This window comes from Idiomarina sp. X4, assembly GCF_002808045.1.
In the GTDB taxonomy this organism is placed as follows: Bacteria; Pseudomonadota; Gammaproteobacteria; order Enterobacterales; family Alteromonadaceae; genus Idiomarina.
On the sequence record NZ_CP025000.1, the window covers coordinates 2,349,349 to 2,464,691 of the forward strand.

Below are 115,343 nucleotides of genomic sequence, written 5' to 3' on the forward strand. Positions count from 1 at the left end.
AGCATTTTGTCGCACTGACTTTTGGTCATAGCCTGGTTAGCCACATTGACAATAGTGTCCAGGTTATCCTCACACAATTTTTGTTCAATGTCGCACACCGTCCGACGACATGCCTTACACATATCAATATGAGTCCCCACGACTATCGTCATGGCTGCGCTGAGGTCACCTGCAGCGTATTGGTATAACAGGGCTTCGCCCGGGTGCGATTTAATCATCATTGACTATCAACTCTTTCAATTTCTTAAGTGCTAAACGAGTTCGGGATTTGATGGTCCCTAAAGGCACGCCAAGAGCATCAGAAACTTCTTGCTGTGACTTACCTTCAATGTAAATTTTCTCAATGACAATACGTTGAGCGTCTGGAAGTTGTGCATAATATTGCGATATTTCCTGCATCAACACGTCGTTATCCAAACTGTAGCCATCGTCTAAGCTATCGTTTTGTTCGGACAGAATAGGCCATAGCTCGTCGGCACTAATGTCGTCTTTGCGCTTTTTGTTTTTACGTAAGAGATCAAAGCGAATATTACGAGCAATGGTGAATATCCAAGTCGATGGCGAGCCTTTGTCCGGCTTAAACAAATGCGCTTTATGCCAAACATTCGTCATGGTTTCCTGAACCAGATCCATGGCGGTTTGCTCATTGCCAAATTGCCGCGTTGCGTAAGATTGCAGTTTGGGCGCAAAATGTCGAAACAGTTCACTGAAAGCCGCTCGGCTTCGAGTTTCAGCTATACTTGCAAGCAGTTCGGCTGCACGTTCTGCAGCGTCTGTTTGGGTGGTATTCATAGACCCCCGAGTCGATGTTCTTCCTGACACCATCTGCATAATTAGACCTGCTATCTTTCCACAATGTACCAATTAATACTTAAGCTCCGAGCATTCGGATCACTCGATGACAGAAATTTATTTATTTGCCCATTAAGTCTAGCAAATATTCCTGTGTTTTTAGACAACTTTCCTCTTTTATTAAAGATTGTTTTGTGTCTGTGTCGAGTGGGAGAATCTCAAGCCAGCGAGAACACAGCCAATCAAGCCTTTCATAGCTTAAATCTGGCAGTAATTCAGAGAGTTCAGGATAGGTTTCGTAAGCTTCCTGAAGTTTTTCTTTTAGGTTTATACAAGAGTCCGGCAACGCTGCTTGTGGCCAAGCTGGTAAGTGTTCAATGTTGCCAACTCTTAAATTATCAGACTCTAGCCAGTGACCAAGAATACGGACGCGGCTCTGGCCTTCGACAGTAATTCCAAGCAAACCGTCGTCGCGTGGCTCAAAGTCGATGATTTTTACCGAAGTGCCATAAGGACGAATGTAGTCGTCTTCTGACGGTGACTTGTCGTTATCAAACATGGCTATGACAAACTCTGCGTCGCGTTGCAATGAGTCCTTAACCAAACGAATATAGCGAGGCTCAAATATACGCAGCTTCATACGCCCCTCAGGTAATACTTGAGAGGTGAGGGGAAAAATCGGTAACTGCTCAGACAACGACATAACACCTCTTTCCGCTGAACTCTTGTGAATTAACTCCTTCTACGTGCGTTTAGTCAAAGTTGGATCTATTTTTGTTAAAAGGAACGAAACTATTTTTCATAAAGAATCGTAAATTAAAACAGCACAACACCGGAATGACGTTATAAGAGGGAGTCACAGTGCGTTTAAAAGTTGGTATTAGTTCATGCCTTATGGGCGATGAAGTGCGTTTTGATGGCGGTCATAAACGTTCAGCGTTTGCAACCGATGAGCTGACTCGTCATATTGATTTAGTCCGCTTCTGTCCAGAAGTAGGTATTGGCATGCCAGTACCCAGACCCACGATTCGACTGGAAAAGCACGGTAACGATGGCAGCGAAACCGTTGAAGCGGTAGTGCCTAAAACTGGTGAAATAGTCACAACGAAGCTGTCTGACTTTGCTGATAAAATTCAGATTAAGGCAAAAGATCTGAGTGGCTACATTCTTTGCGCAAAGTCACCCAGTTGTGGAATGGAGCGTGTGAAGCTTTATGATCCCGATACAGGACATGCCCGCAAAGAAGCTACTGGTATTTTTGCTTCTCGTCTGCAAGAAAATAACCCGGCCATGCCACTAGAGGAAGACGGTCGTTTAAATGATCCGCATCTGCGTGAAAATTTTATTATGCGGGTTTATGTCTACGGTCAATGGAAGCAAATTGAAAGTAATCCGACGAAAAACAACCTGTTGAGCTTTCACAGCTCTTGCAAACTATTGCTTTTAGCGCACAACCAGCAACGTTACAGAGAGCTCGGCAAACGGCTCGGCGAGGCCGATACTGTTGATGCTGAATTCGCTACTCAGTACATCCGCGATGTCATGGCAGCACTTTCTGAACCCGCTTCACGGCGTAATCACACCAATGTGTTGCAACATATACAAGGGTATTTTAAGGGTGACTTAGAACACCAACAACGCGAGGAGCTCAGCGATATTATTTTGCAGTACCATGACGGTGTTCTGCCGTTAATGTCTCCGCTAACGCTTATCAAACACTACCTGCGCGAGTTCCCGAAAGAGTATCTCGAGAACCAGTGGTATCTGAACCCGTATCCAGTCGACTTGAAGCTTCGTTACGGTTTGTAAGGAATGAGCACATTGAAAAAAGCAATTTGGTTTCGCAGTGACTTGCGGACACTGGACAATGAAGCATTGTACCTTGCATGTCAGTCAAAGAGTGCTCCTGAAGCGATTTTTCTGGTGTGCGATGACACTTGGCAGCGTCACCATTGGGCGCCGATTAAGCAGGACTTTTTGTGGCGTACTCTCGAAGTGCTCAATGAAAAGTTGGCTGCATTGGGCATTAAACTCCATATTAAAAATATCGGTAAGTTTTCAAAAGCAGGTGGTGCGCTTCGCGAATTTTGTAAAACGCATAATATCAATAAGCTGTATTTTAATGCCGAATACGCGCTAGATGAAAAAAACCGCGACAGGGCAGTAACAGCGGTTTTAGAAAATGACGGTGTTGAGGTGAGTAAGCACCATGGCAACCTGCTTATTAAGCCGGGAATGGTGAAAACTCAGCAGGGTGAGTACTATAAAAAGTTCACGCCTTTTAACAAGCGCTGGCGAGCGGTTTTAGCTCAAGAAATAGACGTCACACCGTTTAAGCCGAACTCATTCCCGAACATTAACACCGAACCTTTACCGAACGTTTTGCTGAAAACTCAGGACTCATCACGTTATCCAGCGGGTGAAGAGGCGGCTTTAAGTAAGCTGGGACAGTTTGTAGGGCATTCGGTAGAAGTTTACCAGGCTGGGCGCGACAGGCCCGATCAAAATCATACGTCAGAACTTTCAGCGTATCTTGCTATTGGCGCGATTTCACCAGTAACTGCAGCCAGAGCATTGCAGCAGTTCTCGCCGGAATTTCCGTACGGGTTACCGGAAGGTCCCGATACCTGGCTGACCGAACTGGCCTGGCGCGAGTTTTATCAGCACTTAATAGACTTTGAGCCTAGACTGTCAAAAGGGGAAAGCTTCCAGCGAGAAACCAACAGTATCCAATGGCGCGATGACGAAAAAGGTTTTGCCGCATGGTGCGAAGGAAAGACCGGGTACCCGATTGTTGATGCGGGTATGCGTCAGCTGAATGAAACCGGTTGGATGCATAATCGCCTACGTATGATAACGGCTAACTTTTTGGTCAAGGACTTACTCATTGATTGGCGCAAAGGCGAAGCTTATTTCATGCAAAATCTAATAGACGGAAGCTTTCCGGCTAACAACGGAGGATGGCAGTGGAGCGCGTCTGTAGGTACCGATGCGGTGCCTTATTTTCGTGTGTTTAACCCGGTTAAGCAGAGCGAGAAGTTTGATCCGCAGGGGGCCTATATTCGTAAATGGGTTAAAGAGCTTGATAGTGTGCCGGATAAGCACATCCATTGGCCACATGAGTGGCTCAAGAATAGGAGTAATACTGAGTATTATCCGCCAATCGTCGAGCACAAAGCGGCTCGGGAACGTTTTTTAACAACCTTTAAGCAGGTGAAACATGGATAACAAAGAGTTGGTCGACGCATTAAAGTCTTTTTACGACGAGTTAAAAACCGACAACCTTGATGACATGGACGATATGTATCACGACGAGGTCAGTTTCACTGACCCGATTCATCAGGTTGTTGGACTAGAGGATTTAAAAAAGTACTTTAAAGGCACGATGGAGAACGTCGAGTACTGTCATTTCACCTTTGATGATGAGTGCGTGAGTGAAGAAAGAGCATACTTGTCGTGGCAGATGCGCTATTCACACCCCAAGATTGGCAATGGTATGGAAGTTATTTTGCCGGGCGTTTCTTATATTAGCTTCGAAGACGGCAAAATTCGTGAGCAGCGCGACTATTATGACTTGGGTGCAATGCTTTATGAACACGTGCCGCTGGTTGGCTACGTTATTGATAAAATTAAAAGCAGGTTGGTCAGCGAATGAGCATTCTAATTACCGGCGCGTCGTCAGGTATCGGCCGTCAACTGGCATTGGACTACGCCGCAAAAAGTGAACAGGTCATTGTGTGTGGACGCAATCAGGACGCGCTTGAAGAAGTACAGTCTGAATACCCTGAGTTTATCGACACATTGGCGTTTGATATTACCGATAAGAACGCGACTATTGAAGCTTTGAGTACTGTTGAGACGCTAAACAGCGTTATTCTGTGTGCCGGCGTCTGTGAGTACCTCGATACCAATAACTTTGATGCTGATATGTTTGAACGGGTTTTCCGTGTGAATGTATTTGGCACCATGAACTGCGTGGAAGCGGCTTTACCGAAAATAGCGCAGGGCTCAAAGCTTGTCATTGTGGATAGTTTGGCACGGTTGCTACCTTTCACCAAAGCACAGGCTTACGGTGGTTCGAAAGCGGCCATGCACTACATTACGCGCAGCCTGGAAGTGGATCTGAAAAAACGCGGTATTCGAGTGCAAAGTGTCTCGCCCGGTTTTGTTAAAACACCGATGACCGATGCGAACGACTTTGAAATGCCGATGCGCGTAACCGTAGAAACCGCATCGAAAGCCATTATTAATGGCATTGAGAAAAACAAAAGAGATATCGCATTCCCGAAACTTTTCAGTGGTATGCTTAAGTTTATGGGGCTTCTTCCGGAAGGCATGCAAGTGAAGCTTTCCGAATATATGGCAAGGAAGCAGTAAATGAAAATAGCAGTTATAGGTAGTGGTATTGCAGGGCTAACCTGCGCCTATTATTTAAGTCGAGAACATGAAGTAAGTGTGTTTGAGAAGCGAGACCGCATTGGCGGGCACACCTGTACTAATGACGTAAAAATCAATAATACGATGTACGCGGTGGATACTGGTTTTATTGTCTTTAATGACAAGACGTATCCACGTTTTAAGCGTTTATTGCGTGAGTTAAAAGTGGCGTGGCGAGACACCGAAATGAGTTTCAGTGTGACTGACCCCGAATCGGGGCTTGAATACAACGGTCACAATTTAAACACGCTGTTTGCGCAACGCAGTAACCTTTTCAGCCCTAAGTTTTACCGTCTGGTGTTGGGTATATTGGCTTTTAACAAAGCAGCCAAAAAAGCGTATGGGCAAGACAGCGAGACGCTGGATCAAGTCACTTTGGGTGAGTTTTTAAGAAAAAACGATATTCCACAGGCGGTGTCGGACTATTATCTGCTACCCATGGTGTCAGCCATTTGGTCGTCCACATTGGCAGACGCAGAAGCGTTCCCGTTAGGCTTTTTTCTGCGCTTTTTTAATAACCATGGTTTGTTAAACGTGAGCGACAGACCGCAATGGCATACGCTTGTTGGCGGTTCAAAAGCCTATATTCCCATGCTTACAGAGCCTTATGCGGAGCGTATACACCTGGGCAGCGAAATTACCGCGGTCACGCGTCAGTCCGATCAGGTGACGTTGACGTTTTCTGACGGCAAGCAACAGTTTTTCGATGAGGTTGTTTTTGCTTGTCACAGCGATCAGACATTGCAATTACTGGGCGACGCAACGGATGATGAAAAGGCGATTCTCGGTGGTATTCCTTATCAACCGAATGAAGTGGTGTTGCATACAGATACCACTTTGTTACCGAAGAAAAAGCGCGCATGGGCAAGCTGGAACTATTTGCTGAGAACCGATGAGGGTGCAGAGCAGCAACCCAGCTCGGTGACCTACAACATGAATATTCTTCAGGGCATTCAGTGTGAGGATACCTTGTGCGTAACGCTCAATAACACGGCAATGATAGACCCTGAAAAAATCATAAAAACCATGACGTTTGACCATCCACAATATTCAGTGTCGTCAATGAAAGCTCGCGGGCAGCGTGACAGAATTTGTGGTAAGCGCAATACGCATTTTTGTGGCGCATACTGGTACAATGGGTTTCACGAAGACGGGGTACGCAGCGCCATCGATGTTGTTAACCGCTTGAATAGCGAGCAGGTTCCCAACCAATGAAAAGTGGCATTTATTGGGGGGATTTATTCCACGCCCGATACAAACCTAAAAAGCATGAGTTCCATTATAAATTCTTTCAGTGGGCAATTGATCTGTCGGAGCTGAAAGAAGCTCATCAGTTGAGTCGTTGGTTTTCGTGTAAAGGTTTTGCTCCGCTGTGGTTTCGCCGAAAAGACTACCTTAAAAAAGAGCCTGGCACCTTACATGAGGCAGCGCTGTCTAAAATGTCAGCGCTGGCGGGAAGAAAGCTAGATGGCCGGGTTATGTTTGTCGGCAACATTCGAACCTTCGGTTTGTTTTTCAGCCCAGTTAACCTTTACTTTTTAGATCAGCAGGGCACTTATACCTATATGCTGGCTGAAGTCAGCAATACCCCCTGGCTGCAGAGGCATTATTATTTAGTCGATTTAAGCGAAAAGGAACCCACAAGCCAAAAGGTGTTTCATGTATCGCCTTTTAACCCCATCGATATGACCTACCACTGGCGCATTCTGCCGCCTGCAGAAAAATTGTTTGTGCAAATAAGTGCGCATCAGGAAGAAAAGGACTTCGTGGCCGGTATGAATTTATTACGTTCACCGCTAAACCAAGAAAGTATCCACAGCGTATTAAAGAAAACGCCTGTTATGGCTTTGAAAATAATCGGCGGTATTTATTGGGAAGCGTTAAAGCTATTTATAAAACGGGTACCGTTCTACGGTCATCCAGGAAAATAATCTTAGTAAAGGAAAGTATTATGCCTGGCAGTGAAGTGGCATTGGAAACTCAAGTTCAGCGCGGGTTTTGGAATAATCAATTTCGCAACGTGGCGTTTAAGTTATTAAGTCATTTAAAAAAAGGCGAGTTGGTTATAGCTGAAAACGGACGCACGATAGAGCGTTTTGGTGAGAAAAACTCTGACTTAAGCGCGACAATTAACGTGCTGTCTGCAGACTTTTATCGCCGCTTAGTAACGGGTGGAAGTATCGGTGCAGCTGAGCTTTATATTGATAGCAGCTGGGAGACTGATGATCTCACCTCTGTCATTCGTGTGTTTGCTCGCAACCTGCCAGCACTAGACAAACTGGAAACGCGGTTGGCGTGGCTTACGTACCCGTTTAATAAATACCAACATTGGTCAAATAGAAACCATAAGTCACAAGCGAAGAAAAACATCTCTGCGCACTATGATTTAGGTAATGAGCTGTACACCCGTTTTCTGGATGACGCGATGCAGTATTCCAGTGCATTGTTTTTAAGTGAAAAAGACACCTTAGATACAGCGCAGCAAAACAAAATGAAACGTCTGTGCGATGCTTTAGAGCTGACAAAAGACGATCATTTACTAGAAATTGGTACCGGCTGGGGCGGTTTGGCCGTTTTTGCGGCCAAAAACTACGGTTGCAAAGTAACCACCACGACCATTTCAGAAGAGCAGTTCCAGTATGCAAAAGCTCGAGTTGAGAAAGAAGGCTTAGAAAAGCAAGTGACTTTGCTCAAAAGCGATTATCGGGACTTAAAAGGTCAGTACGACAAGTTAGTGTCGGTTGAAATGATAGAGGCGGTGGGTAAGCAGTATTTGCCAACCTTCTTCAAAACTTGCAACCGGTTATTAAAACCGCACGGTAAAATGGCGTTGCAAGCTATTACCATAGCGGATCAGCGTGAAAAGGCTTATGCGCGCTCCGTTGACTTTATTCAGAAGCACATATTCCCGGGTGGCTTTCTACCGTCTCTGAGCCAGATGACTCAGTTGTTTAAAAAGCATACCAATATGGTGGTGAGAGATACGTTTGACTTTGGTCTAAGCTACGCGAAAACGCTGAACATCTGGGCGGAGAACTTTAATGCAAAGGCAGATGAGTTAACCAAGTTTGGTTATGACGAGCGTTTCTCAAGACTGTGGAACTATTACTTTAGTTATTGCGAAGGTGGCTTCTTGGAAAAACGCGTGTCGGTGGTACAAGTTGTTGCGGACAAGAGTCAGCTTTAATCAAGACCTGGGCGGAAGGTATTTATGCACAAGATTATTAGTTTTGTTTTGTTCAATGGTATTTGGTTCAGCGCGGTTGTCGGGCGTGGCGATTACCTTTGGCTGACAGTCGCGTTAGTGCTGATACAAGTCGTCTATAGCTTACGTATTGGCAATACTCACTGGACAGTTATGGCTCGCCTGTTTGCGGTGGGCCTTTTATTGGAAGCTATTAGCATTAGTTTGGGAGTCATTGATTTTGAAGGCGGTTATTTCCCGCTATGGCTGGCTTTATTGTGGCTTGGTTTCGCAGCTATGGCACCAGTTGCACTTGACTGGCTGGCAAAAAAGACGTGGCTGGCGTTGATCGCGGGCGCGGTTTCAGGGCCCGTGACTTATATGACCGGCGTTCAGTTTGGTGCCGCCGCTATTGAGTCAACGCTGGTAACGGTTGTGACCTATGCCGCTGTATGGTCATTGATGATGGGCTACTTCGTCTATCTTATGACATCTAAGCCTAATGAACGTAAGGAGATATTGCCATGAAACGTTTTCTGACAGCGGCATTGACGCTGATATTAAGTGCCGTGAATGCTTCTGCGTTGGCGGCCAGTTGCGAGGCGTCGGTGCCCGGGGATTTTTTTAAAGTCGGAGAAACCCGGCTCAGTGTTCTGTTTTGGGATGTCTATGATGCGACGCTTTATAGCCCATCGGGTGCGTATGAAAAAAGTGAACGTCAGGCGCTCAAGCTGAATTATTTGCGAGATATTGACGCTGATGAGCTCATCGAAACGACCGAAGAAGAGTGGCAAAAGTTGAAGCTGGACGCTTCAGAGCATGACGAATGGTTAGCAAAACTAAAGGCTATCTGGCCGGACATTAAAGAGGGCGACTGCCTTCTTCTGGTGGAAAGTGATAACGGCTATGCAGAGTTTTATCAAGGCGAAGAATTGTTAGGCACAGTTGAGAGCCAGGCGTTTACCGATCAGTTTCTGGCGATATGGTTGTCTCCGGAAAGTCGCTTCAAAGAAGAGCGTAACGAACTTGTGGGTGCAAAATAATGGTTAAGTTAATAAAAGTATTTGTTCTGGTCAGTGTTGCTACGTTGCTAGCCGCTTGCTCAACTAGCATAGACACTTATAAGTCAGCCAAACCTGTCTTAAAGCTCGAAGAGTTTTTCAAAGGCGACTTAGTGGCTTATGGCATGGTTCAGGACTACAGCGGTGAAGTGATACAACGCTTCACTGTTGAAATGACCGGAACTTGGGACGGTAACGAAGGGAAGCTGGACGAATACTTTACCTATGCCGACGGTCGTGAACAGCGTCGTATTTGGTACATTACTAAAACTGGTGAAAACAGTTATGAAGGGCGAGCCGATGACGTTGAAGGCGTTGCAAAAGGTACAACTGCGGGTAACGTTCTTAATTGGGAATATCAGTTGGAAGTACAAATGGACGGCGAGCCTTTGGTACTGACCTTGGACGACTGGCTGTATTTGGTGGATGAAGATAATATGATCAACCGTACTAACATGTGTAAGTGGGGCATTCCGGTTGGTGAAATCACGCTTTATATTGGTAAAAAATAAAGGTTAAGAAACACTGTCATAAGCCGATAACAGACGTATAATGCACATGAGTGTTGAACTGTAATCTGGGAATCGGCTGTGGCAATTAATTATCCGTCATTTACCTACAATAACCCGCGTATTCAGGGGCAAACAGTATTTATCAAGCGAGGTCCTCATCAGGGCAAGCTTGGCATTATTGCTAAGGTCATGGATAACGAGCGTTATTTAGTGTCACAGGCAGATTTCGGCTCTGAGCAAGTTATTTTCAAACGCAGCGACTTTTTGGTGCACCGTTACCGAAAAATTAAGGTGCCGATTGACCGCGTGGCGGGCAAAAACCCAGACGTTCTGTAATAGGCAATGCATTAAATAATAAAAAAGCGACATTGAATGTCGCTTTTTTATTGGATTAGAGCGCTGCGCTTAAGCACTGCCGCGAGGCAGGCGGCAGTCAGTGCCTTTGTCATCTAGCTTCTGTTTCCACAGTTCTTTCGCAGTTAAGCCACCAGAGTTTGATTTTTTAACAGCAGGCTTTTTCGCGGCCGCTTTTTTAGGAGCTTCTTTCTTAGTGGCGCTTTTCTTAGGAGCTGCTTTTTTGCTTTCAGACTTAGTTTCCGTCTTTTTCGCCGCTGCCTTTTTAGGCGCCGCTTTCTCAGCTTTAGCTGACTTGCCTTTCGCTAACGCTTTGGCTTCTTCGTCAAGCTGGGCCAAGCGGACGTTTTTGCCACCATCAACGCTGTACCAACCGTTGCTTGCTTCAATTTTTGGCTTTTTACCATGAGCTTTTTCGTAAGCTTCGGTATATTCCACCAGTACCTTTTCTTTATCCAGTTTGCTCATGCAAATTTTCCTTTATTCAAGGGTTACTTTAAAACTCTGCTTAAAAAAGCTTCACACTTTGTTTATACCGTTTTTTCGGATTATTGTCTAATTTACGTTAATATAACGTTTTTTCAGGCCTTTTAAGCGAGAAAGCAGTATGACAGTTAAGCGTTCTGAACTTCACCATTATTTAAATTCTTATTTAAACAGTGGGGTAATAAAAGACTACTGCCCAAACGGGTTACAGGTAGAGGGGACTGAATCTATTGGTAAAGTCATTACCGGAGTGACAGCGTGTCAGGCGCTCATAGATAAGGCCGTGGAAGAGCAGGCCGATGCTATTCTCGTGCATCATGGTTATTTCTGGAAGGGAGAACCTGAGCCTATCACCGGCATGAAAAAAAACCGTATAAAGCAATTGCTGAAGCACGACATTAACTTGTTTGCCTATCACTTACCGCTCGATGTTCATTCTGAGGTAGGTAATAACGCTCAGTTAGCAAAGCTGATGGGGTGGCAAATGGACGGGCCGGTTGATTCGAGTGATCCTGCGTGTCCTTTAGTGGTTGGCTCGGTAAGTGAATCAATGACAGGGCAGCTATTCGCAAATGAACTTGAGAGCAAATTACAACGCCCACTCACGTGCTGGGTAGAGCCGACTCGCCCTATTCAGAAGTTAGCTTGGTGTACCGGCGGTGGACAAGGCTTTATTGACAGGGCTGCTGCATTGGGCGTTGACGCTTTTATTACTGGGGAGGTCTCAGAGCCGACTATTCACAGCGCTCGCGAGCAGGGGATTGGTTTTTATGCCGCAGGCCATCATGCCACTGAGCGTTACGGCGCAAAAGCACTGGGTGAACATCTTGCCGGCAAGTTTGGTTTGGATGTGCGCTTTATTGATATAGACAGTCCGGCCTAGGTGATGCATGAATGAATAACGAAAAACGCCAACGTGGCGACTTTAGTGGTATTAGCAAAAAGTTTTCTAAGAACATTTATGACAGCACAAAAGGGCGCCTGAGAATGGCTGTTCTTAAAAGAGATTTGCAGCCTTTATTGAACGGTCAGACGTGCCAGGTTCTCGATGTCGGTGCGGGGCTTGGTCAGGCTAATGAGTGGTTTCTTGAAAAAGGTTTCGAAGTGTTGCATACCGACATTTCAGAAGAGATGGTTGAAGCCGCTCGGCTGCGTCATGAAGAGCTCGGGTTAGCCGGTAAATGCAGCTACCAAACTGCTGACTTAGCGACGTTAGCACGTAATGAAAGCCAATTTCCAATAGTGCTTTGCCATGCAGTTTTAGAATGGGTACCAGATGCCGAAACAGCATTGACTCAATTGAATGCGTTGCTAGCCCCGGGAGGTACACTTTCACTGATGTTTTACAACCGTAATGCCAAACTGTTTGCTAATGCGGTTTACGGTAACTTTGATTATATCGAGCGTGGCTTAAAGGTGAAAAAAACGGTGCGGTTAAGTCCGCAGAACCCGTTGGTGCCGGAAGAGGTTGAAAACATCGTGCATAAGCTTGGGCTGGAAGTGACCCAAAAAACCGGAGTTCGTTGCTTTCATGACTATTTGAGAAACCTTGATGATCAGCAGCGTTTCGGCGAGCTGCTCGCCATTGAATTGAAATATAACCAGCAACCCCCTTATCGCGACTTGGGGCGCTACCAACATTGGTTGATAAGAAAACCGGAGAACGAACAATGACAAAACAGTGCGCATTTATTGGTTTAGGTGTTATGGGCTACCCAATGGCGGGCCATTTGCAAAAGCAGGGCTTTGATACATGTGTGTATAACCGTACGGAGAGCAAAGCGAAAGCCTGGGTAAACGAGTACCAGGGGCGCTATGGTGAAACACCGGCACAAGCGGTTAAAAATGCGGATTTTGTTTTGGTTTGCGTTGGCAACGATGACGATGTGCGCAGTGTATTTTATGGCGACGATGGTATTTTAGCTGGCTTAAAAAATGGCGCTATTGTTATTGATCACACCACCGCATCGGCAGAGTTGGCCCGAGAACTTAACGAATCTGTTATTCAACAAGGTGGTCTATTTATGGACGCGCCGGTATCTGGTGGACAAGCTGGCGCCGAAAATGGTGTGTTAACGGCAATGGTTGGCGGTGAACAGGCTGCTTTTGATGCAGCTGGCGATGTATTGGCGTGTTATAGCAAAACACGTGAATTAATGGGCGACGCTGGAGCCGGGCAATTAGCTAAAATGGTGAACCAAATTTGTATTGCCGGCGTGGTTCAAGGCTTGTCCGAAGGTTTACAGTTAGCGCGCAAAGTAGGGCTAGATCCTGACAAACTTATTGCTGCAATAAGTCAAGGCGCTGCGGGCTCCTGGCAAATGGAGAACCGTTATAAAACGATGTGGAATAACGAATATGAGCATGGCTTTGCGGTAGACTGGATGCGCAAAGACCTAAAAATTGCGTTGAACGAAGCCGACAGACAAGGTCTCTCCATGCCATTAACTGCATTAGTCGATCAGTTTTACGCTGACGTCCAGAAGATGGGCGGCAACCGCTGGGATACTTCAAGCCTGCTAGCCCGCCTGGAAAAATAATATAACCGCGGTAGCCTAATGCTATTGCATCCGGTGAGATGCTGAAGGTTATAGATGATAATGGTAAGAAGTAGAGCTTCTGGCATTAAAAAAGGAGACTCACTGAGTCTCCTTTTTGTTTAACCAGCTTACCGAAGTCGGCTTACCTGAAGCCTTTACGGCGTAGAGCGTTAGTAGTGAACTCGTCACGGCTTACTTCAATATCCCACTCCATGTATGGGTCTTCTTCGTTACCCAAGCCAAGCGAGATATAACGACCAGAGTTTAAGTCGTACAATGCTTCGGCAGCCATCCATGGTACGTCTTGGTTATAGAACTGAGTATTCAGAGCTTCACCAACACGCCACAGTTCGCCACGACCGTCATAATGGTCGATGATAGACGCTGTCCAGCTATCTTCGTCAATGTACATAGTACGTTTTGAGTAGATGTGGCGTTCGCCTTCTTTCAGGCTACCTTCCACAACCCAGACACGGTGTTTTTCGTAACGAATAAGATCTTGGTTCATATGACCAGCCTGAATGATATCTTCATAATTTAATTCAGGGTTCATGATCTTAAAGTTGTTGTAAGGGATATAAATTTCTTTTTTACCCTTAAGCTCCCAGTTGTACTTGTCCGGCGCACCGTTGTACATATCAAGGTTATCTGAGGTACGCAGACCATCGGACGCGGTACCCGGACCGTCATAAGCTACGTTAGGCGCGCGACGAACGCGGCGTTGACCTGCGTTATAAATCCACGCACGACGACCTTCTTTAACCTGGTTAATGGTTTCGTGAACCAACAGAACGGTACCGGTTAAGCGCGAAGGTGCTTCAACTTCCTGCATAAAGTAAAACAGGATGTTGTCGTCAGCTTCCTGGCGACCTGTTTCTAAGTATTCAGGAAATGCCAGTGTTTCTTTCAGCTCAACGGTTACGTAATCACCATTCGCCAATACTGGAAATTGTGCAATGTTACGTGTTACTGCACCACCGCGATAACGAGTAATATGGTTCCAAACAACCTCTAAACCGTTCTGAGGAATAGGGAACGGAATGGTGGTGTCGAAGTTTTCCAGGCCGTTACCGCCTGCAACCATTTCTGCGTTTTCAGCATTTGACTTGATTTTTGGCCACAACTCGTCGGGGTAAGTCGCCGTACGGTGTGTCGGGTAAACATGCATTTTGTAGTCCGGATACTTCTCGAACATTGCAACCTGACCCGGCGTTAAGTTGTCTTTGTACTCAGCCAGGTTATCTTTAGTAATCGTGAATAGTGGCTTCTCGTCAGCAAACGGGTCATTACCGCGAACAACTTCTACGGAGTGATCAGAGTAACCACCGTCCCATGCGGGGATAGAACCGTCGGCATTTGCTGCCTTCTCAGCACCAATAGGGGTTAAGTCTTGACCAAGCCGTGCGGCTTCTTCAGGTGATACTTTAGCCGCAACGCTCGCGGAAATCACCGACATGGCGAAAACGCCAGCTTTTAGCATCAGTTTATTCATTATGATTTTCCTTGTTGTTCTACTTTCCAACATCACTTTGCCAGAGGACTGACCTCTCAGGCAATACTTTAACGAAAAAAAGCACGAAATTAACGAAAAAAGGTTTTCAAATTATCTTGAGCTTATACAATCCTATGACATTTTGAGTACCCAGGAGGTTCCATGCGTTCGTCTTTTGCCCTGTCCGGGCTGTTGTTGGGGGCGTTTTTTAGCACCGCGGTATATGCCCAGGACGGCGATACAACAACAAACACTGACTACGAAGTTATCAGTGCACCAGCGCTGTCGTCTGACGAAATACGAAGTGAAGTACTTATTGAAATTGCTTCTAATGGTCAACAACTTGTTGCTGTTGGCGCACACGGGAATGTGATTCGTCAGGACAGTGATGGCAATTGGGTGCAGGCAGATGTTGATAGCAGCGTACTCATTACCAGTGTTGATTTTGCGAACGCTGAAAAGGGTTGGGCGACGGGGCATCATGGTGTCATTTTAACAACTGAAGATGGCGGCCAAAGCTGGACACGTCAATTAGATGGTTTTCAATTAATGGAGTTGGAAAAGGCGTTTTATCAGAAAAAAGTGTCAGCTCTTCAAGCTCAAATTGAAAAAGAAGAAGATCCAGAGGTTATCGGCGAACTGGAGTGGCAGCTGGAAGAAGCTCAGTTTCAAATCAGTAATATTGAAGTGGCAGAGGAAGAAGGTCCCAGCAAACCATTTTTAGACATACTGGCACTCAATGAACAAACGGCGTTTGCTATCGGCGCTTACGGAACCTTCCTGAAAACCACTGATGGTGGAGCAAACTGGCAGGTTATTTCCGACAAGCTGGAAAACCCCGGGGGTTATCATTTAAATGCCATTATTGCTCGTGGCAATGACTTTTTCATTGTTGGTGAAGCAGGACTGTTGTTTAGCAGTGACGATAAAGGCGAAAACTGGACGCGCTTAGAATCGCCCTACAGAGGCTCGCTATTTGGCGCGCATTTAGATAATTCTGATAACTTATGGATTTATGGTCTTCGCGGTAACGCTTATGTCTCTTCGGACAAAGGTCAGTCTTTTGAGCAAGTTGAAACAGGCACTGGCGTTAACCTGTCTGCTGGTGTTTCAACTGAGTCAGGCGACCAGTTAATTGTCGGACATTCTGGAACGATTTTAAAAGTTGATGCCGAGCTCAATGTTGAGGCGCTCAGACACCCTAGTGGCTCCGTAATGACAGACATTGTCGTCGTTAACGACGGTGAGTGGTTAATGACGGGACGTAGCGGGTTATTACATTGGCCGGCTAAAGTGACTGAGGACGAAGCGTTGGCATCTCAACAAGGAGCGCAGTAACAATGGATAATCCAATATCGAAAAAGCCGGCGGGAATTATCGAGAAGTTACTTTTCGGATTTCGTGCGCCCTGGCTGGTTATATTCTTACTGATTACCGTTTTTCTTGGATACAACGCCGCGCAGGTTCGTCCCGATGCCAGCCTGACCAAGATGATTCCAACGCATCATCCGTTTATTCAAAACTATTTTGAGTATCAGGATGACCTTGCCAGCTTAGGTAACGTTGTCCGTATCGCAGTTGAGCATAAAAACGGTGATATTTTTGACGCCGAGTTTCAAAAGAAACTGCAGGAAATTACGGATGAGGTCTTTTTTATTCCGGGTGTTAACCGTTCAGGCTTAAGAAGCTTATGGACCCCTAATGTCCGCTGGATGGAAGTGACCGAAGAAGGCTTTGTGGGTGGTCCCGTTATTCCGGACAGTTATGATGGCAGCGAGGAGTCGCTAGAGAAGCTACGAACTAACGTTCTGCGCTCTGGTGAAGTCGGTAACCTCGTTGCAAATAACTTTGAATCAACCATCATTTATGTACCACTTGATGAAGTTAATCCGGAAACGGGCAAAAAGCTCGACTATCAGGAGTTTTCAGAAAAGCTGGAAACCTTGGTCCGCGAAAAATACCAAAGTGAAGACATTGCTATTCACATTACCGGCTTCGCCAAACTCATTGGTGATCTCATTGAGGGGGCTGAGCAGGTTGGCTTGTTCTTCTTGCTGGCTATTGCCATTACGTTAGCGATGCTTTATGCCTATAGCCGTTGCTGGCGAAGTACTTTTACCGTACTTGGCTGTTCTATTATCGCGGTACTCTGGCAGCTGGGCATTATTAAGCTGATAGGCAGTGGTATTAATCCATATTCGATGCTGGTGCCGTTCCTGGTCTTTGCGATAGGGGTATCGCACGGTGTTCAGGTTATCAATGCGATTAGTCATAACCGCGTTGCCGGCTTTGACAAGCTTGAATCTGCCAAACTAGCGTTCCGCGGGCTTTATGTTGCGGGTCTAACGGCACTGGCAAGTGACGCCATTGGCTTTACCACACTCATGGTTATTGACATAGAAGTCATTAAAGAGCTGGCGATTGCCGCAAGTATTGGTGTTGCGGTTGTGGTGTTGACTAACTTGGGTCTACTGCCAATTTTAATGTCGTACCTGGGTACTTCTAAAAATGGCGTAGAGTATGAGAAACGCATTGAAGGCGAGCGTCACCCCATATTTGAGTTATTTTCTAAGTTTACTCAACCTAAATGGGCTTATTCCGCAGTAGCGGTTGCATTAGCAATGTTGGCTTGGGGCTTAATTAACAGCCAGAATATGGAGATTGGCGACCTTGATAAAGGGGCACCAGAGTTGCGTCCTGACAGCCGTTACAACCAGGACAACGCCTTTATTGTCGACAACTACAGCTCGAGTACCGATATCTTTGTTGTTATGGCAGCATCTGCGCCAGAACAATGCATTGCTTATGACAACCTGGAGCTAATGGAGCGCTTTAGTTGGCACATGGAAAACACCCCGGGTGTGCAAGACGTTAAATCAGTCGTCTACGTGTCAAAAATGGGCATGTTCGGTATTAATGAGGGGAACCTCAAGTGGTTCAGCCTGAACCGCAACAAATATGTTATTAACGCATCATTAAGCCGTATTCCTGATGGTTTAATTAATAACGATTGCTCAATGGCACCTATCATCATTTATCTGGATGATCACAAAGCAAAAACTCTGCAAACCGTTGTCGACTCAGTGGAAAGTTTCAATAACCGTTACCAACAGGAAGGGCTTGATTTGCTCATGGCTGCCGGTAACTCGGGTATTGAAGCGGCGACTAACGATGTTATCTCCAAAGCTCAGAACAAAATGTTGTTGTGGGTGTATGGCGTGGTTATTGTGCTTTGTTTCATAAGTTTCCGCAGCTTAAGAGCCGTTGCCTGTATTATTTTACCGTTGGCGTTTACGACCGTCATGAGTCAAGGCTTAATGGCTGTGCTGGGTATTGGCATTAAAGTCGCGACTTTACCGGTTATAGCCTTGGGTGTCGGTATTGGTGTTGACTACGGCATTTATATTTACAGTAAAGTGAAAGAAGGCTTACAGCAGGGGATGTCACTGCAGGACACCTATAAATATTCGCTGGATAATACGGGTAAGGCCGTTGGCTTTACAGGACTTACTCTGGCAATAGGTGTAGCAACCTGGATATTCTCGCCAATTAAGTTCCAGGCGGATATGGGCATCTTGCTGACCTTCATGTTCCTTTGGAATATGTTGGGCGCGCTCATTCTTATTCCGGCATTGGCGCGTTTGTTCCGAGTAGGCAGTAAAAACGAGCAGTAACTGCTATTCACTGACAAATGGTGGAAAAAACTAAGCGTCGGCTTTTATTAAGTCGGCGCTTTTTTCTGCAATGGCGATAGTGGGGGCGTTGGTGTTACCGCTAATAACCGTGGGCATAATTGAGGCATCGACGACCCGTAAACCTTTAACGCCATGTACTTTCAGCGACGCATCGACAACGGCTTCTGAGTCGCTGCCAGGACCCATCTTACAAGTGCCGACTGGATGGTAAATAAGCCCTGTCCTCGACTTGATTTCGTCGAGTAGCAGCGAATCGTTTGTTGCGTTCTCAGTTGGAAACAGGCGTCCGCCATTATGTCTGTTGAGTGCCGGTTGTTTGATTATCTCAAAGGCTTTTTTTATTCCCTGTAACAGCGCTTGTTGATCGTCATTTTCTTTTAAAAAACCATAAGTGATTGTCGGCTTGCCCATTGGGTTATCCGAGTTTAACTGAACCTGACCACGAGACTTAGGTCGAAGCAGGCAAACGTGACAGGTGAAACCGTTGGTTAGCGTGGGTAGCCAGTCATAACCGCTGTCATTAAACATCACGGGTAGTAAATGGACTTGTATGTCGGGCTCGTTAACTGCTTCTGATGAACAATAAAACGCGCCAACTTCAGCAATCGAATGCGCCAACTGGCCTTTACCGGTAAACAGGTATTTTAGGAAAGGCACTGAAAGCTTCAGTAAACTCCAGGGTGTCAGAGTCAATCCGTCTTTGGCTTTGTTCTTGTAATGCAGGCTGATGTCGACGTGCTCTTGTAAATTTTTACCCACACCGGGTAACTCATGAACGAGGTTAACACCTGCATTCGCTAATTCGTTAGCCGGACCAACACCGGAGCGCAGTAAAATTTGCGGTGAGTTAAAAGCGCCAGCGCTTAAAATAACTTCTTTATTCGCCATTGCGATATAAGACTGACCAGACCTTTGATAAGCAATGCCAGTGGCGGTTTTGCCACAGAATAAAACACGTTCAGTTAGGCAGCCAGTTAACACTGTTAGATTCGCTCTGTGTAACGCGGGTTTTAGGTAAGCGTGATAGGCACTGCAACGCTTACCATCTTTCATCGTAAACTGATAGGGGCCATGACCCTCTAATTGCGAGCCGTTAAAGTCAGTATTTTGAGGTAGACCGTATTCCTCACAGGCGCTTAGAAATTGCCTTGAAACGGAGTAGTAAGGTATTACGTCAGAAACATGCAACGGGCCACTGGCGCCATGGTAGGTGTTAGCGCCACGACTGTTGCTTTCACTTTTGATAAAGTAGGGCAGTAAGTCGCTATAACTCCAGCCGCTGTTGCCTAAAGCGGCCCAGTGATCATAGTCGGATGCAAGGCCGCGAGTGTATATCATGGCATTGATTCCACTACTGCCACCGAGCATTTTTCCGCGCGGTGTATAACTGCCTTTAGGCGTGGTTAAATGCGGCTCTTTTTCGGCGCGGTACAACCAATTAAATTTGCGGCTGTGCATAAAGCGGGCAAACCCCGATGGCATGTCAGAAAACAGCCCACCATGAGATGTTCCTGCCTCTAATAACAAAACGCTGTGTTTACCGTTCTCTGAGAGCCTATTGGCGAGCGTACAGCCGGCAGAGCCGGCTCCGACAATAATGTAGTCGTATGACTTTTGAGTGTTAGAGCGAGGCGGCGTAGTCATACAGTGACTTTAAAAGGCGCAGTTTGTGCGCGTCTTCCTGATGCTGATTAGCCAACTCCTCGAGGCGCAACGCAAAAGCGTCTGCAGAGAGCATCCCTTCCGGCGGGTCAATGAGACGTTGCTGACAGAATTGACGCCACTGATTCAGTTCCTTGTCTGTTAAAGTTGAAGGATAGTTACGGGCCCGGTACCGTAGCAATAACTTCTCCATGCGAGAGTCTTCAAAAGCCAAATCTAACCCGGCCAGCTGTTGTGGCTCAGACGTCCTAATAATCTCCATGTGTTTTTTGTCTTGCGGTGAGAAAAAGCCGTCGTAAATTTGGTGGTCAACATCGGTTCTCGGTGCGAACGCTTTCGTTTGTTCGAACACCTGCATCAGCTTGTCTCTGAATTCACTGTTTTCTTGTAACCATTGCGCATTCTTAGCTACCGTGTTCATGTCCAGTTCGGCTTTCTCTGAAGCATCATCAGAAATTGTTTTGATGGGGGCAAGAAACGGGTTGCGACCTAAATGAATATTCTGAATGCCACTTTTCTGTTGACCTTGGGCTTCCAGCTCTTTTCGGCTGGTGTAAGTCAGTTCAATCAGTTCTTCGACTGATCTTTCCGCAAATAGGGCGGGGTCAATGCGTAGATCCCAGGCAATAATGTTACTGTTCTGCTTTGGGTGAAACCCAAGGGGCAAGATAGCGGATAAATATCGGTTTACGGTGCCATAAAAGCCACTGACATGCGCTAAAGGCTCAGGCGCTTGCCAGTTGAATAAGCTTAGCAGCTTTTGCTTACGCCGAATGCTGTAGGCCCACTGCCATAATTTTGGCTGCTTTTCTTTAATGAGTTTAGCCAGCCCAATGGTCGCATAGACATCGGACATTGCATCGTGCGCCTGGCCATGCTCAATGTTATTAGCGACACTTAAGTGCTCGAGTTTCAGGCTAGGTTGACCGTCCTCATTGTCTGGCCAGTTAATACCTTCAGGCCGCAGTGCAAAACAGGCTCGGGTGACATCAATTAAATCCCATCGGGAATTGCCATTTTGCCAGCTGTATTCATAAGGGTCATAGAAATTGCGATAAAACAGGGAGCGGGTTACTTCGTCATCAAACCGAATATTGTTGTAACCAATAATGGTGGTGTTGGGCTTTTGAAACTCTTCGGCAATGGCTTTGCTGAACGCAGCCTCACTGACCCCTTGTTTTAGTGCCAACTGTGGTGTTATGCCGGTCACTAACGTCGCCTCAGGGTTAGGCAGAAAATCTGGCGTAGGTTGCACATACAGTGTTAACGGGCGCCCGACCACATTAAAGTCAGTGTCGGTGCGAAGCCCGGCAAATTGCGCCGGGCGGTCAACTAACGGGTTGGCTCCCCAAGTCTCGTAATCGTGCCAGTAAAAAGTCTCTTGTTCGTTTTGTGCCATAACCTAAGCTTACGCTGCTCTATAGAAAAGAAAAACTATAGCATGAGCTTGTCCGCGAATTCAGCCATTATTAACGGTTTGCTTGAGCTTATGACTAAGCGTCCAAAAGCTACTCATGTATAGGTATCTGAGCTACTAATTATTCTCTTTAGTTTGCGTTATCTCAAAATGTTACACTTGAAAGGATCTTACTACCTGAACGACTGAATGAAGCTTTTTAATTTACAGCGCAGAATTAGCTTGGCCATAGTATTGGCAATTCTCACCTCTGGCATTGTTGTTTCAGTGACCGTTGCTTATCCTTTAGTGACGGAGCTCTATCAGCAAACGATTCGCTTAACGCGAAGCTCGGTAGATTTAAAAGCGTTTAATATTCAACAGGTTTATGACCACCAGTTGGCGGTTGCTAAGCAAGTTAGCAGCCGTTCCAGAATAGCCTATAAGCTCAAAGAATTAGCAGACGAATCAACAACTCGAAAAGAAGCGCAAGCATTTATAGAGCCAAAATTAAAACATGCCATGTCGGTAGAGAACGATATTTTTGCCATTATTGAGCTCGACGCTGACGGCAAGCTACTGGTGACAATCAATGAAAGTAGCGCTTCCTTACCGCTGGTAAAAAGCACTGACGCCGTATTTAACTTTATCGAAATTCAAACGCCTGACGTGTCTGCGTATATGACAAGTCGTTTTATTACGCCAATCAAGATGGGTGACAGAGTTGTTGGGTATAGCATTGTATTTTTCAAACCGAAACAGTGGGTAACTGCTTTAGACTACCTACCGTCGGCTGAAACATGTTTCATTAACGACAAAACAAAAGAGCGGATAGCGTTAGCCGGACAAAAGCTGATAGCGTCGAAACAAGAAGCTTGTTTACGGGGGAGAGGTAAGGTCGAAGAGCTTCGCCCCAATGACGCTTATTTAGTGACGTTGGGTTCTGGTGATCGTTTTGTCAGTTACGACAGAGATATTACTATTGATGATTGGAAGTTGATGCTAAACATACCTGTGCCGGTTATGTTTAAAGACGTTATTAATAAAGCGGTTTGGGGCGGCTTGGCATTACTTGGCTTGAGCTTGTTCTTTAGTTGGCTCGGTATTCGAATTATAAAACCCTTAACCCGGAAGTTAATAGAACAAACTTCGCAAATAGCGCAGTCTGCCAATGAGCTAAAAGTGTCTAATCTAGCGTTTGAGCAAAGTGAAGGCTTATTGGTGATAACAACGGCCGACTTGACTATTTACCGTGCGAACAGGAGTTTTGCGGCACTTCTTAATAGACGCCCTCAAAAGTTATATAAACAACCGCTAATCCATTTGTTAGATCCTGAATTTTGTAATCCTAAGGCTTTTTCTGAACAGCTGATAAAGGACAGTGTTTGGCAGGGTGAGGTTTGGTTGAAACAAGATGGTGCTGACTCGTTACCTTGTTTGCTGACTGCATCTCCCGTTCGTGATGAAGACGGCCATTTAAATTACTATGTCATGACATTCACTGATATCAGTGAGCGTTTAGCCGAAGAGGATGCATTAACCGAACAGGTGAACCATGATGAGCTGACCCACTTATTCAATCGCTCGGCCTTTGACCGCCATTTGGAGAAATACCTTCAGCAAGCGAAGGTCGGTAATCGTCGTTTCGCTATTTTGTTTATGGACTTAGACAAATTTAAACCGGTGAATGATACCTACGGGCACGATGCAGGTGATGAGTTACTCTGTCAGGTTGCAAACCGAATGGAAAATAGCCTGCGTAAGAGCGATATGATTGCAAGGCGTGGCGGCGATGAATTCGTTGTGTGTACCAGCTTTTTAGACGAGCCTCAGGACGAAGCCCTTCGAATTGCGTCAAAGATACACAGTGAAATGAACCGTCCTTTTGTATTGAAACAGGCGCAAGTGACTATTGGTATTTCCATTGGAATTGCGATTTATCCTGAACATGGCAATTCAGCAGAGCTGCTTCTTAAAGCCGCAGATAAAGCGATGTATCAGGTCAAAGAGCGGCAGCGCAACAGTATTTTAATAGCAGAAAGTGATAAGTTGTACCCATAGCTTACGGGTATCGCAAGCTATGGGAAAAGTCTATACCCGCTCATAATCCTCAATAATCAAGTCGTAAGCTTTTTTCAATTTTTCTGTCAGAGATCGGTTGTCGTCGTGACGAAAGGCAAGTTCTGCGTGTGGCAATATCCGTTCGCCTACGCGACGGGCAATGGCGTCTTCTAACTGCTGCTGGTCGCCCGATGAGGCCTCGGTTGGTACTTCAACGGTAATGTCGCCTTTTGAACCAATGTGCTCATAGTTAACACGATAAGTTGGCATAATCCCTCCATCAATCGCATTGCTAAATGCGTGTTTATCCCCTCTAATAAGACTAGACGAAATACAATAAAAAGCAGGGGACATGAGTTATGAAAAAAATATTTATCTTATCGGTACTGGCTGGCGCACTGATTGGATCAGCGCCGTTGCAGGCGGATGACCACGGTGCTGAATACGCAATGGCGATTCACGGTGGTGCCGGAACCATTACGCGTGCGAATTTAACGGATGAACAAGAGCAAGCCTACAAAGACAAACTGAACGAAGCGTTAGAGGCCGGTCGGGCAGTATTGAAAGACGGAGGTGACAGCACCACTGCGGTTATTGCGGCTATCCAAGTGATGGAAGAGTCCCCTTTGTTTAACTCGGGCAAGGGCGCTGTTTATACCTGGGACGGTGAACACGAACTGGATGCGTCATTAATGGAAGGCGAAAAGGGTAACGCGGGCGCAGTCGCTGGTGTAAAAACCGTGAAAAGTCCTATTGAACTGGCACGTGAGGTGATGGAAGAGTCGGTACACGTCATGCTCAGTGGCGAAGGCGCTGAACAATTTGCCAAACAGCAAGGTTTAGAGCTGGTCGATAACAGCTATTTTAATACGGAACGTCGCTATCAACAGCTGTTAAAAGCCAAAGAAAAAATTAAGGCAAGTGAGCAGCCAGAGCAGCAAGCCTGGGAGTATCTCGATTTAGATTATAAATACGGTACGGTTGGCGCTGTAGCGGTCGATAAAAACGGTTTATTAAGCGCCGGTACGTCAACAGGCGGCATGACGGCGAAGCGTTATGGTAGAATAGGTGATTCCCCTATTATTGGTGCTGGCACTTGGGCGGATAACGACAGTTGTGCGGTATCAGCTACTGGGCACGGTGAGTATTTTATTCGCTTTCACGTGGCAGCAGATATTTGTTCGCGGGTTAAGTACAAAGGCCTCTCGGTCAGTGAAGCCGGCGACGAAGTCATTCATGGCGTGCTGGAGCAAGCCGGAGGTACCGGTGGCGTGATTATTATTGATGCCGAGGGCAATGTGGCCATGCCGTTCAATACCGAAGGTATGTATCGTGGCTACTTTAAAGGCGACGGTAACACGCACATTGCTATTTATAACGAGGAAGAATAAGTTCGGAGTTTATGAGTCGTAACAAAACGAATACCAACCCTTTCGTTAAAAAATATCAGTCTCAATTAGAGCAATGTACGTACCAAAAGGCCGCGCAACTGCGCGGTCGTTTGCGTGGGCTGGTGAAAATAAAAGATGAAAAGAAGCAGCAAAAAGTGCTCAGAGCCATCGAGGCCGACATTGAGCAGGCGGAGCTGAATTACTTACAGCGCTGTGAGCAGTCTTTTCATATTGAATACCCTGAAAATTTACCGGTTGCACAGCAGCGAGACGATATAAAAAAAGCCATAGAGGACAACCAGGTGGTGGTTGTCGCTGGTGAAACCGGGTCTGGTAAAACGACTCAGCTACCGAAAATGCTGCTGGAGCTTGGTTATGGTCGCAAAGGTGTCATCGGCCATACACAGCCAAGGCGGTTAGCGGCCCGAAGTGTTGCCGCGCGCATTGGTGAAGAGCTTCAGGATTACTCTAAACAGCAAGTAGGTTACAAAATCCGCTTTCAAGATGAAACCGCCCCGACGACTGCTGTTAAGTTAATGACTGACGGTATGCTGCTCTCCGAGCTGCAACAGGACCCGTTACTACTGCAATACGACGCTATTATTATCGATGAAGCGCACGAACGCTCGTTAAACATCGACTTTTTGCTCGGCGTTTTACACACCTTGCTGCCTAAACGCCCGGACTTAAAAGTTGTTATTACCTCGGCAACTATTGAAACCGAACGTTTTTCTAAGCACTTTCATGATGCACCGGTATTAACGGTTAGCGGTCGGACTTATCCCGTGGAAGTGCGTTACCGTGACCCATCAGAAGGCAATAAGACCTCTGAAACGGATATTCTGCAAGGCGTTTGTGATGCAGTAGAAGAACTGCAGAGTGAAGGGGACGGTGACATTCTTATTTTTGCGAGCGGTGAGCGGGAAATTCGCGACTACGCCGACGCTATTGGCGATTTAAAACTGAGAAACACGGAAACTCTGCCACTTTATGCGCGGCTATCTTCCCATGAGCAAAATCGCGTGTTTCAGTCGCATTCTCAACGACGTATTGTCATTGCTACCAATGTGGCGGAAACGTCACTGACAGTGCCTGGCATCCGCTATGTGATTGATCCGGGAACGGTACGGATTAGTCGTTACAGTTACCGAACAAAGGTTCAGCGCTTGCCGATTGAGCCAATTTCGCAGGCCAGTGCGAATCAACGGAAGGGGCGTTGCGGTCGTATCGGTCCGGGCATTTGTATTCGCTTGTACAGCGAAGACGACTTTTTACAGCGTCCGGAATATACCGACCCGGAAATACTACGGACAAATTTAGCGGCCGTTATTCTACAAATGTCGGCGCTGCGTCTTGGGGATATTCGAGACTTTCCGTTTGTACAAAAGCCGGATGAGCGCTTTGTTAAAGACGGTTTGAATCTGCTGGAAGAGCTCAATGCCATAGAGCCGGGTAAAAAGCGAGAAAAGCCAAGGCTCACGGAAATAGGACGGCAGCTTTCTCGTTTACCGTTAGACCCTCGGTTGGCGCGAATGGTGTTGGCCGCCAAACAGTATGGCTGTGTTCGGGAAATGCTGGTGATAACAGCCGCTTTGAGCATACAGGATCCGCGTGAGCGGCCGCATGAGTTTAAACAAAAAGCCGATGAGTGGCATCAGCGGTTCCATGACAAGCAGTCCGACTTCATGGCGTATCTGAACCTATGGAATTACATAAAAGACAAGCAAAAAGAGCTGTCAGGTAATCAGTTTCGCAAGCAAGTGGCACGTGAATTTATTCATTTCATGCGGCTACGCGAGTGGCAGGACATTTATACACAAAGTCGCCAGACGGTGCGGGAGCTTGGTTTTTCTATTAATGAAGAGCCTGCGACTTATGAACAAGTGCACCGTGCGCTTATATCCGGTTTGTTGTCGCAAGTAGGTATGAAAGAAGACCGGCATGAATATCAGGGCACGCGACAAACTAAGTTTCACATTTTTCCGGGCTCCGGGCTCTTTGGCAAACCACCTAAATGGGTGGTGACCGCAGAGCTTGTCGAAACCTCGAAGCTGTATGCGCGCATTAATGCGGATATAGACCCTTTATGGGTTGAGGAGGCAGCTTCTCACTTGGTGAAGAAAAGCTATTTAGAGCCGCACTTTGAGAAGAAAAAAGGCAGTGTGGTGGCAGACGAGCAGGTGACTATGCTGGGCTTAGTGTTAGTGCCAAGACGACGCGTTCAGTATGGCCCTGTAGCACCAACTAAGGCGCGTGAGATATTCATCCGCGAAGGCTTGGTTAACAGTCAATTGCAACGCAAGTTGCCGTTTATTCAACACAACTTGAAACTGATTCAAGACGTTCAGGCCCTGGAGGCGAAGTCGCGGCGCCGCGATATTCTGGTGGATGAGGAAGTCCTTTTTGAAGCGTATGAACGGCACATACCGGAAGGCATTTATAACGAAAAGCTGTTAGCCGGTTGGTGGCATAAAGCTGCCAAAAAAGAGCCGAAGCTATTGTTTTTTGAACGAGATGATCTCATTGCCGGTGAGACCGAACACATTACCGAGAACGATTATCCGGAGTTCTGGCGACAGGGTAACTTGCGTTTGCCATTAACCTATCACTTTGAGCCTAATGCGGTTGATGATGGGGTGAGCGTCAATATTCAATTAGGGGTGCTTAATCAGGTAAAACCTGAAGGTTTTGACTGGCATATACCGGCATTGCGCGAAGAGCGCATTGCTCATTTAATTAAGTCACTACCAAAAGCGTTGCGCAGAAACTTTGTGCCTGCGCCTAATTTTGCTGGCGCCATAATGGCTGACGTTGAGCCCTTTGAAATGTCGTTGTTAGAAGCCATGACACACAAACTTCGCCGTATGACCGGCGTAACCGTACCGGGTGACAGCTGGGACGAAAACAGTTTGCCATTGCATTTACGTATGAACTTTAAAGTACTGGACGGCAAAAAGCTCATAAAGCAGGGCAGAGATTTACAACGTTTACAAGACGAGCTGTCCGGGAAGGTTCAGCAACGTCTGGAAAAGGCTGCTGGTGATGATATTAGCCGCGATGACGTTGAAAGCTGGGACTTTGACGATTTGCCGGAGGTGGTGACAGAAGCGCAGCAGGGGTTTGAAATTAAGGCTTATCCTGGCTTAGCGATTAAAGGCAGCCGTGAGGTTGCGTTGCAGTTATTTGACTCGAAAGAAGAAGCCGAACAGCAGCACCGACAGGGCTTGCGTCGACTGTTGTTAAAGCAAATTCCATCACCAGTAAAGCATTTGCAAAAGTCGCTATCGAATAAAGCGAAGCTGGCGATGTACTTTAACCCCTGGGGTAAGGTAGAAACTCTAATTGAAGACTGTATTGCCGCAGCGGTTGATGCGGTGATTGACGAGCAACTTGAAGCAGGAAATAGGCTAAGAGACGAACAAGGTTTTGAACGCTTAAAAGAGCAAGTGCGAGGCGAATTGAACGAACGAGTTGAACAGATAGCGCTCAGGGTTGAGCAATGTCTGACACATTCGCAGGATGTTCGCAAAGCGCTTAAAGGTAAAATTCCGCTCGATCAAATTCAGTCGCGAGGTGACATTCAGGATCAACTGGATAACTTAATTTTTCCGGGCTTTGTCTCGAGGTTTGGTGAACAACGGCTCGACGATATTGTGCGCTACTTAAAAGCCATGCAACGTCGTTTGGAAAAACTGCCGGTGGATCCCAATAAAGATCGCTTAATGACCATAGCGCTCAGTAATTTACAGGAAGCCTATAGTGCGGTCTTAAAACGTTATAAAACCGGCGCTTTGATTCCTGAAGATGTAGCTGAAATTCGCTGGATGATAGAGGAGCTGAGAGTTTCGTTCTTTGCTCAGACGTTAGGAACGAAATATCCAGTGTCTGAGAAGCGAGTGAAGCAGGCCATAGAGGCGATCAAAAAAGGCGGCTGAAATAAGCCGCCTTTCTCAAGCTAACGCTCGAAATATTAAGCCGTGTATAGGCCTAAGTTCTCTTTTGCGTATGCTTCAAACTCAGTGAAGCCGCCAACGTGTGACTCGTCAACAAAAATTTGAGGTACTGTGTGTACCGGCTTTCCAACCGTTTTTTCTAAGTCCGCTTTAGAAATGCCTTCTGCGTGAATATCAACGTAGCGATAATCGAAGTCATCGCGGTCTGCTTTTAACTGTTCGGCAACTTCTTTTGCGCGTACGCAGAACGGGCAGCCAGGGCGTCCAAAAATTACTGTAAACATGAAATACCTCTTCCTTAATCAGTGTTATCGGGAATTATCCATTTTTTAGGCATAAAAACAAATGGCTCTTACCGATGACTGTAATCGATTCTGTGAATAGCCAATACGCTCTGTGCTAGTGTTCAATATCCAGGTCGGATTCCGGTACGCAACAGCAGGGCAAAATATCGCCCTTTCGAACGTAAGCTAACGGCTCAGTGGTATAACGTACTTGACCAGAATTTAGTTTAGTCCGGCATGCACCACAAAATCCACTACGACAATGGTAGTGCATTTCCAGCTGGTGTTTTTCCAGTGTCTCCAGCAACGTTCCTTCAGTCGCGTCAACGGCAAGCTCAGGCCCACCGTTAACTTTGACGTTAAAGGTTTTAGTCATAGCTTAGAGATCAAAGTCCCCAAGATCGGAGGCGTTAACTTCGCTATCAATTTGGCCAACCAGGTAAGAGGTAATTTCCGCTTCCTGAGGAGCCACCTGCACGTTGTCAGAAACCAAATACTTGTTCATCCACGGCAGCGGGTTAGAGCGCATATTTTCGAAAGGAGCGTCAAAGCCTATTGCCTGCATACGTAGGTTGGCGATGTACTCAACGTACTGACATAACATGCTCTCGTTCAGACCAATCATTGATCCGTCTTTGAACAGGTAGTGAGCCCATTGCTTTTCCTGCTTCACTGCGGTCATGAAAATTTCATAAGCTTCGTCACGCAGCTCTTCGGCAATTTCTTTCATTTCTGGGTCGTCTTCGCCGTACTGCCATAAGTTCAGAATATGCTGAGTTGAAGTTAAATGGACGTTTTCATCGCGTGCAATCAGCTTAATGATTTTGGCGTTACCTTCCATGAGCTCACGCTCAGCGAATGCGAAAGTACAGGCAAAGCTGACATAGAAACGAATGGCTTCCAGTGCGTTCACCGAGTTAATGCACAAGAACAGTTTCTTTTTAATTTCGCGCTGAGTCACATTGTACGTTTCACCGTCGATCGTTACTTCACCTTCACCGTGGGTTTGCCACAGCTGTGTGTAGAAAATAAGGTCGTCGTAGTATTGCGAAATATCGTTCGCACGAATTTTAATTTGCTCGTTAATAACGATGTCTTCAAACACTTCGCTTGGGTCAGTAAACAAGTTACGCAAAATATGCGTGTATGAGCGAGAGTGAATGGTCTCAAAGAATGACCAGGTCTCAATCCAGGTTTCTAACTCTGGAATCGACACAATCGGTAACAACGCAATATTTGGTGAACGACCCTGAATAGAATCCAGCAGTGTTTGATATTTCAGGTTTGAAATAAACACGTGCTTTTCGCTGTCAGTGAGTTTATTAAAGTCGACTCGGTCACGGCTTACGTCAATTTCTTCAGGGCGCCAGAAAAAGCTAATTTGTTTTTCTATAAGCTTTTCAAAAATACTGTGTTTTTGTTGATCGTATCGAGCCACGTTAACCGAGTTACCTAAAAACATAGGTTCGGTTAACGGGTTCGTTTGTTCCTGGTTAAACGTTGAGTACGACATTTCGCAAAATCCTTCTTTTAAATTTTACAAGCGCCGCCGGCACAGTCGTCATCTTCTTCAATGATGACTTCAGATGGCTGTGCACCAGGCTTTTCTGCTGTTTTACGGGCTGCGATATCTGATTGATTATCGGCCGCACCGTCACGCGTGTTGTGATAATAGAGGGTCTTAACGCCCAGCTTGTAAGATGTCAGCAGGTCTTGTAACAACTGTTTCATCGGTACTTTACCCGCATCGAACTTGCCTGGATCGTAGTTGGTGTTGGCAGAAATAGTTTGGTCGACAAACTTCTGCATAATACCGACTAACTCTAAGTAACCTTTATTATTCGGAATTTGCCACAGCAGTTCATATTTATCTTTCAGGGTTTCGTAGTCCGGAACTACTTGCTTAGTAACACCATCTTTTGACGCTTTTACGCTGACAAAACCGCGCGGTGGCTCGATGCCATTGGTCGCATTTGAAATTTGCGAAGACGTTTCAGATGGCATAAGCGCTGAAAGGGTAGAGTTGCGCATACCGTGCTGCTTAATATCAGCGCGCAGTTGATCCCAGTCGAGATGCAGAGGCTCATTACAAACACTGTCCAGCTCTTTCTTATAAGTATCTGTCGGCATAATGCCTTGCGAGTAGGTAGTCTCGTTAAACTTCGGACAGGCCCCTTTTTCTTTTGCCAGGTTCATTGAGGCTTTCATCAGGTAATACTGTATAGCTTCGAAGGTTTTGTGAACCAGACTGTTCGCCGAGCCGTCAGAGTATTTAACACCGTGCTTAGCCAAGTAATAAGCGAAGTTAATGACACCAATACCTAAAGTACGACGGTTCATAGTCGCATTATACGCTGCTGGAACTGGGTATTCCTGATAGTCGAGTAGGCTGTCGAGCGCACGAACGGCTAAGTCAGCCAGTTCTTCAAACTCGCCTAAGTCGCTAATTTTACCCAAGTTGAATGCTGACAGGGTACACAGCGCAATTTCACCTTCTTCGTCATTGACGTGTTGTAATGGCTTAGTTGGCAAAGCAATTTCCAGACACAGATTGCTTTGACGAATAGGCGCAACTTTCGAGTCAAACGGGCTATGCGTATTGCAGTGGTCAACGTTTTGTACGTAAATACGCCCCGTGCTGGCACGCTCCTGCATAAACAGGCTGAATAGCTCAATGGCTTTAATGCGTTTTTTACGAATGCTTTCGTCTTGCTCATACTGAACGTACAGCTGCTCGAACTTCTCCTGATCTTCGAAGAATGCGTCGTACAGGCCCGGTACGTCAGAAGGGCTGAATAGCGTAATGTAGTCGTCTTTAATCAAACGTTGATACATCAAGCGGTTGAATTGAACGCCGTAGTCCAAATGACGAACACGGTTTTCTTCAACGCCACGGTTGTTCTTAAGCACCAACAAGCTTTCTACTTCTAAATGCCATAGTGGGTAGAACAGAGTTGCTGCGCCACCACGAACACCGCCTTGCGAACAGCTCTTAACCGCCGTCTGGAAGTATTTGTAGAAAGGAATACAGCCAGTGTGGAACGCTTCACCGTTTCGAATTGGGCTGCCCAGCGCACGAATGCGACCGGCATTAATACCAATACCGGCTCGTTGAGAAACGTATTTCACAATGGCGCTGGCGGTCGCGTTAATAGAGTCCAGGCTGTCGCCCGTTTCAATTAATACGCATGAACTGAACTGACGTGTTGGTGTACGAACGCCAGACATAATGGGTGTTGGTAGTGAAATTTTAAACTCAGACGTTGCATCATAGAAACGCTTGATGTAATCCATGCGAGTTGCTTTCGGATAGTTCGCGAACAAGCAGGCAGCGACTAAAATGTATAAGAACTGGGCGCTTTCATAAATATCGCCAGTCACACGGTTCTGCACTAAATATTTATTTTCAAGCTGCTTGACCGCTGCATAGGAGAAATTCATGTCGCGCCAGTGGTCGACAATCTCGTCCATCTGATCAAACTCAGCTTCGCTGTAGTCTTCCAGCAAGTGCTCGTCATAACGGTGCTCTGCCACCATTTTCTTGACGTGATCGAATAAACGAGGGGGTTCAAATTTCCCGTAAGCACGCTTACGTAAATGAAAGATAGCCAGACGCGCGGCCATGTACTGATAGTCAGGAGCTTCTTCCGAGATTAAATCAGCTGCAGCCTTAATAATGGTCTCGTGAATGTCTTCGGTTTTAATGCCATCGTAAAACTGAATATGAGACTTAATTTCGACTTGAGAAGCGGAAACATTATGCAGGCCTTCCGCTGCCCACATGATCACTCGATGGATTTTATCTAGGTTTAGCGGTTCACGCTCTCCGCTACGTTTGGTGACATACAGTTGCTCGTTCATTTTGCGCCGACTCTTAGCTTTTTGTTATAGATATGTAGCCACAAGATATTGTGGTCATTAGTTATACAGAGTGAAATTCACACAATATCTAGTGTCTTTGATTTTTCAGTATGCTAGGTCTTAGTCAGACTTTGATCAAGCGAATTTATCGAGAAAATGAAAAGAAATTCGACGTTTAATTGTTGATTTTTTTCTAGCCTTTATTAGACGTGAGTTTGCGAGGACCTCGGCTTTTTATAACTTTTTTGTCTTTAAAAATGGGTTAATAGATCAAGGTTGTGGTAGTCCAATAATATCCAGTAATTCTAATGGTGTGCTAATTCCATAGTCGGCTTTCCAATCGGCTGGTGAGTCACTGTCGCTAATATACCCATAATGAGCCAGTACCGTTGTCATTTCAGCGTTACGGCCAGCCTGAATATCTCGTTCAGCGTCACCCACGTAGATACAGCTTGTAGGATTAACCCCCAACTGCTCTGTGGCCAGAAGTAAGGGCGCAGGGTCGGGTTTTGATACACTTAGAGTGTCTCCGCAAACAACTGATTCAAAGACATCAAACTCGGGAAAGCTAGGCAGTAATTCTTGGGTCAACTGCTTAGGTTTGTTAGTAACAATTGCTACTTTTATTTGAGCTTGAATCAGAGCATTGAGTAGCGGTACAACACCTTCGTACACATGGGTCTTAGCGGCAATACTGTTCGAATAGGCGTCCAAAAAAGCTTTCCGTAACTCGCTTTCATGGGTCTGCAGCTCTTCTGAAAAGGCCAGCTTTAGCAAACCTCTGGAACCATGGGAGGCAACTGGCGTGTAAATGTCTTCATGAACAGGTTCTTTACCATATAAAGCGCACACATTATTTAGTGCCGCGCCGAGATCAGGAGCCGTGTTCAGCAAGGTGCCATCGAGATCGAATAGCACGCCTTCGGGAAGCTTGGGGTTATTAGCGAGATTGGTCATGAGCTAGGTCAGAGGCTTTTGTAAAACAGTAATGTAATTCACGTCTATGTCGGTTTCTGACAAAGTGAATCCTTTTAATGGATGGAAAATTAATCCATTAATATCAATCTCATTAAGTCCGGCTTCATCGGCCATACGAAGAAGTTCCGACGGCTTAATAAAACGCTGATGCTGGTGTGTGCCTTTGGGCACCCAACCCAGTATATGTTCAGCAGCCAAAATACCCAGCAGCCAGGACTTAACGTTACGGTTTAGGGTTGAGAAAAACACTAAACCGCCGGGTTTAACCGCTTTTGCGCAGGCATTAACTATAGAGGCTGGGTCAGGCACGTGTTCCAGCATTTCTAAACAGGTTACCGCATCATACTGACTTTCATGTTCGGCCGCGTGATTTTCAACGGCGACACATTGATAATCGACAGAAACGTCGCTTTCCAATGCATGCAGACGAGCAATTTTTAGTGACTCTTCGGCTAAATCGATACCGGTAACTTTGGCACCACGCTCTGCCATAGCTTCGCTGAGCAGACCACCACCACAACCAACATCGAGAATGCTTTTGCCAAATAAGCCATTAGCGTGTTGCTCAATAAAAGACAGCCGAACCGGGTTAATTTCGTGCAAAGGTTTGAATTCGCCTTCCGGGTCCCACCAACGCGAGGCTAGGGCCGAGAACTTAGCGATTTCTTCTAAATCGACGTTTTTTTGTTCAGTATTTTTGTTTTCTTGAGTCATGGAGTGCACTGTTGTGAGCGATAAATAACGCGGCTAGTCTACCCTAGCTAAAGAATAAGAAAAAGAGGGTGCGAGACTCGTTTCGGATGGGTACAATGACTGCATCAAAATAACAAAGATATGCGGATTTTTATTTTAGGGACTGAACTATGAGCGATCTAGCCAGAGAAGTGTCACCGGTTAATATCGAAGATGAATTAAAAAGCTCTTATCTCGATTATGCGATGAGCGTTATCGTCGGGCGTGCATTGCCTGACGTCAGGGACGGATTAAAACCGGTACACCGACGTGTCTTATTCGCAATGAACGAGTTGCGTAACGACTACAACAAACCCTATAAAAAGTCAGCGCGTGTGGTCGGTGACGTTATCGGTAAATATCACCCGCACGGTGACAGCGCGGTGTATGACACTATTGTTCGTATGGCGCAGGACTTTTCATTGCGTTACATGCTGGTTGACGGGCAGGGTAACTTTGGCTCGGTCGATGGCGACTCTGCAGCGGCGATGCGTTACACCGAAATTCGCATGGCTAAAATCTCTCACCAGTTACTGGCCGATTTAGACAAGGAAACCGTCGACTTTGTCGATAACTATGACGGTACTGAGCGCATTCCTGACGTACTGCCAACACGTGTTCCTAACCTTTTGGTTAACGGTTCTTCCGGTATCGCGGTTGGTATGGCGACCAATATTCCGCCGCATAACCTGACTGAGGTCATTAACGGCTCTCTGGCGATGATCGACAACCCAGATATCGATGTTGATGGGTTAATGGAATACATCCCGGGTCCGGACTTCCCAACGGCTGCCACCATTTCAGGCCGGAGCGGCATTGTAGAAGCGTACAAAACGGGTCGTGGTCGCATTCACTTGCGTGCTAAAGCGGAAGTAGAAGTTGACGAAAAAACCGGCAAAGAAACCATTATTGTTACGGAAATTCCGTATCAAGTGAACAAAGCGCGCTTAATTGAAAAAATTGCTGAACTAGTAAAAGAGAAGCGCGTTGAAGGTATTAGCGCCTTGCGCGACGAGTCTGACAAAGACGGTATGCGCATTGTCATTGAAATACGCCGTGGTGATGTTGGCGAGGTGGTACTGAATCACTTATACGCAAACACCCAATTACAAGTGGTGTTTGGTATTAATATGGTGGCGCTGGATAAAAATCAGCCGCGTCTATTTAATTTGCGCGACATGCTGGATTGCTTTATCCGTCACCGTCGCGAAGTTGTAACTCGCCGCTCGGTTTACGAGTTACGTAAGGCGCGTGAACGTGCTCATATCTTGGAAGGTCTGGCGATATCGCTGGCGAATATAGATGAAGTTATTGAGTTAATTCGTCGCTCTCCAACACCTGCGGAAGCGAAAGCCGGGCTTATTTCCCGTGCCTGGAAGCTGGGTGACGTTGCTGCCATGCTGGAAACGGCTGGTGTTGATGCGGCACGTCCGGATCACTTGCCGGAAGAGTACGGCATTAAAGGTGACAACTATCATCTGACCGAAGCACAAGCGCAAGCCATTCTTGATTTACGTTTACACAAACTCACAGGCTTAGAGCACGAGAAAATTCTTGATGAATACAAAGGTCTGTTAGAGCAAATCGCTGAACTATTGCACATTTTGCGTAGCTCAGAGCGTCTAATGGAAGTGATTCGCGAAGAGCTTGTTGAAATTCGTGATAACTTTGGTGACGAACGTAAGACAGATATTACTGCTGCAGCGCACGACATCAGCATGGAAGACCTGATTAATGAAGAAGATGTTGTGTTGACGCTCTCTCATGAAGGTTATGTGAAATATCAGCCGCTGACTGAGTACGAAGCACAGCGCCGTGGCGGTAAAGGTAAAGCCGCAACGAAAATGAAGGACGAAGACTTCATTGAACGTCTGTGGGTTGCGAATACGCACGACACCATTTTGTGCTTCTCGACTCGTGGTCGTATTTACTGGATGAAGGTGTATCAGTTGCCGTTAGCAAGCCGAGCATCGCGCGGTAAGCCGATTGTTAACTTGCTGCCTCTTGAAGAGGATGAACGCATTACCGCTATTCTGCCAACCCGCGACTATCCGGAAGACAAGTTCGTGGTTATGGCAACGAAGAACGGCACGATTAAGAAGACACCATTGCCTGAGTATTCTCGCCCACGTAATGGTGGAATCATTGCTCTTAACCTGGTGGAAGGCGACGAGCTTATCGGTGTTGATATTACTGACGGTAATGGCGACATCATGTTGTTCTCAGATGCGGGTAAAGTGGTTCGCTTTGCGGAAGAGCAGGTTCGCTCTATGGGTCGCACTGCAACGGGTGTTCGCGGTATTCGTTTGGAAGAAGGCCAGCGTGTGGTGTCACTTATAGTGCCGCGTGAGTACGAAGACCAGGAAGCGGCCGTTCTGACGGTTACAGAGAATGGTTATGGTAAGCGTACGCCATTGAGTGAATACCCAGCTAAGAGCCGTGCAACCAAAGGTGTGGTTTCTATTAAAGTGAGTGAGCGAAATGGCTCGGTTGTCGGTGCGATGGAAGTTATCGATGGCAACGAAATTATGCTTATCAGTAATAAAGGCACATTGGTTAGAACTCGCGTCAACGAAGTATCTACGGTTGGTCGTAACACGCAAGGTGTCCGCCTAATTCGCACTGGTGATGACGAAAAAGTTGTCGGCTTGCAGCGCATTGATGAAATTGATGAAGACGAAGAGCTGATTGAAGGTGACGTTGTTGCCGATAATGGCGAAGAAGACGGAGCCAACCAAGAAGGAGCTTCTGAAGAATAATGAGTGACGTATTTAACTTTTCAGCAGGACCGGCAATGTTGCCGGTCGATGTTTTAAAGCAAGCTCAGAAAGAACTTCTCAACTGGAATAACCAAGGCGTTTCTGTGATGGAAATGTCGCACCGTGACCCGGCGTATGTGCGCATGGCACGAGAGGCTGAGCAAGACTTACGTGACTTACTGGATGTTCCGGATGACTACGACGTCTTGTTTTTACAAGGCGGTGGTCGCGGCCAGTTTTCCGCAGTACCGCAGAATATTGCCGCGCCTGATTCAACGGTAGATTACCTGGATACCGGTATTTGGTCGGGTTTTGCTATACGCGAGGCTGAAAAGTTTGTTGCTAAAGTTAACGTGGCAGGCCAGGTGAAAGAGGGCGTTAAAGGTAAAGAGATTGAGTCTCCGGATGATTGGCAGTTGTCTGACAATGCAGCGTATTTTCATTATTGCCCCAATGAAACCGTGGACGGTATTGCACTTCACGATATTCCTAATGTTAATGCGCCCATTGTGGCAGACATGTCGTCAAATATACTATCGGAGCCGCTGGACGTATCTAAATTTGGTGTTATTTACGCTGGTGCGCAAAAGAATATTGGTCCGTCAGGCTTCGCTATTGCCATCGTAAAACGAGACTTGCTGGGGTCACCACAGAAGCAGGTTTCATCGATTATGGACTATCAGTTACAGGCGAAAGACGGGTCTATGTATAACACGCCTAACACTTTTGCCTGGTATTTAGCTGGGTTGGTGTTCAAATGGCTTAAGGCGCAAGGTGGTTTGTCCGAAATGGGTCGAATCAACCATGAAAAGGCTCAGTTATTGTATGACTTTATCGACAAGTCTGACTTTTACCGAAATACCGTTAACCCGCAGTATCGCTCTATTATGAACGTGCCTTTCCAGCTTGCTGATGACAAATTGGATGTTGAGTTTTTAGCTCAGGCCGAAGCCGCAGGTTTCAAAGGCTTGAAAGGGCATCGTTTTGTGGGTGGCATGCGAGCAAGTATTTATAATGCAATGCCGATAGGCGGTGTTAAAGCGTTACTGAGTTTTATGGCGGATTTTGAGAGAAGTCAAAGCTAGAATCAAAATAGAGTTAAGTTCCAAAAATAATAAAACAAAAGGCTTACGAGAATTATGAGTAATTTTGATGCATTGTCATTGGTTAACCCTGGTGTAAAGCAGCTTCGACCTTATCAGGCGGGCAAACCGGTGTCTGAATTGCAGCGCGAACTGGGTTTAAAGCACGTCGTCAAATTAGCGTCAAACGAGAATCCATTAGGTTTGAGCGAGAAAGTCAAAACCGCACTGGAAGCCGAGCTTAATGACTTAGTGCGTTATCCGGACGCGAACGGGTATTACCTGAAAAGCCGCCTGGCTGAACTGAACTCAGTGGCAACGCAACAAATTACTTTAGGCAATGGCTCTAATGACGTGTTGGAAATTCTGGCGCGTACGTTCGTATCTGATCAGGACGAAGTCATTTTCTCACAGCACGCGTTTGTCGTTTACCCGTTAGTTACCCAGGCCATTGGAGCAAAACCTGTTGCAGTACCCGCGGTTGATTACGGGCACGATCTTGACGGTATGGCGGCTGCTATAACAAGCAAAACCAAGATGATTTTCATCGCTAACCCAAATAACCCAACGGGCACTTTTTTAACGACCGCGTCAATTAATGCGTTTTTGGACAAAGTGCCTCAAAATGTCATTGTTGTGTTAGATGAAGCTTATTATGAGTACGTACCTGAAGCAGAACGGGCGCCATCGGTTGAGTGGATTAAGGAGTATCCCAACCTTGTAGTAAGCCGCACGTTTTCAAAAGCCTACGGGTTGGCTGGATTACGCGCAGGTTATGCAGTAAGCCATGAAAGCATTGCTGATGTATTAAACCGTATTCGTCAGCCATTTAATATGAATTCACTGTCCTTAAAAGCGGCAGAAGTCGTGTTGGATGATCATGCTTACTTGCAAAAAGCCGTCGAGATTAATGCCCATGGCATGAAACAGCTAACTGACTTTTGTGAGAGCGCAGGCTTAAACTATATTCCGTCTTACGGCAACTTCCTGACCATTGAAGTCGGTCCGGATGCGGAGAAACTGTACGATGAGCTTTTGCACGAAGGCGTGATTGTTCGTCCGGTTACAGGCTATGAGCTGCCGAACCATTTACGTGTCAGTATTGGTTTACCAGAAGAAAACGATGCGTTTATTAAGGCGATGAAAAAGCTGCGTGGCTGAATCGATTTTCCTTGAATCCCGGAGTCAATGCAGCGGAACCGTTGTGCTTCCGGGCTCTAAAAGTATTGCCAACAGGGCGTTGTTAATGTCAGCGCTCTGCTCTGAACCTGTCCGGTTACACAATTTACTCAACAGCGAAGACACTGAACACATGCTCAATGCCTTGGTAGCCTTGGGTGTTCAGTGTGAAAAAGTCGATAATACGATGGTGGTTACCGGGCTTTCCGGGCGTTGGAAGCCTACCGAAACATCGTTGCCTTTAGGTAATGCTGGAACCGCCATGCGACCGCTAATAGCGGTGCTTGCTGCTACGTTAAACGTCAATCAACAAGTTGAGCTGACAGGCGATGCCCGTATGCAGGAACGTCCCGTTCAACACTTGGTTGAAGCGTTGCAAGCGCAAGGCGCAGGGGTAATCTATCAAAAGACGTCCGGTTTTCCCCCCGTTCTAATTAAATCGGGTCTGAACGCTGGTGATTTCTTTATTGACGGTTCCGTTTCTAGCCAATTTATTTCCGCGTTGCTCATGGCATTACCGCTGCTAAAAGGCGACTCCACCTTAACTTTGGTGGGCGAGGTGGTGTCGAAACCTTATATCGAACTCACGTTAAAAATGTTAGCTGACTTTGGTGTTGTGATTGAGCGCGCTTCTGAAAATTGCTTTCACATAGAAGGGAGGCAGTCGTATATGTCGCCCGGAGACTATCATGTTGAAGGTGACGCTAGCGGTGCTTCCTATTGGATGGCTGCGGCATTGCTCGGTGGGGGACCGGTTACTATCGAAGGTGTCGGCGCTGCGTCTATTCAGGGTGATAAAGCGTTTGCAGAAGTCATTCAGGCAATGGGTGGTAACGTTGACATGGGTCAGCATCAAATGACAGTAACAGGCTCAGGACAGGTTAAAGGTATTGAGCAAGACTTTAATGCTATTCCTGACGCTGCTATGACGGTTGCCCCGTTAGCGTTATTTGCCGATAAACCAACCATTATTCGCAACGTTGCTAACTGGCGTGTAAAGGAAACAGACCGATTATCGGCAATGGCGACAGAGTTACGAAAGCTGGGTGCAGAGATAGAAGAAGGTGCCGATTATATAAAAATACACCCGGTTCAGCATTGGCAAAGCGCTGAAATAGACACCTATAAAGACCATCGGATGGCCATGTGTTTCTCATTAATCGCTTTTTCTCCCGTTGGTATCACTATTAATGATCCTGACTGTTGTCGTAAAACGTACCCTACTTATTTCCAAGAGTTTTCACGAATCTGTCAAAGTTACTGATTAAACTCAGCCTTCCTGTTATTTCGTGCTCCTGATTAATGCAATTTTTTCACAAATGCGTATAATTGCGCCGCTAAAAGCTGCAATACGCAGAGCAAATTGAGGATTTTATGGCAACGCATATCCCCGTCATTACAATTGATGGTCCTAGTGGTGCAGGGAAAGGCACTATCAGTCGGTTACTCGCAGAAAAGCTGGGGTGGCACTTGCTCGACAGCGGTGCAATTTACCGCGTTTTGGCCTTGGCTGCGATACATCACGACTTCACGCCGGAAGATGAGGAAAGCCTGGTGGCTTTAGCCGCTCATTTGGATGTAAAATTTGAAGCCGACGAAGAAAAGTCACTGACACATATTATTTTGGAAGGCGAAGACGTTACGTTAACGATACGCACGGAAGAAGTCGGTAATATGGCGTCGAAGATTGCGGCGCTCCCGCGTGTACGCGAGGCGCTATTGCGTCGTCAACGTGGCTTTAAGGAATTGCCAGGCTTAGTCGCTGATGGTCGCGATATGGGAACAGTGGTGTTCACTGACGCCGATGCAAAAGTGTTTTTAACTGCGTCTGCCGAAGAACGTGCCCAAAGACGCTTTGATCAATTGAAGGAAAAGGGCTTTGATGCTAATATTGATCAATTAGTAAACGAAATTAAAGAACGCGATGATCGCGATATGAATCGCTCTGTGGCGCCATTGAAGCCCGCGGAGGATTCTTTGTATTTGGATTCTACTGATACGCCGATTAAAGACGTATTGGAACAAGTATTGACGTTTGCCCACAGCAAACTCTCAGAAACTAGCTAGGGCTTGGCCCTAATTAGGGGTTCACAGTAAGGATACAGGTGAACATTTTTAATAACCCCGCTGCATATGGAATTTCAGTGGACGTCATTTATTAAGCGAAGTTAATTATTATGTCAGAAAATTTTGCACAGCTGTTTGAAGAAAGCCTGAAAGAAGTCGAAACTCGTCCGGGCTCCATCGTAAAAGGCACAATCGTTGCTATCGAAAAAGACTTAGTATTAGTTGATGCAGGTCTTAAATCTGAAAGTGCGATTCCTGCAGAACAATTCCGCAATGCTGAAGGTGAGCTTGAAATCAACGTCGGTGACGAAGTTGATGTAGCCCTTGACGCTGTTGAGGACGGCTTCGGTGAAACGATTCTTTCACGTGAAAAAGCGAAGCGCTATGAAGCTTGGCTGCAGCTGGAAAAAGCACACGAAGAAAACGCAACGGTTACCGGTTACATCTCTGGTAAAGTTAAAGGCGGCTTCACGGTTGACCTTGGCGGCGTTCGTGCGTTCTTACCTGGTTCATTGGTTGACGTACGTCCAGTACGTGAAACGACTCACCTTGAGAACAAAGACTTAGAATTCAAAGTTATCAAGCTTGATCAGAAGCGCAACAACGTTGTTGTTTCTCGTCGTGCTGTTATCGAGAAAGAAAACAGTGCAGAGCGCGAAGAGCTGCTTGAGAACTTGCAAGAAGGTCAGGAAGTACAAGGTATTGTTAAGAACCTGACTGACTACGGCGCATTCGTAGATTTAGGCGGCGTAGACGGCCTATTGCACATCACCGATATGGCTTGGAAACGTGTTAAACACCCAAGCGAAATCGTGAACGTTGGCGATGAAATCACAGTTAAAGTATTGAAGTTTGACCGTGAGCGCACTCGTGTATCTCTTGGCCTGAAACAATTAGGCGAAGATCCATGGGCAGATATCGCAAACCGTTACCCAGAAGGTCACCGTTTAACTGGTCGTGTTACGAACTTGACTGATTACGGCTGCTTCGTAGAAATCGAAGAGGGTGTTGAAGGTCTTGTTCACGTTTCTGAAATGGACTGGACTAACAAAAACGTTCATCCTTCTAAAGTGGTTAACCTTGATGACACTGTTGAAGTTATGGTTCTGGAAATTGACGAAGAACGTCGTCGTATTTCTCTTGGCCTTAAACAGTGCAAACCTAACCCTTGGGAAGAGTTTGCTAAGAACCACAATAAAGGCGAGAAAGTTACTGGTAAAATCAAGTCAATCACTGACTTCGGTATCTTCATTGGCCTGGACGGTGGCATCGACGGCTTGGTTCACTTGTCAGACATCAGCTGGAACACTCCAGGTGAAGAAGCGGTTCGCGACTATAAGAAAGGCGAAGAAGTTACCGCTGTTGTCATGCAGGTTGACGCAGAGCGTGAGCGTATCTCTCTAGGTATCAAGCAATTAGAAGAAGATCCGTTTAACAATTACCTGGCAGCTAACAAAAAAGGTGCTATTGTTGAAGGTACAGTAACTGAAGTTGACGCTAAAGGTGCTAAAGTTGAATTAGCAGAAAGCGTTGAAGGTTACGTACGTGCAGCAGACATCGCACGCGACCGCGTTGAAGATGCAAGCACTGAATTAAGCGTTGGTGATAAGATCGAAGCTCGCTTTATGGGCGTTGACCGCAAAAACCGCACTCTGAGCCTGTCTATCAAAGCGAAAGACGAAGCTGAAGAGAAAGAAGCGGTAGAAAGCGTTAACAAACAGCAAGACAGCTCTGGTATCAACAGTGCTATGGCTGACGCGTTCAAAGCGGCAAAAACTGACGACTAAGACAGTTTTTAGTCGGAATAAACGGCTTTATCAGGAGGTAAGTTATGACAAAATCAGAGCTAATTGAACGGTTAACTTTGAAGCATGAGTTGCCTCCTAAGCAAGTTGAAGCTTCTGTTAAAGAAATTCTCGAACAAATGGTGCAGTCCTTGTCTCAAGGAAAGCGCGTTGAAATTCGCGGTTTTGGAAGCTTCTCTTTGCATTATCGTGCGCCACGTGTTGGCCGAAACCCGAAAACCGGGGAGCCGGTGAACTTAGATGGGAAATACGTTCCTCATTTTAAAGCCGGCAAGGAGCTGCGTGAGCGCGTCGATTTATAAAGTAGTTTTTACGCTCGATTGATAAAAACGGCATGCTATACTGGCATGCCGTTTTTTTATAAATAACAGGTAAGCGAACATGCTCAGGAAGTTGCTTATTCTTATTCCCGTTTTGGCTATATTCCTTTTAGCCTTAGCGTTCGGAGCCCAAAATACGCAAGTCATTAATGTCAATTTATTGGTTCTGAATGCCGACATGACTGTTGCGTCGTTATTGGCAATTTTCTTTGGTAGCGGTGTATTAGTCGGATTACTGGCGATGTTTTTATCCAATTTATATTGGCGTTATCGCTGTCGAAAGCTCTCAAAGCTGTTGTCTAAACAGCAAAGTAAGTGAGACAGCGCTGAATGTTAGAGCTTCTTTTCTTACTTCTTCCAATTGCTGCCGCCTATGGTTGGTTCATGGGGCGCAACAGCGTGCGTACAGAAGAAAGGAAAGAGCAAAAGCGATTTTCAAAACAATACGCAACCGGTATTAATTTACTGCTCTCTGATCAGCCCGATAAAGCGGTCGATTTATTCGTCGAGTTGCTTGATGTCGATAGTGAAACCATAGAGACACACTGGACGTTGGGTAAGCTATTTCGTCGTCGGGGTGAAGTAGAGCGGGCTATTAAAATACATAAGAACCTGACATCATTACCTAATTTGTCTGAAACCGACCGCCTTACTGCTATGTACGAGTTAGGTAAAGATTATTTGGCGGCGGGTATCTATGATCGCGCAGAAAAAATGTTTCATGGCTTACAAAGCAATAAGCTTTTTAAAGAACGTAGCCAAAAGCATTTGCTAGAGCTGTATGAAGCCACCCATGAGTGGGATAAAGCCATTATTGTTGCGTTAAAGCTGATAAAGCAGGATGCATCGGTAAAAGTAACGTTGGGACAGTTATATTGCGAGGTGGCTGAAACTGTCGACCCGATTTCGGGTAAAATAAAATACTTCAATAAAGCCTTAAAGCAAGATTCTGGGTGTGTTCGGGCATCGTTATCGTTGGGGAAAATCTATCTGGAGCAGGGCGAGAATAGCCTATCGATAGAGCATCTAACGAGAATAATTGAACAAGACAAGGCATACGTTTGCGAAACTATTCCGTTATTAGAGAAAGCATTTGCAGCTAAGAAAAACAGTCACGGCTTTGTCGACTACTTGCATACCTGTGTGGAACAGGAAGCGGGTATTACTGCGGTTATCAAGTTGTCGGAAAAAATGGCTGAATCGCAAAGTATCGAAGATGCCGAAAGCTTCATGGCGACTGCGCTAGAGAAACATCCAACGATGCGCGGGTTCCACCATTTGATGGGGCTTCATATACAGGCAGCCGACGAAGGCAGCGCCAGAGACAGCCTTAAACGATTGCAAAGAATGGTGCACGAACACATAGTGCAGCGACCAAATTATAAGTGTTATCACTGTGGTTTTTCAGGACACACACTGTATTGGCAGTGTCCGTCATGTAAAAGCTGGTCAACAACAAAACCGATATTTGGATTAGATGGTGAATAGTCGAATGGAATTACCGAAAGTTTATGTCGCTCTCGATTACCAAAATGCGTCCGATGCAGATGTATTAATTAACCAGCTTGCTCCCGGAAAAGTGGGTTTAAAGGTTGGGAAAGAGTTGTTTACATCTGCGGGTCCGGAGTGGGTGAGAGGGCTTGTACAAAAAGGCTTTTCTATTTTTCTGGATTTAAAGTTTCATGATATTCCCAATACAGTCGCGAAAGCCGTTACAGCGGCGGCCAAGCTTGGTGTTGATGTTGTTAACGTTCATGCCAGTGGTGGTAGCCGCATGATGAAGTCGGCTGCAGAAGCGCTAAAAGATTCAGATGCTCAGCCGTTGTTAATCGGTGTTACGGTATTGACCAGTATGGACGACGATGATTTAAAAGAGTTGGGCATTTCTAAGACAGTTACTGAGCAAGTTGAATACTTAGCGAACTTGGCCAAATCATCAGGCTTGCAAGGAGTGGTTTGCTCCGCTCAGGAAGCAAAAATGTTGAAAGCAGCTTGCGGTAAGGACTTTAAACTTATGACCCCTGGCATTCGTCCTGAAGGCAGCAATAAAGATGACCAGCGTCGCACGATGACGCCTCCTGAAGCAGTCTCGGCGGGAGTTGATTACATGGTGATAGGGCGACCTATTACACAGTCCCCAGACCCGGCAAAAGCGGTGGACGATATACTTGCGAGTATAGCTTAGTGACTTATGAAGCTGTCTTATAAGTCGTAATTTGAATTAGCCTCAACAAAAAGCGTTTATAGTATGGCCACTGCAGTGACGCAGTGGTTTTCAAAAAGGATGAACATACTATGAAATTAAAAATGCTACCAATTGTTGTGGCTTCATTTATTGGTTTTTCAGTTCAGGCAGTACCAATTGTTTCTCCCTCGCCAATTGCTTTGCAAGCAGAAGCTCAAACCGGCGTAAACATTAATACCGCTTCGGCTCAGGAAATAGCGTCAGCATTGGTCGGTATTGGTGTTAAAAAAGCAGAAAAGCTGATTGAAATGCGAGAGCAGCTTGGCGGGTTTACCGAGTTAGAGCAGTTATTAGATGTAAAAGGGATAGGCTTGAAAACGCTTGAGAAGAATCGAGCCAATATTCGTTTGAATTAGTGATAATGAAGAGAATAAAAAAGCCAGTAAACAGGGAGTGTTTACTGGCTTTTTTGTGTTAGTCACACTTTGTCATTTCAGAAAATGAACGTGAGCGGGCATTTGCATAGCCTGCAGTTTGTTCATCTTTCACGAACGCTAAGCGTGTTTCCTTTGAGGCAACGTTTAGTGCCTGAAAAGGTGCCTGTCTTTCAACGGCTGAGGCTTTAGTCATTGGAGAAAATGCAGAGCCGCTCAACTTACGTGCCGGAATAATAGGCGCATCGTCTTGCTCTTTATTTTCACGGTTTTGCTTGCGTTGTTGACCAGCTGCCCTTTGATGTCTTGGGGAGCGACGCGCTCGGCTGCGTGCTTTTTTCTCTTCGGCATCACCTTTAGGCGTATTCTCAGCAGACTCTGTTGAGTCACCTTTCAATGGCGCTTCTTTCTCAGAGTCAGTTGTTTCTGACTCAGTCGCATCTTTTGACTCAGAAGCATCTGTCTGTTCGCTGCCAGTTTCAGGCGTTTGATCAGTCATTTCCTGAACATCAGGCTCTGGAGTCGATTCGGCTTTAGTCGCGACTTCTTCCGGAGTAGAGTTTTCCCCTGCTTGTTCGTCGGACTCTTTACCGGGTTCAGGTGTCGCTTCTTCAGCGGGCTTCTGCTCATTTACTGGCAAGTGCTCGTTGTTTTCAACAAGTTCCGCCGCTGCCTTCATACGAGGATCTAGTGCTCGTTGTTGAGTCGCTTCGCTACTGCCTTTTTCAGACTCAGCATTTTTCTTAATACTAGTTGAATCGGCTTTTTGTTCAGGCGCTTGGCGAGTCTCATCGTTTTTAACCGCCGGTTCTTCTTGCTTTGCCGAAGGCGATTGTACTTGTTGCTCTAAACCTCTCTCATCTCCTTTTACGCGAACGGACTTATCCATCGGTTTACGTTGACGACGAGGTTTCACTTCGTGTGCTTTCTCCGCAACAGCTTGCGGCTGAGCGTTTTGCTCAGACGTTTGTTGCTGATTTTGAGCACTAGCATTTTGAGTATTCTGTTGATTACGATTGCGGCCACCGCGACGGCGGCGATCATTTCTGTTGCGGTTCGGCTTATTATTGGTCCCTTTTGCGTCATCCGTATTTTTATCGGATTTAGCAGAGTCTTCAGCTGCCTTGTCGGCTGCATTATTACGACCTTGCTGTTGGCGGTTAGCAGGGCGACGGCCTCGGCCACGTCGGTTATTGTTGTTGCGACGTTGGTTAGGGCGACGTTGATTTGAACTCTGCTTATTCTTGTCGTTCTCTTCTTCGCTTTCAAAAAGCTTGCTTAACCAAGTTGATAAGCGCTTCAATAAAGAAGGCTTTTCAGGTTGTTTCGGCGCCGGTGCTGGAGAAGGTGCGGCATTTGGCGCCTGCAGACCTTTAAGAGCTGGCTCATCAAATTTAGCCGACTCTTGGGTTAACGTAATAGAAACCGGTGATTCGTGTTGCTCAGGCTTCTGAACCAATTCAAAACTGGCCGCTTCCGGCACTTCATCATCGCGAATACGCATTACTTCAAAGTGTGGCGTTTCTAAATGATGATTTGGAATAATAACGATTTTAACGTCATGGCGTTTTTCAATATGGTTCAGCGACTGACGTTTCTCATTCAACAAATAGGTAGCAACGTCAACGGGCACCTGCGCATGAACTTGTATCGTGTTGTCTTTCAGCGCCTCTTCTTCAATAAGACGCAAAATAGACAGTGCTAAAGAGTCGCTAGAACGAATGGTCCCCTGGCCGTTACAGCGTGGACAAACGTTATTGGCAGACTCACCCAGCGACGGGCGTAATCGTTGGCGCGACATCTCCATTAAGCCAAAGCGAGAAATACGAGCCACCTGAATGCGTGCACGATCTTGCGCAAGGCTGTCACGTAAACGATTTTCGACATCACGTTGGTGTCTGGCTGGTGTCATGTCAATAAAGTCAATAACGACCAGGCCACCTACATCACGAAGTCTCAGTTGACGAGCAATTTCTTCTGCCGCTTCCAGGTTTGTCTGCAAAGCGGTTTCTTCAATGTCACCGCCCTTGGTCGCACGAGATGAGTTGATGTCAATTGAGGTTAGAGCTTCCGTAGGATCGATAACGATTGACCCACCTGAAGGTAGGCGAACTTCACGTTGGAACGCTGACTCAATTTGGCTCTCTATTTGGTAATGGCTGAATAAAGGGACATCGCCTTCATATTGCTTAACGCGCTGCAAGAAGTCAGGGCGAATAATTTGAATATGATTACGCACCTGTTCGTAGACTTTCGGGCTATCGATAAGCACTTCGCCAATGTCACGGCGTAAATAGTCACGAAGGGCGCGGAAAATGACATTACTTTCCTGATGAATCAAGAATGGAGCAGGGCGCTCGGTAGCCGCTTTGCTAATCGCTTCCCAGTGATGAATAAGAACATTTAAGTCCCATTCTAATTCTTCTTTTGATTTGCCAACGCCTGCGGTACGGACGATAAGACCCATTTCTTTCGGGACATTAATTTCCGATAAAGCTTCTTTTAAAGCTGAACGCTCGTCACCTTCTATACGGCGAGAAATACCGCCTGCACGAGGGTTGTTAGGCATTAATACCAGATAGCTGCCCGCCAAAGAAATGAAGGTAGTTAGTGCTGCACCTTTTTGGCCACGCTCTTCTTTATCAATTTGAACGATAACTTCCTGACCTTCAGAAACAACGTCTTTAATGTTTGGACGCCCCTGGAAGGTATAGCCTTCAGGAAAATAGGTTTTGGCAATTTCTTTTAATGGAAGGAAGCCGTGACGCTCTGCGCCATAGTCGACAAAAGCAGCTTCTAGGCTAGGCTCTATGCGGGTTATTTTACCTTTGTAGATATTTGCTTTTTTCTGTTCATGTCCCGGGCTTTCAATGTCCAGGTCGTAAAGGCGCTGGCCATCTACCAGTGCCACACGCAACTCTTCTAATTGCGTGGCATTTATTAGCATTCTTTTCATTACTGTGACTCAATGTTTTCGGGCCACAATATGACACACGCACTCTGGTGTCCGTGCGATTATCGAATTCGTCTGTTGTACAGGCTTATGACCTGTGCCACCCGTTATTGAAACGTGTGGTTAAAATGATTTTGACTGTGCCGATAACACCATTATGTCCGGTGTCATATTGTCGCTATATTATACGTCTGCAATCGCTCTTTCTTTTGAGCGAGGTTCTCTGTTCTTTTTCCGTGCCATCAACATCTCGGATTTTGTTTATTGTCTTTGAAAGACTTTTCAACCGTACGCTGATGTGGATAATGCGTCGCTCTGTTGACACGATTGCGCGAATTAGTTTCTCTGTCTGCCATCCACGATGGACTTTGACACTTAATTATTTCACGAAAAACGCCGAAAATACAAGCGCTAATTTCACTGAATATTACTAGGAAGCGTGCTAAAATACCGCCATGAAAAGCATTCAACAAAAAGTCCGCTGGCATACTGTTCTGACCGATGAATCGGGTCAGCGTTTGGACAATTTCCTTATTGCACAGTTAAACAAAGTACCAAAGTCGTTGGTTTATCGAATTATTCGCAAAGGCGAGGTGCGTGTTAATAAAAAGCGTGCGAAGCCAGATTATAAAATTAACAGTGGTGACTTAATTCGAATTCCTCCAGTTAAAGTCGCTGAAAAAGCGCCTTTGCCGTCGGCTAAGCTCGATAAAATAGCGAAACTTGAAGCGCATATCCTTTATGAAGATGCATCTTTGATAGTAGTTAATAAGCCATCAGGTCTCGCTGTTCATGGTGGTTCAGGTTTAAATTTCGGGCTTATTGAGGGGCTAAGGGCACTGCGACCTAAAGATAAACATCTGGAGCTGGTTCACAGAATCGACCGCGATACCAGTGGCATTTTGCTCGTCGCAAAAAAGCGTTCAGTATTGAAGGCGCTGCATGAACAACTGCGTAACAAAGAAATGAATAAGCAGTATTTAGCATTGGTTCGTGGTCAGTGGCAGAAGCGGGTAAGGTTAATTGAAGCGCCATTGCAGAAAAACACACTGCTATCTGGTGAGCGAATAGTTCGGGTGAGTGCGGAAGGGAAACCATCACAAACGCGCTTTAGAATTGAACAACGCTATGCTGAAGGGACACTTATTGAGGCATCACCATTAACAGGCCGTACACATCAAATTCGTGTGCATTGCCTGCATGCGGGCCATCCTATCGCTAAAGATCCTAAGTATGGTGACAATGACTTTGATGAGTTAATCGCGTCGAAAGGGCTCACTCGATTGTTTCTACATGCCTGGAAACTTTCGTTTAAGCATCCGGAAACCGGCAAAGATGTCCAGTTTGAAGCTCCCTTAGATGAAAACTTAACCGTTACGTTGTCCCAATTAACAAAGCAATAATGCGGTAATCAACTGAGTAGTAGTCATGTCGCAATTTAAATTCATTATTTTTGACTGGGACGGCACCTTAATGGACTCCATCGGACGCATTGTTTCTTCAATGCAACGAACCGCAGAGTACGTTGGCTTAACACCGCCGTCTGAGCAAGCAACAAAAGACATTATTGGGTTAAGTTTGGAGCCTGCCATTGAAGCCTTATTTGGGAAATTGAATTCAGTGCAAAAACAACGATTTTTAGATCGTTACAAAGATGAGTATGTGACGTTAAATACGGTAGCATCGCCTTTATTCGATGATGCAATTACGTCACTGGAGCGGTTGAAAGAACGCAATTTGAAACTTGCAGTAGCGACAGGAAAAGCGCGCAGAGGTTTGGATCGAGTTTGGCAGGAAACAAATATGGCGTCTTTCTTTCCTTATTCACGATGCGCTAATGAATCAAAAGGCAAACCCAACCCAGACATGCTGCTTGAACTTATGGATGAGGCCGGACACAGCCCCAAGGACACCGTTATGGTCGGTGACTCAATTCATGACATAAAAATGGGCTCTGCCGCAGGTGTGTTTCCAATCGGTGTGACGATGGGCGCCCATCAAGCGGAGCAACTAGAAGCGGCCGGAGCAAAGTATATTGCGTCATCTTTAACGGAACTTTCGAACTTTATATTAAAGGAGAGGTTATGACACTCCCACTGGTGCTTGGCTCAGGTTCAAAATATCGTCGGGCGATAATGGATAAGCTGCATTTAATTTATAATGTCGTGAAGCCTGATATTGATGAGTCAGCGGTTAATGAAGAGCAACCAGAGCAGCTGGTCGGACGCCTAGCAGAAGAAAAAGCGCAAGCGGTAGCTAAAAAGCTCAACGGAGAGCCGGCTATTATTATCGGCTCTGACCAAGTGGCCGTATGTGATGGTAATATTCTTGGGAAACCCGGAACCACACAGAAAGCCATTGAGCAATTACAGAGCTTCGTTGGTAAAACAGTTACTTTTTACACCGGACTTGCGGTGTTAAATTCAAAAACATCGCAGTGCGAAGTCCGTATTGAGCCTTTCTTCGTGACATTTCGGGGCAACCTTACTGACAGAGAGATTGCGCGCTATGTCGAGCTTGAACAGCCGCTGGACTGTGCTGGCAGCTTTAAAAGTGAAGGGTTAGGCGTAAGTCTTTTTAGTCAAATGAAAGGGAATGATCCCAATACGTTGATAGGACTTCCCACTATTGCGCTGTTGGATATGCTAAGATCTCAAGGGATTAACCCATTGAACTAATTATTGAAGATAATAGGCGTTCAAGCCCGATTTATCTTGTCACTTGACACCAACTTAAGGTAACATTCGCGCGCTATGCAAAAGGTTCGTATTCCCGTAACGGTAGACCCCGTAAAATGTGCCAATAAAAAGGTGACTTACGAGGGCTTAGTACCAGCTAAAACGTTAACCCGGTTTCAGGAGTTACTCGTAGAGTCATGTCCTGATCCTGACGTTAAGGTTGAATTTGGTATTGATGAACAAGGCATAAGCTATTTTGCAGGTGACGCAAAAGTACAGATTCAGGTGCTTTGCGAACGCTGCAATACGCCTTTAACAGTTGATATTTGTGCGCAATTTGCGTATGCTCCTGTCACTAAGCGGCAGGTGGCCGATGATTTCCCGGAAAGCTATGAAGCTATCGAGGTGAATGAGTTTGGTGAGGTCAATCTGCATGGGCTTATTGAAGATGAATTAATTCTGGCAATGCCTTTAGTACCCAAGCACGATGCTAAATCTTGTCAGGTAGACCGTGATGCGATGACATGGGGTGAAATCGACGAGTCTGAGAAAGACGAATCTGATAACCCGTTTGCCGTATTACAAGAATTAAAGCGTAAATAATCAGGAGATAGCGTAAATGGCTGTTCAAAAAAGTAAGAAAAGTCGTTCAAGACGCGACATGCGTCGTTCACACGATGCGATAGACGGCCCAACACTGTCGGTTGACTCAACTACTGGTGAGACTCATCGTCGTCACCACGTAACAGCCGACGGTTATTATAAAGGTCGCAAGGTCGTTAACAAGTAAGACAGGCTATGCCTGAGCTTAATATAGCGATTGATGCAATGGGGGGCGATAATGGCCCCTCTATTGTTATTGAAGCTCTGGAACGAGCTGTTTCAACTTATCCCAATACCCACTTCACAGTTTTTGGTCACAAAGACCAAATAAACCCGCTCTTAAAGCAATACAAGCTTAATGAAAATAGTGCTGTCAGCTTTGTTCATGCTGAGCAGACAATTCTCATGGACGACAAACCTGGTCAGTCTTTACGTAGTAAGCCGAATTCTTCTATGCGTCTTGCACTGCAAGCACTTGCCAATGAACAATGCCATGCAATGGTCTGTGGCGGTAATACTGGCGCCTTAATGACTAATGCGTATTTTACGGTGAAAACCTTACCCGGGGTTTTAAGGCCGGCACTGATGACGGCGATTCCTAATCGGGTTGGCGGAAAGTCGTTTTTATTGGATTTGGGCGCAAACGCCAGCTGCGATTCCGACACTTTATTTCAGTTTGGTGTGATGGGATCGGTTGCCGCGGAACATTTACTGGATATAGAAAAACCGAAAATTAGCTTGTTAAACATGGGCGAGGAAGATATTAAAGGCAGCGATGTTGTCCGCAATGCAGCTGCTAGATTGAGTCAGTGCGAAGGATTGAACTATAACGGTTTTATTGAAGGCAACCATTTATTCAGTGGTCGTTCAGACGTTATCGTTTGCGATGGTTTTGTCGGTAACATTGCGTTAAAAAGTTGCGAAGGCCTGGCAACATTCATTATCGAGCAAATGAGAGAAACGCTGAATTCTCATTGGCTCTATCGTTTTTTCTTCAAATTTTTACAACGACGTACCCACAAGTCCTGGGACAGGCTGAAGCCCGACCACTACAATGGAGCAAGTTTGATAGGATTGCGCCATGTGGTCATTAAAAGCCACGGAAGTGCCAATGCGGAAGCATTCTACAGTGCAATTCAACAAGCTGTAGCGGAGGCGCACGAGCAGCTTCCTGACCGAATTAAGAACAGGGTCGAAGCGGTCTTATCTGAACAGCCTTAAAACGCAGAGTTGTTATGACATACTCAAGAATCGTTGGTACCGGTCACTATTTACCGGAGCAACGTCTTACAAACAATGACCTTGCCAGCCGTGTTGATACTTCAGACGAATGGATTACGGAACGCACAGGTATCAAGGAACGCCGTATTGCGTCTTCTACTGAGTCGGCGGCAACGCTGGGTGCCGAAGCAGCCAAACAAGCATTACTAAGTAGCCAATTGAGCGCTCATGACATCGACGTTATTGTGGTTGCGACAACCTCTGCAGAGCATGCGTTTCCAAGTGCCGCTTGTGAAATTCAGCGCATGCTAAATGTGACCAATATTCCTGCTTTTGACGTTGGTGCGGCATGTTCTGGCTTTATTTTTGCGTTGTCAGTTGCCGACAATTTTATAAGAACCGGTCAATATAAGCGTGCGCTGGTGATAGGCACCGATGTACTTGCCAGACTTTGTGATCCGAACGACAGAAATACATTGGTATTGTTCGGTGACGGTGCTGGAGCGGTTATATTGGAAGAAAGTAGTGAGCCTGGTGTTATTTCTACTCATTTATACAGCGCAGGTGAGTACAGCCATTTACTGGGCGCCAAGCAGGCAAGCCGAATAAAAGAATTCGAAAACGATGCCTGGATGTACATGAAAGGCAACGAAGTGTTCAAAGTTGCGGTGGCTAAATTAAGCAGTCTGGTGACGGACACGTTAGCGGCAAATGATATGTCGCCTGAAGACTTAGATTGGTTAGTACCGCATCAGGCGAATCTACGCATTATTAAAGCAACCGCAAAAAAATTAAAGATGTCGATGGAACAAGTGGTGATTACTTTAGACAAAACCGGTAATACCTCTGCCGCATCGGTACCAATTGCGTTAGACTGGGCCGTTAAAGATGGCCGAGTGAAGCGTGGGCATAATTTGTTATTAGAAGCCTTTGGTGGCGGATTCGCCTGGGGCTCAGCATTAATTCGATATTAAGAGGGTAGTTATGACAACGGCGTTATTTTTCCCGGGACAGGGATCTCAGAGCGTTGGTATGCTTGGCGAGTTAGCCGATGAGTTCGCATTAATAAAGGAAACTTTCGCACAAGCAAGCGACGCGCTTGGCTATGATTTGTGGGAACTTGTGCAGCAAGATCCCAACAATCAGCTTAATGATACGCAATTTACTCAGCCCGCATTATTAACCGCCAGCGTAGCCTTGTATCGCGTAGCTAAAGATAAAGGTTTAGGTGATAATGTCGTTATGGCAGGTCATAGTCTTGGGGAGTATTCAGCTTTGGTTTGTGCCGGCGCCATTGACTTTAAAGATGCGGTTAAACTCGTCGAAGCTCGCGGCAAGTTTATGCAGGAATCTGTTGCCGAAGGCGAAGGTGCTATGGCAGCGGTTATCGGTTTAGACGACGATGTTATTAAGCAAATCTGTGAAGAGCAGGCCCAAGGCGAGGTTGTTACTCCGGTGAACTACAATTCGCCTGGTCAGGTGGTTATAGCGGGTCATGCCTCAGCGGTTTCCCGTGCAGGAGAAGCACTAAAAGAAGCAGGTGCTAAGCGCGTATTGCCACTTCCTGTCAGTGTGCCGTCTCATTGTGCATTAATGAAGCCGGCGGCGGATAAGTTAAAGGCGGAACTTGAGAAAATAACCATCAAGTCGCCTATTGTGGATGTGATCAACAATGTTGATGTGAATATCGAAACAGACGCAGCTGCTATAAAAGATGCGTTAGTCCGACAACTTTATTGTCCGGTGCGCTGGACTGAGTCTGTTGAGAAAGCCGCAGAAATGGGCGTAGAAAGTGCATTTGAAGTCGGTCCGGGGAAAGTATTAACGGGCTTAAATAAGCGTATAACAAAATCATTTAGTTGTTCAGCACTGAACACCGCTGATGCATTGAATTCAATTTAGAAGGTGAGTAATTCATGAACTTTGAGAATAAAGTTGCTTTAGTAACAGGTGCAAGTCGAGGAATTGGTAAAGCGATTGCGCAGCAGCTCGTTAAAGAGGGCGCTAAAGTAATCGGTACTGCGACTTCTGATAAAGGCGCTTTAGCGATTTCTGACTATTTGGGCGACAACGGTAAGGGGATAGCGTTGGATGTAACCGATGCAGATAGTGTGCAGGAAACGGTCAAGTCCCTTGAAAAAGAGTTTGGCAGCATCGATATCCTGGTTAATAACGCTGGTATCACCCGCGATAATTTAATGATGCGTATGAAAGATGACGAGTGGAACTCTGTTATCGATACGAACTTAACGGCTATTTTCCGCGTCTGTAAGGCGGTGGTCCGCGGCATGATGAAACGTCGTCATGGTCGTATTATTAATATCAGTTCGGTTGTTGGTACAACAGGTAATCCGGGGCAGGTCAACTACTGTGCAGCAAAAGCTGGGCTAGTCGGCTTCAGCAAGTCGTTGGCCAAAGAGGTGGCCGCACGCGGAATAACCGTGAACTGTGTGTCGCCTGGGTTTATTGATACCGACATGACAAAGGCCTTAACGGAAGAGCAAAAAGAAAGTATTTTTGCTAATATTCCTGCTGCAAGACTGGGTAAACCCGATGAAATTGCGTCTGCAGTGACATTTTTGGCGTCCGATGGCGCAGCTTATATTACGGGTGAAACCATTCACGTTAATGGCGGAATGGCGATGGTTTAAGTGGTCAGCGGTACGACCTCTTAATTTTATCCGAATTTTTACTTTATTAATGAGGCTGGTTTCACTAAACTACGGCCAACTTTCACTCTCGCGACGACTATTTGAGGGATTTTATAAATGAGTACTATCGAAGAACGCGTAAAGAAAATCATTGTTGAACAACTGGGTGTTAAAGAAGAAGAAGTTAAGCCTGAAGCGTCATTTGAAAATGACCTGGGTGCTGACTCTTTGGACACCGTTGAGTTGGTAATGGCTTTGGAAGAAGAATTTGAAACTGAAATTCCTGATGAAGAAGCTGAAAAAATCAAAACTGTTCAAGCAGCAATTGATTACGTAAATAATCACTCTGACGATTAATTTTTCAGAGAATTATTGAGACAATAGGCGGAACTTTGGTTCCGCCTATTTTCGTTATGACACTGATAAAACAGTTTTTTAATACTCAAGCCACTGATATTGGTGCTCTTGACCGAGGGCTTCAGTTTGGTGATGGTCATTTCACAACACTTCGTATTCTTAATGGTGCTCCCGAACATTTAGAGGCCCACCTTGCCCGATTAGCTCATGCGAATAAGACTCTTCGCATTTACCATTCGACCTTTACGACCTTAAGAAATCGACTGACAGAACTGGCGAAAGACGTTGAACAAGGAGTGTGTAAGGTTATTGTTACTCGTGGCAATAGTGCTCAAGGCTATGGGTATGATCATCGCATAGAAGCGAACGAATACATTCAGATCAGTACGTTACCGGAACCTCAGAACCCACTTGACGTAGGGCTTGCTAACGTGACTTTAGCCGAGCAAACCGTTCTGGCAGGGCTTAAAACACTTAACCGTTTAGAACAGGTGTTGCTGAGTGCTGAGAAATCAGAAAAGGGCCTTGATGATTTAGTCGTCTGTACCAATGACGGACGTGTTATAGAGGCTGTGCAGGGAAACCTTTTTTGGAAGAAGCGTGGGCGCTGGCAGACACCCTCACTAACGTCGGCTGGTATAGACGGAGTCATGCGACAACACATCATTAACAGTAACGCTCTTGGCAACCTCGATATAAAAGAGGGAAGAGTGGCCGATCTTGAACAGGCTGAGCAAATTTTCGTTTGTAACAGTGTCCGTGGTGCTGTCCCTGTTCGCTCATTTAATGGTAAAGTATTTGAAGATCTTCCGTTACCTGAGAAAGTAAAACGCCTGGCTTTATGACTTTGCTAAAACGTTTGTTTGTTATTGCTTTTTTCTCTGTTGTCATTGGTGCAGGCGCGCTTAGCTATGGTTATTACTATTTGTCTCAGCCCTTTACCAGTAGTTCAGTAAATGAGCCGTTAATACTGGAGTTTCCCAAAGGCAAACATGCTCGGTATGTCATTACACAAGTCAGTGAGCATTACGCTCTGGGTGAGTCCATATTGGATAATAAACAGCTGCGTTATGGTTTTAGTCGGCTATTGGGCGGTGTTAGCCATTTGCGGGCGGGGGTTTATGAGGTTAAGCCGGAACATAATTGGTTTGACGTCTGGTCCATGGTTTCAAACGGTGACGAGCTTCAATTTTCAGTCACTCTTGTAGAAGGTCATACATTGCAACAATGGTTGTTCACGCTTAATTCGGCGCCTTACTTGAGTGGCGACGCAAAATCTGCAGCGAATGCTTTACAAGAAAGTCTTGGACCAACCGTTGATTCTTTAGAAGGTCTATTATTGCCGGAAACCTATACTTACCGAGCCTACTCGACGGTTTCCGGTATTTTAAAAAATGCTTATGAGTCAATGCAAAAAACGTTAGCCGACGTTTGGAGCAATCGCTCTGAAGCTTGTCCGGTAGAATCTCCTTATGAGCTGCTGATTTTAGCGTCAATAATAGAAAAAGAGACAGGTGTATCGGGTGAAAGAAGTTTGGTTGCCAGCGTTTTTGCTAATCGTTTGGCTATTGGTATGCGGCTGCAGTCCGATCCAACTACAATTTATGGCATTGAGGATTTTGACGGCAACTTGACCCGTGCTCATTTGCGTGAGAAAACGGCCTATAACACCTATCGAATTAATGGCTTACCTCCGACACCCATTGCTATGCCAGGCAAGGCGTCGCTCGAGGCAGCCGCTAATCCAGATGACTCGCCGTTTTATTACTTTGTCGCTGATGACACTGGTGGTCACGTATTTTCAGAAACGCTGGAAGAGCATAATAAAGCGGTGCGCCGCTACCAACTAAATAAAGAGTGAATATGAAAGGGAAGTTTGTTGTTATTGAAGGCCTGGAAGGGGCAGGTAAAAGCTCTGCTATTGCTAATGTTATTACTCATTTGCAAGCGAAAGGTATTCAGACAGAAGCGGTTCGAGAGCCAGGTGGAACTCCTCTAGCCGAGTCTTTGCGGGACTTGGTTAAGAAAAAATGGGATGAAACCGTAGTGCCGACAACTGAGTTGTTGTTAATGTACGCTAGCCGTGTTCAGTTGGTGGAGAATATTATTAAGCCTCACTTGATGGATGGAACATGGGTTATTGGCGATCGGCACGATTTATCCTCCCGGGCCTATCAAGGGGGCGGTCGCCAGCTTGGAGATGATTTATTGCAAAAGCTTAGAGCGATAACATTGGGAAACTTCTACCCGGACTTGACCATTTTACTGGACGTTGACGAGGAAGCTGGCTTAAAGCGTGCGCGGGAGCGAGGGCAGCTAGATAGAATTGAAGAAGAAGATTTGGCGTTTTTTAAACGAACTCGACAAGCCTACTTAAACATTGCAGCGAAAGACCCTTCTGTTTTTGTAATTGATGCAAACCAACCGATGTTGAAGGTTCACGAAGCTATTCTACGAACTCTAGAGGAGAACTTGTTTTAATGGCGGCTCCCTGGCTACGAGATGCATGGTTACGGTTAGTCAATGCTTATGAAAGCAATAGATTGGCTCATGCTTACTATTTAAAGCACAACCTGGCACACGGCAGTAACCGCTTCATTGAACAGTTCACCAAGTACCTGCTTTGTCAGGCAAAAGGAAAAAGTGCTTGTAATCAGTGCAAGTCATGCTTGTTGTACGCAGCCGGAAACCATCCGGATACATGGACACTTGATGGTGACGAAACCAGTCGGATAGGTGTTGATGAAATTCGAGACCTGCAAAAAAACATTGTCAATAAAGCGAATCAGGGGGGCTTTAAAGTTGCGGTAATTTTGCAAGCTGAGAAAATGACTGAGCAGGCATCTAACGCGTTGCTAAAAGTCCTGGAAGAGCCGCCAGAAGACACCTGCTGGCTGGTATCAACAAAACAACCTGAACAACTATTGCCAACCCTGCGAAGCCGCATGCAATGGTTAAACATCCCTTACCCAGAGGCGGCGCAAACGGAAGAACAAACCGCACAGGCTGCCGAATTATTTGATGCGTTACATAAATTAGCGCCGTTACCCGAGCTAAAAGACAAAGCAATAGCTGCTGACTGGTTGATGCTCTCTGAGCGCTTGGTTTCTGATATGTTAGCTGAGTTAAATCGCCTCCCGGAAGAACGTTTTTACTTTCCTGACTTACTCGATAACTACAAGAGATTGGTACAGTGCCCTTGGCTGGATGCGCGCCATTTAAGCGAATGGGTATCAGAATGCCGACAGTTACGTCAGATATATCAGGGATCGCCAGGCATTAATTTAGCGTTATTATTAATACTTGCCTGGAGCCGTTGGTCAAACTTTCTTTTAGGTGAGGAATAAGGCTCCGGATTTTATAAAAGGGGTCTTATGTCTAAAACGGTTCGCATTTATATTGATTCAGTTCGTGAATTAGCGGCACGAACGGTGCCTTTCTTTAAATATACCTCAATTTTAGTGACAGAGCTTGCTGATGGCGATTATGCATTAGGCAACAGCGTTGATGTTGAGCTGTTTTTACCTGACACAGCGACATCCCCGTTTCACTTTAGTGCTCAGGTGTCCTGGCTGTTTGATGACAAGTCCTTTCCTTATGTTATAAGCCTATTACCGAAGGACGTCGCCACCGGGCATCGACTGAACTTCCTGACTAACCAGTACAAAGCCGAATATGGTAAACTGTTTGATTCATTGATAAATTCTTGCGCAACCTAATTGCAACGGAGCATTGGATGTTTGTTGATTCGCATTGCCATTTAGATCGTATTGACCCGAACAAAGTGGGTACAGACTTGGCTGGCTTAGTAGAGAACGCCCGCAAAAACAACGTTGAACACATGTTGTGTGTTTGTGTAACGCTGGATGAATATCCTAAGATGCGTGACACGGTATCGGCGTATGACAATGTTTCGATATCCTGTGGAGTGCATCCGCTTTACGTTAATGAGGAGAGTCATAACGCCGATGAAATGGCGGCAACGTTAACTGAGCTTGCCAGTGAGCCGAAAGTGGTGGCGATTGGTGAAACCGGCCTCGACTATTTCTATGACCCGGACTCAAAAGCAAAGCAGCAGAACAACTTTGAGCAACATATTGCCGTAGCAGGGGAGTTGAATAAGCCCCTTATTATTCATACTCGTGAAGCACGCGAAGACACTCTGGCAATGTTAAAGCAAGGTCATGCCGACAAACCCGGCGGCGTCCTACATTGTTTTACTGAATCTTATGAGATGGCAAAAGAAGCCATCGACGCGCTGGACTTTTATATTTCTATTTCCGGTATTGCATCTTTTCGAAATGCATCAGAGCTACGGGATACCGTCAAAGCGTTACCACTCGATAAGCTGCTCATTGAAACCGATAGTCCTTGGTTAGCGCCGGTACCTCACCGTGGAAAAGTGAACCAGCCTGCTTACGTAACTGAGGTTGCTAAATGCGTTGCTGACGTTAAAGGTATTACGCTTGAAGAGGTTGCCAGAGTCACGACTGAGAACTTTTATAAGCTGTTTAAAGCCTCTTAATGAGCTGTGTGTAACTTGTGAGTAAAAAGGTTTTAGTACTTCAAAAACATTAAGTTAAAAGAAACCGTAAAAAAATTAGACATCCATCAATTATTGTCTACACTAAAAATTGTTGGATGAATTTTAAGCAGGATAAATGAGACTGTTTTATCATGAGTTAGCGCACGGCTCATCCCATGAGCCATTCCCCTATACCCGGAACAATCTGGATTGGTTCCGGGTTTTTTTTATCTAAAATAAACGTAAAAAGCGATCAATCAACCGGCCGATTCCGTAGCTGTTAGAGTAAGCCTTTGAATTAAGGAGTGATAATGTCTACGACTGTTGAACAAAACACACGTCCAGATTACGACAGGGTTATCGTCGATATTGCCGACTATGTCATGAACTATAAAGTCACCAGCGAAGAAGCCTGGAGCACAGCCCGGTATTGTTTGATGGATACGTTGGGGTGCGGAATGTTGGCATTAGGCTACCCCGAATGTGCGAAGCATTTAGGTCCTATGGTTCAGGGAACGTCAGTGCCTAATGGTGCCCGGGTTCCCGGAACTCGGTTCACATTAGATCCCGTTAAAGCTGCCTGGGACATTGGCTGTATAGTTCGCTGGTTAGACTTTAACGACACATGGCTGGCGGCGGAATGGGGTCATCCGTCGGACAATTTGGGCGGTATATTAGCGACAGCTGACTTTATTTCTCAGCAACGCCGAAGTCGGGGATTTGAGCCTCTGACAATAAAGAACGTTCTAGAAGGAATGATTAAAGCGCATGAGATTCAGGGGAACCTGGCAATTGAGAACAGCTTTAACCGGGTTGGGCTTGATCATGTTGTACTGGTAAAAGTGGCTTCAACTGCGGTGGTCAGTTGGTTAATGGGCGCCAGCAAAGAGCAAATTATGGCCGCGCTGTCTCAAGCTTGGGTAGACGGTCAGTCGCTGAGAACCTATCGTCACGCACCAAACGCGGGATCGCGTAAATCGTGGGCTGCGGGCGACGCAACGTCACGAGCCGTTCGACTGGCAGACATTACCCAACGGGGAGAAATGGGTATTCCCGGCGCTTTAACAGCACCTCAGTGGGGATTTTACGATGTGCTGTTCAGTAAAACGAATAAAGATCAGAAGCTTAAGGATGAAAAAGACCTAGAGTTCAAGTTTCAGCGCGACTACGGCAGCTACGTTATGGAAAACATTTTGTTCAAGTTGTCTTTCCCCGCTGAGTTTCATGCGCAAACAGCCTGTGAAGCTGCCGTAAAACTTCACTCTGATGTGAAAGGTCGAATTGACGACATAGAAAAGATCGTGATTACCACGCATGAGTCAGCGATTCGTATTATTTCTAAAGAAGGTAAGCTTGCTAATCCCGCGGATCGGGATCATTGCTTGCAGTATATGACTGCTGTTCCTCTCATTTGGGGAGAGTTGAATGCGGATCATTATGAAGACAGCTTTCATAGTGCACACCCAGAAATTGACGAGCTTAGGGAGAAAATGTTTGTTGAAGAGGACGAGCAGTACAGCAAAGACTATCTCAATCCGGACAAACGCTCTATTGCGAACGCGGTGCAGGTGTTTTTTAAAGACGGCAGTAAAACAGAAAAGGTGGCTGTCGAATATCCGATTGGTCATCGTAAACGCCGTGACGAGGGCATACCGGTTTTAAAAGAGAAGTTTAAAAGCAGCCTGAAAAAGCGCTTTCCAGCCAGTCATGCGGATGAAATATTTTCACTCTGTACGACCGACGAAACGACGTTTGATCAATTAGCTGTGGATACTTTCATGGACAAATGGGTCATTTAGTTACTTAGACGTTATCAAGAGCCGGGCGGTGCAATTAAGAAGCACCGCCCAGTTAGCTATTAGCCTTGCCAAATAATCAGGAGAATAAGGACTGGGCAAACAAACTTTACGTACCAGGGCCAAACTTTCCAGAATAGACTTTTATCAATATCCGGAGAGCCTTGTTTCAAGGCTTTCAATAGGTGGTTTTGACGTAAAACCCAGGTCAGCATAACAGCAAAAACAAGAGCCATTATTGGCTGCATATAAACTGTGCTAAAGGTGACAACGGCACCAAAAAGCGACTCGAAATTATAGATAATCGTAGTAGAAATCGCCGTAACCACCAGTGTTACTATCCATACGCCGGAACTTCTGTCGCAGCGGGCTTCTTCACGTAATGCATTAACCGGCGCTTCCAGCATTGAAATAGACGACGTAATAGCGGCAATAACCATGAGTAAGAAAAAGCCAAAGGATACAAATAAACCAGCAGTACCAAGGGTATCAAACATGGCTGGCAATACAGTGAATACGAGTGTGTCCGCTGAAAGTAAGGTACCGTCATCGGCGTATATTTGAACGCCATTGGACTGAGCCACGAACATAGCCGGTAGAATTAAAAGCCCCGCTAAAAACGCTACGCTGGTATCGATACCTGCCACCCAGGCAGCCGTTTTAGGAATATTTTCTTTGTTTGATAGATAAGCGCCGTAGGTCATCATGACACATACGCCCAATGACAACGAGAAAAAGGCCTGACCCATGGCGCGTATAATGAGTTGTGGGTCGCTAATTTGAGAGAAGTCTGGAACTAAATACATTTTGAGGCCATCGATAGCCCCGTCTTGGGTCAAAATGTACGCTGACATGCCAATAAGCAAAACAAACAACATCGGCATGAGCCGACGTGACCAGCGCTCAATGCCATTATTCACGCCTGAGCGCACAACATAGACGGTCAGCAGCATGAAAAATATCATGGTGGCCATGTTGCGAGCTTCCGAAAACTCGACAAACCAGGCTGCAGTCGAGGGCAACCCGACAAAGATAAGTAATGGCGATATCATGTATGAGATCAGCCAACCCGAAACAATCGCATAAAAGCTTAAAATTAAACTTAGCACGACAAGACCAACAACGCCGGCGATAGCACCGGTTCCCCGGAAAAAAGCTTTGTCAGACAGATTTCTTAGCGCTTCAATCGGGTTGTTCTGTCGAATACGACCGATGGTGACTTCTGCCACAAGCATAGGGTAAGCAAGAATCGCGATCATAACGAGGTAAACCAACAAGAACGCACCGCCACCATTACTGGCTGCCTGCGTTGGAAAGCCCCAAATATTGCCTACTCCAACAGCGGAGCCGGCAGCAGCGAGAATAAAGCCTAATCGCGAGGCAAAAGCCGGAGACGTATTTTTAGCCATGATATTGTTATTATTATTGATTAAAGTCAGTGCTCGATTATGGCGGAGTTAATTCGCCGCGTAAATTCTTCTGTAACAGTTTTTGAATCTCGCTATGAGAAATGTCTTGCGAGAGCAGATAATGCAACTTGGTCAATGCTGCTTCAATGGTCATATCAGAGCCGGATACTAAGCCGAGCTTAGCCAATGCATTACCCGTCGCATAACCATCCATGTCGACCCGGCCCTTAAAGCATTGGGTGCAGTTTAAAATGGTAATACCGTTATCAATACCGCGCTTTAATACAGAAAGTAGAGCATCGTTTTGCGGCGCATTGCCGACACCATAACTTTGTAAAATAAGCGCTTTTACTGGTTGTTTTAACTGATTGTCGATAATGTCTGGTGAAATACCGGGGTAAAGCATCACGACACCAATAGGCTGAGGAGTCATTTCTACAACATTAAGTTTTCGCGGGGGCTCTTGTGTTTCGGTTAACTGACCTGCATTAAGACGAATTTGTATACCCGCTTCCAGCAGTGAAGGGAAATTAGGGGACGAAAACGCATTAAAGCCGTTAGCATCAGACTTAGTCGACCGGTTGCCACGGAACAGTGTGTTGTTGAAGAACAAGCCAACTTCGGGAATAGGGTAGTTAGCCGCAACATATAGCGCATTCAGTAAGTTAGTTTGACCGTCTGAGCGCAGTGCGGCTAAAGGAATTTGAGAGCCAGTAACGATGACCGGTTTAGCTAGGTTTTGTAGCATGAACGACAGTGCAGAGGCGGTGTAAGCCATGGTGTCAGTACCATGCAAAATCACAAAGCCATCATATTCGGTGTAGTTGTTTTCAATATCGCGAGCTATGGTGACCCAATCTGCCGGGGTCATATTTGACGAGTCCATTAAAGGACAGTATTCATGGATAACAAATTCCGGCATTTCTTCCCTGAAAAATTCCGGCATTTTCTGTACACAATCACTTAAGTGCCCCGCGACCGGAACGTATCCCTGTTCCGATTTTTTCATACCTATGGTTCCGCCAGTATAAGCGACATATATCTTTTTACGAGGCACTTGCGTCTCCTGTCGACATTCTTAAGAACGAATGTCGATTATTCTAACGCGGTTGTGGACACAGTGCACAGTAAGAGTAAATGTTTTTCGGATCGTTGAAGTTTCTCAGTACTGCTGTTTCAGACTGTACGTCACTGAATAACTTCAATAACCAATCACTGCTGTTATCACGGCTTACTTTAGGTAACAGGTCGCTCGCAGCACTATTGCTGAATAAGTCAGCCAAAAATTGCTCTTGCGGAGACAGCTTTTGCTTAACAATATTCACATCGTAGTCTTCAATAGCAGCTAACTCAGCGGCCAGTTTAATGGCGTCGTCATAGTCACCTAGAGTATCAACCAAGCCACGTTTCATTGCTTGACGTCCCGTCCAGATACGTCCTTGTGCAATCTCGTGAACGTCGTCTTTACTCATATTACGAGCATTGGCGACCAGGCTTAAGAAGTTGTCGTAAGTGTTTTCAACGGACTTCTGAATCATTGTTTGCTGGTAATCAGTCATTTCTTCCAGCGGGTTTATCGACTCAATTTCTGTGGTGCTGACAGAGTCGCTATGGATACCAATCGCTGCCAGGCTGTCCTCTAGGTTCATCAATAGCCCAAATACACCGATAGAGCCGGTAATGGTCGTAGGGGAGGCTATGATCTTGTCTGCATCGGCAGCAATCCAGTAACCGCCTGACGCTGCTACGGAGCTCATTGATGCCACCACAGGTATACCGTCTTCTTTTGCCTGCAACAACTCCTGACGAATAATCTCAGAGGCAAACGCACTGCCGCCTGGACTATCAATGCGAAGTACAATCGCTTTGGTATTTTCATCGGTGCGTGCATCGCGAATCAGCTTAGCGGTGCTGTCGCCACCAATCATACCGGCTTTTTGTGAACCATCCACTATTTGTCCGCGTGCCACAACAACGCTTACTTTTGGTTTATCTTTCACTTTTGGTGCTGGCATCGGCGGCTTTTGTGCGGTCAGATAGTTATCAAAAGTAATGTGTTTGAAGGTCTCTTTTTCTTCATCTAAACCAGCCAGGTTAATGAGCTCGTTACGAACTTCAGTACGTGTTTTCAATGCATCGACTAAGTTGTTATCTAACGCCATACGGGCCATATCACCATCAGCTTCGTTAAAAGCTGCCATATAGTCGTCGATTTTACCGCTGGTAAGACGCGGATTAATATTGCGTGTTGCGGTAACACTGCCACGAAATTCTTCCCATAGCTCGTTATACAGCGTTTCATTAGCTTCACGAGCTTCGTCTGACATGTCATTGCGAATGAAAGGTTCTACGGCCGCTTTAAATTTACCGACTTTAAACACGTGCGGCTTCACTTTTAGCTTTTCGAGCAATTCTTTAAAGTAAACCTGAGTGTAGTCGAGTCCTTCAAAAACAACGCCGCCCATTGGGTTTAGGTACAGTTGGTCGGCGTGTGCCGCAATATAGTATTGGTGTTGCCCATAGTAATCAGCATTACTGATAATTGGTTTGCCTGAGGTTCTGAACTCTTCCAGCGCCTCTGTAACGGCATTGAGTTTATTAATGCCGCTGGGGTAAAGATCCTGCAGATCCAAATAAAGGGCGCCTATACGATCATCGTTTTGAGCCATTTCAATACTTTCAACAATATCGGCAACCAACACTTCTGGCACTTCGTCGCCGCCGCCGAATGCTTCCGAGAAGAATTTATCAATAGGGTCGACCCAAGTTTCTTCTTCAACAAGAATGCCGTGCGGGTTAAGCACCATAATACCGTTCTCAGGCACTTCAATAGGATCATCACCGCTTATCATGCTGGCCAGAAAGATAGCCAGAACAATAAAGAAGACCAAATTAATAATAACCTTTCGGGTACCGTTGATTATTCGCCAAATATATTTAAAGATTGAGCTCACTGAACGCATAGCTAACACTCATTGTTATTTAAGAAATGTCTTAAGCATATCGAAAGTGACCTATGCAAGCTAGCCAGAGAATGTAACGAACCGTTACATAATGAGAAAGGTTGATATATGGATGCAGTAGAATTATTAACAACGCGTTCTTCAATGCCACGTCTGATAGAGCCTGGGCCCAATGTCGAACAATTAGAGCTAATAAAAAAGGCAGCGGTCAGAGCACCCGATCACATGTCATTAGCGCCATACGAGTTTATACAATTTCTCGGAAAAGACCGCGGCATTCTGGCGGACATCTATCAGCAGGCAGCGCGTATCAATGATTTTTCTGACACTATTGTTGAGCAAGCGGGGCAGTTACCGTTCCGTGCCCCTCTAGTGATAGCGGCCTGTCTAAGGTATCAAGAGCATCCGAAAGTACCGCGTGAAGAGCAGCTATGTACCGTTGCCTGTGCTGCTCATGGCATGCAGCAAGCGGCTTTTGCGCAGGGGCTTGGGGCAATTTGGCGTACTGGCTGGACTGCGGAAGACGACTATGTAAAAGAGCAGCTGGGTTTAGCTGAAGAAGACGCTATTGTCGGCTTTTTATACGTAGGTACGCCTGCCGTACCTACGCCAATAAAACCAGAAAAGGACGCTGAACCGTATTTTGTGTCAGCAAAAGACAAAGTGCTGAGTTAAAACTCAGCACTTTTTGGTGCGCGTGGGAATGGAATAACGTCACGAATGTTTTGTACACCGGTAACGTAAGCCACCAAACGTTCAAAACCTAAGCCAAACCCGGCATGAGGAACTGTGCCATAACGACGTAAGTCACGGTAGAACTCGTATTCTTCCATTGGCAGGTTCATCTCTTCGATACGTTTATCAAGAATATCTAAACGCTCTTCACGAGCAGAGCCGCCAATGATCTCTCCGATACCAGGCGCCAGCACGTCCATTGCCGCCACAGTTTTGCCGTCTTCGTTTTGACGCATATAGAAGGCTTTAATATCACGTGGATAGTTTTTCAGAATAATCGGGGCGCCAACGTGCTCTTCTGCAAGATACCGTTCGTGCTCAGATTGTAAATCAACACCCCATTCAACCGGGTATTCAAATTTCTTTCCGCAGCTTTTCAAGATCTCAATAGCGTCGGTGTAATCCATGTGCACAAAGTTACTGTTCACAATCGCTTCTAAACGGCTAACGGCTTCTGAGTTAATGCGTTTAGCGAAAAACTCCATGTCGTCCGGACGCTCCTGAAGGACCGCTTTGAACACATATTTCAGCATGTCTTCCGCTAAGTCAGCGACATCATCGAGTGATGCAAAGGCAAGTTCAGGCTCTACCATCCAAAACTCAGATAAGTGACGGCTGGTGTTCGAGTTTTCGGCGCGGAAAGTCGGACCGAAGGTGTAAACCTTTGACAGTGAGCATGCATAAGACTCAACGTTTAACTGACCGGATACCGTCAAAAAGGCTTCTTTACCAAAAAAGTCCTGTGAAAAATCAACATCACCTTTGTCCGTTTTAGGCACATTGAGCAGGTCAAGTGTCGACACACGGAACATTTCTCCGGCACCTTCACAGTCAGAAGTGGTAATAATAGGGGTGCTAACCCACAAATAACCGTTTTCGTGAAAGAAACGGTGAATCGCCTGAGATAACGTGTTACGAACACGCATAACCGCGCCGGTAATGTTGGTTCTCGGGCGTAAATGAGCGTACTCGCGTAAATATTCCATGCTATGGCGTTTGGGCGCCATAGGGTAAGTGTCAGGATCTTCAACCCAGCCGTACACATGCACTTTAGTGGCTTGCAGCTCAAACGACTGCCCCTGGCCTTGAGATGGAACCACGACGCCGGTAATAGCAACAGAACAACCGGTTGTCAGCTTTTGCACTTCATTACTGTAGTTTGGAAGTTCAGCAGGTACAACGGCTTGAACTGCTTCAAAGCAAGAACCGTCATGTACATTAATAAAAGAAATACCCGCTTTGGAGTCACGGCGAGTACGTACCCAACCGCGAACCGTTACCGTTTCGTCGACCGGGATTTTGCCTTCCAGAATATCCACTACAGAAGCATACGACATGGGTTTCTATTCTCCGAAATTTACACTATTTTGCGAATCAAAGGTTGCTATGTTACCTCGGATTGGCGCAGACTCAAGTATAACCCCGTCAACAGAGAGAAAAATTATGAAAAGGGGCTCTATAGACGACTTAAAAAAAGTACCCTTTTGGTCAAGGGTACTTGGCTTATTATGCATTTTTGGCTGGGTCATATTTGTCATTGCCACCATCGTTTTTAACTACGCCAAGCCAGAGCGTAACACCATACTGACGCAAATCTTCGGTATTCCGGTCCGGGATTACTGGCATATAACACTGGGTGACCTGTTTGTGATCACGCTGTGTATTGGTTTGGTCATTAGCCTAATAAGCCTGGCACTCAACTTTGTGCTCTTCAGGCAACATAAACAGCATATTTGGGTAAATCTGGTAATACTCGTTTTAAGCTGCCTGGGCGGTTTGTCGCTTTACTTCTTCGGCTTCTGAACGCTTCTTGCGTATTCCGCCATAGCGGAGCACAAAGCTGACAATTCCTGTTTGCTAATAATGTAAGGCGGCATGATGTAAAGCAGTCTACCGAACGGGCGTATCCAGACACCACGCTTAATGAATAAGCGCTGTGCTTCAGCAACGTCAATGGTTTGTTCCATTTCCAAAACGCCAATAGCGCCAAAGACTCTGGCATCACGTACTGAACTTAACTTATTTAACGGAAGCAGTTGTTCCTTCAACTGTGCTTCTATTGTTTTTACCTGTTGTTGCCAATTCCCTTCATTGATAATAGCGAGCGATTCTGAGGCGACGGCGCAAGCCAATGGATTTCCCATAAAGGTTGGTCCGTGCATTAGTGCACCACCGGCCGGACCTTGTCCAATAGTATTCGCTACCTTTTCAGTGGTTACGGTTGCGGCCAGGGTCATATAGCCACCCGTTAGCGCTTTACCCAAACAGATAATGTCAGGGGTGATCCCCGCATGTTCGCAAGCGAACAACTTTCCGGTACGACCAAACCCGGTAGCAATTTCATCGGCAATGAGCAGTACATCGTATTTATCGCAAAGAGCACGAATGAGTTTCAGGTAATTGGGGTGATAAAACCGCATACCACCGGCGCCTTGCACAATTGGTTCGAGTATGACGGCGGCTACTTCTTTATGGAATTGTTCAAACCATAGTGTCAACTGCTGACCTGAGGTTTCATCCCATTCTTCGGCGGGTGTTAATTCCGGAGCGTCAGCAAAAATCTGGGTGGCAATGGCTTTATTAAAAAAGCTGTGCATGCCATTTTCCGGATCACACACTGACATGGCTTTAAAAGTGTCGCCATGATAACCACCTTTTATGGTTAACAGCTTGGACTTTTCAGGGCGTGATTGAGCCAACCAGTACTGCAACGCCATTTTTATGGCGACTTCAACGCTAATAGAGCCAGAGTCAGCAATGAATACTTTTTCCAGCGGTTTTGGCAACATGTCGACGAGCTGTCGACCCAGTTTTATCGCTGGTTCGTGAGTAAGGCCGCCGAACATGACGTGGCTGACGGTATCAATCTGCTGGTGCGCAGCCTTATCCAGTCTCGGGTGACGATAACCGTGAATGACCGCCCACCAGGAAGACATTCCATCTATGAGTTGCTCCCCGTTTTTTAACGTGATGGTGGCGCCTTTCGCAGAGCTTACTTCATAGGAAGGCAAGGGGTTGCTCATGGACGTATAAGGGTGCCACAAATGTTGGCGATCAAATTCTTCGTTATTCAAACGACTTGATGAGGTCATAAAATACCCAGTTGTAAAGTTTGTATTCTTGTGTAAATTGACAGGGCAATGATAACGCATATTCTATGCGACATTAACTGTTCAAAACACGAGATTCTATTATGCCAGCCATCCGAAACGACTGGACCGTTGACGAGGTTCAACAACTTCTACAATTGCCGTTTAATGATCTAATGTTTAAAGCCCAGAGTGTTCACAGAGAACACTTTAGCCCGAATGAAGTACAGGTCAGTACGCTTCTGTCGATTAAAACCGGCGCGTGCCCGGAAGACTGCAAATACTGTCCGCAAAGTGCACATTATCACACCGGGCTTGATCGAGAGCGCCTCATGGCCGTTGAGAAAGTATTGCAAGAGGCGCAAGCGGCCAAAGACAAGGGAGCGAGCCGTTTTTGTATGGGCGCAGCCTGGCGTAACCCGAAAGACCGTGACATGCCTTACATTATGGAAATGATCAAAGGTGTTAAAGAGCTGGGGCTGGAGAGCTGCATGACGCTGGGGATGCTGTCTGCTGAACAGGCGAAATTGCTGCAACAGGCCGGGCTTGATTACTACAACCATAACCTCGATACCTCGCCTGAGTTCTATGGTGACATTATTACCACTCGCACCTATCAGGATCGCATTGATACGCTGGCTAATGTTCGCGATGCGGGTATGAAAGTTTGTGCCGGTGGTATCGTCGGTATGGGCGAGAGCATAAAAGACAGGGCGTCATTGTTGGTACAGCTTGCTAACTTACCGAAGCACCCGGAAAGTGTGCCGATTAATATGTTGGTGAAAGTTGAAGGGACGCCATTTGCTAAACTCGAAGACTTAGATAACTTTGAGTTTGTGCGTACAGTGGCCGTAGCACGTATTCTCATGCCGCAATCGCATGTGCGCTTATCGGCTGGCCGCGAAGATATGAATGATGAGATGCAGGCGCTGTGCTTTTTGGCCGGGGCTAACTCGATATTTTATGGTGAAAAGCTACTGACAACGGCAAATCCGGAAGCCGACGCTGACCTCCGTTTATTTGAGCGTTTAGGTATAACACCGGAGCAAGCCGATGGCTATGATGACGAAGTGCATACCGCTGTCATTGAAGACGCCATTGCAGAGCAAGAGCAACCAGTTCGTTTCTACGACGCCTCCTAAGCGATCGAACAATGCGTGACTCCCTTAAGGAGAAGTTGAAGCAACGCAGAGCGTCGACACAAATGCGTCGACGTCGTTGTCGTGCCGCAAAAGAAGCCAGTGTCGTTGTCGACTTTTCTAAAAACGATTACCTCGGTTTAAGTCAGCATGAAGGGGTTGTTAAGCGCTTTACCGATGCAGCGAATCAATGGGGAGTTGGCAGTACAGGGTCGCCGTTATTAAGTGGTTATTGTCGAGAGCACCAGCGACTTGAATCTGAGCTGTGTGAGTGGCTGGAAAAGCCCGCTGCGCTTTTGTTCTCCTCCGGTTTTGCGGCAAACACAGGTGTATTAAATACCCTGACAGATGAAAGCGGTAAAATATACGCAGATAAGCTTGTTCATGCGTCTCTAATTGACGGTATCAAGCAAAGTCGCCAGCACTTTAAGCGCTATGCTCACAGTCAGCCGTTAACCATTGCTGGCATGCTGCAACCCGAAGACTGGATTGTCACCGAAGGGGTTTTCAGTATGGACGGGGACGACGGCGGTATTGCGCAATTAACCGAGCTGAAAAACCAACAGCCTGACGCCACATTCATGGTCGACGACGCGCACGGCATTGGTGTTTTAGGTCAAGAGGGGAAAGGCGCTCTGGCGGATAACTTGAACGTGATCGACGTCATGACTGGGACCTTTGGCAAAGCACTCGGCGTTGGTGGGGCGTTTGTCTGTGCTGATAACGACACTATTGAAGCGTTAATTCAGTTTTGTCGGGAATACATCTATTCAACAGCCATGCCTCCCGCACAAGCTGCCGCTGCCAGCGCCGCACTAACGGTTATTCGCAGTAATGAAGGGCGAGAGAAGCGAGAGCATTTAGCACAGCTAGCGCAACAGTTTCAGCTGGAAATGTCTCGTCGTGGCTTAGCGTATATAAAGTCTTCAACGCCTATTCAAACCTGGCTTTTTGAAAGTGAAGAGACAGCTCGACGCATTGCTAGAGAGCTGACGAGCCTGGGGTATTTGTGCCGAGCGATTGTTTATCCCACTGTGCCTAAGCATTTACCAAGAATTCGCTTTAGCCTGAACAGTAATATGCAGTCAGCGCACATCAGTCAATTCTGGCATGTGGTTGATGAGCTACTGGAATCTAATAGGGCAGTATGAAACCGCTAAATTTTGATAAAGCTGTGGCGCAGCACTTTGATCGTGCCGCTATCAGTTATACTCAACACGATGAAATTCAAAGGAGAGCGGCGCACGATCTCTTGGCTTGCGCCAAGCCCGCTATTCCTCAAAGTACGGGAACACTGGTTGATATTGGTTGTGGTCCCGCAGCTGAGACCGCTACACTGCTAAGCCGCTGCCAGCATTATATCGGCATTGATATCTCCCCAGCCATGCTGGTACAAGCACGTCGTTTATACCCGGGCTTGAATTGGGCGCATGGACACTGGACTGAGTTGCCATTAGCCAGTGCAAGTACCGATTGGGCATTTGCGAATTTATCATTGCAGTGGGTTGATGACTTGAGTTGTGCGTTTAACGAGGTCTACCGTATTCTTAAGCCCGGTGGTGTTGCGACGGTTAATACGCTGTTACCCGGTACCTTCTCGTCGTTGCAGGAAAGCTGGGCGAGAGTCGATAGTCGCCCCCATATTAACCAGTTTCCGCTATTAACCGATGTTGTCTCTGCGGTTAAGAAACACGCTTGGTCAAGTGCCGGTTTTCATGACTACAGCTATACCCAATATTTTAATAATTTGAGAGAACTGTTAGGCAGTATTAAAGGTGTTGGTGCAAGCTTAGTAAAACGGGAAAGCTCGTCTGGTTTGACGACGAGATCAAAGCTTCAAAACCTGGAAAAGAGCTATGAAATCTTTCGACAAAGCCAGGGGTTACCACTGGAATGGCAGATTATTAACATCGTTTTAGTTAAGTAGGGTTGATTAATAGTTAATATGGACACTTATTTTATAACAGGTACCGATACTGACGCTGGTAAAACAGTGGCTGCCTGTGGCTTTGTGCAATACTTGGTAAGCAGTGGTCGCAACGTGGCTGTTATGAAGCCTGTTGCTTCTGGCTGCGAAATGCACGATGGGCAATTAAAAAATTCAGATGCTTTAGCATTAATGAATGTTGCGAATATTAAACAACCTTATGAACAGGTAAACCCTTACACTTTTGAGCCAGCCATAGCGCCTCATATTGCTGCTGCCGAAAAGGGCGTTGAAATCACCATCAATAGGCTTCAAAAGACCGTTGATGAGATTCGCCAAACTGGTGCTGATGTTTTGGTGATAGAAGGTGCCGGTGGCTGGCAGTTACCGTTATCGAACACCTTCTTTATGCCAGAGTTGGTTGAGCAACTGTCCGCCAAAGTTATTCTCACGGTTGGTTTAAAGCTGGGCTGCTTAAATCATGCGTTACTTAGCGCTCTGTCAATTCGAGCATCGGGCTGTGAACTGGCAGGCTGGGTTGCCGTACAGACCGGCGAAACGCCAATGCCCAGACAAGAAGAAAACCTTAAAACATTAATCCGGGTTCTGAAATCAGAGCCAATTGCCACACTGCCTTATATGCCTGACTGGCAAAGCCAAAATTTCGCCGGTAAATTTTCACTGGTGCATTGAACTTAATGTGAGGCGCCTACATATCAGTTAGCGTAGACATTCTTAACGGAGACTAGGATGAAAAGGATCCTGCTATTTTTAGCCACTAACATTGCCGTTTTATTGGTTGTTAGTGTTGTTTTTAATATCGTTATTGCGGCAACGGGTATAGATGCCCGTGGCTCTGCAGGGTTATTAATTTTCTGTGCGCTGTTTGGTTTTGGTGGTGCTTTTGTTTCACTATGGATTTCCCGCTGGATGGCCATTCGTTCAACTGGAGCACGGGTTATCGAGCGTCCACAGAATCAGTCTGAAGAATGGCTGTTAAGAACGGTTCAGCAGCAGGCGCAAAAAGCCGGCATACCGATGCCTCAGGTTGCTGTATATCAGTCACCGTCGCCAAATGCTTTTGCCACCGGACGCAGCAAAAACCATTCACTGGTTGCGGTCAGCACCGGGCTGTTACAAAGCATGAACGCAGATGAAGTCGAAGCGGTGCTGGCGCACGAAGTCAGTCACATTGCTAACGGCGATATGGTAACGCTGACGTTAGTTCAGGGCGTGGTGAATACCTTTGTGATGTTCTTTGCGCGGATCATCGCCAGCGCTATTGCACGCGGTGATAACCAACGTGGCGGACTCGCGTATTTCGGTTTGGTCATGTTGCTGGAAGTTGTTTTTGGCATTCTCGCCAGCGTGATAGTGATGTGGTTCTCCCGTCAGCGCGAGTTCCGAGCAGACGCTGGCTCAGCTGATATCGCGGGTAAACAGAAGATGATTGCGGCGTTGCGTCGTTTGCAACAAGGCCGCGAATCAGAACTGGACGGTACCATGTTAGCTTTCGGCATTAAGGGAAAACGCTCGACGATTGGTAAACTCTTTATGAGTCATCCGCCTTTGGAAGAGCGCATTCATGCACTTGAGCAACGGCGTTAGTCGTTGCTTTTCAATGGCGGACACCGTACATTCGTACATCTTATACAGTGAAAAAGTCGGAAGTTAACTTTATGGCACAGTGGAGTGCGCGCAGCTGGCGCGATAAGCCAATTCAACAACAACCCAGCTACCAAAACGAACAACAGCTGCATGATGTCGAGAGGCAACTAAGCCAGTTCCCGCCGTTGGTGTTCGCGGAAGAAATCCGTGCGCTGAGAAATCAACTAAGCGATGTCTGTCAGGGAAACGGTTTTCTGCTCCAAGGCGGTGACTGCGCTGAGTCGTTTAGCGATTTTAATGCCCCAAAAATAAGAGACACTTTTAAAGTTATTCTGCAAATGGCCATTGTAATGACCTTTGCGGGTTCGTGTCCGGTGACCAAAGTAGCGCGAATGGCGGGGCAGTATGCTAAGCCACGCTCCAGTGACTTTGAGTCTGTTGACGGTGTTAACCTTCCAAGTTATCGCGGGGATATTATTAATGGCTCTGAGTTTACAGAGAGTTCTCGAGAGCCGGATCCTGAGCGTATGCTTAAGGCGTATCATCATTCGGCGGCGACGTTGAATTTGTTGCGGGCGTTTGCACAGGGTGGTTTGGCAAACTTACATAAGGTTCATAAGTGGAACTTAAGCTTCATTGCATCAAACCCGTTGAAAGAACGCTATCAGCAAATCGCGGAAGAAATTCAGTCAGCGCTGCGTTTTATGGAAGTATTGGGCATCAATGCAGATAATAATGCGACCATCCACGAAACTTCGCTGTTTACCTCTCATGAGGCCTTGTTGTTGCCATATGAGCAAGCGTTAACTCGTACAGATACACTAACCGGCTTACCTTACGACTGTTCTGCCCATATGGTTTGGATAGGGGAGCGTACGCGGCAGTTAGACCATGCGCATGTCGAATTTATGCGCGGCATCAATAACCCGATAGGCGTAAAAGTCGGGCCGAAAATGCCTGAAGACGAGCTTATTCGTTTAATCGATGCCCTTAATCCGGATAACGAAGCCGGGCGATTAACGCTTATTACGCGTATGGGAGCAGATAATCTGGCTGAAAATATGCCACGTCTGGTACGTCGAGTAAAAGAAGAAGGTCGCAACGTTATTTGGTCCAGCGATCCAATGCACGGCAACACTATAAAAGCGGATAATGGCTTGAAAACACGTTCTTTCGACGCCATTCATAAAGAGTTGAGACAGTTTTTCGCCATTCACCAGTCAGAAGGTACATATCCTGGCGGCATCCATTTAGAAATGACCGGGGAAGACGTTACAGAATGTACAGGTGGAGCTTATAAAATCAGCGAAGAAGATCTGTCGAGTCGTTACCGTACACAGTGCGATCCACGACTTAATGCCGATCAAGTGTTAGAATTGGCGTTTCTAGTGGCCGAGTCGCTTAAAGCAGCGCGCAATGGCGAAGGCTAATTTTCTATTTCATTGAACGTATAAGAGGACAACCGTTGTATGTCACAGCAGGTAGAGCAGTTATTTGAGAATTTGTGGCAAGATTACTTATCTCGCACGCCGTCGGCAGAAAAAGTTCACAAAATACTGGGTGAAGGGCATCCGATCATTAATGATCACGTTGCCTTCAGAACATTCGATATTGCTCCGGTTGGCTTAGAAGTTCTGGCTCAGCACTTTCTGGACTTAGGTTACAAAGAAGGCGGCGATTACCATTTCGAGGCTAAAAAGCTTCGTGCGAAACACTTTGAGCATGATGACCCTGAGCTGCCTAAAGTGTTCATCAGCGAATTAATGACAAGCGAGTTTTCTGACGAGTTGCAAGCCAAAGTCAAAGAAATGGTGGCGCAAGTATCGGAAGCCGATACGAAAAAGTCTGACTTTCTGTACTCAGGCACCCATTGGAAAGTTAGCCATGAAGATTACCTGGCGCTGCTGGAAGAAAGTGAATACGCTGCATGGATGTCGGCGTTCGGTTACTGCGCTAACCACTTTACGGTGAGTGTTAATCAGTTGCCGGGCTACGAATCATTAGAGCAGGTAAACCAGAAGCTGAAAGACAATGGCTTTACACTCAATAGTTCAGGTGGCGAAATTAAAGGCTCGCCAGAGGTTTATCTAGAGCAGTCATCAACAATGGCTGACCGTCATGACGTTGAGTTCTCAGACAAAACGGTCAGTATTCCAAGCTGTTTTTATGAGTTCGCAAAGCGGTACGAGATTGAGCCAGGTGAACTTTACACAGGTTTTGTTGCGGCTTCTGCAGACAAAATCTTTGAAAGTACTAACGCAAAATAAGCGTTAATAACAGAACGGCACTAATAGCGGTGCCGTTCTAAGTTGGTCTTCGCAAGAATCTTCGCGGCAATTTCTTCCACTGAATAATGGGTTGAATTGATAAAAGGTATCGCTTCGCGGCGATACAGTTTTTCGACTTCAGCCAACTCAAAACGACACTGTGCTAACGACGCATAACGGCTGCCTTCTCTGCGTTGACTGCGTATTTCATGCAGGCGCTGAGAACTGAGCGTGAGACCAAAAATCTTATGCCTGTGCATTTTAAGTTCTTTGGGTAACTGCAAACGTTCAAAATCATCGTCGTCGGTAAGCGGATAGTTGGCTACCTTAATACCGTATTGCATGGCCAAATATAGGCTGGTCGGCGTTTTACCCGTTCTTGAAACGCCTACCAAAATAAGATCTGCCTTATCAAGCTGGTTAAGGCGCTTACCGTCGTCGTTATCAAGGGCGTAGTTAATTGCATCAATACGGAAGTTATAATTTTTATGAACACCGTGAGTCCGATGCGTTTTCGGCTCCGCTTTAACGTTGAGCTCTTTCTCTACCGGTGTCACAAAGTGATCGAGGAAGTCATAGCAAACGCCCCCGCAATTCGTTATTTTTGACTTTAGCGTTTCATTAACGAAGGTATGGAATATCAGCGGCGGCTCGCCACTCTCTTCTTTTGCCTTTTGAATGGTTTTACAGACATTTTCTGCTTTTTTTTGTGTATCAATAAAGGGCAGCGTTTTATGCTCGAATTTTACAGGAAACATTGAGAGCAGGGCATGACCAAAGGCCTCAGCGGTCAGTGCCGTGCCGTCAGAAATATAAAAGGCGTAGCGCACGGTAAGTCTCTTTTACAAAGGATTAATACAGCGATATTAACTTGTTGAGCTATAAAGTGTAAAATACCCGGCACTTCCATGCCTAAAAAATTAATTGAGGACTGTGACGTGCAAGAATACGTAGTGTGGTACCAAGATCTGGGAATGCAGGACGTTAATCGTGTGGGGGGCAAAAACGCCTCTCTGGGTGAAATGATTAGCAACTTATCCGGTGCTGGAGTAGAAGTTCCCGGAGGTTTTGCGACCACAGCCGAAGCTTATAACCAGTTTTTGGAGCAAAGTGGTCTTAACGATCGCATTCACGATTTGCTCGACAGCCTCGATGTCGATGATGTTCAAGCACTGACGCAAGCTGGTCAAAAAATTCGTCAGTGGATAATCGACACGCCATTCCAGCCTGAATTCGAACAGGCCATTAAATCTGCGTTTGAAACGCTTAGTGAAAACAACGACGAGTTCAGTTTCGCTGTGCGCAGTTCCGCAACGGCCGAAGATATGCCGGATGCATCATTTGCCGGGCAACAGGAAACTTTCCTGAACGTTCGTGGTTTAGACAATGTGATGGAGGCAATCAAGCATGTTTTCGCCTCTTTATTTAATGACCGAGCTATTTCTTATCGGGTTCACCAAGGCTACGATCACCGCGGCGTTGCGTTATCGGCTGGCATTCAACGAATGGTGCGCAGCGATATTTCATCGTCAGGCGTTATGTTCAGTATCGATACTGAGTCAGGTTTCGAAGATGTTGTCTTCATTACCTCGTCTTTTGGACTGGGTGAAATGGTCGTGCAAGGCGCTGTCAACCCGGATGAATTTTACGTTCATAAACCAACGTTAGAAGCAGGGCGTCCGTCGGTATTACGACGCACGTTGGGCAGTAAGAAAATCCAGATGATTTTCTCAGAAGACCGCGCGCACGGTAAGCAGACATTAATTGAAGACATCGACGTAGAGAAAAGCCGCACGTTCTCAATTACTGACGACGAAGTAGAAGCACTAGCGAAACAAGCACTAATTATTGAGAAGCACTACGGTCGTCCAATGGATATTGAATGGGCGAAGGATGGTGTTGATGGCAAGCTCTATATTGTTCAGGCACGTCCTGAAACGGTGCAGTCAAACCAGAAAGGTCAGGCTATAGAGCGCTTCGCTCTGAAAAGTAAAAGTGACGTAGTATGCCAGGGACGTGCTATCGGTCAGCGTATTGGCCGAGGTGTTGCGCGTGTTCTTAATGACATTAGTGAAATGGATAAAGTGCAGCCGGGCGATGTGCTGGTAACAGACATGACGGATCCTGACTGGGAACCTATTATGAAGCGCGCCGCTGCCATTGTGACTAACCGAGGTGGCCGGACTTGCCACGCTGCTATTATCGCACGTGAACTGGGCATTCCTGCGGTTGTCGGTTGTGGTGATGCCACTGACCATATTGCTAATGGCCAGGAAGTGACTGTTTCTTGCGCTGAGGGCGATACTGGATATATCTATCAAGGACAACTTGATTTCGATGTCACCGAGTCTCGCATTGATGCGATGCCGCCGTTGCCGCTGAAAATTATGATGAACGTAGGTAACCCGGATCGCGCGTTTGATTTTGCTGGCTTGCCTCATGCTGGTATTGGCCTGGCACGCTTAGAGTTCATTATTAACCGCATGATAGGCGTGCACCCGAAAGCGCTATTAAATTACGATGCACAAAGTGATGACTTAAAAGCGACTATCGATCAAATGATGGCGGGTTATAGCAGCCCTCGTGAGTATTACGTTGCGCGTTTGGCTGAAGGTATTGCGACACTGGGCGCGGCTTTCTCACCAGAGCGAGTCATTGTTCGCATGTCTGACTTTAAGTCAAACGAATACGCGAACCTTATTGGTGGTAGTCAATATGAGCCGGGTGAAGAGAACCCTATGCTCGGCTTCCGTGGCGCTTCACGCTATATCTCAGAAGAATTCCGTGACTGCTTTGCGTTAGAGTGTGAAGCCATTAAACGGGTTCGTAATGACATGGGGCTCACGAACGTCGAAATTATGATTCCGTTCGTGCGTACTTTAGAAGAAGGCCGGAAAGTTATCGAGCTTCTGGAAGAGCAGGGTTTAAAACAAGGCGAAAATGGGCTGCGCGTCATTATGATGTGCGAGTTGCCGTCGAATGCCCTGTTAGCCGATGAGTTCCTCGATATCTTTGACGGTTTCTCTATTGGTTCTAACGACTTAACTCAGCTAACCTTAGGGCTTGACCGCGATTCGGGTGTTATTGCACACTTATTTGATGAGCGTAATGAAGCCGTTAAGAAGTTGCTGGCAATGGCAATTCAAACGGCTAAGAAGCGTGGTAAATACGTTGGTATTTGTGGCCAGGGACCATCGGATCATCCGGATTTTGCCGCTTGGTTGGTTGAGCAGGGCATTGACTCTGTGTCGCTGAATCCTGACACCGTTATTGAAACCTGGATGTACCTGTCGGAACACCTATAAGTATGACCGCATTACCGAATGTTTCAGCGGAAAGTGCGTTACCGGACAATTACCAGAGCTTTTTAAAAGCATTAAAAGGCTCTGGTTTCTCCGGCGAAATTGATGTGAGCTACTCGGGGCGGCTAATTGCCGCTACCGACAATAGTGTTTACCAACAACTCCCACAAGCCGTTTTACACCCTAAAAAGCAATCAGATCTTGCTCTGGTGATGAAGTTCGCCGGACAAGATGCGTTTTCTGATATTCAATTTTCCCCACGAGGCGGTGGTACTGGTACTAATGGCCAGTCATTAACGTCCGGCATTGTCGTCGATATGAGCCGACACATGAACAAAGTGCTGGAAGTGAATGCTGAAGAAGGTTGGGTTAGGGTGCAATCAGGGGTCGTGAAAGATCAGTTAAACGATGCGTTGCGGCCACACGGTTATTTTTTCTCACCTGATTTGTCGACCAGTAACCGAGCAACGTTGGGTGGCATGATTAACACCGATGCGTCTGGTCAGGGCTCTTTGGTGTACGGCAAAACCAGCGATCATATCCTGGAACTGAAAACCGTGTTATTGGACGGAAAAGTTCTGGACAGCGGACCGGTATCACTTGAGCAAGCAGAAAGCATTGCACAAGGGAGTGACCGCGTAGCCAGAATCTATAGGCAGGTCATAGACACTTGTGTTGGCGAAGAGCAGTTAATAACGGATAAATTCCCGCCGTTGAATCGTTTCCTTACCGGTTACGATTTAAAACACGCCTACAACCCGAAAGAGCAGCTTATTGATGTATCACGTATCATTGCCGGCTCTGAAGGAACACTTGGATTTGTCAGCGAAGCGCGTCTAAATATTACGCCGATTCCTAAGCATCGTGTGCTGGTTAACGTTAAGTACTCTAATTTCCAGGCTGCCTTAGAAAATGCGCCATTCCTGGTGGAAGCAAACGCAACGTCGGTTGAAACCGTTGACAGTAAAGTGTTGAACCTTGCTCGGGAAGACATTATTTGGAAGTCGGTCTCGCACTTGCTTGAAGATGTTGAAGGCAAGCGCATGGACGGCATTAATATGGTCGAGTTTACTGGACTTGACCAAGATGACATAGATACTAAGGTCAATATGCTTTGTCAGCGCCTGGACAAACTCATTAAGAGTAAAGATAACCAGGGCGTTATTGGCTATCAAATTTGTGATGACTTGCCGAGCATACAACTGATTTACGCAATGCGCAAAAAGTCAGTCGGCTTGTTGGGAGCAACAAAAGGGCGACGCAAACCCGTTGCTTTTGCAGAAGACACGGCCGTACCACCTGAAAAACTGGCGTCTTTCATTAATGAATTCAGGGCTCTGCTAGACAGCAAGGGCTTAGATTACGGCATGTTCGGTCACGCCGACGCTGGTGTTTTGCATGTTCGACCTGCGCTTGATTTAACCGAACCTGCAGACGAAAGCTTACTGCGAGAGGTCAGTGATGAAGTCGCTAAGCTGACGCAAAAGTATGGCGGTTTGATGTGGGGAGAGCATGGCAAAGGTTACCGCTCGGAGTATGCCCCTAAGTTCTTCGGTGACGATCTCTACAAAGAGCTACAAAAAATAAAAGCCAGCTTTGATGCTTGCAACCAGTTGAACCCCGGTAAGATCTGTACACCACTAAATACGGAAGCAGATCTGGTTTCTGTCGACGCAATAAAACGTGGCTACTATGACCGGCAAATACCCGTAGCTACGCGCGAGAGCTACCAAAACGCAATGGATTGTAACGGTAACGGCTTGTGTTTTAACTATGACACGTCGTCGGCTATGTGTCCGTCTTATAAAGTCACTCGCGATAGACGATATTCCCCGAAAGGTCGGGCGGGTCTCGTGCGTGAATGGTTACGACTGACTCAGAAAGAAGGCTACGATGCAGCGCAATCCCCTAAGCAAAGCCACTTTTTTGAGAAGCTTTCACGTCAACTTAAGACATCGGATGACTTTAACCATGAAGTGAAAGACTCCATGGATAAGTGCTTAGCCTGTAAGGCGTGTACCAATCAGTGTCCGGTCAAGGTCGATGTGCCGACGTTTCGGGCGCGTTTTTATGAACATTACTACAGCCGCTATTTCCGTCCATTAAAAGACTACCTGGTCAAGAACGTCGAGAAAACCGGACGCATAGCCAGCCGCTACCCAACAGCCAGTAATGTGCTGATTAATAACCCCGTTTCTCGCTGGGTGCTTAAACATATTGTGGGTTATGTTGATACGCCGAGCTTCTCGACGCCGGATTTACTAACGGGGTGGAGCCAAAGCGGCTTCGATATTTTAGATACTGGCGATATTCTGGCGTTAAGTGAAACGGAAATAAGCAAGACTGTTGTTATTGTTCAGGATCCATTTACCAGTTTTTACGAAGCTGAGTTTGTTTTAGCTTTGGGTCACTTGGTATCGAAATTGGGTTATAGACCAGTACTACTGCCTTTTGCAGGGCATGGTAAAGCGCAACATGTGAAAGGCTTTTTAAAAGACTTTGATGAAACCGCGCGCAAGGTCACTGAACAGTTACAACCGCTTTCAGAGGCGGGTATTCCTTTAATTGGCCCCGATTCGTCGACAGCACTGATTTTTAGGGATGAATATCGAAAGGCCTGTAATGGCGAATTACCATCAGTCAATGTCAGCACCGTGATTGAATGGCTTATGTCTGTAGACTTTGAGACCCACGATCAAAAGCGATCAAGTCACTATGGTCTGCTGCTGCACTGCACTGAACAAAGCTTCGTTCCTGAATCAGCGAAACAATGGCAAACGCTGTTCGCTAAGCTGGGCCTTACTCTGGATATTGTTAATGTCGGTTGTTGCGGTATGGCCGGTACTTTTGGTCATGAGGTTAAAAACCTGGATGACAGTATGGGGTTGTATCACATGGGTTGGCACGACGCGGTTCAACGTTACGGTAGTTCAGGAATTTTGGTAACGGGGTTCTCCTGCCGCTCGCAAGTTAAGCGGGTAGAAAAAAAGCGGGTGAAACACCCGCTTGAAGTTATCTTACAAAGCCTGGTTTAATCACCAGGCTTTTTTATAGGTTTTACTGCTTACCTTTGGCGATGATCTCTCTTGCCATTTCATCAGCAATAACGCCGGTTGGGCGGTCTTCTTCTTTAGCTCGTGCAAACAGCTTGTCTAGCGTGTCGTGAATAGCGCGAACACGCTTATCCGTTTCTTCTAAGCTCATGTTTGCCGCTTCAGAGCAGACATGAATAACACCGCCAGCATTAATGACATAGTCTGGTGCATACAAAATGCCCATGTCTTTGACTGCCTGATCATGCTTAGGATTTGCTAATTGGTTGTTAGCGCTGCCCGCAATAATTTTCACTTTTAGCTGCTTCAGCGTTTCATCATTAATGGTTGCGCCTAATGCACAAGGTGCGTAAATATCAGCATCAACGCTGTATATTTCATCCAAACCAACGGCTTTCGCGCCTAACTCGTTAACTGCACGCTCAACAGACTCTTCATTTATATCGGTAACGATAAGCTCAGCGCCGTCTTCTGCACAGTACTTAGCAAAGTCATAACCGACCGAGCCTAAACCTTGCACAGCAATTTTTACGCCTTTTAAGTCTTCGCTGCCCAAGCGGTGTTTTGCCGCTGCTTTTAAGCCCAGATAAGTACCCAAAGCTGTATGCGGGGAAGGGTCACCGGCTTTGTCAGCAGTACCGGCAACGTGGCTGGTTTCTTTGGCCACAATGTCGATATCTTCAGTACGGATGTTGACGTCTTCTGCGGTAATATAACGACCACTTAACGACTCAATGAAGCGACCATACGCACGGAACAGGTCTTCGCTCTTAACTTTCTTAGCGTCGCCAATAATAACGGCTTTACCACCGCCCAACGGCAAGCCAGCCATTGCGCTTTTGTAAGTCATACCACGAGACAGGCGCAGTACGTCAGTTAGTGCTTCCGCTGATGAGCTATAGTTCCAAAGGCGAGTACCGCCAAGGCTTGGGCCTAATGTAGTGTCATGAATAGCAATAATTGCTTTCAAGCCAGATTCCTGGTCATGACAGAATACAACTTGCTCGTGATTATCAAATTCAGGATGCTCGAATAGAGACATGAATTCTAATTCCTTATTGCTTAAAAAATTGCGCGAACATTACCACGTAGGGCAACCGTTCGCTACTGAATAAAATCAATAAATACGCGTATTCAAACAGGTGTTTATCAACTTCTCTTTACAGAATTATTCAGGGGCTTCTTCGACGAAGAAATAGTATCCGCCTAAGTTGATAACGTCTGCCAAAAACGTCTGGCTTTCGGCTGTTAAAAAGGTTTCATTTAGCTCAGAAACTCCACAACTACCGTGCATTTCAGCAAGCTGCATCGCTGCGTGTTGCGCTGGCTCAGGTACATCGAGCTTTTCACCGTTTAAGTAGAAACTGTCATTGTCCAATCGAAGTAGGCGGGCACCCGGCGCACGCTCAATAAACGCGTTGCTTTGCTCCAGCATAGCGGGTATTTGCTCGGCGGTTACCGGCAGCTCAGGTTCGACTAATGGACGTTTAGACTGAGACAGCAAACGAGCAATAATGTCGTTGGCGTCATCAGATTGAATAGCCTCTATCAATAATGACTTCATGGCTTCGAGTTGTGGGGCTGTAATGTCATAGCTTGGCGCTATATCGGAGCTGTCAGGATCGGTGTAGCGTTTGGTCAGAACATCATTCGCCATAGCGCTGTCGCCAAGTTGCCACAGAAGCTCAGCTTGCGACGGAGCTCGAAAACCAACGGAATAGTTTAGCGAAGGTTCAAGTGCCACACCGTCGTGTGGGCAGCCGGCGGGAATGTAGAGTACATCTCCACTTTCGAGCTCTTCGTCAATAACAACGCTAAAATCTTCACTAACCAAGCACAGGCCCTCGGTGGGCTGCGACTGTTGAAGCGGCTGACGTTCACCAACGCGCCATCGCCGTTTGCCAGCCCCCTGAATAATGAACACATCGTATTGATCAACATGCGGGCCTACGCCGCCGTTTTCACAAGAAAAGCTCACCATGACGTCGTCCAGGCGCCAGTCTGGCAGAAAGCGAAACGGTTGCAACAGCTCACCAACCTCAGGCACCCATTCATTCACGGACTGGACCAGTAAGGTCCAGTCGCTTTCGCCGAACGAGTCGTACTCTTCGAAAGGGCCGTGAGTGACCAACCAGCCTGATTCGGTATCCGCATTTGTTTGCACAATACGGGAGTCAGCGCCTTCTTCCATAGCAAGTCCAGCCAATATTTCCGGGCTAATGAGGTCTGAAAATGCAGTAAAGCCTTGTCTAATTAAACAAGGCTTTTTTTGCCAGCTACTCGCCAGAAAATCTTTTATATCGAGATTTAATGTCATACTAAATCGTCAACGAATTGAATGGCGCGACCAATGTAGTTTGCCGGGCTCAGTGCTTTCATTTCATCTTTGGCGGCGTCAGGAATATCTAACGCCTCAATAAAATCACTCAGATCGGCTGGTGTAATGCGTTTACCGCGAGTTAACGCTTTGAGCTTTTCATAAGGCTTCTCAACACCGTAGCGACGCATAACGGTTTGCACTGGCTCTGCCATTAGCTCCCAGTTGTCATCCAATTCGGCGGCCAGTTTAGCGTCATTCACTTCCAATTTGCTCAAACCTTTTTGTGTCGCCTGATAAGCAATTACCGCATAAGCTAAGCCGACGCCCAAGTTGCGCAATACCGTTGAGTCAGTCAGGTCACGCTGCCAGCGTGAGATAGGTAGCTTCTGCGCTAAATGCTGCATAATGCTGTTGGCAATGCCCAGATTGCCTTCTGAATTTTCAAAGTCGATTGGGTTAACTTTGTGAGGCATGGTTGAAGAGCCGACTTCGCCTTCAATCGTTTTTTGTTTGAAGTGGTTCAGAGCAATGTAACCCCAGACATCGCGATCAAAATCGATAAGTACAGTATTAAAGCGTGACAGGGCGTCAAAATACTCAGCAATGTAATCGTGCGGTTCGATTTGAGTGGTATAAGCGTTCCAGTTCAAGCCTAAAGACTCAACAAAACGCTCAGAAATACCATGCCAGTCGACGTTCGGGTAAGCGGCAAGGTGAGCATTGTAGTTACCCACCGCACCGTTGATTTTGCCCATAATATTAACCGCTTTAAATTGCTCAATTTGACGTTCTAACCGAACGGCTACGTTGGCAAATTCTTTACCCATAGTCGTTGGCGTTGCCGGTTGACCATGGGTACGAGCCATCATTGGCACCGCTCGGTACTCTTTGGCTTTGGCTTTTACGTCATTGAGGAGCTGGGTCATCATTGGCACCAGCACATCGTCTCGTGCCGTTGCCAGCATCAAGCCGTGAGACAGGTTGTTGATGTCTTCTGAAGTACAAGCAAAATGAATAAATTCAGAGACATTATTGAGCTCATCGTTCTGTTCAACGGACTCTTTCAGAAAGTACTCAACGGCTTTAACGTCATGGTTCGTCGTTCTTTCAATTTCTTTAATGCGTTCTGCGTTTTCGACAGAGAAGTTTTCAACAATACCATCAAGTAACTTGTTGGCTTCAGCACTTAAAGCCGGAACTTCTTTAATGCCGTCGACAGTCGCTAATAGTTGTAGCCAGCGTACTTCAACAGTCACTCGGAATTTGATAAGACCATATTCACTAAAAATAGGGCGTAGCATTTCAGCTTTTGACGCATATCGACCGTCAACAGGGGATATTGCAGTGAGTGAAGATAAGGGCAACATACAAGGTTCTCCGAGTTATATTAAGCAATTTGAAGTAGCTGCTGAGCGGCTTTCAGCATCTGTTTTCTTGAAAAAATGAAATGGCGGCGCTTGCCACCTAGTTGGTTCCAGAGTATTGCACTGCGCACACCAGCAAGTAACAGGGCGCGGATATGGTGCTGGTTGGCATCGGACTTTAACACCTCTGGTTTACCATTAATTCGAATAGGCTGACCTAAAGGGCTAATAAGCTCTCTGTAAACGCCTGCCATACTCTCTAAGATACGGTATTGTTCAAAGCCAAACTCTTCTTTTTGGCGCTTTATTTGTGAAATGCGCTGACCCAGTTCGTCCAGTACTTTTGGTTCTTTTAATAAACGCCTTGAAAGGTGCAGCATGCCAATTAAATAGCGCGTCACCTCAACGTCTTTTTGAGAACTGCTGCCGATTTGGCGCACAAATGTCTGTAAGCCGGGCTGGATATTGATAAGTCCGCCGTAGACCTGCTCAATAGAGTCTGGTGACTGCTGTAAAACACTATGAATCAGTGTGTCAGTAATAGACTCGGGGTAAAGGCTACCGCTGCGGGCTATTTTCTGAACCGCAGCGGCACTTAATGACATACCGGCTAATGCAATAACACGCTGTTGCCAGTCGTTCATAATTTTACCTCAAAGTCGGTCAGGCGTTTTTCGATAATACCGCCACCAAGGCAGACGTTATCGATATAAAATACCGCTGACTGACCGGGGGTCACCGCCGCAACCGGATCATCAAACTCAACATGAACGTCACCATTGTCTAATGGTGTTACCTGGCTGGCTATATCACTTTGACGATAACGCGTTTTTACGGCACAGCGGAAGGGTTCCGCAGGCGCTTCCCGGTTAACCCAGTGCAACTGGCCGGCAACTAAACCTTTTGAATAAAGACGAGGGTGATTCTTGCCTTGTGCAACAATCAGTACATTACGTTCAACGTCTTTATCGACCACATACCAAGGATCCTCAGAGGCATTAGCCAGTCCACCAATATGTAAACCTTTGCGTTGACCAAGCGTGTGGTACATCAAGCCTTCATGTTGCCCAAGAACATCACCATCAACGGTTTCGATGTCACCAGGCTTAGCCGGCAGATACTGTTGCAGAAAATCTTTAAACTTACGTTCACCAATAAAACAAATACCGGTGGAGTCTTTTTTATCCGCCGTTACTAAGCCTTGCTCTTCGGCAATACGTCGAACTTCAGGCTTCTCCAGTTCGCCAACCGGAAATAGTGTCTGCGCGATATGCTCATGACTCAGTGTATACAAGAAGTAGCTTTGATCTTTGTTATTGTCTAAGCCTCGCAGCATTTGCCATTTTTTGCCGTCATATTGGCGGCGAACATAATGACCTGTGGCAATATAATCAGCGCCCAACGCTTCGGCGGCAAATTCAAGAAACGCTTTAAACTTAATTTCTTTATTGCACATGATATCCGGGTTGGGAGTGCGGCCGGCTTTGTACTCTTCCAGGAAATACTCAAACACGTTATCCCAGTATTCCGCAGCAAAGTTAATGGTGTGCAGTTCAATACCCAGGGTTTCGCAAACTTTTTCTGCGTCAGCCAAGTCATCGGCGGCCGCGCAATACTCGTCCGTGTCGTCCTCTTCCCAGTTTTTCATAAACAGGCCTTCAACATGGTAGCCCTGTTGTTTTAGAAGATATGCTGAGACAGAGGAGTCGACTCCTCCTGACATTCCGACAATGACTTTTTTTACTGCATCACTCATATATTTGTCCGGACATTTGGCGTACTAAAATTGGCGCGTATTCTATCATTTTCGCAGCACTTGGGGTAGTCAAAGGTTTACCAAACCGGAGGCTCTTCACGCCATTGTCCCGGCTGTAATCCTTTTAACTGAAAGGGGCCGACTGCGGCTCTTATCAGTCGTAAGGTTGGTAGGCCAACGTGTGCTGTCATGCGACGCACCTGTCTGTTTTTGCCTTCTCTTATTTTTATGCAAAGCCAGGTGTCCGGAATCGACTTTCGCTCTCTAATAGGCGGGTTACGAGGCCATAAATTATTCGGCTCAGGCATAATGAAAGCTTCTGCTGGGCGAGTTAGGCCATCTTTTAGCTCAACACCGTTACGAAGTGCTTCCAGTTGCTCTTCAGTCGGTTCGCCTTCGACCTGAACCCAGTATGTCTTCCATACCTTATACTTGGGGTTCGCAAGTCTCGCCTGATAGACACCGTCGTTGGTAAGTAGCAGCAAGCCTTCGCTGTCTTTGTCGAGACGCCCGGCAGGATAAACATCCTTATGAGGAATATAACTTTTTAAGGTATCATCGTCAGCTTCACCACTAAATTGCGATAGAACACCGTAAGGTTTATTAAGCAAAACCAGTTTGGGGTTCGCAGGACGTTCTTTACGCTTTTTCTGCATGATACTCCTTCAGGGGTTATCGAATTTATTGGATTGTCGATGCGTATGCTCTAGTATAGCGGGCGCTATTTTAACCGACTCAGCAATAAAGTGTGGTAATTTTTGTGAATGATAACAAGCTAATAGTAGGCGGCTCATTAACCGATGCGTTAACTGGCAAGTACGATTTCTCGTTAAAAAGTGTCATAGAGCAGTCATTTAATGTCACTAAGAACCATCTTGGCTCTTTGTTAGGCGGCTTTTTAATTTTATTCGGCATTAACGTGTTAATGGTATTGGTGCTGATTAATTTCTTTTCGTTGGAAAGTTTTGAAAACTCGCTGGAACTGCAGTTTGTCACCAGTATTATTCAAGCGGTTATTAATGCGCCATTGCTCGGTGGCCTTATGCTGATGGGCATAAAACACAGCGTTGATATAAAAACGAAAGCGACACAAGTATTTGACGGTTTTCAGCGCTTAATGCCGCTTATTGTAGTCTCATTAATTGCGACCGTTTTAAATATTATTCTGACTTTGCTACTGGGGCAATTACATCCGAATTTAGGGCTACTTGGCTCGCTGTATTTAACCGTGGTTCTGGCTTTAGCTATGCCGTTGGTTATCGAGCGTGGTACCGGCCCATTGAATGCACTGTATTACTCTTTCCGCATTACCCACTACAAGTTGCCAAAATTTATTGTGCTCTTTTTACTCATTATGGGTGCTTTGTTTTTGGCGATTATTCCATTTGGCTTAGGTTTGATTTGGATGTTGCCAATGATTTATAACCTGATTGGTGTGGTCTATAAAGATATTATTGGCGTAACTATTATTAATAACGATGACCCAGAGCCGTCTGACAATATTTCTATTTAAGGCTTATTTGAGGAATATATGCGAATAGTTACGATAATTTTATTCATTGTTCTTTGTATTGCGGCGCTGTTAACGCCTTGGTTTATTCCAAAGGAGCCAGCTAAAGAGGAAGACGCTTCAGTGGTTGCGCATTTACCGCCAATTCCTGAGGTGAAAACGCAGACGACGATGCCAGAGTTTTCGGCAATGACGGATGTGTCGGAGAAAAAGGAATCATTTTTCCGGTTTTTACTGCCAATGGTTGAAGCGGAGAATATTCGCATTTTGCACGAGCGTGCTTATTTAAAAGACGTTTATAATCGCTATAAAGAGGGCAATTTAACAGCCGAAGATCAGCAGAAAATTGACGAGTGGATAGATTACTACCGTCTGGAAGAAGACATTGAAGTCGATGACAACCTGTTTGGTTTGTTGAAACGTCGTATGGACATTATTCCGGAGATGATGGTTCTTGTTCAGGCGGCTAATGAGTCAGGCTGGGGAACTTCTCGTTTCTCTCGGATGGGACTTAATTTGTTTGGCCAATGGTGTTACGTCAAAGGTTGTGGGCTTGTTCCTAAGGGCCGTGAAGAAGACGGTCGTCACGAAGTCGCTAAATTCGACTCAGTGAATGATTCGGTAAAAAGTTACATGCGTAACATAAATACTCACGGTGCTTATTTAGACTTGCGTTTATTACGAGAGCAAAAACGTCTCGAGAATGAGGCGATTACAGCAAGTGACCTCATTGTAGGATTGGAAAGCTATTCAGAGCGCGGTGTTGAGTACATTGAAGAGTTACGAGCGATGATTCGTATTAACCGTCCGATTGTCAATGAAGTACGCCAGCAGCTAGATACGGAAGCGAGCAGTGAGGCGGCGCCGCAGTAGCCTCATCCGCGACAAAATAAAAAAGCCCCGGCCGGGGCTTTTTTATTGGGCAACAGTAAAACTCATTCAGGCCAGTTGTTTTATATTGATGCTCTGTACACTCGCTTCTGTGTCAACTGCTGTTGCAAAGTTATTATTTTGAACCGGCTCACTATCAAAGGCCTTATCGCCATCTTCTTTTGCTACGCCGTCAGCCATTACCGCCAGGAAATCAAACAGATTGTTGTCAGCAAGGTGAGAAGGTGCGACATTTTGCATTGCCGTAAAAATACTTTCTATGCGCCCGGGGAATTGTCTATCCCACTGGTTAAGCATTTGTTTTATTTGTTTACGTTGTAAATTTTCCTGTGAACCGCACAAGTTACACGGAATAATGGGGAACTCCATGGCTTGCGAGTACTGTTCAATGTCTTTTTCTTTGTTATACGCGAGCGGTCGAATGACAACATGCTCGCCGTTATCACTGGCAAGTTTTGGGGGCATCGACTTCAGTTTACCGCCGTGAAACAGGTTCAAAAACAGGGTTTCGATCATATCATCGCGATGGTGTCCCAGCGCTATTTTGGTGGCTTTCAGCTCTTTCGCTGTTCGGTACAAAATCCCACGTCGCAAGCGAGAGCAGAGAGAGCAAGTCGTTTTGCCTTCAGGGATTTTGTCTTTAACGATACTGTAAGTGTCTTCTTCTACAATTTTGTAGTCGACACCAAGTGAGTTTAGATAATTAGGCAATACATGCTCAGGAAAGCCTGGTTGCTTCTGGTCAAGATTAACGGCAACGAGAGAGAACTTAATAGGTGCCACACGCTGCAAGTACATGAGAGTGTCGAGTAAAGTGTAGCTGTCTTTACCGCCAGAGAGACACACCATTATGTGATCGCCGTCTTCAATCATGCCAAAGTCCTGAATGGCTTTACCTGTTTCGCGGCGAATTCGTTTTTGCAGCTTATTAAAACTGTACTGACTGCTGTTTGCCATTGTGGCTCCCGTTTACCCGACTAGCTTAAAAATAACGCGCGGATTATACCTAAGCGGTGCGCATCAAGCGAGAGGGCATTTAAAATCATCCGGTTTTATTGCCAGTACATCACAGTTTATTTGGTCTAATACATGCTCTGCGGTATTGCCAAGTAGGGCGGCACTAATACCTGTGCGACCAATAGTGCCCAACACCACCAGCTCCGCATCCAGTTGCTTCGCAAAATCGGGGATTACTTGTTCCGGCAAGCCTTGAGAAAGATGTTGTGCATGGGAGGATATGCCAAATTCACGACCTAACGCCGCCATTCTATTAATATGGTGTTGTTCCAACGCGTCGGAGTATTCAGTGACATCGAACTCTGGAATTTCGACAGCAATGTTCACCGGTGCGCTTGGATAAGCATTCACCAAATGCACGCTGGCATCCAGTGTTTTGCTCATGGCTTGGGCGTGCTCGATAATCCGTTTGTTTAGCTGTTGGTGATGCTCGTCTTCGGAGCCTGTGTGAACGGCTGCGATAATTTGACCATGGCTTGGCCATTCGTGTTCTTTCACAAGTAGCACGGCACAAGGCGCTTTTCTTAATAAATGCCAATCGGTCGGTGTAAACAGAAGGTTTTGAAAGCTTGGGCTTACCTGAGTGCCTTTAATCAGAAGTTCGTGGTTATTCTTCAGCACTTCTTCGATAATCGCTTCAAAAGGACGGTTGTGCCAAACCACTTCTTTCTCTATCTGTACACTCTCAGTATCAAACTCACTGAGTAAGTCATCAATCCAGGCCTTTCTGTCAGCGATGAGGTTTGAGCGCATAATGTCTCGCTCTTCACTCGATAGCATGGTGGTCATTTCGTACGAAAAGTCGTAAATAGAAAGGAACAAAGTGAGTTTACAATCGGGGTTAAGACGCGCCATATGCAGCGCCCGTTTGAGTGCTTTATGTTGTTCATCAGCAGGGTCCAGGACGACCAGTAACTTATTAAAACTATTCATCTTTATTCCTTAATTATAGAGTCATGCTTCTTACTTAAGAATAGCTGATGAATAGCGAATTTGAAGCCTTTAATGACCAGCTGAATGGAGAAAAGGTTTGATCAGCGTCACGAAACTCCAAAGAGCATAAACAATCAGGAGTATTCCCATCGCTGTGCGAACGCCACGGGCTTTTAGAAAGTTATGCAGAAATTGACTGAAGTGACCGGCTGCTATCATTGCAGGGAGGGTGCCGAGGCCAAAGAAGGCCATCGTTAATGCGCCACCATGCGCAGTACCGCTAATGGCGGCCCAGCTTAATGCAGTGTAAACCATGCCACAAGGCAGCCACCCCCATAAAGCGCCAGCTAAGAAGGTATTAACAAGCCCCTGTCTATTATTAAAACGTCCCGCAAACGGTTGTATTTTTCGCCAAAGTGGAGCCGCGAGTTTTTCTATATAAACGAGTCCGGAAAACCAGCCGGTAAAGTACAAACCAAGCAACAATAAAAATAGGGCGGCGAGCCAGCGGAGTACGACAGTAGTGTATGAACCATCGGGGGATATTAGCCCTATCGCAGCACCAACAAGAGCCCCAATAAAAATATAAGACGTAATACGCCCCAGATTATAAATCCAGACAATATAGGGCTTAGATCGAACGCCAATAGCACTGGCAATACCGCCGCACATTACTAGGCAGTGTCCGGCACCGGCTAAGCCCATCATCAAAGCAGTAATGTAATCAGCGCTTGGTGTCATCATCACTATCCTGCTTGTTATTTTGCTCGTCCGGCTCTTTGTTATCCGCGTCCTCAGGCTTATCATCATCCATTAAAATATTAAGGCCCTGACGCTCAATATCCTCAAACTGATCGGAGCGAACCGCCCAGAAAAAAACGGCTATGGCGATAATCACAAAAATAATCGCTACCGGAATTAACGCATAAATAACACTCATTTTTTATAAAGCCTTAATGAATTGGCGATAACCAATAAGGAACTTAGTGACATGCCCAAAGCAGCCGCCCATGGCGCAACAAAGCCAAGCGCTGCAAAGGGTAATATGCTCACATTATACAGCAAAGCCCAACTGAAATTCTGCCGCATAATGCTGCGTACTTTTGTCGCACTCTTAATAACCGTTTCAATCTGCCAAAGCGAGTCGCCCATTAAAATAATATCCGCTGACGTTTGAGCAAGGTCAGACGCACTGGAAAATGTCATAGAAAGGTCAGCCTGCGCGAGTACCGGACTGTCATTTATGCCATCACCAATCATCCACACCGTTTGTCCGCTGCTTTGCGCATCAATAATCAGACGAAGTTTGTCTTCAGGCTTTGTTTCACAGTGCCATTTTTTGATACCTAGCGCGTTAGCGACGTTTTCAACTCTGTCTTTGCTGTCTCCACTAACAATAATCGGTGTGTACCCTTGTTGCTGCAGCGTTGTTATGGTTTCTGACGCTCCTGAGCGCAACTGGTCGTCAACATGGTATTCGGCTAACACCTGTGCTTCGCTGGCAAGAACAACCTGATGCTGACCTTCAGGCTGGTGTTTAGGGTGCCACTGCTGAATAAAGCTCCGGCTACCAATGCGGTAGCGAACACCGTTTGCAATACCTTCTAACCCAAGACCTTGGTAGTTCTCGACGCTCTCGAAGCTGACTGGCTGTACTGAAAGCTGCTTTAATGGTGCGGCGATAGGGTGCTCAGAGTGGCTCTCAAGACCTGCTGTCAGAGCATCATTGTGATGAGACTTTGCATAATCTCGCTTTGAAAGTAACTTAAATTTACCTTCAGTTAAGGTGCCGGTTTTATCCAGAAAGACTGTTTTTAAGCTTTTTACCGATTCAATGACATCGGCATTTTTTAACAAGATGCCATCATTATTTAATCGATGAATAATGCCGGTTAGCGCGGTTGGGGCGGCTAACGACAGTGCACAAGGGCAGGTGGCAACCAATACCGCCAACGTCACCCACAAAGCGTGCTCAGGATTGATAAACCACCAGGCTAAGAAGGTAACCGTTGCGGTTAAAAGAATGCCGGCAATGAAATAACCTGCCACTTTATCAATGACTTGTTGTACTTTGGGTTTGTCAGCTAAAGCAGCATCTTGCATCGCAATGATACCGGCAAGCACCGTTTGCTGAGCCACCTCAGTCACTTCTACACGAATAGGAGAGCTCTGATTCAGACTGCCGGCAACCACTTTGTCGCCTTTTATCTTTGATGCGGGACGACTTTCACCGGTTAAAAGGCTTTCATCTACTTGCGCTTTGTCAGTGAGCAAGTTTCCATCGGCCGGTAGCGTTTCTCCGGGCTTAACCCGAATAATATCGCCGATCTTTAACTGGCGAACCGCAATTTCTTCTGTACTTTCGCCAATCTCGCGAACGGCGAGTTTGGGAAGCAGCGTTAGCCTGTTTGTCGCAAAACGTAATGCTTTTTCTTTGGCTAATAACTCTAAAAAGCGACCCGTTAATAAGAAGAAAGTAAACATTGAGATAGACTCAAAGTACACTTCTCCGGTATTGGTGATAGTTGCATACACACTAGCGCTGTACGCTCCCAATAACGCAATAGATACCGGAATATCCATATTTAGTTTACTTGCCTGAAGGCCTCTCAAGGCTCCGGCATAAAATGGCTGTGCACTGTATAAAATAACGGGGGTAGCAAATACCAGGCTAACAACCCAAAGAAAGCGTTGTAAGCTTTCCGATAGGTCACCGCCGACACCAAAATATAATCCAAAGGCCACCATCATCACTTGCATCGTGGCGATACCGGCAACACCTAAGCGCTTAATGTATCCCTTGCGTTGCTTCTCGTATTGATGTTCTGCTTCGTTGGGTTGAAAGGGAAGCGCTTTATATCCAATGCGGGCTAAGGTTTGCAGTATTTCACTCAACTTTAACGTGCTGTCATTCCAGTGTACCTGCAAACGGCGGCTGCTAACATTAACGACCGCTTTATGTACTCCCTGCAAGCGCATTAGTTCTTGTTCTATTAACCATCCGCAGGCACCGCAGGTAATGTTTTCAACGGTCAGTGTCGCGATTTGTATGTTGTCGCCAGTGTCACGAATAAACTCTTTTTGAATATCCGGGTGGTCATAAAGCGTTAATTGTTTGAGCTCGTCCGGAAGGAGAGGTGTTTCCAGAGGTTTTTCATCTCGGTGCTGATAATACGCGTCGAGGTTGTGCTGAATTATCGTATTAGCCACTGCCTCACAACCCGCACAACAAACGGCTTTTTCTTCACCTCTATACCGGACGGTTAAATCGACGCCCCTTGGAACGGGCTGTAAACAGTGAAAGCATTCCATCGTTTAAACGCCATAAAGAAGAGGGCGTAGCGGGGTAAATTCGGACTTAGGTAACTGATACTTTTCGCTGACTTTCCACACGCCATCGAAAGGTTCAACTGTAATGGTCCATTTACCATCAATATTTTCCGGAATGTCCGCTCGGTAGGTTCCGTCCGCACCGCCTGTCATCATGAGGTCGAAATCTTTTGACGCTTGGGTAGCGTGAACAAAGTGCACTTTTAACGCACTCAGTTCTTCCGGTTTTCCAGTTTTATAGCGCAGCTCAAAAACACCATTATTGGCGATGAATTCAAAGCTAATATCACGTCGCTGCGCTTCTTCAACATGCTCAATAATGGCGTTGATTGTTTTGCCTCGTTTGTAATAGTCATCCACGACCATCTGGAAGTTACCCTGACTGACGGCAAGATAAATAATAATACCGCAGACTATCATAACAGTGACAGGTAATGAGATGAGAAACCAAGGCCAAAACTGCTTATACCAAGGTTGTTGCATAGTAAACCTCTTACAAAAAACCCCGCCGTAGCGGGGCTTGTGATTTCCTTTTACTCGTCGTCAGAGAGCGAGTAAACATAAGCCGATATAACGTGTATTTTATCCTCACCCAGAATATCTTTCCAGGCAGGCATAACACCATTACGGCCATGCTTCAGCGTTTCTTCAATCTTATTAATTGAACCGCCGTATAACCAAACGTTATCGGTTAAGTTTGGAGCACCTAATTGCTGATTGCCTTTACCGTCAGCACCGTGGCATGCACTGCAAACCGCGAAGTTGGCTTTGCCAGCTTCAACCAAGTCAGGATCACGGTCACGGCCACTTAGACTCGCAACGTAGTTAGCAAGCTCTGTAATTTGCTTGTCACTAAACTGCTCGCCAAATGCCGGCATGTTGCCTTGACGACCTTGTAATAGCGTCGTTTTAATAGCGTCCGGGGAACCGCCGTATAACCAGTCGTTATCCGTTAGGTTAGGGAAGCCCTGACCACCCATTGCGTTTGAACCGTGACACTGAGCACAGTTTTGCAAGAACAAGCGCTGGCCGACATCCAATGCATCTTCGTTATGAGCCAACTCTTCGATAGGTTGTTGAGCATAAGCTTCAAAGATTGGTCCATACTTTTCTTCAGCGTCGCGAACCGCTCGGTCATATTCAACAATCAAGCCTTGTTCTTTGGCTTCTTTCATTGCCTGACGAGACTCTTCTAACGACTGAACGTCTTGGTTAGAGCTTTTCCAGCCTAATAACCCCTGAAAGTTACCTAGGCCAGGGTATAGTGCTAAGTATATAAAGCCCCAGGCAAAACACGCCCAGAATAAGTAAGTCCACCACTTAGGAAGTGGGTTATTCATCTCCACAATGCCATCGAATTCGTGGTCCATTTCCTGACCTTCTTCGATGTGTGTGTAGTTTTTCATGTTCCAACGCAGTAGCCATATCAGAACGAATAAAAGGCCTAGCGTTAAAACAATGATCCATGCACTCCAGAAGCTACTCATCTTTCTTCGACTCCGGTTTGTCGCTATTAGTCGTTGATGAAGTCTCATCCTCAAAAATAGAGTTGGCGGCTTCATCAAATTGTTTTTTACTGCGGCGGCTGAAAGCCCAGAACACAATGGCAATAAAAATTGCCAGAATGATCAGGCTAAATACACCGCGCCAAGTTCCGTAATCCATTATTTATCGGCCTGCTGTAAAGCGGTACCCAGGGACTGAAGATACGCAATAAGTGCATTCATTTCAGTTTCACCCTGAACGGCTTCTTTTGCACCCGCAATATCTTCATCGGTATACGGAACGCCGAGAGAACGCATCACTTCCATTTTCTTTGCCGTTTTCTCGCCAGTCAGTTTATTTTCAGCTAACCAAGGGAAGGCTGGCATATTTGACTCAGGTACAACGTTACGCGGATTCATTAGATGAACATAATGCCATTCATCGCTATAACGTCCGCCTACACGTGCTAAATCAGGTCCGGTACGCTTAGAGCCCCACAAGTGAGGGAATTCCCAAACGTGTTCGCCCGCTAATGAGTAGTGACCATAACGCTCTGTTTCTGCACGGAATGGACGAATCATCTGGCTATGACAGTTATTACAACCTTCGCGCATGTAAATGTCGCGACCTTCAAGTTCAAGCGCGGTGTATGGTTTTAAGCCTTTAATAGGCTCGTTAGTTTGGTTTTGAAATAACAACGGTGTAATTTCAACCAAACCACCAATAGACACTGCGATTATCATGAAGATAGATAGCCAGCCTAAGTTCTTTTCAACAAATTCGTGTTTAAAGCGACTCATTTCCTTCCCCCTCAGGCTGTTTGTACGACGTTGCCTGCGGCAGTCTCACGACGGCCAGCACGAATGGTTTTATAACAGTTATATGCCATTAACAGCATACCGACGACAATAAATACACCACCAATAAAGCGGCCAGTCCAGAACGGGTAAGACGCCTGAACACTTTCTACAAAGCTGTAGGTGAGAGTTCCGTCAGAGTTAGTCGCGCGCCACATCAGACCTTGCATGACACCTGAAATCCACATAGAGACGATGTAGAAGACAACACCGATGGTGTGCAACCAGAAATGTACGTTCACTAATTTAATGCTGTGAATTTCTTTCTGGTTAAACAGGCGTGGAACTAAGTAGTACATAGAACCAATGGTAATCATCGCGACCCAACCAAGGGCACCTGAGTGGACGTGACCTACTGTCCAGTCAGTATAGTGGGACAGGGCGTTTACTGACTTGATTGCCATCATTGGTCCTTCAAAGGTGGACATGCCGTAGAACGACAGAGACACAATCAAGAAGCGCAGGATTGGGTCAGTACGCAGTTTATGCCATGCACCAGAAAGCGTCATGATACCGTTGATCATGCCGCCCCAGGACGGTACGAACAAGATAACTGACATAACCATACCGACGGACTGAGTCCAGTCAGGTAAAGCGGTGTAGTGCAGATGGTGAGGGCCGGCCCAAATATACAGTGAAATAAGTGCCCAGAAGTGAACAACGGATAAACGGTATGAGTAAACCGGACGTTCTGCTTGCTTAGGTACGAAGTAATACATCATACCCAGGAAACCAGCGGTCAATAGGAAGCCAACAGCGTTGTGCCCGTACCACCACTGAACCATAGCGTCGACAGCACCTGAGTACATAGAGTATGACTTAGTGAAGTCCACCGGTACTGCCAGGCTGTTAACGATGTGTAGCATCGCAATAACGACAATGAACCCGCCGTAGAACCAGTTCGCAACATAAATGTGCGAGGTTTTACGAATGGCTAAAGTCCCAAAAAATACGATGAGGTAAGCAATCCAGACAATAGCGATAAGAATATCGATTGGCCATTCAAGCTCAGCATATTCTTTCGTGCTGGTTAAACCGAGTGGCAGCGTAATAACTGCGGCAACAATAACGGCTTGCCAACCCCAGAAGGTAAAAGCAGCAAGTTTGTCTGAGAAAAGACTCACTTTACAGGTTTTTTGCACCACGTAATAAGAGGTGGCAAAAAGCGCACTGGTACCAAACGCAAAAATAACGGCGTTGGTATGAAGAGGGCGAAGACGTGAGTAGGTTAGCCAAGGTGTATTAAAGTTAAGTTCAGGCCAGACGAGCTGGGCTGCAATTAACACACCTAACGCCATACCGACGATACCCCAAATAATGGTCATGACAGTAAACTGCCGGACGACCTTCATATTATATTCGTTCGGTTGTTGTGGAATAGTTTGACTCATCTTTTAAATCCGCAATGATTAAGATCAGGAAAAAGGAGACTTTTACCAGACACACTCCTTGTAAAAGTACCTTCATTTTACGCTTTATGTTCAAAAAGGTACAGGGGGATATTGCCAGTATCCCCATAACTTTCAAGGTTATTGCGTTTTAAAGCGGCTAACAAGTTGACTTAAATCAACACTGTTTTTATTAAGATCCTGACTGACTTCAGCAACTTGGGCGTTTGCTTCCTGATTTGCGTGAGAAAGATCAGAAATACCAGTGATGTTTTCGTTCAAATCTTTGGTGACTCGGCTTTGTTCGTCTGTGGCCGAAGCTATCTGAACATTCATGGTCGAGATGTTTGCAACAGCTTCCTGAATTTGACTAATAGCTTGTTCTGCTTTTAGCGCTTCCTCATTGGTTGAAGCAGAACGACCTTCAACGTCCGTAATGATTTGGCTAACGTCCTTTATGGCTCCCTGAATGCTGTCAACAATGCCTGAAATCTCATCAGTCGAATGTTGTGTGCGTGTAGCCAGTGTTCGTACCTCATCAGCCACAACGGCAAACCCTCGACCGGCTTCACCCGCGCGAGCCGCTTCAATAGCTGCATTTAAAGCCAGAAGATTGGTCTGTTCTGCAATGGAAATAATGACGCCCAAAATATTGCCAATTTTTTCTGAGCCATCCTGAAGCAGACGAGCTTGCTCACCGGCTTTTTTAAGCTCTTTTGTCAGTGCTTCAATGTTATTTACAGATTCGCGTACAATAACAGCAGAGCGACCGGCTTCTTCATCAGCGGTATTTGCGGAATCAGCAGCCTGACGAGCATGATCCGCGACCTCTGCCGCAGACGATGAGAGCTCAGTAATCGCGGTTGCGACAGAGCCCGTTTGTGAACTCAACTCGTCGCTTTGCTGACTACTGCTGGAAGACAGTTCTATCAGCTTTTTCGCGGCCTCACTTTCACGTTGAGCACTTTCCTGAACACTTTGCACTAACTGCTGTATTTTATGTACAAAGGTATTAAATGACGCGGCCAATCTCGCCAGTTCATCAGACCCCGTATCATTTAGGCGACGAGTTAAGTCGCCTTCACCTTCGGCTATATCGACCATGGCGTTGTTAATGGTTTTAAGCGGTCGTGTAATCGATCGGATAATGAGGATAAACAAGAGCATTAAAGGAACGGCCAGCACCAGCGCTAAACCGGCCAGTTTAAAAAACTCCTGCCATAAAATAGTCGCAATGTTATCGGTGTATTGTCCTGTGCCAAGAATGATATTCCAGGGTTCGAAAACCCGAATTCGGCTGACCTTAGAAACCAAATTGTTACTATCGCTGCCTTTTTGCCAAATGTACTCGACAGTGCCCCGATCGCTCGAGCGCGCTTTATTGATCATCTCCTGGAACAAGCGAGTACCTTCAGGATCTTCATAGGACAACACATTCTTACCAACTAAAGATTTAGTAAAAGGATGCTGAACCATTTCGCCTTGGCGGTTAAGCGTAAAAATATATTCCGCTCCTTCATACCGAATTTCATCAAGGCGGTTAAAAGCTTGCTGACGGGCTTGCTGTTCTGTCAATTGGCCGCTTTCAGCTTGTTCATGATAATAACTAACAATGGTGTGGGCGGCGTCTAATACAGCATCAAGCTTGCGCTTTTCTTCATCGATTAGAAGTCCGTTTAAAATAAACATCATAAAAGCCACCATTAGGGCGGTGCCGAAAGCAGCGATTCCTAATAAAGTGACAAGCCGCTGGGTAATGCTAAGACGCTGTATTAGCTTCATGGCCGTTCCTTAACTTTTTTAATTATGTTTTTATATCGTCTTAATTTACCTTTTCTTTACGCAAAGGAAAGTAGACCAAAGTCAAAGAACGTGTTTAAAAAGCATCCTATTCAGTTTTAGCGTTTCGTTGTTCCTTCAAAAGTAGGGCAGAAAGCGCCGGTAATGTAACAATAGTAACGATAGCCGCGCCTATTAAACCAAACATCACAATAATGCCAACGCCACGGTAAAGCTCTGTCCCTTCGCCAGGAATAAATACCAATGGTGCAATCCCGCATAAGGTTGTCAAAGTGGTAATCGTGATAGGGCGTACACGAGAGCGTAGGCCTTCTTTTATAGCATCAATAAGTGCGTAGTTTTCTTTATCACGCAAATAAACGGCACGCTCAACGACCAATATCGGGTTGTTGATAACGGTTCCCATGAGTATCAAAAAGCCCAGCATGGTTATCATATCGAACGGCTGACTCAACGGTTTCATACCCAGTAGTGGCAGTAAATCGCCAACACCATTCATTAGGGCTAGCCCAAGAATACCAGCACTGATACCCATCGGAATGGTCAACATAATAAGCAGTGGGTATCCCCAGTGCGCGAATATTGCCACCATGAGTAAATAAACGATGGCGACTGAAAGCAGATAGTTTTGACTAAGAGCTGCCTGCGTTTCTGCTAGCTGATCCGCCGCTCCCGACAACTGCGTTGTGATGTCTTTACTAATAACACCTTGATCGCGCAGATGTTGAATCACGTCACTTTGAACGGTCTGCACCCCCGATTCCAACGGTACGTCATCGGGTGGAATAATATTTAAGGTGACCGTTCTGCGGCTATCGACCCGACGCACCGTGCTGGTATCGACTGTTTCTTTAACTTCAGCTAGCGCCGATAGCGGCAGGGGACGTCCCTGATACTGAAGAACGGGCATGGTATTTAAGTCATCCGGTTTGACGTTAGTTTCGTCCTGACTGAATAAATACATATCGATTTTGTCGTCCCCCTGAAAGAACTCGCCGACAAAAGCGCCATCGGTCAGTGCGGCAACGGCAAACCCCAGACTCTCTGCATCACTATTAATTTCAGCCAAACGGTCAAAATCAGGTTTCACTTCCAGTAACGGTTGTTGTAACGTCAAAGAGCTGGGGTTACTTTGAATGCGAGGGTTACCAAAAACCTTCTCCGAGCGGGCATAAATGGCACGCGCAGCGTTATAGACCTCGGCTAAATTACTGCCTCCAACATCAACGTTAATGCTTCGGGTTCCACCGTCATTGCTGCTAATAATAGAACCCTTAGTGGCAAACGCGCGCATTCCAGGGTAACGCTCATAAACCGTGGTTATCGCATCCATTAGCTCCTCGATACGATCTGGGTTTCGAGTCTCAGCAATAATTCGCATACTGGTTGGCGATATGCTGTAACTAATAGTTTTTAATGCCGGTATAGTGAGTCCGCCGGGGCTTTGCACTTCATTTCTATCGGTAATAAGAGCCGGGTCGAAGATCGCCCGAATTTCATCGCCGATCGCTGACATGGTTTGTAAGTTATAACCCGGTGGTGCATTCATCGAGGCAAACGTTTTCGCTTCTTCACCCTCCGGTAAGTATTCCGCAGGCGGTGTTAAAATCAACCAAGTGACCACTACCGCAATAAAGGTAACGCCTACGGTCAGTAATTGACGGCTTTTACTGGCTAATGTTGATTCCGCTATTTTATCGACGTTAGTTAATAGTTTGTCGGTTACATCGGTTTTTGCTTTTGCTGGGAAATAGGTTGAGAGTAAAGGAACCAATGTGACCGAAACGGCCATAGAAGCAATAATAGCGGACGAGATGGCAATAGCTATGTCGGAATAGAGTTGTCCGGCTTCCTGGACGATAAACAGGATAGGCAGGAAAACCATCACGGTTGTTAAGGTTGACGCAAGAACTGCCGTCCATACTCGCTGGACGCCTAATATTGCGGCCTTTTTGGGCGAAGCGCCTTTTTGTCTTTCCAGCTCAATACTTTCCAACACGACAATGGTGTTATCCAATGTCATGCCGATGGCAAAGGCAATACCTGCCAGCGAAATAACATTGATGGTTCGTTCGAGGAGAAGTAAACCGATAAAGCCAGCCAATGTGCATATTGGGATACCAATAACGGCGATGAGTGTCGCACGACGTGAACGCATTAGGGCATACATGACTAAGGTGGCAAACAATGCGCCCAGCGCCAGGTTAAAAAGCACATTTTGAATAGAGGCTTCCACGTAGCGAACATCATCCGAGTTCAGAATGATTTGCATCCCGGCGGGACGTAAAAGTTCTTCATTAATACGCTCAACCTCTTCAAGCATAGCGTACTTTATATCAATAACATTGGACCCTGACTCGCGCTTTACCTGAAGGCTTAATACTTGTTCGTCCTTGAACCAAGACTCACTGTTGGTTTCAAAATGATTTAGGTCGATGCGGGCGATATCGTTTAATCGAATGATACGGTCGCCGTTACGCGCAATAATGGTGCTTTCCATTTCACCCAGGCTGTCGAAACGCCCAACGGTGCGTAGTAAATAGCGACGTTTGTTTTGCTCAAGTTCACCCGCCGAGGTATCCACGTTGCGACGCTGAAGGGCCTGCTGAACATCGGTCACCGTTAACCCATAGCTACTTAGCATCTCGCGATCAAGTTGAATGCGAACTTGTCTCTGAGCACCGCCACTGACTTCAACTTGTGACACGCCGGCAACACTCGACATGCGGGGTCGGACATTGTCCTCGATATAGTCGCGCATTCGGACCATATCAATATTCTTCGGATTATCGGGTAGGGGAGCCACCCGAAAATACATAAAGGCGTTACTTGAAAATGAAGCAGCAAAAATACGAGGTTGATCGACATTGTCGGGATAGTTCGTAACCTGACTTAATGCATTGTTAACTAGAATTAATGTTTCGGTAACATCAATTCCAAAAGGAAAGTCCAACTCGATAGATGCCAGGCCGTTACTGGCACTACTTTCCATGCGTTGTAGATTGGGCACAGTGCGAAGGTATTCTTCTTGCTCTATTAAAATCTCTTTTTCGATATCCTGCGGTGTTGCTCCAGGCCAATTGGTTTGCACCGATATTGTCCTGACTTCCAAATCAGGGATCATTTGCACTGGTATTTTTAAGGCTGCGGAAATGCCTAACAAACAAAGAATGAGAACCGCAACAATGGTGACATGCTTATGGCGTATCAGGGCTTCTATCATAATGGCAGCTCATAGTCTTGACTGGTAGATGGGGTTACGCTTTCTCCGTCAGTTAATGATTCATTCCCCCGTACGACCACTTTGTCATCTTGACTGAGTCCAGATTCTATAACGATCCAGCCGTTAAACGACTGCCCTAATTCAACCAATTTCTCTCTTACAATTGATTCGTTGTTTTCACCTTCAATGACCCACACCGAGGTACGGCCGTCACTGTAGCGAATCACAGCGTCTTGCGGCACAACTAACTCCGGGGCGGCGCTGCGTAATTTAATTTTTGCGTTCACAGCAGCGCCGACAACAAGCTGCTCGGGCTTATTGGGTTTCAGCCTTAGCAAAAAGGTTTTGTCATTGGGGTTAATATAGGGAACTTTTGCCTTGATTGTCGCATTGGTCAGTTGGTTACCGTTTGCTATCTTCACTTCTGTTGAGTCATCTATTTCGCCCAAATAACGCTGCGCAACGTAGACATCAACATAAATATTTTCCAGCTCAACAACTCGAAATGCGGGCTGATCCTGGGTAATCCATTCACCGACATTAACAAATCTCTCGGCAACGACTGCATTAAAAGGGGACTTTAGCTGATGGTAGTCCAGGTTAACTTCACGCTCATTCAAACGCGCTGAAATCTCGGATAAATTCGCCTCTGCTACCGACACGGCGGCACGAGCCCGGCGCAATTCGCTTTGGGCGACAAAATCTGTTTTTGCCAGACTTTGGAGCTCTTCTAACTGTTGTTGTTCGTCATTAAGGGTTGCCTGTAGTGATTTTTTTTGCGCTTTTAATGACTCGATACTCGCGTTAATTTGACGTTTATCCAGTTGTGCAATAGTCGAGTTGGCATCAACGTTGTCACCCACATCGTACTCGAAAGACAACAAACGCCCGGAAACGCCGAAACTTAAGTTACTGTTATTGTTCGCGGTTACAGAGGCAGGAATGGACATCATTTGATAAGCGTGTTGCTTTTTAACGTTAACAACATCAACTTTTGTTGAGCTTTGAATTGCCAGCGCATCGCTGGTCATAAAGACGCTAAAAGAGACTGCAACTACCAGTGAGTAATATCGAGATGCCAATATTTTCATAATTTAGACAAGCCTTTTACAATACCTGTCTAACGGATACGTAGGAATAACGCCGACGGATTAACCAGGTTGTCTATAAATTAATCCGCCGGCGGGTTGGGAACTACGCTATCTCTGCTATCTGAGACTTAGCGTTTAATAAGCCTTGCTCACGGGCTTCGTCACCCATATTCAAGCCTTCTGCACGAACAATTTCGACGTCAGTAATACCGATAAACGACAAAGCGGTTTTTAAATACGCTTCTTGATGGTCTAATGCGATCGCTTCACCTTTAGAATAAACACCGCCACGACCTGACGCGATATAGGCTTTTTTGCCTTCTAACAGACCTTCAGGACCATTTTCGGTATAGCGAAACGTCACGCCAGCTTGCAAAACCCGGTCAATCCAGGCTTTTAACTGTGTTGGGATGGTAAAGTTATACATAGGTGCGCCAATGACCAAAATGTCAGCGGCTTTTAGCTCTTCAACTAGCTCATTAATAAGCGGTTTATCTTCAGCTAGCAATTCATCAGCCCCTAAATGAGGAATGGGGTTGGTGATTAAATCGCGATGAGTAACGGAAAAGTCATTTTCTGCCTTCAGTTTTTTAATAATGTCAGCGCTTAACTGACGGCTTACTGAACCTTCCACAAAAATACCTGAATCTAAATGCAATACGTTCATATCTGTCTCCATAATGCGTTACTTTTTACGTTTGGAGCTATAGTACGTGTTCCGAATTAAATAAAAAGACGATAAAATGGGACCAAACGTTCCAAAAATCGAACCCAATGAGCCTGCCAAGTATTGCCAATTACTATTTGTTCGCCCGCACAGTGCGCTCTGGCAGTATTAATGCCGCCGCACGTGAGCTAGAGCTTCCTAAATCGACCATTAGCCGACGACTGAATCAATTGGAAAAAGAGCAGGGCGTTCGACTGGTGAATAGGGGGCGTTCAGGGTTAAAGCTTACCGATGTTGGTGAAGCTTTTTTAGTACACTGCGAAGCATTAGTTGACGCTGCAGAATCGGCACAGATGGTAACACAGGCACTGTTAGAAAAGCCCAGAGGTCGTGTAAATATCAGTTGTCCGTATGCAATAAGCCAAAGCTTACTGGTTAAAGTATTGCCTGAGTTCATGGATAGATACCCCGAAGTCCAGCTTAATGTAATTGCAACGAACCGGCCCGTTAACCTCATTGATGAGAATGTCGACATAGCGCTTAGGGTACGTCCTTATATTGAAGACTCTTCGTTAATCGCCAGGCCGTTAACGGAGTCGCCATCGAGTTTATTTATTTCACCCGAGCGGTTACAAGCACAGCCAGTTGAGGTGCCTCAAGATTTAACAAAGCACCCGCAACTCAGTTTGCATTACACCAGCGGGCGTTACCATTACCAACTAACTAATGAGCAAGGCGACAAGCAGCAAATTAATTTCCAGCCGAAGCTTATTAGCGATGACATGATGCTATTAAAGGAAGCCGCCATCAATCGCCAGGGAATTGTCGCCTTGCCAAATTACATAGGGCAGCAAGCGGTATCTGAAGGGCTGCTTGTACAGTTGCTACCAAACTGGAACTTACCGGTTGGTATTATGCACATGACATATTCACATCGCCGTGGACTTAAACCTGCGGTAAGAACCTTAATAGATTTTCTTGCTGAGAAACTTCCCGAAGTAGCGGAACACACGTTTTAAAGTTAGTGCTTACGGTCTTACTTATCTCTTAATATATCTTATTTAACATAATATACATTATACGCAATGATGATTTAGACGATATTTAACCCATATATTTGAACTTAAAAATGCGTGTAATTGGTCAAGAAATGGATTAGCGACGTCCACCAGAAAAACTGGTTAGCGGATATAGAAAACCCCCGCAGGTTCGGCAAAACCTCGGGGGCGCGGTCACCTAGAAACCTTTGTGTTGAACTCGCAGGTGACGTATTTAATGTACTACAAAAACGTTGCCTGCTCCAGAAATGGAGCAGATTATGTGTGCGGAATCTAACGCTTATTCGGGAGCCGAATCAGTAGTTAGAGAATCTGAGCGAAGCGATGATTCTCTTCCTTGTCTTAATAAGAACAACTCAATCGAGAGTTTACCTTCTAACGTCAAAAAACAGGTCTTTGCGTTGACTCTTAATACTGAATATTTCATAGATACATACGGCTTAAATTCAGTTGGTTTTTTAACGTTAACTTTTAAAGAGCCGATAGATAAGCCTAAAGAAGCCAATCGGCGATTTAACTCTTTTTCATCTAACTTTCTTCGAAAACATACATTGTCCTGGATAAAAGTTCAGGAACGTCACTTGTCCGGTCGCATTCATTTTCATTTATTAATTGCTGTAGAAAATGACATCAGAACGGGCTTTGATTTTGATGCTGTCAGAAAGCGTAACTATTCGTCTGTATCTCCAGAGTTAAAAGGATTGTGGAAGCTGTTTAGAGAGAACTGTCCTAAGTATGGGTTTGGTCGCCACCAACTTGAACCGATTCGCTCTACAGCCGAAGGAATGGCGAAGTACCTTTCAAAATATCTCACTAAGGATATGGGGAAACGCTACCCTAACGATAAAGGAGCTAGGTTGGTTTCATACGGCAAGTGCTCACGAATCGCTAGTAGTCGTTTCTCTTGGGTGTCAGAAGGTGCAAGGCTTTTTAGAATGAAGTTAGCATTCTTCGTTCACTCAATTGCTGAGGATTTAGGGGTCGAGCCTTCCTTTAAAAGCATGAAAAATGCTTTAGGTGATAAATGGATGAGAAACCATAGACATAGAATTATGGATATAGAGTTGGTGGACTCATAATGATTGAGTTTAAAGACTTCCGTACCCTACTCGTTCATATTTACTCATTTAACTACAAGAAAGCCGCTAAGGATTTAGGGGTTTCTGTCACTACTATTTACCGATGGTATGACAATAACAGAGCCCCTACTCACGTCGTTAAATATTTGATGGTTGTCGCACGTGGTTACTTGCCCGATAGAGAACCATATATACGATGGTATATAGATGGTGATTACATCAATACTCCCTATGGTCGCTTTCTCGCAGCTGAGATTGAGTTTCTAAATCACTACAAATGGTCAGCAAGGCGTTATGCAGACATAGCGAAAAACCGAAGAGAAAGGATTCCAGACATTGAAAATAGACTTCAGAGTATAGCTGAGGAGGTGTCTGGCATGCTCTCTTTAATCAAGTCCAATAAGGTTGGTTAGCGACAAGCAAGCAGACAGGATGGCGGGTTGATTGGCGCTAACCATTGGAAAGACATTTTTACCCGCTCTCCTCTAATTTTTTATCACATTTAGTGCAGACAGGTCGTTTCTTACCGTCAAACTCCCACCAGTAACGGTTTTGCTTCATAGAGCTAAAAGGCTTTCCACAAACATAGCAGCTATTTAAGTCGGAACTGCTGTAATAGACAATGGATCCAATTACAACGAAAGCACCGATTATAATAGTCAGGATTAATTCCACATTTTCCATGATGCAGCTCCTTAAAGTGACATATTGTCAAAGTATAGCCTTTTGGTTTTGAGAGCAAAGAGAGGATTTCCCCGATTTATGGATGATTATAGGGGGTTATTAGGGGGTTAGCCCCCTAATGGGTGACAAAATGACAACAAGCCTAAACTTATAGAATTAAAGTTTCGGTTCGACCTAGATCTTCTTAAAAGCCTTGTACCACGCCCTGCTAGACAAAAAAATCGGATATGATAATCTTAACTTGACCGTGTGTCGCAATGTCTCTTAATTCTATAAGTGTCTGATTTAAATATACATTATACGCAATTATGTAGTATTAGGTTTTAACGCCCAAATCATCGGTTACTCCAGAATTCTGGTATCATGCGCTCATAGATAATTAAGAGATAATTTTATGAAGTTAGAACACCTGGCGTTGCAGCCAGATATTGATAGCTGGTTGCAAAGCTTCCCGGCAAACTTAACCGAGAATCCGTTAGTTGGTCAGTCTCGCGCAACTAAGGCGTTTGATGATGCGCTGCAGCAACGTGGCACGTATTCGAATATCTATGCGCTGTTTTCGCCTGGTATTTTAAAACGTGATGCGCTTAACGCGTATTTTAGTGAGCACCAATGGGAACACTCCAGTTGGTTCGACTGGGTCTATATGGCAAACCCAAACGATGCGCTACGACCAATTGCGGTTAATATTCCGTCGGGTTCGGCTGAGGCTTTTTTAGAGGCTGTGTGGGCTTTTATTAATTTACCAAAAGACCAACGCGAAACGGCCTATAAAGAAATCACCCAAGCTTATGACACGCACAAGCTCCGGGACTATATGCAGCAAGTACGTAATGTGTCTCCTGAAGAGATACAAGGTGAACAACTGGCCAGTATTTTAGTGGCGCATAAGCACCCTGCTCCTTATTACTACTGCGACAGAGTCACAGAAGAGCGTCTGTTTGGTCATATTGGCGTTCAGGCAATTGAAGGAACCGTTCGTTCTGAGTTGCACTTGATAGAGCCAGGCCTTATTCACAAGGCGAATGGCGGCGTGCTGGCCATTGAGGTTGCTGAGCTATTGGAAGATATTAAGCTTTGGAAGCGCCTGAAAAACGTCATTGAGAGCGGTGAATTAGACTGGTCAACACCCAAACCGGATTCCGGCACTGCTTTTTTCTACCGTCCAGAGCCGGTTCCGGTTAATTTGAAAGTCATTTTACTGGGCTCTCGTAACGAATACGCTCAATTACGCGAATACGACGAAGACTTTGATCATTTCTTTCCGTTTCTGGCAGACTTTCATGGTCATTACGCTACGCAAAATGACCCCGTGGCACCCTACTTTGATTACCTGAATTACGTTTGGCAAATTGCTGACGTGTTGCCGTTAAATCAAAGTGGTTATGCTGGGTTATTAAAAGTGTGTGCTCGATACACCGATTACCAGCAAGAACTCACGCTTAATTCTGTTCGCTTGTTGCAGGTATTAAGGGAGGCCAACAGTTGTGCATTAGAGCGTCAACAAACAGAGATTGATAAGCAAGCCATTGACGATGCGTTGCAGCAGCAGCGTGACCGCGAAGGTAACTTAGCGGAACTGAGTCGCCGCAGTATTCTTGAGCAACAAGTTAGAATAGATACCCACGGCGAAGCTATTGGCCAGCTTAATGGTCTGACCGTTGTCACTATGGGTGGCAGCGAATTTGGGGAACCGTCCCGGATTACCGCCACTATTCACTATGGCGACGGCGATATTATTGATATCGAACGCAAATCGGATTTGTCAGGAAATATTCACACTAAAGGTGTGATGATTCTAAGCGCTTATTTAGCCAACCAATTCGCGCGTTACGCCCCGCTGTCGGTGTCAGCCACGGTTGTATTTGAACAGTCTTACTACGAAGTTGACGGTGACAGCGCGTCTTTAGGTGAGCTGTGCTGCTTAATGTCTGCATTAGCTAATATTCCTCTGAAACAGTCTTTAGCAATAACTGGCGCTGTCGATCAGTTTGGTAACGTGCAGTCTATTGGCGCGGTTAATGAAAAAATTGAAGGTTATTATGCACTGTGTAAAGAGCGCGGTTTTAACGGCGATCAAGGTGTTATTATTCCAGTCTCCAATAAGCACCAATTGAACTTGAACGAAGAAGTTATCGACGCGGTAAAACACGGAAACTTCCATATCTATGCCGTTGCTCACGTTGAGGAAGCGTTAGAGATACTCTCTTCCTGTAGAGCGGATGATTTTTTCCAGAAAGTGAAAGAAAACACCTTGGAAGATGATGCGTCAGATCAACCTATTGGCTTTTGGCGTCGACTTTTTTCATAATTTTTTGTTCATAAGCACTTGTCGGATTTGTTTAGCGTACAGCTGTACGCTAAACTGCGGCACAGATTTTTCAATTATTTAAGGTGTTTATGAAACAGTCGAGTTTTACCCGCGAGGACCTACTCGCATGTAGCCGTGGCGAAATGTTTGGCCCTGGTAACAGCAAACTGCCCGCCCCTGATATGTTAATGATGGATAGAATCATTGAAATTAATGAAGACGGCGGTGCCCATGGTAAAGGCTATATTCATGCAGAATTAGACATTAACCCTGATCTTTGGTTTTTCCAGTGTCACTTTATCGGGGACCCGGTAATGCCTGGCTGCCTTGGCTTAGACGCAATGTGGCAATTACTGGGTTTTCATTTGGCGTGGTCAGGCGGTCCTGGTCGTGGACGTGCATTAGGCGTTGGTGAAGTGAAGTTTACGGGGCAAATTCTTCCTGAACATAAGAAAGTTAGCTATTACATCGATATGAAACGCGTCATAAAACGCAAGTTGTTCATGGGTGTTGGCGACGGCCGTGTCGAAGTCGATGGCCGTGAGATTTATACTGCTAAAGATTTAAAAGTCGGGCTGTTTACGGATACATCTACTTTTTAATAGCGCGACAACTTGCTGAAAACAAAAACGCCGATAGCTGTTACTATCGGCGTTTCTCCTTTAAAGGAATGACAAATTAGCGAAACAAGCCGGTATTCCTTGCTTCCATGGCGTCTCTCCAGCCACCTAACCAATGAGATCTAAACTCGTCTTGAGTTTGATAAGGACAGTTATCTTTTGAGCGCCCATGTAAACCAGCTTTAAAGCCTTGAGTGTGAGCTCTTTCAAAGCGATCGCGTTTTTGTCTTTTCATAAATCTATCCTCGCCTGTTGTTCACAGTTGTTCTTTTTAAGAGGCTTTTTATTTATGCCTCTCTACTATTGATAGACTTATTTGGAGAGAGTTCAATTGTAAAAGTGGCAGAGTCTCAGTTGACATTTTTTAACGAATTGAAACTGTGCCACTTTTTTATATAGAACGTTTAGCTATTAATTTTTGATTTACGACGGAATACAGAAATAAGTGCACCTAAGCTGATAAAGCCAAACAAAGACCCAAAGCCTAAACTCGCCCCCTGCCTTTCTACAAGGTTCTCTTGTTCCGTACAATCGTTCAGCTCACCATCGGCAGCTGAAGGATCAAGTTTTAAAGTAACAACTACGTCCCGCGTTTGAGTTTCACCATCGCTGTCTGTGTACTCCTCCGGCTTAAGTGCTGTTGCAACAATAACACCACTGTCATTAATGCTGTTTGCTTCAATAATATTGTAGGGAGCCTCACAGCTTATCGCATTGTTTAAGTTAATAAATTCAGCACCCTCCTTTGTCGAGTCGAACATAAACGCTGCTCTGTCTCGAATAGAAAGACTCGCTTCTATCTCTCCTGTACCGACAACAATGCCATTAGTGTTAATTGCGTTTGCAACAGTTGATGAGCCAGTAAAAAAGCCAGGTAACATGGTCAGCTCTTTACTATTAACATCGAAAACAAAGCTTGTTGTTCTTAACTTTGAGGAAATAACTTCAGCTAAATAACCTGTCGCAATATTATTGTCATTA

The 115,343-nt window shown here is 45.9% G+C and carries 108 protein-coding genes (2 of these 108 only partly in view); 65 read left to right on the top strand and 43 right to left on the bottom strand.

Annotated elements, in window-relative coordinates; translation table 11 throughout:
- From CWC33_RS11370 to CWC33_RS11380, 3 genes are all read right to left on the bottom strand, one after another.
- On the bottom strand, positions 1 to 221 hold the start of the coding sequence (locus CWC33_RS11370; RefSeq protein WP_100692022.1) for a ChrR family anti-sigma-E factor. Its footprint begins 460 nt before the window's first position; the window shows 221 of its 681 coding nt (coding positions 1-221); it begins with the start codon at positions 219 to 221; its stop codon lies beyond the left edge, outside the window.
- Entirely contained in the window at positions 211 to 831 is a 621-nt protein-coding gene (locus CWC33_RS11375) for a sigma-70 family RNA polymerase sigma factor (RefSeq protein WP_100692023.1), read from the bottom strand. The genes CWC33_RS11370 and CWC33_RS11375 overlap by 11 nt, the downstream gene beginning before the upstream one ends.
- An 82-nt stretch (positions 832 to 913) precedes the next feature.
- A complete protein-coding gene (locus CWC33_RS11380; protein WP_100692024.1) occupies positions 914 to 1,495 on the bottom strand; it encodes an LON peptidase substrate-binding domain-containing protein in 582 nt (193 codons plus the stop codon).
- A gap of 191 nt (positions 1,496 to 1,686) precedes the next feature.
- Between CWC33_RS11380 and CWC33_RS11385 the strand changes: the two genes are divergently transcribed.
- The 11 genes from CWC33_RS11385 (at position 1,687) to CWC33_RS11435 (ending at position 10,322) form a co-directional block, all read left to right on the top strand.
- Positions 1,687 to 2,601 carry a YbgA family protein gene (locus CWC33_RS11385; protein WP_232709876.1) on the top strand — a complete coding sequence of 305 codons (915 nt, stop codon included), beginning with the start codon at positions 1,687 to 1,689 and terminating at the stop codon, positions 2,599 to 2,601.
- Between the two features lie 3 nt (positions 2,602 to 2,604).
- Positions 2,605 to 4,020, top strand: coding sequence for a deoxyribodipyrimidine photo-lyase (gene phrB, locus CWC33_RS11390; RefSeq protein ID WP_232709802.1), 1,416 nt, complete (start codon positions 2,605 to 2,607; stop codon positions 4,018 to 4,020).
- A complete protein-coding gene (locus CWC33_RS11395) occupies positions 4,013 to 4,447 on the top strand; it encodes a nuclear transport factor 2 family protein (RefSeq protein ID WP_100692027.1) in 435 nt (144 codons plus the stop codon). The genes phrB and CWC33_RS11395 overlap by 8 nt, the downstream gene beginning before the upstream one ends.
- The gene (locus CWC33_RS11400; RefSeq protein ID WP_100692028.1) at positions 4,444 to 5,169 is read left to right on the top strand and encodes an SDR family NAD(P)-dependent oxidoreductase; all 726 of its coding nucleotides are present in this window, start codon (positions 4,444 to 4,446) and stop codon (positions 5,167 to 5,169) included. The genes CWC33_RS11395 and CWC33_RS11400 overlap by 4 nt, the downstream gene beginning before the upstream one ends.
- A complete protein-coding gene (locus CWC33_RS11405) occupies positions 5,170 to 6,444 on the top strand; it encodes an NAD(P)/FAD-dependent oxidoreductase (RefSeq protein ID WP_100692029.1) in 1,275 nt (424 codons plus the stop codon).
- Positions 6,441 to 7,160, top strand: coding sequence for a DUF1365 domain-containing protein (locus CWC33_RS11410; RefSeq protein WP_100692030.1), 720 nt, complete (start codon positions 6,441 to 6,443; stop codon positions 7,158 to 7,160). The genes CWC33_RS11405 and CWC33_RS11410 overlap by 4 nt, the downstream gene beginning before the upstream one ends.
- Positions 7,161 to 7,180: 20 nt before the next feature.
- Positions 7,181 to 8,416 (top strand): SAM-dependent methyltransferase, encoded by a 1,236-nt coding sequence (locus CWC33_RS11415; RefSeq protein WP_100692031.1) that lies wholly within the window; start codon positions 7,181 to 7,183, stop codon positions 8,414 to 8,416.
- A gap of 24 nt (positions 8,417 to 8,440) precedes the next feature.
- Positions 8,441 to 8,941: a DUF2878 domain-containing protein gene (locus CWC33_RS11420; protein ID WP_100692032.1), complete on the top strand. Its 501-nt coding sequence runs from the start codon at positions 8,441 to 8,443 to the stop codon at positions 8,939 to 8,941.
- The gene (locus tag CWC33_RS11425) at positions 8,938 to 9,456 is read left to right on the top strand and encodes a chalcone isomerase family protein (RefSeq protein ID WP_100692033.1); all 519 of its coding nucleotides are present in this window, start codon (positions 8,938 to 8,940) and stop codon (positions 9,454 to 9,456) included. Before CWC33_RS11420 ends, CWC33_RS11425 begins: the two co-directional genes overlap by 4 nt.
- Positions 9,456 to 9,986 (top strand): DUF3833 domain-containing protein, encoded by a 531-nt coding sequence (locus CWC33_RS11430; RefSeq protein ID WP_100692034.1) that lies wholly within the window; start codon positions 9,456 to 9,458, stop codon positions 9,984 to 9,986. Before CWC33_RS11425 ends, CWC33_RS11430 begins: the two co-directional genes overlap by 1 nt.
- 78 nt (positions 9,987 to 10,064) lie before the next feature.
- Entirely contained in the window at positions 10,065 to 10,322 is a 258-nt protein-coding gene (locus tag CWC33_RS11435; RefSeq protein ID WP_088768092.1) for a DUF3912 family protein, read from the top strand.
- A 69-nt stretch (positions 10,323 to 10,391) separates the two neighbouring features.
- On the opposite strand, the gene CWC33_RS11440 is transcribed toward CWC33_RS11435, so the two are convergent.
- Positions 10,392 to 10,808 carry a hypothetical protein gene (locus CWC33_RS11440; RefSeq protein WP_100692035.1) on the bottom strand — a complete coding sequence of 139 codons (417 nt, stop codon included), beginning with the start codon at positions 10,806 to 10,808 and terminating at the stop codon, positions 10,392 to 10,394.
- A 139-nt stretch (positions 10,809 to 10,947) separates the two neighbouring features.
- Here CWC33_RS11440 and CWC33_RS11445 point away from each other — a divergent pair, with 139 nt between their 5' ends.
- Genes CWC33_RS11445 through CWC33_RS11455 form a run of 3 tightly spaced genes read left to right on the top strand, consistent with a single transcriptional unit; the run spans position 10,948 to position 13,366 of the window.
- Positions 10,948 to 11,709: a Nif3-like dinuclear metal center hexameric protein gene (locus CWC33_RS11445; RefSeq protein ID WP_100692036.1), complete on the top strand. Its 762-nt coding sequence runs from the start codon at positions 10,948 to 10,950 to the stop codon at positions 11,707 to 11,709.
- Between the two features lie 11 nt (positions 11,710 to 11,720).
- Positions 11,721 to 12,500, top strand: a complete 780-nt coding sequence (locus CWC33_RS11450; protein WP_100692037.1) for a methyltransferase domain-containing protein — start codon at positions 11,721 to 11,723, stop codon at positions 12,498 to 12,500.
- A complete protein-coding gene (locus CWC33_RS11455) occupies positions 12,497 to 13,366 on the top strand; it encodes an NAD(P)-dependent oxidoreductase (RefSeq protein WP_100692038.1) in 870 nt (289 codons plus the stop codon). Before CWC33_RS11450 ends, CWC33_RS11455 begins: the two co-directional genes overlap by 4 nt.
- Before the next feature lie 142 nt (positions 13,367 to 13,508).
- Here the strand turns inward: CWC33_RS11455 and CWC33_RS11460 are convergent, their stop codons facing one another.
- Positions 13,509 to 14,858, bottom strand: coding sequence for a DUF1329 domain-containing protein (locus tag CWC33_RS11460; RefSeq protein ID WP_100692039.1), 1,350 nt, complete (start codon positions 14,856 to 14,858; stop codon positions 13,509 to 13,511).
- Between the two features lie 162 nt (positions 14,859 to 15,020).
- Between CWC33_RS11460 and CWC33_RS11465 the strand changes: the two genes are divergently transcribed.
- Together CWC33_RS11465 and CWC33_RS11470 are read left to right on the top strand one after the other, a co-directional pair.
- The gene (locus CWC33_RS11465; protein ID WP_100692040.1) at positions 15,021 to 16,196 is read left to right on the top strand and encodes a WD40/YVTN/BNR-like repeat-containing protein; all 1,176 of its coding nucleotides are present in this window, start codon (positions 15,021 to 15,023) and stop codon (positions 16,194 to 16,196) included.
- 2 nt (positions 16,197 to 16,198) lie between these two features.
- Complete coding sequence (locus CWC33_RS11470) at positions 16,199 to 18,532, top strand: efflux RND transporter permease subunit (protein WP_100692041.1); 2,334 nt, start codon at positions 16,199 to 16,201, stop codon at positions 18,530 to 18,532.
- 30 nt (positions 18,533 to 18,562) lie between these two features.
- Here the strand turns inward: CWC33_RS11470 and CWC33_RS11475 are convergent, their stop codons facing one another.
- Together CWC33_RS11475 and sbcB are read right to left on the bottom strand one after the other, a co-directional pair.
- Positions 18,563 to 20,197 (bottom strand): GMC family oxidoreductase, encoded by a 1,635-nt coding sequence (locus tag CWC33_RS11475; protein WP_100692042.1) that lies wholly within the window; start codon positions 20,195 to 20,197, stop codon positions 18,563 to 18,565.
- Positions 20,175 to 21,614, bottom strand: a complete 1,440-nt coding sequence (gene sbcB / locus CWC33_RS11480) for an exodeoxyribonuclease I (protein ID WP_100692043.1) — start codon at positions 21,612 to 21,614, stop codon at positions 20,175 to 20,177. The genes CWC33_RS11475 and sbcB overlap by 23 nt, the downstream gene beginning before the upstream one ends.
- A 207-nt stretch (positions 21,615 to 21,821) precedes the next feature.
- Between sbcB and CWC33_RS11485 the strand changes: the two genes are divergently transcribed.
- Entirely contained in the window at positions 21,822 to 23,672 is a 1,851-nt protein-coding gene (locus CWC33_RS11485) for a sensor domain-containing diguanylate cyclase (protein WP_100692044.1), read from the top strand.
- A gap of 30 nt (positions 23,673 to 23,702) precedes the next feature.
- Here the strand turns inward: CWC33_RS11485 and CWC33_RS11490 are convergent, their stop codons facing one another.
- Positions 23,703 to 23,942 carry a hypothetical protein gene (locus tag CWC33_RS11490; RefSeq protein ID WP_100692045.1) on the bottom strand — a complete coding sequence of 80 codons (240 nt, stop codon included), beginning with the start codon at positions 23,940 to 23,942 and terminating at the stop codon, positions 23,703 to 23,705.
- Between the two features lie 89 nt (positions 23,943 to 24,031).
- On the opposite strand from CWC33_RS11490, the gene CWC33_RS11495 reads away from it, so the two are divergent.
- Together CWC33_RS11495 and hrpA are read left to right on the top strand one after the other, a co-directional pair.
- On the top strand, positions 24,032 to 25,063 hold the full coding sequence (locus CWC33_RS11495) for an isoaspartyl peptidase/L-asparaginase family protein (protein WP_100692046.1): 1,032 nt from the start codon (positions 24,032 to 24,034) through the stop codon (positions 25,061 to 25,063).
- Between the two features lie 11 nt (positions 25,064 to 25,074).
- Positions 25,075 to 28,998 carry an ATP-dependent RNA helicase HrpA gene (hrpA, locus tag CWC33_RS11500; RefSeq protein ID WP_100692047.1) on the top strand — a complete coding sequence of 1,308 codons (3,924 nt, stop codon included), beginning with the start codon at positions 25,075 to 25,077 and terminating at the stop codon, positions 28,996 to 28,998.
- Between the two features lie 35 nt (positions 28,999 to 29,033).
- Here the strand turns inward: hrpA and CWC33_RS11505 are convergent, their stop codons facing one another.
- The 6 genes from CWC33_RS11505 to ubiG form a co-directional block, all read right to left on the bottom strand.
- Positions 29,034 to 29,300: a GrxA family glutaredoxin gene (locus CWC33_RS11505; RefSeq protein ID WP_100692048.1), complete on the bottom strand. Its 267-nt coding sequence runs from the start codon at positions 29,298 to 29,300 to the stop codon at positions 29,034 to 29,036.
- Between the two features lie 115 nt (positions 29,301 to 29,415).
- Complete coding sequence (gene yfaE / locus CWC33_RS11510; protein WP_100692049.1) at positions 29,416 to 29,676, bottom strand: class I ribonucleotide reductase maintenance protein YfaE; 261 nt, start codon at positions 29,674 to 29,676, stop codon at positions 29,416 to 29,418.
- A 3-nt stretch (positions 29,677 to 29,679) separates the two neighbouring features.
- Complete coding sequence (nrdB, locus tag CWC33_RS11515; protein ID WP_100692050.1) at positions 29,680 to 30,813, bottom strand: class Ia ribonucleoside-diphosphate reductase subunit beta; 1,134 nt, start codon at positions 30,811 to 30,813, stop codon at positions 29,680 to 29,682.
- A gap of 17 nt (positions 30,814 to 30,830) precedes the next feature.
- On the bottom strand, positions 30,831 to 33,161 hold the full coding sequence (nrdA, locus tag CWC33_RS11520; protein WP_100692051.1) for a class 1a ribonucleoside-diphosphate reductase subunit alpha: 2,331 nt from the start codon (positions 33,159 to 33,161) through the stop codon (positions 30,831 to 30,833).
- A 270-nt stretch (positions 33,162 to 33,431) separates the two neighbouring features.
- On the bottom strand, positions 33,432 to 34,118 hold the full coding sequence (locus CWC33_RS11525; protein ID WP_100692052.1) for an HAD family hydrolase: 687 nt from the start codon (positions 34,116 to 34,118) through the stop codon (positions 33,432 to 33,434).
- A 3-nt stretch (positions 34,119 to 34,121) separates the two neighbouring features.
- The gene (ubiG, locus tag CWC33_RS11530; RefSeq protein WP_100692053.1) at positions 34,122 to 34,853 is read right to left on the bottom strand and encodes a bifunctional 2-polyprenyl-6-hydroxyphenol methylase/3-demethylubiquinol 3-O-methyltransferase UbiG; all 732 of its coding nucleotides are present in this window, start codon (positions 34,851 to 34,853) and stop codon (positions 34,122 to 34,124) included.
- Between the two features lie 149 nt (positions 34,854 to 35,002).
- Between ubiG and gyrA the strand changes: the two genes are divergently transcribed.
- The 11 genes from gyrA to CWC33_RS11585 all read left to right on the top strand — a co-directional run bounded on the left by gyrA (position 35,003) and on the right by CWC33_RS11585 (position 46,684).
- Positions 35,003 to 37,630, top strand: coding sequence for a DNA gyrase subunit A (gyrA, locus tag CWC33_RS11535; RefSeq protein WP_100692054.1), 2,628 nt, complete (start codon positions 35,003 to 35,005; stop codon positions 37,628 to 37,630).
- Positions 37,630 to 38,715 carry a 3-phosphoserine/phosphohydroxythreonine transaminase gene (serC, locus tag CWC33_RS11540; protein ID WP_100692055.1) on the top strand — a complete coding sequence of 362 codons (1,086 nt, stop codon included), beginning with the start codon at positions 37,630 to 37,632 and terminating at the stop codon, positions 38,713 to 38,715. The genes gyrA and serC overlap by 1 nt, the downstream gene beginning before the upstream one ends.
- 54 nt (positions 38,716 to 38,769) lie before the next feature.
- Entirely contained in the window at positions 38,770 to 39,873 is a 1,104-nt protein-coding gene (gene hisC / locus CWC33_RS11545) for a histidinol-phosphate transaminase (RefSeq protein ID WP_100692056.1), read from the top strand.
- On the top strand, positions 39,866 to 41,155 hold the full coding sequence (gene aroA / locus CWC33_RS11550; RefSeq protein WP_100692057.1) for a 3-phosphoshikimate 1-carboxyvinyltransferase: 1,290 nt from the start codon (positions 39,866 to 39,868) through the stop codon (positions 41,153 to 41,155). The genes hisC and aroA overlap by 8 nt, the downstream gene beginning before the upstream one ends.
- A gap of 110 nt (positions 41,156 to 41,265) precedes the next feature.
- Entirely contained in the window at positions 41,266 to 41,958 is a 693-nt protein-coding gene (gene cmk / locus CWC33_RS11555) for a (d)CMP kinase (RefSeq protein ID WP_100692058.1), read from the top strand.
- A 110-nt stretch (positions 41,959 to 42,068) separates the two neighbouring features.
- Positions 42,069 to 43,745, top strand: coding sequence for a 30S ribosomal protein S1 (gene rpsA / locus CWC33_RS11560; RefSeq protein WP_088768115.1), 1,677 nt, complete (start codon positions 42,069 to 42,071; stop codon positions 43,743 to 43,745).
- A 44-nt stretch (positions 43,746 to 43,789) separates the two neighbouring features.
- Positions 43,790 to 44,065, top strand: coding sequence for an integration host factor subunit beta (locus tag CWC33_RS11565; RefSeq protein ID WP_088768116.1), 276 nt, complete (start codon positions 43,790 to 43,792; stop codon positions 44,063 to 44,065).
- A gap of 79 nt (positions 44,066 to 44,144) precedes the next feature.
- A complete protein-coding gene (locus CWC33_RS11570; protein ID WP_100692059.1) occupies positions 44,145 to 44,402 on the top strand; it encodes a lipopolysaccharide assembly protein LapA domain-containing protein in 258 nt (85 codons plus the stop codon).
- An 11-nt stretch (positions 44,403 to 44,413) separates the two neighbouring features.
- The gene (gene lapB, locus CWC33_RS11575) at positions 44,414 to 45,571 is read left to right on the top strand and encodes a lipopolysaccharide assembly protein LapB (protein ID WP_100692060.1); all 1,158 of its coding nucleotides are present in this window, start codon (positions 44,414 to 44,416) and stop codon (positions 45,569 to 45,571) included.
- A 4-nt stretch (positions 45,572 to 45,575) separates the two neighbouring features.
- Positions 45,576 to 46,268 carry an orotidine-5'-phosphate decarboxylase gene (pyrF, locus tag CWC33_RS11580; protein ID WP_100692061.1) on the top strand — a complete coding sequence of 231 codons (693 nt, stop codon included), beginning with the start codon at positions 45,576 to 45,578 and terminating at the stop codon, positions 46,266 to 46,268.
- A 110-nt stretch (positions 46,269 to 46,378) separates the two neighbouring features.
- Entirely contained in the window at positions 46,379 to 46,684 is a 306-nt protein-coding gene (locus tag CWC33_RS11585; RefSeq protein ID WP_100692062.1) for a ComEA family DNA-binding protein, read from the top strand.
- A gap of 58 nt (positions 46,685 to 46,742) precedes the next feature.
- On the opposite strand, the gene rne is transcribed toward CWC33_RS11585, so the two are convergent.
- Positions 46,743 to 49,658, bottom strand: coding sequence for a ribonuclease E (gene rne, locus CWC33_RS11590; protein ID WP_100692063.1), 2,916 nt, complete (start codon positions 49,656 to 49,658; stop codon positions 46,743 to 46,745).
- 452 nt (positions 49,659 to 50,110) lie between these two features.
- Between rne and rluC the strand changes: the two genes are divergently transcribed.
- The 17 genes from rluC (at position 50,111) to CWC33_RS11675 (ending at position 63,489) form a co-directional block, all read left to right on the top strand.
- Positions 50,111 to 51,058 (top strand): 23S rRNA pseudouridine(955/2504/2580) synthase RluC, encoded by a 948-nt coding sequence (gene rluC / locus CWC33_RS11595; RefSeq protein ID WP_100692064.1) that lies wholly within the window; start codon positions 50,111 to 50,113, stop codon positions 51,056 to 51,058.
- Between the two features lie 25 nt (positions 51,059 to 51,083).
- Positions 51,084 to 51,743, top strand: coding sequence for an HAD family hydrolase (locus tag CWC33_RS11600; RefSeq protein WP_100692065.1), 660 nt, complete (start codon positions 51,084 to 51,086; stop codon positions 51,741 to 51,743).
- Positions 51,740 to 52,333: a Maf family protein gene (locus CWC33_RS11605; RefSeq protein ID WP_100692066.1), complete on the top strand. Its 594-nt coding sequence runs from the start codon at positions 51,740 to 51,742 to the stop codon at positions 52,331 to 52,333. The genes CWC33_RS11600 and CWC33_RS11605 overlap by 4 nt, the downstream gene beginning before the upstream one ends.
- A 75-nt stretch (positions 52,334 to 52,408) precedes the next feature.
- Positions 52,409 to 52,936 (top strand): 23S rRNA accumulation protein YceD, encoded by a 528-nt coding sequence (yceD, locus tag CWC33_RS11610; protein WP_100692067.1) that lies wholly within the window; start codon positions 52,409 to 52,411, stop codon positions 52,934 to 52,936.
- 16 nt (positions 52,937 to 52,952) lie between these two features.
- Positions 52,953 to 53,123 (top strand): 50S ribosomal protein L32, encoded by a 171-nt coding sequence (rpmF, locus tag CWC33_RS11615; RefSeq protein WP_011234590.1) that lies wholly within the window; start codon positions 52,953 to 52,955, stop codon positions 53,121 to 53,123.
- 8 nt (positions 53,124 to 53,131) lie between these two features.
- Positions 53,132 to 54,157, top strand: a complete 1,026-nt coding sequence (gene plsX, locus CWC33_RS11620; RefSeq protein ID WP_100692068.1) for a phosphate acyltransferase PlsX — start codon at positions 53,132 to 53,134, stop codon at positions 54,155 to 54,157.
- Positions 54,158 to 54,171: 14 nt separating this feature from the next.
- Positions 54,172 to 55,131, top strand: coding sequence for a beta-ketoacyl-ACP synthase III (locus CWC33_RS11625; RefSeq protein WP_100692069.1), 960 nt, complete (start codon positions 54,172 to 54,174; stop codon positions 55,129 to 55,131).
- Between the two features lie 10 nt (positions 55,132 to 55,141).
- Complete coding sequence (gene fabD / locus CWC33_RS11630) at positions 55,142 to 56,059, top strand: ACP S-malonyltransferase (protein ID WP_100692070.1); 918 nt, start codon at positions 55,142 to 55,144, stop codon at positions 56,057 to 56,059.
- 14 nt (positions 56,060 to 56,073) lie between these two features.
- A complete protein-coding gene (gene fabG, locus CWC33_RS11635; RefSeq protein ID WP_100692071.1) occupies positions 56,074 to 56,808 on the top strand; it encodes a 3-oxoacyl-ACP reductase FabG in 735 nt (244 codons plus the stop codon).
- 117 nt (positions 56,809 to 56,925) lie between these two features.
- Positions 56,926 to 57,165: an acyl carrier protein gene (gene acpP, locus CWC33_RS11640; RefSeq protein WP_088768130.1), complete on the top strand. Its 240-nt coding sequence runs from the start codon at positions 56,926 to 56,928 to the stop codon at positions 57,163 to 57,165.
- A gap of 35 nt (positions 57,166 to 57,200) precedes the next feature.
- A complete protein-coding gene (gene pabC, locus CWC33_RS11645; RefSeq protein WP_100692072.1) occupies positions 57,201 to 58,010 on the top strand; it encodes an aminodeoxychorismate lyase in 810 nt (269 codons plus the stop codon).
- Positions 58,007 to 59,026, top strand: a complete 1,020-nt coding sequence (gene mltG / locus CWC33_RS11650; RefSeq protein WP_100692073.1) for an endolytic transglycosylase MltG — start codon at positions 58,007 to 58,009, stop codon at positions 59,024 to 59,026. Before pabC ends, mltG begins: the two co-directional genes overlap by 4 nt.
- Before the next feature lie 2 nt (positions 59,027 to 59,028).
- Positions 59,029 to 59,646, top strand: a complete 618-nt coding sequence (tmk, locus tag CWC33_RS11655) for a dTMP kinase (protein ID WP_100692074.1) — start codon at positions 59,029 to 59,031, stop codon at positions 59,644 to 59,646.
- Positions 59,646 to 60,512, top strand: a complete 867-nt coding sequence (locus tag CWC33_RS11660) for a hypothetical protein (RefSeq protein ID WP_100692075.1) — start codon at positions 59,646 to 59,648, stop codon at positions 60,510 to 60,512. The genes tmk and CWC33_RS11660 overlap by 1 nt, the downstream gene beginning before the upstream one ends.
- A 27-nt stretch (positions 60,513 to 60,539) precedes the next feature.
- Entirely contained in the window at positions 60,540 to 60,884 is a 345-nt protein-coding gene (locus CWC33_RS11665; protein ID WP_100692076.1) for a hypothetical protein, read from the top strand.
- A gap of 17 nt (positions 60,885 to 60,901) precedes the next feature.
- Positions 60,902 to 61,690 (top strand): TatD family hydrolase, encoded by a 789-nt coding sequence (locus CWC33_RS11670; RefSeq protein WP_100692077.1) that lies wholly within the window; start codon positions 60,902 to 60,904, stop codon positions 61,688 to 61,690.
- A gap of 311 nt (positions 61,691 to 62,001) precedes the next feature.
- Positions 62,002 to 63,489, top strand: coding sequence for a bifunctional 2-methylcitrate dehydratase/aconitate hydratase (locus CWC33_RS11675; RefSeq protein WP_100692078.1), 1,488 nt, complete (start codon positions 62,002 to 62,004; stop codon positions 63,487 to 63,489).
- 59 nt (positions 63,490 to 63,548) lie between these two features.
- Here the strand turns inward: CWC33_RS11675 and CWC33_RS11680 are convergent, their stop codons facing one another.
- Genes CWC33_RS11680 through sppA form a run of 3 tightly spaced genes read right to left on the bottom strand, consistent with a single transcriptional unit; the run spans position 63,549 to position 67,858 of the window.
- Positions 63,549 to 64,895, bottom strand: a complete 1,347-nt coding sequence (locus CWC33_RS11680; protein WP_100692079.1) for a sodium-dependent transporter — start codon at positions 64,893 to 64,895, stop codon at positions 63,549 to 63,551.
- A gap of 37 nt (positions 64,896 to 64,932) precedes the next feature.
- Entirely contained in the window at positions 64,933 to 65,952 is a 1,020-nt protein-coding gene (gene ansA / locus CWC33_RS11685) for an asparaginase (protein WP_100692080.1), read from the bottom strand.
- Between the two features lie 43 nt (positions 65,953 to 65,995).
- Positions 65,996 to 67,858 (bottom strand): signal peptide peptidase SppA, encoded by a 1,863-nt coding sequence (gene sppA, locus CWC33_RS11690; protein ID WP_232709803.1) that lies wholly within the window; start codon positions 67,856 to 67,858, stop codon positions 65,996 to 65,998.
- A 108-nt stretch (positions 67,859 to 67,966) separates the two neighbouring features.
- Between sppA and CWC33_RS11695 the strand changes: the two genes are divergently transcribed.
- Positions 67,967 to 68,533, top strand: coding sequence for a nitroreductase family protein (locus CWC33_RS11695; RefSeq protein ID WP_100692081.1), 567 nt, complete (start codon positions 67,967 to 67,969; stop codon positions 68,531 to 68,533).
- Here the strand turns inward: CWC33_RS11695 and asnS are convergent.
- Positions 68,530 to 69,930 carry an asparagine--tRNA ligase gene (gene asnS / locus CWC33_RS11700; protein ID WP_100692082.1) on the bottom strand — a complete coding sequence of 467 codons (1,401 nt, stop codon included), beginning with the start codon at positions 69,928 to 69,930 and terminating at the stop codon, positions 68,530 to 68,532. The genes CWC33_RS11695 and asnS overlap by 4 nt on opposite strands.
- A gap of 106 nt (positions 69,931 to 70,036) precedes the next feature.
- Here asnS and CWC33_RS11705 point away from each other — a divergent pair, with 106 nt between their 5' ends.
- Entirely contained in the window at positions 70,037 to 70,396 is a 360-nt protein-coding gene (locus CWC33_RS11705; RefSeq protein ID WP_100692334.1) for a hypothetical protein, read from the top strand.
- Here CWC33_RS11705 and bioA read toward each other — a convergent pair.
- Positions 70,378 to 71,685: an adenosylmethionine--8-amino-7-oxononanoate transaminase gene (gene bioA / locus CWC33_RS11710; RefSeq protein WP_100692083.1), complete on the bottom strand. Its 1,308-nt coding sequence runs from the start codon at positions 71,683 to 71,685 to the stop codon at positions 70,378 to 70,380. The genes CWC33_RS11705 and bioA overlap by 19 nt on opposite strands.
- A 101-nt stretch (positions 71,686 to 71,786) precedes the next feature.
- Here bioA and bioB point away from each other — a divergent pair, with 101 nt between their 5' ends.
- The 7 genes from bioB (at position 71,787) to CWC33_RS11745 (ending at position 78,623) form a co-directional block, all read left to right on the top strand.
- On the top strand, positions 71,787 to 72,824 hold the full coding sequence (gene bioB / locus CWC33_RS11715) for a biotin synthase BioB (protein WP_100692084.1): 1,038 nt from the start codon (positions 71,787 to 71,789) through the stop codon (positions 72,822 to 72,824).
- A gap of 11 nt (positions 72,825 to 72,835) precedes the next feature.
- Complete coding sequence (locus CWC33_RS11720) at positions 72,836 to 73,972, top strand: aminotransferase class I/II-fold pyridoxal phosphate-dependent enzyme (protein WP_100692085.1); 1,137 nt, start codon at positions 72,836 to 72,838, stop codon at positions 73,970 to 73,972.
- Positions 73,969 to 74,748 carry a methyltransferase domain-containing protein gene (locus CWC33_RS11725; RefSeq protein ID WP_100692086.1) on the top strand — a complete coding sequence of 260 codons (780 nt, stop codon included), beginning with the start codon at positions 73,969 to 73,971 and terminating at the stop codon, positions 74,746 to 74,748. Before CWC33_RS11720 ends, CWC33_RS11725 begins: the two co-directional genes overlap by 4 nt.
- 18 nt (positions 74,749 to 74,766) lie before the next feature.
- Positions 74,767 to 75,441 carry a dethiobiotin synthase gene (bioD, locus tag CWC33_RS11730; protein ID WP_100692087.1) on the top strand — a complete coding sequence of 225 codons (675 nt, stop codon included), beginning with the start codon at positions 74,767 to 74,769 and terminating at the stop codon, positions 75,439 to 75,441.
- 57 nt (positions 75,442 to 75,498) lie between these two features.
- Positions 75,499 to 76,356 (top strand): protease HtpX, encoded by an 858-nt coding sequence (gene htpX / locus CWC33_RS11735; protein WP_100692088.1) that lies wholly within the window; start codon positions 75,499 to 75,501, stop codon positions 76,354 to 76,356.
- Between the two features lie 71 nt (positions 76,357 to 76,427).
- A complete protein-coding gene (locus CWC33_RS11740; protein ID WP_100692089.1) occupies positions 76,428 to 77,786 on the top strand; it encodes a class II 3-deoxy-7-phosphoheptulonate synthase in 1,359 nt (452 codons plus the stop codon).
- Between the two features lie 39 nt (positions 77,787 to 77,825).
- Positions 77,826 to 78,623: a DUF1338 domain-containing protein gene (locus CWC33_RS11745; RefSeq protein WP_100692090.1), complete on the top strand. Its 798-nt coding sequence runs from the start codon at positions 77,826 to 77,828 to the stop codon at positions 78,621 to 78,623.
- A 20-nt stretch (positions 78,624 to 78,643) separates the two neighbouring features.
- Here CWC33_RS11745 and ppsR read toward each other — a convergent pair whose 3' ends face one another.
- A complete protein-coding gene (ppsR, locus tag CWC33_RS11750; RefSeq protein ID WP_088768150.1) occupies positions 78,644 to 79,453 on the bottom strand; it encodes a posphoenolpyruvate synthetase regulatory kinase/phosphorylase PpsR in 810 nt (269 codons plus the stop codon).
- A gap of 108 nt (positions 79,454 to 79,561) precedes the next feature.
- Between ppsR and ppsA the strand changes: the two genes are divergently transcribed.
- Together ppsA and ydiJ are read left to right on the top strand one after the other, a co-directional pair.
- Positions 79,562 to 81,928, top strand: coding sequence for a phosphoenolpyruvate synthase (ppsA, locus tag CWC33_RS11755; RefSeq protein WP_100692335.1), 2,367 nt, complete (start codon positions 79,562 to 79,564; stop codon positions 81,926 to 81,928).
- A 2-nt stretch (positions 81,929 to 81,930) separates the two neighbouring features.
- Positions 81,931 to 84,960, top strand: coding sequence for a D-2-hydroxyglutarate dehydrogenase YdiJ (ydiJ, locus tag CWC33_RS11760; protein ID WP_100692091.1), 3,030 nt, complete (start codon positions 81,931 to 81,933; stop codon positions 84,958 to 84,960).
- Positions 84,961 to 84,982: 22 nt separating this feature from the next.
- Here the strand turns inward: ydiJ and CWC33_RS11765 are convergent, their stop codons facing one another.
- The 6 genes from CWC33_RS11765 to CWC33_RS11790 all read right to left on the bottom strand — a co-directional run bounded on the left by CWC33_RS11765 (position 84,983) and on the right by CWC33_RS11790 (position 91,074).
- The gene (locus CWC33_RS11765) at positions 84,983 to 86,020 is read right to left on the bottom strand and encodes a Glu/Leu/Phe/Val dehydrogenase dimerization domain-containing protein (RefSeq protein ID WP_088768152.1); all 1,038 of its coding nucleotides are present in this window, start codon (positions 86,018 to 86,020) and stop codon (positions 84,983 to 84,985) included.
- Positions 86,021 to 86,146: 126 nt separating this feature from the next.
- Entirely contained in the window at positions 86,147 to 87,295 is a 1,149-nt protein-coding gene (locus CWC33_RS11770) for a cupin domain-containing protein (protein WP_100692092.1), read from the bottom strand.
- Positions 87,292 to 88,662, bottom strand: coding sequence for an adenylosuccinate lyase (gene purB / locus CWC33_RS11775; RefSeq protein ID WP_100692336.1), 1,371 nt, complete (start codon positions 88,660 to 88,662; stop codon positions 87,292 to 87,294). The genes CWC33_RS11770 and purB overlap by 4 nt, the downstream gene beginning before the upstream one ends.
- A gap of 23 nt (positions 88,663 to 88,685) precedes the next feature.
- The gene (gene hflD, locus CWC33_RS11780; protein WP_100692093.1) at positions 88,686 to 89,306 is read right to left on the bottom strand and encodes a high frequency lysogenization protein HflD; all 621 of its coding nucleotides are present in this window, start codon (positions 89,304 to 89,306) and stop codon (positions 88,686 to 88,688) included.
- Positions 89,303 to 90,418, bottom strand: coding sequence for a tRNA 2-thiouridine(34) synthase MnmA (mnmA, locus tag CWC33_RS11785; protein WP_100692094.1), 1,116 nt, complete (start codon positions 90,416 to 90,418; stop codon positions 89,303 to 89,305). Before mnmA ends, hflD begins: the two co-directional genes overlap by 4 nt.
- A gap of 77 nt (positions 90,419 to 90,495) precedes the next feature.
- On the bottom strand, positions 90,496 to 91,074 hold the full coding sequence (locus tag CWC33_RS11790; RefSeq protein WP_100692095.1) for a pseudouridine synthase: 579 nt from the start codon (positions 91,072 to 91,074) through the stop codon (positions 90,496 to 90,498).
- Between the two features lie 104 nt (positions 91,075 to 91,178).
- On the opposite strand from CWC33_RS11790, the gene CWC33_RS11795 reads away from it, so the two are divergent.
- Both CWC33_RS11795 and CWC33_RS11800 read left to right on the top strand, forming a co-directional pair.
- Positions 91,179 to 91,931, top strand: coding sequence for a hypothetical protein (locus CWC33_RS11795; protein WP_088769368.1), 753 nt, complete (start codon positions 91,179 to 91,181; stop codon positions 91,929 to 91,931).
- Between the two features lie 18 nt (positions 91,932 to 91,949).
- Positions 91,950 to 92,801 (top strand): glucosaminidase domain-containing protein, encoded by an 852-nt coding sequence (locus tag CWC33_RS11800; protein WP_100692096.1) that lies wholly within the window; start codon positions 91,950 to 91,952, stop codon positions 92,799 to 92,801.
- Between the two features lie 66 nt (positions 92,802 to 92,867).
- Here CWC33_RS11800 and ttcA read toward each other — a convergent pair whose 3' ends face one another.
- The 14 genes from ttcA to CWC33_RS11870 all read right to left on the bottom strand — a co-directional run bounded on the left by ttcA (position 92,868) and on the right by CWC33_RS11870 (position 108,610).
- Complete coding sequence (gene ttcA, locus CWC33_RS11805; RefSeq protein WP_100692097.1) at positions 92,868 to 93,776, bottom strand: tRNA 2-thiocytidine(32) synthetase TtcA; 909 nt, start codon at positions 93,774 to 93,776, stop codon at positions 92,868 to 92,870.
- Positions 93,777 to 93,839: 63 nt separating this feature from the next.
- On the bottom strand, positions 93,840 to 94,769 hold the full coding sequence (gene uspE / locus CWC33_RS11810) for a universal stress protein UspE (protein ID WP_100692098.1): 930 nt from the start codon (positions 94,767 to 94,769) through the stop codon (positions 93,840 to 93,842).
- Between the two features lie 69 nt (positions 94,770 to 94,838).
- Positions 94,839 to 95,513 (bottom strand): sulfite exporter TauE/SafE family protein, encoded by a 675-nt coding sequence (locus CWC33_RS11815; protein ID WP_232709804.1) that lies wholly within the window; start codon positions 95,511 to 95,513, stop codon positions 94,839 to 94,841.
- Positions 95,494 to 95,709 (bottom strand): cbb3-type cytochrome oxidase assembly protein CcoS, encoded by a 216-nt coding sequence (gene ccoS / locus CWC33_RS11820; protein ID WP_100692099.1) that lies wholly within the window; start codon positions 95,707 to 95,709, stop codon positions 95,494 to 95,496. Before ccoS ends, CWC33_RS11815 begins: the two co-directional genes overlap by 20 nt.
- On the bottom strand, positions 95,706 to 98,081 hold the full coding sequence (locus tag CWC33_RS11825) for a heavy metal translocating P-type ATPase (RefSeq protein WP_100692100.1): 2,376 nt from the start codon (positions 98,079 to 98,081) through the stop codon (positions 95,706 to 95,708). Before CWC33_RS11825 ends, ccoS begins: the two co-directional genes overlap by 4 nt.
- A gap of 3 nt (positions 98,082 to 98,084) precedes the next feature.
- Positions 98,085 to 98,582, bottom strand: a complete 498-nt coding sequence (locus CWC33_RS11830; RefSeq protein ID WP_100692101.1) for a FixH family protein — start codon at positions 98,580 to 98,582, stop codon at positions 98,085 to 98,087.
- Between the two features lie 50 nt (positions 98,583 to 98,632).
- Complete coding sequence (gene ccoP, locus CWC33_RS11835; RefSeq protein WP_100692102.1) at positions 98,633 to 99,586, bottom strand: cytochrome-c oxidase, cbb3-type subunit III; 954 nt, start codon at positions 99,584 to 99,586, stop codon at positions 98,633 to 98,635.
- Positions 99,579 to 99,764, bottom strand: a complete 186-nt coding sequence (locus CWC33_RS11840; RefSeq protein ID WP_100692103.1) for a cbb3-type cytochrome oxidase subunit 3 — start codon at positions 99,762 to 99,764, stop codon at positions 99,579 to 99,581. The genes ccoP and CWC33_RS11840 overlap by 8 nt, the downstream gene beginning before the upstream one ends.
- Positions 99,764 to 100,384, bottom strand: a complete 621-nt coding sequence (ccoO, locus tag CWC33_RS11845; RefSeq protein WP_100692104.1) for a cytochrome-c oxidase, cbb3-type subunit II — start codon at positions 100,382 to 100,384, stop codon at positions 99,764 to 99,766. Before ccoO ends, CWC33_RS11840 begins: the two co-directional genes overlap by 1 nt.
- Positions 100,385 to 100,395: 11 nt before the next feature.
- Positions 100,396 to 101,832, bottom strand: coding sequence for a cytochrome-c oxidase, cbb3-type subunit I (gene ccoN, locus CWC33_RS11850; protein WP_058579175.1), 1,437 nt, complete (start codon positions 101,830 to 101,832; stop codon positions 100,396 to 100,398).
- 138 nt (positions 101,833 to 101,970) lie between these two features.
- Positions 101,971 to 103,611 (bottom strand): methyl-accepting chemotaxis protein, encoded by a 1,641-nt coding sequence (locus CWC33_RS11855; RefSeq protein WP_100692105.1) that lies wholly within the window; start codon positions 103,609 to 103,611, stop codon positions 101,971 to 101,973.
- Positions 103,612 to 103,717: 106 nt separating this feature from the next.
- On the bottom strand, positions 103,718 to 106,852 hold the full coding sequence (locus CWC33_RS11860; RefSeq protein ID WP_100692106.1) for an efflux RND transporter permease subunit: 3,135 nt from the start codon (positions 106,850 to 106,852) through the stop codon (positions 103,718 to 103,720).
- Complete coding sequence (locus CWC33_RS11865; RefSeq protein ID WP_100692107.1) at positions 106,849 to 107,943, bottom strand: efflux RND transporter periplasmic adaptor subunit; 1,095 nt, start codon at positions 107,941 to 107,943, stop codon at positions 106,849 to 106,851. The genes CWC33_RS11860 and CWC33_RS11865 overlap by 4 nt, the downstream gene beginning before the upstream one ends.
- 103 nt (positions 107,944 to 108,046) lie before the next feature.
- Positions 108,047 to 108,610 (bottom strand): FMN-dependent NADH-azoreductase, encoded by a 564-nt coding sequence (locus CWC33_RS11870; protein WP_100692108.1) that lies wholly within the window; start codon positions 108,608 to 108,610, stop codon positions 108,047 to 108,049.
- Positions 108,611 to 108,717: 107 nt separating this feature from the next.
- Here CWC33_RS11870 and CWC33_RS11875 point away from each other — a divergent pair, with 107 nt between their 5' ends.
- The 5 genes from CWC33_RS11875 to fabA all read left to right on the top strand — a co-directional run bounded on the left by CWC33_RS11875 (position 108,718) and on the right by fabA (position 114,344).
- Positions 108,718 to 109,629, top strand: coding sequence for a LysR family transcriptional regulator (locus CWC33_RS11875; RefSeq protein ID WP_100692109.1), 912 nt, complete (start codon positions 108,718 to 108,720; stop codon positions 109,627 to 109,629).
- A gap of 299 nt (positions 109,630 to 109,928) precedes the next feature.
- Positions 109,929 to 110,747, top strand: coding sequence for a rolling circle replication-associated protein (locus CWC33_RS11880; RefSeq protein ID WP_100692110.1), 819 nt, complete (start codon positions 109,929 to 109,931; stop codon positions 110,745 to 110,747).
- Positions 110,747 to 111,160, top strand: coding sequence for a hypothetical protein (locus tag CWC33_RS11885; protein WP_100692111.1), 414 nt, complete (start codon positions 110,747 to 110,749; stop codon positions 111,158 to 111,160). Before CWC33_RS11880 ends, CWC33_RS11885 begins: the two co-directional genes overlap by 1 nt.
- Positions 111,161 to 111,825: 665 nt before the next feature.
- The gene (locus CWC33_RS11895; protein ID WP_100692113.1) at positions 111,826 to 113,742 is read left to right on the top strand and encodes an AAA family ATPase; all 1,917 of its coding nucleotides are present in this window, start codon (positions 111,826 to 111,828) and stop codon (positions 113,740 to 113,742) included.
- A gap of 89 nt (positions 113,743 to 113,831) precedes the next feature.
- Entirely contained in the window at positions 113,832 to 114,344 is a 513-nt protein-coding gene (fabA, locus tag CWC33_RS11900; RefSeq protein WP_198400858.1) for a 3-hydroxyacyl-[acyl-carrier-protein] dehydratase FabA, read from the top strand.
- A 76-nt stretch (positions 114,345 to 114,420) separates the two neighbouring features.
- Here the strand turns inward: fabA and rmf are convergent, their stop codons facing one another.
- Positions 114,421 to 114,597, bottom strand: a complete 177-nt coding sequence (rmf, locus tag CWC33_RS11905; RefSeq protein WP_053953642.1) for a ribosome modulation factor — start codon at positions 114,595 to 114,597, stop codon at positions 114,421 to 114,423.
- Positions 114,598 to 114,766: 169 nt separating this feature from the next.
- Positions 114,767 to 115,343, bottom strand: the final stretch of a protein-coding gene (locus CWC33_RS11910; protein WP_100692114.1) for a DUF3466 family protein. 1,166 nt of this gene lie beyond the right edge of the window; only the last 577 of its 1,743 coding nucleotides appear in the window; its start codon lies off the right edge, out of view — the gene reads right to left on this strand; its stop codon occupies positions 114,767 to 114,769.

What these genes read in the sequence shown, in the direction of transcription:
- bioA (WP_100692083.1), bottom strand. Translation starts at nt 71,685, where the DNA reads ATGACCTCATCAAGTCGTTTGAATAACGAAGAATTTGATCGCCAACAT.
- CWC33_RS11600 (WP_100692065.1), top strand. Translation starts at nt 51,084, where the DNA reads ATGTCGCAATTTAAATTCATTATTTTTGACTGGGACGGCACCTTAATG.
- CWC33_RS11625 (WP_100692069.1), top strand. Translation starts at nt 54,172, where the DNA reads ATGACATACTCAAGAATCGTTGGTACCGGTCACTATTTACCGGAGCAA.
- CWC33_RS11670 (WP_100692077.1), top strand. Translation starts at nt 60,902, where the DNA reads ATGTTTGTTGATTCGCATTGCCATTTAGATCGTATTGACCCGAACAAA.
- bioB (WP_100692084.1), top strand. Translation starts at nt 71,787, where the DNA reads ATGCCAGCCATCCGAAACGACTGGACCGTTGACGAGGTTCAACAACTT.
- CWC33_RS11790 (WP_100692095.1), bottom strand. Translation starts at nt 91,074, where the DNA reads ATGCAGAAAAAGCGTAAAGAACGTCCTGCGAACCCCAAACTGGTTTTG.
- CWC33_RS11880 (WP_100692110.1), top strand. Translation starts at nt 109,929, where the DNA reads ATGTGTGCGGAATCTAACGCTTATTCGGGAGCCGAATCAGTAGTTAGA.
- mnmA (WP_100692094.1), bottom strand. Translation starts at nt 90,418, where the DNA reads ATGAGTGATGCAGTAAAAAAAGTCATTGTCGGAATGTCAGGAGGAGTC.
- tmk (WP_100692074.1), top strand. Translation starts at nt 59,029, where the DNA reads ATGAAAGGGAAGTTTGTTGTTATTGAAGGCCTGGAAGGGGCAGGTAAA.
- CWC33_RS11375 (WP_100692023.1), bottom strand. Translation starts at nt 831, where the DNA reads ATGCAGATGGTGTCAGGAAGAACATCGACTCGGGGGTCTATGAATACC.
- CWC33_RS11895 (WP_100692113.1), top strand. Translation starts at nt 111,826, where the DNA reads ATGAAGTTAGAACACCTGGCGTTGCAGCCAGATATTGATAGCTGGTTG.
- rmf (WP_053953642.1), bottom strand. Translation starts at nt 114,597, where the DNA reads ATGAAAAGACAAAAACGCGATCGCTTTGAAAGAGCTCACACTCAAGGC.
- CWC33_RS11585 (WP_100692062.1), top strand. Translation starts at nt 46,379, where the DNA reads ATGAAATTAAAAATGCTACCAATTGTTGTGGCTTCATTTATTGGTTTT.
- CWC33_RS11485 (WP_100692044.1), top strand. Translation starts at nt 21,822, where the DNA reads ATGAAGCTTTTTAATTTACAGCGCAGAATTAGCTTGGCCATAGTATTG.
- rpmF (WP_011234590.1), top strand. Translation starts at nt 52,953, where the DNA reads ATGGCTGTTCAAAAAAGTAAGAAAAGTCGTTCAAGACGCGACATGCGT.
- CWC33_RS11870 (WP_100692108.1), bottom strand. Translation starts at nt 108,610, where the DNA reads ATGAACGTATTGCATTTAGATTCAGGTATTTTTGTGGAAGGTTCAGTA.
- CWC33_RS11770 (WP_100692092.1), bottom strand. Translation starts at nt 87,295, where the DNA reads ATGACATTAAATCTCGATATAAAAGATTTTCTGGCGAGTAGCTGGCAA.
- mltG (WP_100692073.1), top strand. Translation starts at nt 58,007, where the DNA reads ATGACTTTGCTAAAACGTTTGTTTGTTATTGCTTTTTTCTCTGTTGTC.
- CWC33_RS11680 (WP_100692079.1), bottom strand. Translation starts at nt 64,895, where the DNA reads ATGGCTAAAAATACGTCTCCGGCTTTTGCCTCGCGATTAGGCTTTATT.
- CWC33_RS11525 (WP_100692052.1), bottom strand. Translation starts at nt 34,118, where the DNA reads ATGACCAATCTCGCTAATAACCCCAAGCTTCCCGAAGGCGTGCTATTC.
- CWC33_RS11800 (WP_100692096.1), top strand. Translation starts at nt 91,950, where the DNA reads ATGCGAATAGTTACGATAATTTTATTCATTGTTCTTTGTATTGCGGCG.
- CWC33_RS11505 (WP_100692048.1), bottom strand. Translation starts at nt 29,300, where the DNA reads ATGTTTACAGTAATTTTTGGACGCCCTGGCTGCCCGTTCTGCGTACGC.
- CWC33_RS11840 (WP_100692103.1), bottom strand. Translation starts at nt 99,764, where the DNA reads ATGGATTACGGAACTTGGCGCGGTGTATTTAGCCTGATCATTCTGGCA.
- CWC33_RS11495 (WP_100692046.1), top strand. Translation starts at nt 24,032, where the DNA reads ATGAAAAAAATATTTATCTTATCGGTACTGGCTGGCGCACTGATTGGA.
- CWC33_RS11745 (WP_100692090.1), top strand. Translation starts at nt 77,826, where the DNA reads ATGTCACAGCAGGTAGAGCAGTTATTTGAGAATTTGTGGCAAGATTAC.
- CWC33_RS11410 (WP_100692030.1), top strand. Translation starts at nt 6,441, where the DNA reads ATGAAAAGTGGCATTTATTGGGGGGATTTATTCCACGCCCGATACAAA.
- rne (WP_100692063.1), bottom strand. Translation starts at nt 49,658, where the DNA reads ATGAAAAGAATGCTAATAAATGCCACGCAATTAGAAGAGTTGCGTGTG.
- nrdA (WP_100692051.1), bottom strand. Translation starts at nt 33,161, where the DNA reads ATGAACGAGCAACTGTATGTCACCAAACGTAGCGGAGAGCGTGAACCG.
- sbcB (WP_100692043.1), bottom strand. Translation starts at nt 21,614, where the DNA reads ATGGCACAAAACGAACAAGAGACTTTTTACTGGCACGATTACGAGACT.
- ccoO (WP_100692104.1), bottom strand. Translation starts at nt 100,384, where the DNA reads ATGAGTCGCTTTAAACACGAATTTGTTGAAAAGAACTTAGGCTGGCTA.
- CWC33_RS11475 (WP_100692042.1), bottom strand. Translation starts at nt 20,197, where the DNA reads ATGACTACGCCGCCTCGCTCTAACACTCAAAAGTCATACGACTACATT.
- CWC33_RS11425 (WP_100692033.1), top strand. Translation starts at nt 8,938, where the DNA reads ATGAAACGTTTTCTGACAGCGGCATTGACGCTGATATTAAGTGCCGTG.
- CWC33_RS11660 (WP_100692075.1), top strand. Translation starts at nt 59,646, where the DNA reads ATGGCGGCTCCCTGGCTACGAGATGCATGGTTACGGTTAGTCAATGCT.
- CWC33_RS11385 (WP_232709876.1), top strand. Translation starts at nt 1,687, where the DNA reads ATGGGCGATGAAGTGCGTTTTGATGGCGGTCATAAACGTTCAGCGTTT.
- CWC33_RS11605 (WP_100692066.1), top strand. Translation starts at nt 51,740, where the DNA reads ATGACACTCCCACTGGTGCTTGGCTCAGGTTCAAAATATCGTCGGGCG.
- CWC33_RS11570 (WP_100692059.1), top strand. Translation starts at nt 44,145, where the DNA reads ATGCTCAGGAAGTTGCTTATTCTTATTCCCGTTTTGGCTATATTCCTT.
- CWC33_RS11675 (WP_100692078.1), top strand. Translation starts at nt 62,002, where the DNA reads ATGTCTACGACTGTTGAACAAAACACACGTCCAGATTACGACAGGGTT.
- uspE (WP_100692098.1), bottom strand. Translation starts at nt 94,769, where the DNA reads ATGAATAGTTTTAATAAGTTACTGGTCGTCCTGGACCCTGCTGATGAA.
- CWC33_RS11865 (WP_100692107.1), bottom strand. Translation starts at nt 107,943, where the DNA reads ATGAAAATATTGGCATCTCGATATTACTCACTGGTAGTTGCAGTCTCT.
- CWC33_RS11415 (WP_100692031.1), top strand. Translation starts at nt 7,181, where the DNA reads ATGCCTGGCAGTGAAGTGGCATTGGAAACTCAAGTTCAGCGCGGGTTT.
- CWC33_RS11490 (WP_100692045.1), bottom strand. Translation starts at nt 23,942, where the DNA reads ATGCCAACTTATCGTGTTAACTATGAGCACATTGGTTCAAAAGGCGAC.
- fabG (WP_100692071.1), top strand. Translation starts at nt 56,074, where the DNA reads ATGAACTTTGAGAATAAAGTTGCTTTAGTAACAGGTGCAAGTCGAGGA.
- fabD (WP_100692070.1), top strand. Translation starts at nt 55,142, where the DNA reads ATGACAACGGCGTTATTTTTCCCGGGACAGGGATCTCAGAGCGTTGGT.
- CWC33_RS11380 (WP_100692024.1), bottom strand. Translation starts at nt 1,495, where the DNA reads ATGTCGTTGTCTGAGCAGTTACCGATTTTTCCCCTCACCTCTCAAGTA.
- serC (WP_100692055.1), top strand. Translation starts at nt 37,630, where the DNA reads ATGAGTGACGTATTTAACTTTTCAGCAGGACCGGCAATGTTGCCGGTC.
- CWC33_RS11565 (WP_088768116.1), top strand. Translation starts at nt 43,790, where the DNA reads ATGACAAAATCAGAGCTAATTGAACGGTTAACTTTGAAGCATGAGTTG.
- CWC33_RS11705 (WP_100692334.1), top strand. Translation starts at nt 70,037, where the DNA reads ATGAAAAGGGGCTCTATAGACGACTTAAAAAAAGTACCCTTTTGGTCA.
- hisC (WP_100692056.1), top strand. Translation starts at nt 38,770, where the DNA reads ATGAGTAATTTTGATGCATTGTCATTGGTTAACCCTGGTGTAAAGCAG.
- CWC33_RS11720 (WP_100692085.1), top strand. Translation starts at nt 72,836, where the DNA reads ATGCGTGACTCCCTTAAGGAGAAGTTGAAGCAACGCAGAGCGTCGACA.
- htpX (WP_100692088.1), top strand. Translation starts at nt 75,499, where the DNA reads ATGAAAAGGATCCTGCTATTTTTAGCCACTAACATTGCCGTTTTATTG.
- CWC33_RS11420 (WP_100692032.1), top strand. Translation starts at nt 8,441, where the DNA reads ATGCACAAGATTATTAGTTTTGTTTTGTTCAATGGTATTTGGTTCAGC.
- cmk (WP_100692058.1), top strand. Translation starts at nt 41,266, where the DNA reads ATGGCAACGCATATCCCCGTCATTACAATTGATGGTCCTAGTGGTGCA.
- ccoS (WP_100692099.1), bottom strand. Translation starts at nt 95,709, where the DNA reads ATGAGTGTTATTTATGCGTTAATTCCGGTAGCGATTATTTTTGTGATT.
- ydiJ (WP_100692091.1), top strand. Translation starts at nt 81,931, where the DNA reads ATGACCGCATTACCGAATGTTTCAGCGGAAAGTGCGTTACCGGACAAT.
- CWC33_RS11470 (WP_100692041.1), top strand. Translation starts at nt 16,199, where the DNA reads ATGGATAATCCAATATCGAAAAAGCCGGCGGGAATTATCGAGAAGTTA.
- CWC33_RS11450 (WP_100692037.1), top strand. Translation starts at nt 11,721, where the DNA reads ATGAATAACGAAAAACGCCAACGTGGCGACTTTAGTGGTATTAGCAAA.
- CWC33_RS11885 (WP_100692111.1), top strand. Translation starts at nt 110,747, where the DNA reads ATGATTGAGTTTAAAGACTTCCGTACCCTACTCGTTCATATTTACTCA.
- sppA (WP_232709803.1), bottom strand. Translation starts at nt 67,858, where the DNA reads ATGCGTTCAGTGAGCTCAATCTTTAAATATATTTGGCGAATAATCAAC.
- plsX (WP_100692068.1), top strand. Translation starts at nt 53,132, where the DNA reads ATGCCTGAGCTTAATATAGCGATTGATGCAATGGGGGGCGATAATGGC.
- hrpA (WP_100692047.1), top strand. Translation starts at nt 25,075, where the DNA reads ATGAGTCGTAACAAAACGAATACCAACCCTTTCGTTAAAAAATATCAG.
- CWC33_RS11460 (WP_100692039.1), bottom strand. Translation starts at nt 14,858, where the DNA reads ATGAATAAACTGATGCTAAAAGCTGGCGTTTTCGCCATGTCGGTGATT.
- CWC33_RS11725 (WP_100692086.1), top strand. Translation starts at nt 73,969, where the DNA reads ATGAAACCGCTAAATTTTGATAAAGCTGTGGCGCAGCACTTTGATCGT.
- CWC33_RS11665 (WP_100692076.1), top strand. Translation starts at nt 60,540, where the DNA reads ATGTCTAAAACGGTTCGCATTTATATTGATTCAGTTCGTGAATTAGCG.
- CWC33_RS11440 (WP_100692035.1), bottom strand. Translation starts at nt 10,808, where the DNA reads ATGAGCAAACTGGATAAAGAAAAGGTACTGGTGGAATATACCGAAGCT.
- CWC33_RS11830 (WP_100692101.1), bottom strand. Translation starts at nt 98,582, where the DNA reads ATGCAACAACCTTGGTATAAGCAGTTTTGGCCTTGGTTTCTCATCTCA.
- yfaE (WP_100692049.1), bottom strand. Translation starts at nt 29,676, where the DNA reads ATGACTAAAACCTTTAACGTCAAAGTTAACGGTGGGCCTGAGCTTGCC.
- CWC33_RS11825 (WP_100692100.1), bottom strand. Translation starts at nt 98,081, where the DNA reads ATGGAATGCTTTCACTGTTTACAGCCCGTTCCAAGGGGCGTCGATTTA.
- bioD (WP_100692087.1), top strand. Translation starts at nt 74,767, where the DNA reads ATGGACACTTATTTTATAACAGGTACCGATACTGACGCTGGTAAAACA.
- lapB (WP_100692060.1), top strand. Translation starts at nt 44,414, where the DNA reads ATGTTAGAGCTTCTTTTCTTACTTCTTCCAATTGCTGCCGCCTATGGT.
- CWC33_RS11860 (WP_100692106.1), bottom strand. Translation starts at nt 106,852, where the DNA reads ATGATAGAAGCCCTGATACGCCATAAGCATGTCACCATTGTTGCGGTT.
- fabA (WP_198400858.1), top strand. Translation starts at nt 113,832, where the DNA reads ATGAAACAGTCGAGTTTTACCCGCGAGGACCTACTCGCATGTAGCCGT.
- CWC33_RS11765 (WP_088768152.1), bottom strand. Translation starts at nt 86,020, where the DNA reads ATGTCTCTATTCGAGCATCCTGAATTTGATAATCACGAGCAAGTTGTA.
- CWC33_RS11395 (WP_100692027.1), top strand. Translation starts at nt 4,013, where the DNA reads ATGGATAACAAAGAGTTGGTCGACGCATTAAAGTCTTTTTACGACGAG.
- CWC33_RS11430 (WP_100692034.1), top strand. Translation starts at nt 9,456, where the DNA reads ATGGTTAAGTTAATAAAAGTATTTGTTCTGGTCAGTGTTGCTACGTTG.
- gyrA (WP_100692054.1), top strand. Translation starts at nt 35,003, where the DNA reads ATGAGCGATCTAGCCAGAGAAGTGTCACCGGTTAATATCGAAGATGAA.
- ttcA (WP_100692097.1), bottom strand. Translation starts at nt 93,776, where the DNA reads ATGGCAAACAGCAGTCAGTACAGTTTTAATAAGCTGCAAAAACGAATT.
- nrdB (WP_100692050.1), bottom strand. Translation starts at nt 30,813, where the DNA reads ATGTCGTACTCAACGTTTAACCAGGAACAAACGAACCCGTTAACCGAA.
- CWC33_RS11405 (WP_100692029.1), top strand. Translation starts at nt 5,170, where the DNA reads ATGAAAATAGCAGTTATAGGTAGTGGTATTGCAGGGCTAACCTGCGCC.
- ccoN (WP_058579175.1), bottom strand. Translation starts at nt 101,832, where the DNA reads ATGAGTCAAACTATTCCACAACAACCGAACGAATATAATATGAAGGTC.
- CWC33_RS11815 (WP_232709804.1), bottom strand. Translation starts at nt 95,513, where the DNA reads ATGATGACACCAAGCGCTGATTACATTACTGCTTTGATGATGGGCTTA.
- asnS (WP_100692082.1), bottom strand. Translation starts at nt 69,930, where the DNA reads ATGTCGTATGCTTCTGTAGTGGATATTCTGGAAGGCAAAATCCCGGTC.
- acpP (WP_088768130.1), top strand. Translation starts at nt 56,926, where the DNA reads ATGAGTACTATCGAAGAACGCGTAAAGAAAATCATTGTTGAACAACTG.
- CWC33_RS11740 (WP_100692089.1), top strand. Translation starts at nt 76,428, where the DNA reads ATGGCACAGTGGAGTGCGCGCAGCTGGCGCGATAAGCCAATTCAACAA.
- rpsA (WP_088768115.1), top strand. Translation starts at nt 42,069, where the DNA reads ATGTCAGAAAATTTTGCACAGCTGTTTGAAGAAAGCCTGAAAGAAGTC.
- yceD (WP_100692067.1), top strand. Translation starts at nt 52,409, where the DNA reads ATGCAAAAGGTTCGTATTCCCGTAACGGTAGACCCCGTAAAATGTGCC.
- pyrF (WP_100692061.1), top strand. Translation starts at nt 45,576, where the DNA reads ATGGAATTACCGAAAGTTTATGTCGCTCTCGATTACCAAAATGCGTCC.
- rluC (WP_100692064.1), top strand. Translation starts at nt 50,111, where the DNA reads ATGAAAAGCATTCAACAAAAAGTCCGCTGGCATACTGTTCTGACCGAT.
- CWC33_RS11875 (WP_100692109.1), top strand. Translation starts at nt 108,718, where the DNA reads ATGAGCCTGCCAAGTATTGCCAATTACTATTTGTTCGCCCGCACAGTG.
- CWC33_RS11855 (WP_100692105.1), bottom strand. Translation starts at nt 103,611, where the DNA reads ATGAAGCTAATACAGCGTCTTAGCATTACCCAGCGGCTTGTCACTTTA.
- CWC33_RS11695 (WP_100692081.1), top strand. Translation starts at nt 67,967, where the DNA reads ATGGATGCAGTAGAATTATTAACAACGCGTTCTTCAATGCCACGTCTG.
- ubiG (WP_100692053.1), bottom strand. Translation starts at nt 34,853, where the DNA reads ATGACTCAAGAAAACAAAAATACTGAACAAAAAAACGTCGATTTAGAA.
- CWC33_RS11445 (WP_100692036.1), top strand. Translation starts at nt 10,948, where the DNA reads ATGACAGTTAAGCGTTCTGAACTTCACCATTATTTAAATTCTTATTTA.
- hflD (WP_100692093.1), bottom strand. Translation starts at nt 89,306, where the DNA reads ATGAACGACTGGCAACAGCGTGTTATTGCATTAGCCGGTATGTCATTA.
- phrB (WP_232709802.1), top strand. Translation starts at nt 2,605, where the DNA reads ATGAGCACATTGAAAAAAGCAATTTGGTTTCGCAGTGACTTGCGGACA.
- CWC33_RS11400 (WP_100692028.1), top strand. Translation starts at nt 4,444, where the DNA reads ATGAGCATTCTAATTACCGGCGCGTCGTCAGGTATCGGCCGTCAACTG.
- CWC33_RS11455 (WP_100692038.1), top strand. Translation starts at nt 12,497, where the DNA reads ATGACAAAACAGTGCGCATTTATTGGTTTAGGTGTTATGGGCTACCCA.
- CWC33_RS11465 (WP_100692040.1), top strand. Translation starts at nt 15,021, where the DNA reads ATGCGTTCGTCTTTTGCCCTGTCCGGGCTGTTGTTGGGGGCGTTTTTT.
- ccoP (WP_100692102.1), bottom strand. Translation starts at nt 99,586, where the DNA reads ATGAGTAGCTTCTGGAGTGCATGGATCATTGTTTTAACGCTAGGCCTT.